This is a genomic window from Stappia sp. WLB 29, from assembly GCF_023507705.1.
Classification (GTDB): domain Bacteria; phylum Pseudomonadota; class Alphaproteobacteria; order Rhizobiales; family Stappiaceae; genus Stappia.
On the sequence record NZ_JALBGD010000005.1, the window covers coordinates 56,087 to 167,321 of the forward strand.

The 111,235-nt window shown below is 68.1% G+C and carries 106 protein-coding genes and 1 riboswitch (1 of these 107 only partly in view); of the genes, 56 read left to right on the top strand and 50 right to left on the bottom strand.

Going from position 1 to position 111,235, the window contains the following annotated elements; all coding sequences use genetic code 11:
- Positions 1-366: the final stretch of an EAL domain-containing protein gene (locus MNI96_RS11340; protein WP_249693159.1), read on the top strand. Its footprint begins 1,167 nt before the window's first position; 366 of the gene's 1,533 nt are visible here — the last part of the coding sequence; its start codon lies off the left edge, out of view; it ends in the stop codon at positions 364-366.
- 99 nt (positions 367-465) lie between these two features.
- On the opposite strand, the gene MNI96_RS11345 is transcribed toward MNI96_RS11340, so the two are convergent.
- The 7 genes from MNI96_RS11345 to MNI96_RS11375 form a co-directional block, all read right to left on the bottom strand.
- Complete coding sequence (locus MNI96_RS11345; RefSeq protein WP_249693160.1) at positions 466-1,842, bottom strand: M16 family metallopeptidase; 1,377 nt, start codon at positions 1,840-1,842, stop codon at positions 466-468.
- The gene (locus tag MNI96_RS11350) at positions 1,839-3,356 is read right to left on the bottom strand and encodes a M16 family metallopeptidase (protein WP_349629157.1); all 1,518 of its coding nucleotides are present in this window, start codon (positions 3,354-3,356) and stop codon (positions 1,839-1,841) included. The genes MNI96_RS11345 and MNI96_RS11350 overlap by 4 nt, the downstream gene beginning before the upstream one ends.
- 220 nt (positions 3,357-3,576) lie before the next feature.
- Positions 3,577-4,296, bottom strand: coding sequence for a hypothetical protein (locus MNI96_RS11355; protein ID WP_249693162.1), 720 nt, complete (start codon positions 4,294-4,296; stop codon positions 3,577-3,579).
- A gap of 189 nt (positions 4,297-4,485) precedes the next feature.
- Positions 4,486-5,001 (bottom strand): signal peptidase II, encoded by a 516-nt coding sequence (lspA, locus tag MNI96_RS11360; protein WP_249693163.1) that lies wholly within the window; start codon positions 4,999-5,001, stop codon positions 4,486-4,488.
- Between the two features lie 16 nt (positions 5,002-5,017).
- A complete protein-coding gene (locus tag MNI96_RS11365; protein WP_249693165.1) occupies positions 5,018-5,971 on the bottom strand; it encodes a DMT family transporter in 954 nt (317 codons plus the stop codon).
- The gene (locus MNI96_RS11370; RefSeq protein ID WP_249693670.1) at positions 5,968-6,969 is read right to left on the bottom strand and encodes a bifunctional riboflavin kinase/FAD synthetase; all 1,002 of its coding nucleotides are present in this window, start codon (positions 6,967-6,969) and stop codon (positions 5,968-5,970) included. The genes MNI96_RS11365 and MNI96_RS11370 overlap by 4 nt, the downstream gene beginning before the upstream one ends.
- 169 nt (positions 6,970-7,138) lie before the next feature.
- Positions 7,139-7,594: a MaoC family dehydratase gene (locus tag MNI96_RS11375; protein ID WP_249693167.1), complete on the bottom strand. Its 456-nt coding sequence runs from the start codon at positions 7,592-7,594 to the stop codon at positions 7,139-7,141.
- Positions 7,595-7,835: 241 nt separating this feature from the next.
- On the opposite strand from MNI96_RS11375, the gene MNI96_RS11380 reads away from it, so the two are divergent.
- Positions 7,836-8,219 (top strand): response regulator, encoded by a 384-nt coding sequence (locus tag MNI96_RS11380; protein ID WP_067220588.1) that lies wholly within the window; start codon positions 7,836-7,838, stop codon positions 8,217-8,219.
- Positions 8,220-8,358: 139 nt separating this feature from the next.
- Positions 8,359-9,033, top strand: coding sequence for a protein phosphatase CheZ (locus tag MNI96_RS11385; protein WP_249693169.1), 675 nt, complete (start codon positions 8,359-8,361; stop codon positions 9,031-9,033).
- A gap of 199 nt (positions 9,034-9,232) precedes the next feature.
- Here MNI96_RS11385 and MNI96_RS11390 read toward each other — a convergent pair whose 3' ends face one another.
- The 3 genes from MNI96_RS11390 to MNI96_RS11400 all read right to left on the bottom strand — a co-directional run bounded on the left by MNI96_RS11390 (position 9,233) and on the right by MNI96_RS11400 (position 12,376).
- Positions 9,233-10,270 carry a peptidoglycan-binding domain-containing protein gene (locus MNI96_RS11390; protein ID WP_249693171.1) on the bottom strand — a complete coding sequence of 346 codons (1,038 nt, stop codon included), beginning with the start codon at positions 10,268-10,270 and terminating at the stop codon, positions 9,233-9,235.
- Positions 10,254-11,345, bottom strand: coding sequence for a hypothetical protein (locus MNI96_RS11395; RefSeq protein WP_249693173.1), 1,092 nt, complete (start codon positions 11,343-11,345; stop codon positions 10,254-10,256). The genes MNI96_RS11390 and MNI96_RS11395 overlap by 17 nt, the downstream gene beginning before the upstream one ends.
- 158 nt (positions 11,346-11,503) lie before the next feature.
- Positions 11,504-12,376, bottom strand: coding sequence for a TIGR01459 family HAD-type hydrolase (locus MNI96_RS11400; protein ID WP_249693175.1), 873 nt, complete (start codon positions 12,374-12,376; stop codon positions 11,504-11,506).
- Between the two features lie 270 nt (positions 12,377-12,646).
- On the opposite strand from MNI96_RS11400, the gene mutL reads away from it, so the two are divergent.
- Together mutL and MNI96_RS11410 are read left to right on the top strand one after the other, a co-directional pair.
- Positions 12,647-14,539 carry a DNA mismatch repair endonuclease MutL gene (gene mutL, locus MNI96_RS11405; protein ID WP_249693177.1) on the top strand — a complete coding sequence of 631 codons (1,893 nt, stop codon included), beginning with the start codon at positions 12,647-12,649 and terminating at the stop codon, positions 14,537-14,539.
- A gap of 136 nt (positions 14,540-14,675) precedes the next feature.
- Positions 14,676-14,969, top strand: a complete 294-nt coding sequence (locus MNI96_RS11410) for a hypothetical protein (protein WP_067220602.1) — start codon at positions 14,676-14,678, stop codon at positions 14,967-14,969.
- Between the two features lie 4 nt (positions 14,970-14,973).
- On the opposite strand, the gene rsmD is transcribed toward MNI96_RS11410, so the two are convergent.
- Together rsmD and MNI96_RS11420 are read right to left on the bottom strand one after the other, a co-directional pair.
- On the bottom strand, positions 14,974-15,528 hold the full coding sequence (gene rsmD, locus MNI96_RS11415) for a 16S rRNA (guanine(966)-N(2))-methyltransferase RsmD (RefSeq protein ID WP_249693179.1): 555 nt from the start codon (positions 15,526-15,528) through the stop codon (positions 14,974-14,976).
- The gene (locus MNI96_RS11420) at positions 15,525-17,525 is read right to left on the bottom strand and encodes a pseudouridine synthase (protein ID WP_249693181.1); all 2,001 of its coding nucleotides are present in this window, start codon (positions 17,523-17,525) and stop codon (positions 15,525-15,527) included. The genes rsmD and MNI96_RS11420 overlap by 4 nt, the downstream gene beginning before the upstream one ends.
- 138 nt (positions 17,526-17,663) lie before the next feature.
- On the opposite strand from MNI96_RS11420, the gene MNI96_RS11425 reads away from it, so the two are divergent.
- Together MNI96_RS11425 and MNI96_RS11430 are read left to right on the top strand one after the other, a co-directional pair.
- A complete protein-coding gene (locus MNI96_RS11425) occupies positions 17,664-18,137 on the top strand; it encodes a nucleoside deaminase (protein ID WP_249693183.1) in 474 nt (157 codons plus the stop codon).
- 73 nt (positions 18,138-18,210) lie between these two features.
- Positions 18,211-18,555 carry an antibiotic biosynthesis monooxygenase family protein gene (locus MNI96_RS11430; protein ID WP_249693185.1) on the top strand — a complete coding sequence of 115 codons (345 nt, stop codon included), beginning with the start codon at positions 18,211-18,213 and terminating at the stop codon, positions 18,553-18,555.
- Positions 18,556-18,567: 12 nt separating this feature from the next.
- Here MNI96_RS11430 and MNI96_RS11435 read toward each other — a convergent pair whose 3' ends face one another.
- The 3 genes from MNI96_RS11435 to MNI96_RS11445 all read right to left on the bottom strand — a co-directional run bounded on the left by MNI96_RS11435 (position 18,568) and on the right by MNI96_RS11445 (position 20,880).
- Positions 18,568-19,422 carry an MBL fold metallo-hydrolase gene (locus MNI96_RS11435; RefSeq protein ID WP_249693187.1) on the bottom strand — a complete coding sequence of 285 codons (855 nt, stop codon included), beginning with the start codon at positions 19,420-19,422 and terminating at the stop codon, positions 18,568-18,570.
- Between the two features lie 78 nt (positions 19,423-19,500).
- The gene (locus MNI96_RS11440; RefSeq protein ID WP_249693189.1) at positions 19,501-20,352 is read right to left on the bottom strand and encodes a patatin-like phospholipase family protein; all 852 of its coding nucleotides are present in this window, start codon (positions 20,350-20,352) and stop codon (positions 19,501-19,503) included.
- Positions 20,353-20,379: 27 nt separating this feature from the next.
- Positions 20,380-20,880: an MOSC domain-containing protein gene (locus tag MNI96_RS11445; protein WP_249693192.1), complete on the bottom strand. Its 501-nt coding sequence runs from the start codon at positions 20,878-20,880 to the stop codon at positions 20,380-20,382.
- A 116-nt stretch (positions 20,881-20,996) separates the two neighbouring features.
- On the opposite strand from MNI96_RS11445, the gene MNI96_RS11450 reads away from it, so the two are divergent.
- Together MNI96_RS11450 and MNI96_RS11455 are read left to right on the top strand one after the other, a co-directional pair.
- Positions 20,997-22,802, top strand: coding sequence for a monovalent cation:proton antiporter-2 (CPA2) family protein (locus MNI96_RS11450; RefSeq protein WP_249693193.1), 1,806 nt, complete (start codon positions 20,997-20,999; stop codon positions 22,800-22,802).
- 110 nt (positions 22,803-22,912) lie between these two features.
- Positions 22,913-23,134, top strand: a complete 222-nt coding sequence (locus MNI96_RS11455; protein WP_120268655.1) for a DUF2093 domain-containing protein — start codon at positions 22,913-22,915, stop codon at positions 23,132-23,134.
- On the opposite strand, the gene lpxK is transcribed toward MNI96_RS11455, so the two are convergent.
- The 6 genes from lpxK to MNI96_RS11485 are packed head-to-tail and all read right to left on the bottom strand — an operon-like array spanning position 23,110 to position 28,671.
- Positions 23,110-24,135: a tetraacyldisaccharide 4'-kinase gene (lpxK, locus tag MNI96_RS11460; protein ID WP_283776462.1), complete on the bottom strand. Its 1,026-nt coding sequence runs from the start codon at positions 24,133-24,135 to the stop codon at positions 23,110-23,112. The genes MNI96_RS11455 and lpxK overlap by 25 nt on opposite strands.
- Positions 24,136-24,143: 8 nt before the next feature.
- Entirely contained in the window at positions 24,144-25,499 is a 1,356-nt protein-coding gene (locus tag MNI96_RS11465) for a 3-deoxy-D-manno-octulosonic acid transferase (RefSeq protein ID WP_249693201.1), read from the bottom strand.
- Complete coding sequence (locus tag MNI96_RS11470) at positions 25,496-26,185, bottom strand: lysophospholipid acyltransferase family protein (protein WP_249693203.1); 690 nt, start codon at positions 26,183-26,185, stop codon at positions 25,496-25,498. The genes MNI96_RS11465 and MNI96_RS11470 overlap by 4 nt, the downstream gene beginning before the upstream one ends.
- A 50-nt stretch (positions 26,186-26,235) precedes the next feature.
- Positions 26,236-26,478 carry a DUF4170 domain-containing protein gene (locus tag MNI96_RS11475; protein WP_249693206.1) on the bottom strand — a complete coding sequence of 81 codons (243 nt, stop codon included), beginning with the start codon at positions 26,476-26,478 and terminating at the stop codon, positions 26,236-26,238.
- A 56-nt stretch (positions 26,479-26,534) separates the two neighbouring features.
- A complete protein-coding gene (locus tag MNI96_RS11480; protein WP_249693208.1) occupies positions 26,535-27,341 on the bottom strand; it encodes a 3'(2'),5'-bisphosphate nucleotidase CysQ in 807 nt (268 codons plus the stop codon).
- On the bottom strand, positions 27,328-28,671 hold the full coding sequence (locus tag MNI96_RS11485; RefSeq protein WP_249693211.1) for a TldD/PmbA family protein: 1,344 nt from the start codon (positions 28,669-28,671) through the stop codon (positions 27,328-27,330). Before MNI96_RS11485 ends, MNI96_RS11480 begins: the two co-directional genes overlap by 14 nt.
- A gap of 248 nt (positions 28,672-28,919) precedes the next feature.
- Between MNI96_RS11485 and MNI96_RS11490 the strand changes: the two genes are divergently transcribed.
- On the top strand, positions 28,920-29,504 hold the full coding sequence (locus MNI96_RS11490) for a DUF6101 family protein (protein WP_249693213.1): 585 nt from the start codon (positions 28,920-28,922) through the stop codon (positions 29,502-29,504).
- Positions 29,505-29,522: 18 nt separating this feature from the next.
- Here the strand turns inward: MNI96_RS11490 and ubiA are convergent, their stop codons facing one another.
- On the bottom strand, positions 29,523-30,467 hold the full coding sequence (ubiA, locus tag MNI96_RS11495) for a 4-hydroxybenzoate octaprenyltransferase (protein WP_249693215.1): 945 nt from the start codon (positions 30,465-30,467) through the stop codon (positions 29,523-29,525).
- Between the two features lie 138 nt (positions 30,468-30,605).
- Here ubiA and purD point away from each other — a divergent pair, with 138 nt between their 5' ends.
- Both purD and MNI96_RS11505 read left to right on the top strand, forming a co-directional pair.
- Positions 30,606-31,892, top strand: coding sequence for a phosphoribosylamine--glycine ligase (gene purD, locus MNI96_RS11500; RefSeq protein ID WP_249693217.1), 1,287 nt, complete (start codon positions 30,606-30,608; stop codon positions 31,890-31,892).
- Positions 31,893-32,074: 182 nt separating this feature from the next.
- Positions 32,075-32,986 carry an alpha/beta hydrolase gene (locus MNI96_RS11505; RefSeq protein WP_249693219.1) on the top strand — a complete coding sequence of 304 codons (912 nt, stop codon included), beginning with the start codon at positions 32,075-32,077 and terminating at the stop codon, positions 32,984-32,986.
- A 60-nt stretch (positions 32,987-33,046) separates the two neighbouring features.
- Here MNI96_RS11505 and tldD read toward each other — a convergent pair whose 3' ends face one another.
- Both tldD and MNI96_RS11515 read right to left on the bottom strand, forming a co-directional pair.
- Positions 33,047-34,471: a metalloprotease TldD gene (tldD, locus tag MNI96_RS11510; RefSeq protein ID WP_249693222.1), complete on the bottom strand. Its 1,425-nt coding sequence runs from the start codon at positions 34,469-34,471 to the stop codon at positions 33,047-33,049.
- A 496-nt stretch (positions 34,472-34,967) separates the two neighbouring features.
- Positions 34,968-35,498 carry an invasion associated locus B family protein gene (locus MNI96_RS11515; protein WP_502960330.1) on the bottom strand — a complete coding sequence of 177 codons (531 nt, stop codon included), beginning with the start codon at positions 35,496-35,498 and terminating at the stop codon, positions 34,968-34,970.
- Positions 35,499-36,192: 694 nt separating this feature from the next.
- On the opposite strand from MNI96_RS11515, the gene coxB reads away from it, so the two are divergent.
- The 9 genes from coxB (at position 36,193) to MNI96_RS11560 (ending at position 43,688) form a co-directional block, all read left to right on the top strand.
- Positions 36,193-37,116: a cytochrome c oxidase subunit II gene (gene coxB / locus MNI96_RS11520; protein WP_502960331.1), complete on the top strand. Its 924-nt coding sequence runs from the start codon at positions 36,193-36,195 to the stop codon at positions 37,114-37,116.
- A gap of 124 nt (positions 37,117-37,240) precedes the next feature.
- Positions 37,241-38,839, top strand: a complete 1,599-nt coding sequence (ctaD, locus tag MNI96_RS11525) for a cytochrome c oxidase subunit I (RefSeq protein ID WP_158195109.1) — start codon at positions 37,241-37,243, stop codon at positions 38,837-38,839.
- A 260-nt stretch (positions 38,840-39,099) separates the two neighbouring features.
- Positions 39,100-40,047 (top strand): heme o synthase, encoded by a 948-nt coding sequence (locus tag MNI96_RS11530; RefSeq protein ID WP_249693224.1) that lies wholly within the window; start codon positions 39,100-39,102, stop codon positions 40,045-40,047.
- Positions 40,044-40,202 carry a cytochrome c oxidase system small membrane protein gene (locus MNI96_RS11535; protein WP_249693226.1) on the top strand — a complete coding sequence of 53 codons (159 nt, stop codon included), beginning with the start codon at positions 40,044-40,046 and terminating at the stop codon, positions 40,200-40,202. Before MNI96_RS11530 ends, MNI96_RS11535 begins: the two co-directional genes overlap by 4 nt.
- A gap of 26 nt (positions 40,203-40,228) precedes the next feature.
- Positions 40,229-40,888, top strand: coding sequence for a cytochrome c oxidase assembly protein (locus MNI96_RS11540; RefSeq protein WP_249693227.1), 660 nt, complete (start codon positions 40,229-40,231; stop codon positions 40,886-40,888).
- Between the two features lie 51 nt (positions 40,889-40,939).
- On the top strand, positions 40,940-41,800 hold the full coding sequence (locus tag MNI96_RS11545) for a cytochrome c oxidase subunit 3 (RefSeq protein WP_249693229.1): 861 nt from the start codon (positions 40,940-40,942) through the stop codon (positions 41,798-41,800).
- A gap of 16 nt (positions 41,801-41,816) precedes the next feature.
- Positions 41,817-42,356, top strand: coding sequence for a L,D-transpeptidase family protein (locus MNI96_RS11550; RefSeq protein WP_249693231.1), 540 nt, complete (start codon positions 41,817-41,819; stop codon positions 42,354-42,356).
- 146 nt (positions 42,357-42,502) lie between these two features.
- Positions 42,503-42,892: a DUF983 domain-containing protein gene (locus tag MNI96_RS11555; protein WP_249693239.1), complete on the top strand. Its 390-nt coding sequence runs from the start codon at positions 42,503-42,505 to the stop codon at positions 42,890-42,892.
- A complete protein-coding gene (locus MNI96_RS11560; RefSeq protein WP_249693241.1) occupies positions 42,882-43,688 on the top strand; it encodes an SURF1 family protein in 807 nt (268 codons plus the stop codon). Before MNI96_RS11555 ends, MNI96_RS11560 begins: the two co-directional genes overlap by 11 nt.
- Before the next feature lie 479 nt (positions 43,689-44,167).
- On the opposite strand, the gene MNI96_RS11565 is transcribed toward MNI96_RS11560, so the two are convergent.
- Both MNI96_RS11565 and MNI96_RS11570 read right to left on the bottom strand, forming a co-directional pair.
- Positions 44,168-44,653, bottom strand: a complete 486-nt coding sequence (locus MNI96_RS11565) for a peroxiredoxin (protein ID WP_249693243.1) — start codon at positions 44,651-44,653, stop codon at positions 44,168-44,170.
- A 121-nt stretch (positions 44,654-44,774) separates the two neighbouring features.
- A complete protein-coding gene (locus MNI96_RS11570; RefSeq protein WP_249693245.1) occupies positions 44,775-45,674 on the bottom strand; it encodes a protein-disulfide reductase DsbD domain-containing protein in 900 nt (299 codons plus the stop codon).
- A gap of 220 nt (positions 45,675-45,894) precedes the next feature.
- Between MNI96_RS11570 and MNI96_RS11575 the strand changes: the two genes are divergently transcribed.
- The 5 genes from MNI96_RS11575 to MNI96_RS11595 all read left to right on the top strand — a co-directional run bounded on the left by MNI96_RS11575 (position 45,895) and on the right by MNI96_RS11595 (position 53,251).
- Positions 45,895-46,494: a YqgE/AlgH family protein gene (locus MNI96_RS11575; RefSeq protein ID WP_249693247.1), complete on the top strand. Its 600-nt coding sequence runs from the start codon at positions 45,895-45,897 to the stop codon at positions 46,492-46,494.
- Between the two features lie 382 nt (positions 46,495-46,876).
- Positions 46,877-48,286 (top strand): threonine synthase, encoded by a 1,410-nt coding sequence (thrC, locus tag MNI96_RS11580; protein WP_249693250.1) that lies wholly within the window; start codon positions 46,877-46,879, stop codon positions 48,284-48,286.
- Positions 48,286-49,590 carry a M16 family metallopeptidase gene (locus MNI96_RS11585; RefSeq protein ID WP_249693251.1) on the top strand — a complete coding sequence of 435 codons (1,305 nt, stop codon included), beginning with the start codon at positions 48,286-48,288 and terminating at the stop codon, positions 49,588-49,590. The genes thrC and MNI96_RS11585 overlap by 1 nt, the downstream gene beginning before the upstream one ends.
- A gap of 18 nt (positions 49,591-49,608) precedes the next feature.
- On the top strand, positions 49,609-50,313 hold the full coding sequence (locus tag MNI96_RS11590) for a GNAT family N-acetyltransferase (RefSeq protein ID WP_249693254.1): 705 nt from the start codon (positions 49,609-49,611) through the stop codon (positions 50,311-50,313).
- Positions 50,314-50,350: 37 nt separating this feature from the next.
- Complete coding sequence (locus MNI96_RS11595) at positions 50,351-53,251, top strand: EAL domain-containing protein (protein ID WP_502960334.1); 2,901 nt, start codon at positions 50,351-50,353, stop codon at positions 53,249-53,251.
- 167 nt (positions 53,252-53,418) lie between these two features.
- On the opposite strand, the gene rnhA is transcribed toward MNI96_RS11595, so the two are convergent.
- From rnhA to ispH, 4 genes are read right to left on the bottom strand one after another with little or no spacing between them, the layout of a single operon-like run.
- Positions 53,419-53,877 carry a ribonuclease HI gene (rnhA, locus tag MNI96_RS11600; RefSeq protein ID WP_249693258.1) on the bottom strand — a complete coding sequence of 153 codons (459 nt, stop codon included), beginning with the start codon at positions 53,875-53,877 and terminating at the stop codon, positions 53,419-53,421.
- Positions 53,874-54,839, bottom strand: coding sequence for a homoserine kinase (thrB, locus tag MNI96_RS11605; RefSeq protein ID WP_249693259.1), 966 nt, complete (start codon positions 54,837-54,839; stop codon positions 53,874-53,876). Before thrB ends, rnhA begins: the two co-directional genes overlap by 4 nt.
- A 34-nt stretch (positions 54,840-54,873) precedes the next feature.
- Positions 54,874-55,506 (bottom strand): LysE family translocator, encoded by a 633-nt coding sequence (locus MNI96_RS11610; protein WP_249693261.1) that lies wholly within the window; start codon positions 55,504-55,506, stop codon positions 54,874-54,876.
- Positions 55,507-55,531: 25 nt separating this feature from the next.
- Positions 55,532-56,515 (bottom strand): 4-hydroxy-3-methylbut-2-enyl diphosphate reductase, encoded by a 984-nt coding sequence (ispH, locus tag MNI96_RS11615; protein ID WP_249693263.1) that lies wholly within the window; start codon positions 56,513-56,515, stop codon positions 55,532-55,534.
- A 215-nt stretch (positions 56,516-56,730) separates the two neighbouring features.
- Between ispH and MNI96_RS11620 the strand changes: the two genes are divergently transcribed.
- The 7 genes from MNI96_RS11620 to MNI96_RS11650 all read left to right on the top strand — a co-directional run bounded on the left by MNI96_RS11620 (position 56,731) and on the right by MNI96_RS11650 (position 63,745).
- The gene (locus MNI96_RS11620) at positions 56,731-57,330 is read left to right on the top strand and encodes a hypothetical protein (RefSeq protein ID WP_249693264.1); all 600 of its coding nucleotides are present in this window, start codon (positions 56,731-56,733) and stop codon (positions 57,328-57,330) included.
- 118 nt (positions 57,331-57,448) lie between these two features.
- Positions 57,449-57,541: riboswitch (glycine riboswitch) on the top strand.
- A 194-nt stretch (positions 57,542-57,735) separates the two neighbouring features.
- Positions 57,736-58,884, top strand: a complete 1,149-nt coding sequence (gcvT, locus tag MNI96_RS11625; protein ID WP_249693266.1) for a glycine cleavage system aminomethyltransferase GcvT — start codon at positions 57,736-57,738, stop codon at positions 58,882-58,884.
- A gap of 67 nt (positions 58,885-58,951) precedes the next feature.
- Positions 58,952-59,323 carry a glycine cleavage system protein GcvH gene (gene gcvH / locus MNI96_RS11630; RefSeq protein ID WP_249693269.1) on the top strand — a complete coding sequence of 124 codons (372 nt, stop codon included), beginning with the start codon at positions 58,952-58,954 and terminating at the stop codon, positions 59,321-59,323.
- A 4-nt stretch (positions 59,324-59,327) separates the two neighbouring features.
- On the top strand, positions 59,328-59,825 hold the full coding sequence (locus tag MNI96_RS11635; RefSeq protein WP_067220686.1) for an OsmC family protein: 498 nt from the start codon (positions 59,328-59,330) through the stop codon (positions 59,823-59,825).
- 1 nt (position 59,826) lies between these two features.
- Positions 59,827-61,173, top strand: coding sequence for an aminomethyl-transferring glycine dehydrogenase subunit GcvPA (gene gcvPA, locus MNI96_RS11640; RefSeq protein WP_249693270.1), 1,347 nt, complete (start codon positions 59,827-59,829; stop codon positions 61,171-61,173).
- Positions 61,170-62,762 carry an aminomethyl-transferring glycine dehydrogenase subunit GcvPB gene (gcvPB, locus tag MNI96_RS11645; RefSeq protein WP_249693272.1) on the top strand — a complete coding sequence of 531 codons (1,593 nt, stop codon included), beginning with the start codon at positions 61,170-61,172 and terminating at the stop codon, positions 62,760-62,762. The genes gcvPA and gcvPB overlap by 4 nt, the downstream gene beginning before the upstream one ends.
- Positions 62,763-63,169: 407 nt before the next feature.
- Positions 63,170-63,745, top strand: coding sequence for a hemerythrin domain-containing protein (locus MNI96_RS11650; protein ID WP_249693274.1), 576 nt, complete (start codon positions 63,170-63,172; stop codon positions 63,743-63,745).
- A 108-nt stretch (positions 63,746-63,853) separates the two neighbouring features.
- Here the strand turns inward: MNI96_RS11650 and MNI96_RS11655 are convergent, their stop codons facing one another.
- Positions 63,854-65,011, bottom strand: a complete 1,158-nt coding sequence (locus tag MNI96_RS11655; RefSeq protein ID WP_249693276.1) for a site-specific DNA-methyltransferase — start codon at positions 65,009-65,011, stop codon at positions 63,854-63,856.
- Positions 65,012-65,391: 380 nt separating this feature from the next.
- Between MNI96_RS11655 and MNI96_RS11660 the strand changes: the two genes are divergently transcribed.
- Positions 65,392-66,891 carry an AMP nucleosidase gene (locus MNI96_RS11660; protein ID WP_249693279.1) on the top strand — a complete coding sequence of 500 codons (1,500 nt, stop codon included), beginning with the start codon at positions 65,392-65,394 and terminating at the stop codon, positions 66,889-66,891.
- A 10-nt stretch (positions 66,892-66,901) separates the two neighbouring features.
- Here MNI96_RS11660 and MNI96_RS11665 read toward each other — a convergent pair whose 3' ends face one another.
- Complete coding sequence (locus MNI96_RS11665) at positions 66,902-67,450, bottom strand: 2OG-Fe(II) oxygenase (protein ID WP_249693281.1); 549 nt, start codon at positions 67,448-67,450, stop codon at positions 66,902-66,904.
- A 100-nt stretch (positions 67,451-67,550) separates the two neighbouring features.
- Entirely contained in the window at positions 67,551-68,645 is a 1,095-nt protein-coding gene (gene mutY, locus MNI96_RS11670) for an A/G-specific adenine glycosylase (protein ID WP_249693282.1), read from the bottom strand.
- A 160-nt stretch (positions 68,646-68,805) separates the two neighbouring features.
- Here mutY and MNI96_RS11675 point away from each other — a divergent pair, with 160 nt between their 5' ends.
- From MNI96_RS11675 to MNI96_RS11710, 8 genes are all read left to right on the top strand, one after another.
- On the top strand, positions 68,806-69,366 hold the full coding sequence (locus tag MNI96_RS11675) for a DUF721 domain-containing protein (RefSeq protein WP_249693283.1): 561 nt from the start codon (positions 68,806-68,808) through the stop codon (positions 69,364-69,366).
- A gap of 185 nt (positions 69,367-69,551) precedes the next feature.
- Positions 69,552-70,190 carry a DsbA family protein gene (locus MNI96_RS11680; RefSeq protein WP_249693284.1) on the top strand — a complete coding sequence of 213 codons (639 nt, stop codon included), beginning with the start codon at positions 69,552-69,554 and terminating at the stop codon, positions 70,188-70,190.
- A gap of 86 nt (positions 70,191-70,276) precedes the next feature.
- Positions 70,277-73,747, top strand: coding sequence for a chromosome segregation protein SMC (gene smc, locus MNI96_RS11685; RefSeq protein ID WP_249693285.1), 3,471 nt, complete (start codon positions 70,277-70,279; stop codon positions 73,745-73,747).
- A gap of 217 nt (positions 73,748-73,964) precedes the next feature.
- Positions 73,965-74,327 carry an AtpZ/AtpI family protein gene (locus MNI96_RS11690; RefSeq protein WP_249693286.1) on the top strand — a complete coding sequence of 121 codons (363 nt, stop codon included), beginning with the start codon at positions 73,965-73,967 and terminating at the stop codon, positions 74,325-74,327.
- A gap of 82 nt (positions 74,328-74,409) precedes the next feature.
- Positions 74,410-75,168 carry a F0F1 ATP synthase subunit A gene (locus MNI96_RS11695; RefSeq protein ID WP_249693287.1) on the top strand — a complete coding sequence of 253 codons (759 nt, stop codon included), beginning with the start codon at positions 74,410-74,412 and terminating at the stop codon, positions 75,166-75,168.
- Positions 75,169-75,246: 78 nt separating this feature from the next.
- On the top strand, positions 75,247-75,474 hold the full coding sequence (locus MNI96_RS11700) for a F0F1 ATP synthase subunit C (protein ID WP_067220716.1): 228 nt from the start codon (positions 75,247-75,249) through the stop codon (positions 75,472-75,474).
- A 113-nt stretch (positions 75,475-75,587) separates the two neighbouring features.
- Positions 75,588-76,154: a F0F1 ATP synthase subunit B gene (locus MNI96_RS11705; protein WP_249693288.1), complete on the top strand. Its 567-nt coding sequence runs from the start codon at positions 75,588-75,590 to the stop codon at positions 76,152-76,154.
- A 10-nt stretch (positions 76,155-76,164) separates the two neighbouring features.
- Complete coding sequence (locus MNI96_RS11710) at positions 76,165-76,644, top strand: F0F1 ATP synthase subunit B (RefSeq protein ID WP_199270370.1); 480 nt, start codon at positions 76,165-76,167, stop codon at positions 76,642-76,644.
- A gap of 534 nt (positions 76,645-77,178) precedes the next feature.
- On the opposite strand, the gene rnhB is transcribed toward MNI96_RS11710, so the two are convergent.
- From rnhB to moaB, 5 genes are all read right to left on the bottom strand, one after another.
- A complete protein-coding gene (gene rnhB / locus MNI96_RS11715) occupies positions 77,179-77,841 on the bottom strand; it encodes a ribonuclease HII (RefSeq protein ID WP_249693289.1) in 663 nt (220 codons plus the stop codon).
- A gap of 76 nt (positions 77,842-77,917) precedes the next feature.
- Entirely contained in the window at positions 77,918-79,057 is a 1,140-nt protein-coding gene (locus MNI96_RS11720) for a PA0069 family radical SAM protein (protein ID WP_249693292.1), read from the bottom strand.
- 168 nt (positions 79,058-79,225) lie between these two features.
- The gene (locus MNI96_RS11725; protein WP_249693294.1) at positions 79,226-79,459 is read right to left on the bottom strand and encodes an EF-hand domain-containing protein; all 234 of its coding nucleotides are present in this window, start codon (positions 79,457-79,459) and stop codon (positions 79,226-79,228) included.
- A 329-nt stretch (positions 79,460-79,788) separates the two neighbouring features.
- Positions 79,789-80,757: an MBL fold metallo-hydrolase gene (locus MNI96_RS11730; RefSeq protein ID WP_249693303.1), complete on the bottom strand. Its 969-nt coding sequence runs from the start codon at positions 80,755-80,757 to the stop codon at positions 79,789-79,791.
- Positions 80,758-80,892: 135 nt separating this feature from the next.
- Positions 80,893-81,450, bottom strand: a complete 558-nt coding sequence (moaB, locus tag MNI96_RS11735) for a molybdenum cofactor biosynthesis protein B (RefSeq protein ID WP_249693305.1) — start codon at positions 81,448-81,450, stop codon at positions 80,893-80,895.
- Positions 81,451-81,567: 117 nt separating this feature from the next.
- Between moaB and MNI96_RS11740 the strand changes: the two genes are divergently transcribed.
- From MNI96_RS11740 to MNI96_RS11750, 3 genes are all read left to right on the top strand, one after another.
- A complete protein-coding gene (locus MNI96_RS11740) occupies positions 81,568-82,248 on the top strand; it encodes a ceramidase domain-containing protein (protein ID WP_249693307.1) in 681 nt (226 codons plus the stop codon).
- 58 nt (positions 82,249-82,306) lie between these two features.
- Positions 82,307-84,610 (top strand): NADP-dependent malic enzyme, encoded by a 2,304-nt coding sequence (locus MNI96_RS11745; protein ID WP_249693308.1) that lies wholly within the window; start codon positions 82,307-82,309, stop codon positions 84,608-84,610.
- A gap of 112 nt (positions 84,611-84,722) precedes the next feature.
- A complete protein-coding gene (locus MNI96_RS11750; RefSeq protein ID WP_249693310.1) occupies positions 84,723-85,280 on the top strand; it encodes a flavodoxin domain-containing protein in 558 nt (185 codons plus the stop codon).
- Positions 85,281-85,316: 36 nt separating this feature from the next.
- On the opposite strand, the gene MNI96_RS11755 is transcribed toward MNI96_RS11750, so the two are convergent.
- A complete protein-coding gene (locus tag MNI96_RS11755) occupies positions 85,317-86,996 on the bottom strand; it encodes an electron transfer flavoprotein-ubiquinone oxidoreductase (protein WP_249693312.1) in 1,680 nt (559 codons plus the stop codon).
- Between the two features lie 190 nt (positions 86,997-87,186).
- Between MNI96_RS11755 and MNI96_RS11760 the strand changes: the two genes are divergently transcribed.
- From MNI96_RS11760 to MNI96_RS11770, 3 genes are all read left to right on the top strand, one after another.
- Positions 87,187-88,173: a uracil-DNA glycosylase gene (locus MNI96_RS11760; RefSeq protein ID WP_502960332.1), complete on the top strand. Its 987-nt coding sequence runs from the start codon at positions 87,187-87,189 to the stop codon at positions 88,171-88,173.
- A gap of 86 nt (positions 88,174-88,259) precedes the next feature.
- Positions 88,260-89,111, top strand: coding sequence for a S49 family peptidase (locus MNI96_RS11765; RefSeq protein WP_249693320.1), 852 nt, complete (start codon positions 88,260-88,262; stop codon positions 89,109-89,111).
- Positions 89,112-89,127: 16 nt separating this feature from the next.
- Positions 89,128-89,313, top strand: a complete 186-nt coding sequence (locus tag MNI96_RS11770) for a hypothetical protein (RefSeq protein ID WP_158195151.1) — start codon at positions 89,128-89,130, stop codon at positions 89,311-89,313.
- Between the two features lie 69 nt (positions 89,314-89,382).
- On the opposite strand, the gene MNI96_RS11775 is transcribed toward MNI96_RS11770, so the two are convergent.
- Complete coding sequence (locus tag MNI96_RS11775; protein ID WP_249693321.1) at positions 89,383-89,781, bottom strand: hypothetical protein; 399 nt, start codon at positions 89,779-89,781, stop codon at positions 89,383-89,385.
- Positions 89,782-90,077: 296 nt separating this feature from the next.
- Here MNI96_RS11775 and MNI96_RS11780 point away from each other — a divergent pair, with 296 nt between their 5' ends.
- The 4 genes from MNI96_RS11780 to glyS all read left to right on the top strand — a co-directional run bounded on the left by MNI96_RS11780 (position 90,078) and on the right by glyS (position 95,874).
- Positions 90,078-91,010, top strand: coding sequence for a glycine--tRNA ligase subunit alpha (locus MNI96_RS11780; protein WP_502960335.1), 933 nt, complete (start codon positions 90,078-90,080; stop codon positions 91,008-91,010).
- A 150-nt stretch (positions 91,011-91,160) separates the two neighbouring features.
- Positions 91,161-91,718, top strand: a complete 558-nt coding sequence (locus tag MNI96_RS11785; protein WP_249693325.1) for a LemA family protein — start codon at positions 91,161-91,163, stop codon at positions 91,716-91,718.
- A gap of 17 nt (positions 91,719-91,735) precedes the next feature.
- Positions 91,736-93,679 (top strand): DUF2207 domain-containing protein, encoded by a 1,944-nt coding sequence (locus tag MNI96_RS11790; RefSeq protein WP_249693327.1) that lies wholly within the window; start codon positions 91,736-91,738, stop codon positions 93,677-93,679.
- 116 nt (positions 93,680-93,795) lie between these two features.
- Positions 93,796-95,874, top strand: coding sequence for a glycine--tRNA ligase subunit beta (gene glyS, locus MNI96_RS11795; RefSeq protein ID WP_249693329.1), 2,079 nt, complete (start codon positions 93,796-93,798; stop codon positions 95,872-95,874).
- An 84-nt stretch (positions 95,875-95,958) separates the two neighbouring features.
- Here glyS and MNI96_RS11800 read toward each other — a convergent pair whose 3' ends face one another.
- The 4 genes from MNI96_RS11800 to MNI96_RS11815 form a co-directional block, all read right to left on the bottom strand.
- Entirely contained in the window at positions 95,959-97,218 is a 1,260-nt protein-coding gene (locus MNI96_RS11800) for an MFS transporter (protein ID WP_249693339.1), read from the bottom strand.
- A 243-nt stretch (positions 97,219-97,461) separates the two neighbouring features.
- A complete protein-coding gene (locus tag MNI96_RS11805) occupies positions 97,462-98,184 on the bottom strand; it encodes an anti-sigma factor (protein WP_249693340.1) in 723 nt (240 codons plus the stop codon).
- Positions 98,181-98,714, bottom strand: coding sequence for a sigma-70 family RNA polymerase sigma factor (locus MNI96_RS11810; RefSeq protein ID WP_249693342.1), 534 nt, complete (start codon positions 98,712-98,714; stop codon positions 98,181-98,183). Before MNI96_RS11810 ends, MNI96_RS11805 begins: the two co-directional genes overlap by 4 nt.
- Positions 98,715-98,974: 260 nt before the next feature.
- The gene (locus tag MNI96_RS11815) at positions 98,975-99,778 is read right to left on the bottom strand and encodes a DUF4394 domain-containing protein (RefSeq protein WP_249693344.1); all 804 of its coding nucleotides are present in this window, start codon (positions 99,776-99,778) and stop codon (positions 98,975-98,977) included.
- A 430-nt stretch (positions 99,779-100,208) separates the two neighbouring features.
- Between MNI96_RS11815 and nadA the strand changes: the two genes are divergently transcribed.
- The 3 genes from nadA to nadC all read left to right on the top strand — a co-directional run bounded on the left by nadA (position 100,209) and on the right by nadC (position 103,918).
- Positions 100,209-101,294: a quinolinate synthase NadA gene (gene nadA / locus MNI96_RS11820; protein ID WP_249693347.1), complete on the top strand. Its 1,086-nt coding sequence runs from the start codon at positions 100,209-100,211 to the stop codon at positions 101,292-101,294.
- 126 nt (positions 101,295-101,420) lie between these two features.
- Positions 101,421-103,049, top strand: coding sequence for an L-aspartate oxidase (locus tag MNI96_RS11825; protein ID WP_249693348.1), 1,629 nt, complete (start codon positions 101,421-101,423; stop codon positions 103,047-103,049).
- Positions 103,049-103,918: a carboxylating nicotinate-nucleotide diphosphorylase gene (gene nadC, locus MNI96_RS11830; RefSeq protein WP_249693349.1), complete on the top strand. Its 870-nt coding sequence runs from the start codon at positions 103,049-103,051 to the stop codon at positions 103,916-103,918. The genes MNI96_RS11825 and nadC overlap by 1 nt, the downstream gene beginning before the upstream one ends.
- Before the next feature lie 15 nt (positions 103,919-103,933).
- On the opposite strand, the gene MNI96_RS11835 is transcribed toward nadC, so the two are convergent.
- From MNI96_RS11835 to MNI96_RS11850, 4 genes are all read right to left on the bottom strand, one after another.
- Positions 103,934-105,799 carry a bifunctional diguanylate cyclase/phosphodiesterase gene (locus MNI96_RS11835; RefSeq protein ID WP_249693350.1) on the bottom strand — a complete coding sequence of 622 codons (1,866 nt, stop codon included), beginning with the start codon at positions 105,797-105,799 and terminating at the stop codon, positions 103,934-103,936.
- Between the two features lie 403 nt (positions 105,800-106,202).
- Positions 106,203-107,486, bottom strand: coding sequence for a cell wall hydrolase (locus MNI96_RS11840; RefSeq protein WP_249693355.1), 1,284 nt, complete (start codon positions 107,484-107,486; stop codon positions 106,203-106,205).
- A 221-nt stretch (positions 107,487-107,707) separates the two neighbouring features.
- Positions 107,708-108,409: an RluA family pseudouridine synthase gene (locus MNI96_RS11845; RefSeq protein WP_249693357.1), complete on the bottom strand. Its 702-nt coding sequence runs from the start codon at positions 108,407-108,409 to the stop codon at positions 107,708-107,710.
- 46 nt (positions 108,410-108,455) lie between these two features.
- Entirely contained in the window at positions 108,456-108,947 is a 492-nt protein-coding gene (locus MNI96_RS11850) for a PaaI family thioesterase (protein ID WP_249693358.1), read from the bottom strand.
- A gap of 157 nt (positions 108,948-109,104) precedes the next feature.
- Here MNI96_RS11850 and MNI96_RS11855 point away from each other — a divergent pair, with 157 nt between their 5' ends.
- On the top strand, positions 109,105-109,551 hold the full coding sequence (locus MNI96_RS11855; protein WP_249693359.1) for a MarR family winged helix-turn-helix transcriptional regulator: 447 nt from the start codon (positions 109,105-109,107) through the stop codon (positions 109,549-109,551).
- Positions 109,552-109,715: 164 nt separating this feature from the next.
- Here the strand turns inward: MNI96_RS11855 and MNI96_RS11860 are convergent, their stop codons facing one another.
- Positions 109,716-110,681, bottom strand: coding sequence for an NUDIX hydrolase (locus MNI96_RS11860; RefSeq protein ID WP_249693360.1), 966 nt, complete (start codon positions 110,679-110,681; stop codon positions 109,716-109,718).
- Positions 110,678-111,217: a tyrosine phosphatase family protein gene (locus tag MNI96_RS11865; protein ID WP_249693361.1), complete on the bottom strand. Its 540-nt coding sequence runs from the start codon at positions 111,215-111,217 to the stop codon at positions 110,678-110,680. Before MNI96_RS11865 ends, MNI96_RS11860 begins: the two co-directional genes overlap by 4 nt.
- Positions 111,218-111,235 lie beyond the last annotated feature (18 nt).

Sequence of the window (111,235 nt, forward strand, 5' to 3'; positions counted from 1 at the left end):
AGCCTCGCCGCGCTGCACGAGCTCGGCTACCGCTTCTCCATGGACCGGGTCCGCGACCTGAAGATGGACTTCAAGGTTCTGTCGGATCGCGGCTTCCGCTACCTGAAGCTGCATGCCAGCCGGCTGATCGGCAACGAGCACATGCCGGCCAGCCACATTCACCCGGCCGATCTCGGCGACCTGCTGCGCCGCTATGCGATGGAACTGATCGTCGACCATGTGGAGACCGAGGCCCAGGTGCTGGAGGTGCTCGACTACGACGCCCGCATCGGCCAGGGCTATCTGTTCTCGCCGCCGCGCCCGGTGCGTCCGGAAGTGCTGCAGGCGCGCCCGCCGCAACGCGGCTTGCGCCGCGCCGCCGAGTAGGACGGCTCTCTTTTCGCTCCGTCAAAAAAGAAAAGGCCCCGCCGGAACCGATCCGGCGGGGCCTTTTCAAGTCTTGCAAAAGAGGACGAGACTGCTGTCTCAGCTCTTCTCAGGGCCGACCGTGACCACCAGCGGGTCGAAGCCCTTGAGCATGCGGGCGGCGACGGCGCGCACCTGCTCCAGCGTCACCGCCTCGATCAAGGTGTTGCGCTCGTCGATGTAGTCGCGGCCGAGCCCTTCGACCTGCAGGCCCAGCAACTGGTCGGCGATCTTGTCCGAAGTGTCGAAGCGCAGCGCATAGGAACCGGTGAGATAGGCCTTGGCCTTGGCCAATTCCTCCGCGCTCGGTCCCTTGTCGGCCATCCGCGCCATCTGCGCGCGGATCACCTCGATGGATTCGTCGGCGCGGTCGGAGCGGGTTCCGGTCACGGCCATCCACATGCCGGCGTGCTGGTAGGGCACCAGATAGGAGCCGACGGAATAGGCAAGGCCGCGCTTCTCGCGCACTTCCTCGAACAGCCAGGACGAAAACACGCCGCCGCCCAGGATGTGGTTCATCACGAAGGCTGGGATGAAGTCCGGGTCGTCGCGTTTCAGGCCCGGCAGGCCGATACGGATGGCGGTCTGTGGCACGTCGAGCGCCACATGCTCCATCTTGCCGGTCGCCATGGTGACATCAGGCACCTGGGTCAGCGTGCCGGTCTCCGGCAGCGCGCCGAAGACGCTGTCGAGCAGCGGCGCCAGACGCTCGGCGTCGATGGCGCCGACGACGGCGATCTTCAGCCCCTTGCGGGCGAAGATGTTGCCATGCAGCTGCCTCAGGTCCTGCGGCGAAAGCGCGGCAACGCTCTCCTCCGTGCCGCGCGCCGCCCGGCCGTATGTGTGATCCGGATAGGCGAGTTCGGCCCAGCGGCGGCCGGCGATCGCGTCCGGATCCTTGGCTTCGCTGCGCAGGCCGGCAATGATCTGCCGCTTCATCCGTGCCACGGGCTCCTCGTCGAAACGCGGGGAAGAGACCGCAAGACGCAGCAGTTCGAATGCGTCGTCGACATTCGGCGTCAGCGTGCGCATCGAGCCGTAGAAATTGTCGCGCCCGGCATCGAAGCCAATGCGCACCGACAGGTCCTCCAGACGGGTCTGGAAGGCTTGCGAATCCAGCTCGCCCGCTCCTTCGTCGAGGGTGGAGGAGAGCAGGTTGGCGAGCCCCTCCTGCCCCTGGGGGTCCTGCGAGGCGCCGCCTTCGAAGGCGAACTTGATGGCGACGATCGGCACCGTGTCGTCTTCCACCAGCCAGGCGGTCAGCCCGCCGGGCGTGGTGATCTCCTGGATCTCCATCGCAGCGAGCGGGCGCGGGGTGGCGGCAACGGCGGAGACGACGAGGGCGAAGGCGACAAGCCCGCGGCCGAGGGCGGTAAGCAGGGTCAAGGGCGAGGTTCCGTGCGAAGATGCGGGAGCGGCGGCTAGACGGCGGCTCATTGCTGCACCTCCTGCGCGGCTGCCGGCTCCTGAGGGGTGCTGTCGGCGGGTGCGGCTGCAGCCTGCTGGGGCCCGCGCAGATAGGCGGTCACGGGCAGGGAGGCCAGATGCGCGGCAGCGGCCGCCTTCACGTCCTCGGCCGTGATGGCGGCGATGGTCGAGGGCCACTTGCGGATTTCCTCGATGGTGCCGCCGGTGGTCAGCGAGGCACCGAAGATCCGCGCCAGCGTCGACTGGCTGTCCTGGGCATAGAGCGCGGAGGACAGGAGACTCCTCTTCGCCCGTTCCAGCTCTTCGGCGGTGATGCCTTCGCTCGCCACGCGCTGCAGCACGTCGAGCGAGGCTTTGCCCAGATCCTCAAGACCGGTGCCGTCCGTCGGTACCGCGTAGATCATGAAAGTGCTGTCGTCGAGCGCGCCGGAATTGTACCAGCTGCCGGCCGCGGAGGCGACGCCCCGGTCGATCACCAGCTCGCGGTAAAGGCGGCTCGTGCTGCCGCCGCCGAGCACTTCCGACAGGAGCTGCAGCGCGGCAGCCTCATTGTCATCGGCGGTGTTGTAGCTCGGCACGACCCAGGCCTTGCGCATGTTCGGCTGGTTGACGCGCGGATCCGAATAGGAGACCTCGCGCGAGCCGGGTAGGACCTGCGCCTTGGCGCGCTCGCGTGCGCCCGGCTCGGCGCGCCGCGGCACCTTGCCGTAGGTCTCCTCGGCAAGCTTGCGCACTTCGTCGGCGGTCACGTCGCCGGCAACGACCAGGATGGCGTTGTTCGGTGTGTAGAAGCGGTCGTAGAAGGCGATGGCGTCCTGGCGGTCGAGCGCCGAGATCTCGTCCGGCCAGCCGATCACCGGTGTGCCGTAGGGGTGGTTGATGAACAGCATGCTGTCCAGCGTCTCGCTCAGCATGGAGCCGGGATCGCTGTCGACGCGTTGGCGGCGCTCTTCCAGCACGACGTCGCGCTCCGGCAGAACGACCTCGTCGCTAAGCACGAGATTCTGCATGCGGTCGGCTTCCATCTCCATCATCTCGCCGAGATGCTCGCGGGCCACGCGCTGGAAATAGGCGGTGTAGTCCTGCGAGGTGAAGGCGTTCTCCTGGCCGCCGATCTCGGCAATGCGCCGGGAGAACGTGTTGCCCGGATATGCCTTGGTGCCCTTGAACATCAGGTGCTCGAGGAAATGGGCGATGCCTGACATGCCCTCCGGCTCGTCGGCGGCACCAACCTTGTACCAGACCATGTGGGTGACCACCGGCGCGCGGCGGTCGGGGATCACCACCACTTCCAGCCCGTTGTCGAGGGTGAAGGCGCTCATGTCTCCGCCGATGCGGATATCGGCGAAGGCGGCGGCATCGGCGGCCTGCGTGGCCTCGGCCCTCGCGCCGACAAGCGGGGCCGAGGCAAGCATGACGGCCACGGCAAGCGTACCGGCGCACAGCGAGACGCCGCGCAGCAGGCGGCGTGCCAGCCGGGTGTCTTGCAGGATATGGCGGGTTTGTCCTGAGAGAGGCGACAAGGTTCGATCTCCGGAAAGGTTTCTCCCTGCCGATCACTTATAGGCAGGCCGGCCGCAAAGGACCCGTGAACTTTTCGTAAGGTCCGCCAAAGGCGACGGGGGCAGAGATAGCGCATGCGCGTGCGGCGACAACAAGGCCGCCTGCCGGTGCAGGCAGCAAAAAGGCCGGAGCAGCAGTGCCCCCGGCCTTGCAAAATCTCTTGTCGTCGTCGCCTGGGGATCAGCGCAGCGTACGCGCCGACTGGCCGTTCATGACGCGCTCCACGTCGGAGAGTTTCGGCTGATCGTCGACCTTGCCGACTTGCGGCAGCGGTGCACCGGCGGCCGGGGTCGAGAAGGCAACCGGCGGCTCGATCAGGTAGCGGCGCACCGGGTTGCCGTTCTCGTCGAGCACGGCGGTCTCCTTGCGGGCGACGCCGACGCGCTGGTTGAGCTCGTTCGGCTTCAGGCGCGCGTTCTCGAGTCGGTTTTCCAACTGGATTTCCTGCCGGATGTCGCGGTTCTGGCCGCCGGTGGCGAGTTCCTTGATGCCGCGCGACTGATAGATGTCGCTGCGGCCCTGCCGGTCGATGTCGCGCGTGTCGCGATAGGCCTGCTGGATGCGCTGGAGATCGGTCTCGCCCTGCTCGGGCCAGTTGGCGATCTCTTTTTTCTCTTCCGGCTGCGGCAACTCGGTCATCTTGGTCGGCATGGCCAGAGGTGCGCGCGGAGCGTACTCGATCTTCTGCTCCGATCGGGCGTCGACCGCGCCGAGGCCTTCCATCAACTTGCGGACCATCGCCACATCGGGCGCCTCGTCGTTGGTCGAGCCGTCGTTGAAGCCGTCGGCGCCGTGCTGGCAGCCGGCAAGCACGAGGGCCGCGGCGCTGGCGAGCAGCAGGGCACGGCCGCGCCGGCCGGCATGACGAAGGGTGGTTGCGGTCAAGGGTCGACGCGACACGTCAGCTATCCTTCAAGGCTCTTGCGCGGAAAACCCGCGTCCCGGTGGGCGAAAACGCCTCTCCGGCAGTTCGGACCCGGACTGTCCGGGTGGGGACTGGCCGGGTCGGGCGGTCTTGCCGGTGCGGTCGTCCTTGGGACAACCTGCGTCGGCTTGGGTCCGGGCAAGCCGACGCATCAGATGCTGCGGCTACTCAGACGGGGTTTTTGCGGCATCATTAGGGCCACCGACGAAACTGTCATACAGCAGAGCCGCCACCCCGGCAACGATCCAGACATCGGCGAGGTTGAACACGTACCAGGAGAAGTCGCCGACATGGAAGTGGAAGAAGTCGGCAACGGCGCCGTAGGCGATGCGGTCGATGCCGTTCCCGACCGCTCCGGCGATCACCAGCGCGAAGCCCGCCGCCTGCAGCCGGCGCGTTGCCTGCGCCCCCCAGATCCAGAACACGACGGTGATGACGAGCGTGACGCCCACCAGCAGCCATCGGCCTAGACCGGCCTCCTGCTGCAGCAGCCCGTAAGAAATGCCGTAGTTCCACACCATCACCAGGTCGAGGAAAGGCGTGAGGGCGACACGGCCGCGCGCGGCGATGTCGAAGCCGAAGAGCATCCACAGCTTGAACCCCTGGTCGAGCGCCATACCGATGGCGGCAATGGCGAGGATCTGGGCGCTGGAGGGGCCCCACAGGCGGCGTTTTGTCATCTGGCTCTCGTCTTGCTCAGTCTGGCGGGCCGGTACGGTTGATGCGGGCGGCCAGTTCCTCCTGGCTGCGGCGGTTCTCGCGATGGGCGATATAGATGCCGCTGCCGACGATCAGGGCAATGCCGATCCAGGTCGGTCCGTCGGGAAAATCGCCGAAGACCAGATAGCCGAACACGGTCGCACTGACGATCTCCAGGTAATTGAACGGCGCCAGGACGGAGGCGGGCGCGGCCGCAAAAGCCTGGACGATCAGCCCATGCGCGAAGAAGGACAGCGCGCCGACCAGGGCGAGCAGGCCCCAGCCGGGCAGGTCGGGCATCACCGCCTCGGCCGGCTCGTAGCCCGCGGTATTGGCGGCGACGAACAGGACGCCGAGCAGCATCACCCCGCCGAGCCCGGCGGTGAACTGGACGCAGAGCATGCCGCCCTCGCCGGACAGCTTGCGGGTGATCACGAGATACAGCGCAAAGAGCAGGGCGGCGCATAGCGGCAGCAGCGCAGTAAGACCGAAAGTCTCGAAGCCCGGACGGATGATGATCGCGGCTCCGGCAAGACCGACGAGCACGGCGATCCAGCGGCGCGGACCGACCTGTTCCTTCAGCACCAGCGCCGACAGGACGGTCAGGATCATCGGCTCGACGAAAAAGATCGCGATGGCGTCGGCCACGGGCATCGTCGCAACCGCGGTGAAGAAGCAGACCGTCGCACCGGAGAGGAAGAAACCGCGCAGCAGATGCGGCCATAGGCGCCGGGCCCGCAGCACCGAAAGGCCAGGGCCGATGGCGGCGGTCAGCAGCGCGAACACCATCTGGAAGGCGAAGCGGGCAAGCGCGATCTGCAGCGGCGGCTGGGTCTCCGTCAGATACTTGGCCGTGACGTCCATCATCGGCACCAGCAGCATGGCGACGCTCATCAGGGCGATGCCGCGCATGACCTCGGCGGCCGGCACGCTGCCTGCGCTGTCGCTCATCTGGGCGGGCCGTTCACGGCCAAATCGATGGTGCCGAGCGGGACAAGGCTGGCCAGCACGGCCCGTGCCTCGGCGCTGTCCCGGTCCATCTGCGCGATCAGCGCCTCGATGCTGTCGAAGCGCTCCTCCGCGCGCAGCCGCGCGGCAAGCATCACCTGGAGCCTATGCCCATAAAGATCGCCGGAAAAGTCGAAGAGGAAGACTTCCAGCAGCGGCGCGCCATTGTCGAAGGTCGGCCGGCGGCCGAAGCTGGCGACGCCGTCGATCCACTCGCCGCTATTGGCGCGCGCGCGCACTGCATAGATGCCGTGGGCCAGTTCGGTCTCGGCCGGCAGCGCCAGGTTGGCCGTCGGATACCCGAGATCGCGGCCGCGCTTCTCGCCGTGGCGCACTTCTGCCTCCACCGACCAGCGGTAGCCGAGCAAGGCGTTTGCCAGCACCACATCGCCGGCAGCAAGCGCTGCGCGCACGCGGCTGGAGGACACGGCCTCGCCCGCCTCGTCCGTCGCAGCCGTGACGATGGTGACGCCGAAGCCGTCGGAGCGGCCGGCAGCACGCAGGAAGTCCGGCGTGCCGCGCCGGCCCCGGCCGAAATGGAAGTCGTATCCGGTCACCGCGTGGCGGATATGCAGCTTATCCCTCAGGATCTCGTGGACGAAGGCTTCGGCCTCGAGCCCGGCAAAGGCGCGGGTGAAGGGCAGGCTGACCATGCCGTCGAGCCCGGTCGCCGCCATCACGCGTGCCTTCATCGGCTCCGGGGTCAGGCGGAAGACCGGCTTGTCCGGATTGAACACGGTGCGCGGATGCGGCTCGAAGGTCAGCGCGAAGGCCGGCACCGACTGGGCGCGGGCGATCTCCAGCGCCTCGCCCAGCACGGCCTGGTGACCGCGATGCACGCCGTCGAAATTGCCGATCGCCACGACGCCGTCGGCAAGGGCCGCCGGGAACTCCGCCAGATCGCTGACGAGGGGAAAGGCAGTGGAGACGAGATCGGTCATCGGCGTCGAGGGCTTGCCGGACACGCTGGATGGCGCGCGGTCTGAGGCTGAATGGGCGCACCGCCTGCATGCGGCACGAAACTGCCGGCGGACCCTGCCCATTCGCCCGAAAAAGGTCAAGCGCTGCGAGCGCTCCGCCAGGTCTCGGCGTGTTGGTCGGCGTGTCGGCTCAGCCGCGCGGGTCGCCGGCCTCCTGCTCGGTGCGGCTTGGCACCTTGACCACGGCCTCGCCCTCCAGGACGACCGTGTCGCCGACGGTGCAGCGGCAGTCGAGCCGGGCCCGGTTGCCCTTCTCCATCAGTTCGCTGACGGTGACCGTTACCGTCACCTCGTCGCCGATTCGCACCGGAGCGCGGAAATTCAGCGTCTGCGAGAGGTAGATCGCCCCAGGTCCGGGCAGCCGTGTCCCCAGCACTGCCGAGATCAGGCTGGCGGTGTACAGCCCATGGGCGATACGCGTGCGGAATGGCGTGCGCGCGGCGAAGTGCTCCGACAGGTGGATCGGATTGCGGTCGCCGGAAACCTCCGCGAAGCCAATGACATCGGAAGAGCTTACAGTTTTCGTCAGGGTTTCGCTGAGCCCTGGTGCGAGATCTTCGTAATAGAGCGTCTGCAACGCCAGCATCGGTCTCCTCCGTCCTTGCTCCTTCGGCAGGAGGAGACGCTAGACCCTCGCGGTGGGCGCGGCAATTAAGCTTTCGTGTCAGATGTAGCAGGGCGCATTAACGGAGTTTTCAGGGGAGCCGGGTAGTGTGGCAAGGCGTGGGGAGGCGGGGACACGGCCAAGTGTCTTCCTCCTGGAGATTTGAAGAAGCATCAGACGCCCGCTCAAGCGGGTCGGGCAGATTGACAGTATGGAGTAGACAATGGCCCTGGATGTTCAGATGCCGGTCCTCGTGGTGGACGACTACAAGACCATGATCCGCATCATCCGCAACCTGCTCAAGCAGCTCGGCTTCGAAGACATCGACGATGCTGCCGACGGCACCGAAGCGCTGGAGAAGATGAAGCAGCGCCGGTACGGACTGGTGATCTCGGACTGGAACATGGAGCCGATGACCGGCTACGAGTTGCTGAAGCAGGTGCGTGCCGATGCCGGCCTCTGCAAGACGCCGTTCATCATGGTGACCGCCGAGTCCAAGACCGAAAACGTCATCGCCGCCAAGAAGGCCGGCGTGAACAACTACATCGTCAAGCCGTTCAACGCGCAGACGCTGAAGGGCAAGATCGAGGCGGTTTTCTCCGACTGATCCGGATACTTCCGGCAAAACAGGGCTCTGCAGGGAGCTGGCGGCAGCGCCGCCGGAGAGCAGGAGAGCTGCGTCCGCGTTTCGGGCGTAGATGGATGATGCGCGGCCGCAGGAGGCCGCGCCAAAAGGAAAAGATCCTATGGGCGCTTTGGAAAAAAAGGATCTCGCGCAGCTCATCACATTCCTGGAGCAGAACAGGGACCGCCAGGGTGATGTGACGCTGAACGATGTGATCGACCTTGCCGAAGTCATGACCGGCTCGATGCGTGAGTTCCTTGGCGCCGTACAGCCGACGATCACCGCCGAACTGACGGCGATCGCCGACGAGATCGCGCGGCTGAAGGTCGAGATCGTCAACCTGCGCCCCAACGACATGAAGAACAACCAGATCCCGGAAGCGGGCCGGGAACTGGATGCCATCGTCGAGTCGACCGAGTCCGCCACCCACACGATCATGGAGGCGGCCGAGACCATCATGGCCGCCGGCGACCTGGACCACGACGCCTACCAGGCGTTGGTCAACGACAAGATGATCGAGATTTTCGAGGCCTGCGCCTTCCAGGACATCACCGGTCAGCGCATTTCCAAGGTGGTCAACACGCTGAACGCCATCGACAGCCGCGTGTCGGCCTTCGTCGAGCGGCTGCGCATCGCCGAGAGCGATGATGCGCCGCAGGAAGAGACCGACGAGGAGCGCCGTCGCCGCGACCTGATCCTGCACGGACCCCAGCATCCGGGCGAGGGGGTGTCGCAGGCCGATGTCGACAGCATGCTGTCGGACGCTCAGGACGAGATCGACCGACTGTTCGGCTAGGCCGGGCGGTCGAAAGACATATCAAGGGCAAAACGGGAGGGGAGCACCCGTTTCGCGCGTCCGCCAAGAGACGCGATCCTGCCTGGCCGGCGCCCCCGCGAGCGGCCGGAAAAAACTGAATGAAAGGCCGGATCATCCGATCCGGCCTTTTTTCATGCGCGGCTGCCAAAAAGCGTCGGAGAGACGGCTTCTGCCCGGGTCACTGCTGCGGCTGCAACTGTGCTTCGGTTTCCGCCGTCACGACCACCGCCGCCGGCGGGGTCGCGGCGGGGGGCGCAGGTACGGCCGGGTCGGCATTCATGTAGAAGCGCTGGCCGTTGATCTCGACGAACTGGTTGCCGCTCGCATCCGTCTGGATGATCGGCTGGGCCTGCGGCGAGGGCGCTGCCTGCCCGCCGGGTGCTGCTGCCGGCTCAGGCTGTTGCAGGAGAGCGGGCGCGGTCGAGGCCGGCATCGGTACCTTGCTGTTGTCGGCGTTCGAACCGGCCAGCGGCGGGAACCCGTCCGCCGGCTGGGCGCCGGCCCCGGAAACCGCGCCGTCGACCAGCGGGAAGGTTGCCGATCCGGCGGCGGCTGTCGCGGGCTGCTGTGCGGGTGCGGAGAAGCCGGCTTGCTGGCCCTGCTGCGGGAAGCCGCCCTGCGTAGGTGCCGGGAAAGCGGCCTGCTGCTGCCCACCTTGCGGGAATGGCTGGTGCATGGGCGGGAAACCTTGTTGCCCCTGATAACCGCCGACCGGCACGCCGTAGGTGGGTTGCTGCGGCTGCTGCTGGTAGGCCGGCATCGTGCCCGGCTGCATGTAGGGCGGCTGCTGGGCCGGGGCGGTGGCCATGCTGTTGCCGGGATTGACGCGCGCGAACAGCACGCTGGCCTGTTCGGGTGTCAGCTTGCCGTTCGGCACTGCGTTGATGGTCATCTGGAACTGGGTCACCGCCGAGCGGGTCTTGCGGCCCGGTGCGCCGTCCACCGGCCCGGCATCGAAGCCCAGCCTGTTGAGCGACGCCTGCACGTTCATCCAGTATTCGCGCTCGGCTGCGCTGCGCCGTGGGCGCTGCGGCGCGGCGCGGTAGACCCGGCGCTCGCGCGGACGGTTCATCTGGCTGCCGATGATGGCGCCGGCGGCAAAGCCGATGATGCCGGCGGCAACGCCTTCTCCGCCGGCATGGGCCGGCTCCGGGGTGGCGACAGGAATGAGGGCGAGGCTGGCCGCCGCCACGAGGAGACTAGTTTTTCTGAACATTGCTCTGCAGGGCTCCTTGCTTGAGATTGACGAGCCATTGGGCGGTCGACATGTCCTGCTCGGCTGCGAAAAGACTGATCATCCGGTCGAGTTCGGAACTGCTGAGAGCCATCGCTCCAATCATCGAAACACAGCTTTGCGGAAAGACTTCATAGTAGAACGTGCCGTAGCGGCGGCTGCTGGCCTTTTCGGTGCGGCCGATATTGGCACCGCGAAACTCCTGCACATTGCGCAGGAGGAAGGAGAAATGGTCGAAGGTCGGCGGCATCTGGCCCGCGACGAACATGATGTAGCGACACAGGAAATCCTGGTTGGCGCTGCGCTCGTGGCCATCCTGGCGCCGACTGGTCAGCGTCATGGAAAGCGCGTCGAGAAAGTTGAAGGGCTGACTGTCGAGCCGCGCCTCGGGGATCTTGTAGGCGTCGTCGAGATCGAGCTCGTAATAGGCCTGAAGCCTAGTGAAATGAGACAGCGGGAAGGTCTCGGAACCGAGCTGCAGCCCGTTCTGGGAGAACCAGTTGAGGTCCTCCATCGAATAGCGGCTGCCGAGATTGGCGATCAGGGCCAGCGCCGGAGAGGCGACCTCCTCGGGCCGTGCCGACAGGTCGAGGCCCCGCTGAATGTAGAAGGAGATCGCCTGCGGCGCCACGCCCTGCGCCAGCATTGTCGTCGCCAGCCCGCACCAGCGGTCGGTGATGCGTGTGTGGTAGTTCCAGCACCGTTCCCGCCCGTTCATGTCCACGGGCGCCAGCGCGGAGAGATAGTCGTGCAGACGCGCCACCTGCTCGACATTGGCGAAGCCGAGAGGACGCGTGTTCGAGGCGCGGGTGTTGTTCGCGAAGAGCGCCTTCAGGAACAGATCGCCCGTGTCTATTTCCGCTGCGGTGACCAGTCCGTTCTGCAGGAAGAACTGCGCGTTGGTCAGATCGTTGTTGACGACATAGGTCTGGAACGTCTGCAGCGGCGTCGTGCCGTCCTGCGCAGCGGCCGGGCCGGCAAGGCCGGCGACCGCGACGAGAGCCGCGCGGGTCGCCGCACGTCGCAGGAGCGGCAGCAGGTCTGCAAGAAATCGCATGAAGCCCCCCAGCCTCGCGTCTCGCCAAATCGGTGGAGAGCCGGTAAAAAACCTTCCCCTCCGTCAGCATATCCCGGTGGTTGCGGGATGCAAACAGAAGATGTGCCGGTAATGGCTGTTTTTCGCGATCTTTCGAGGGCGCGGCAGGGGGAGGGCTGCTACCAGCGCAGGTGCGGCACCGCCGCGCGGGCATCCAGTCCTTCTTCCGCCAGGCGGCGGCGGACCAGAGCCTCGTCGGGGGCTTCGACTGGGCCGAAGTCGGCGCCGTGGATGCCGCCGGTGATGAACAGAACGTCGATTTCGTTGGCGACCGCACCGCGAATGTCGGTCGGCAGTCCGTCGCCGATGGCGAGGATCTGTTCGCGAGCGACCTGTTCGCCGGCGATCTTCGCCACCCGCGCCACCGCTTCCTCGTAGATCGGTGCATGCGGCTTGCCGAGAATGGTCACGGCGCCGCCGATGTCCTCGTAAAGACGCGCGATGGCGCCGGCGCACCAGACCAGCCGGTTGCCGCGCTCCACCACGATGTCCGGATTGGCGCAGAGGAAGGGCAGGCCCCGTGCCGCCAGTCGCTCGAGCAGCGGGCGGTAGTCTTCCGGCATCTCGTTCTCGTCGTCGTGGAAGCCGGTGCAGACCACCTGTTCGGCCTCTTCCTCGCGGACGAGGCGAATGTCGAGGTCCTCGAACAGGGTGAGATCGCGCGCCGGGCCGATGTGGAAGACAGGCTGTTCGCGGGTTGCGGACAGAAGGCCGCGGGTCACGTCTCCCGAGGTCACCACGTCGTCGAAGACGTCGAGCGGTACGCCGAGCCCTTCGAGCTGCTTGAGCACGGAGCTCGTCGGACGCGGCGCATTGGTGATCAACACCGCGATCCCCCCGGCTTCGTGGCGGAACCGCGCCAGCGCCTCGCAGGCCTCGGGAAAGGCCGCGACACCGTTGTGCAACACGCCCCACACGTCGCATAGGACGGCACGGTAGGACGGCGCAAGGGCGGAAAGCCCGGAGACGAGAAGCGGTGCGGGCTGGGTCATCGGTATCTCTTTTCGGCAGGCGGAACGGACGCGGCGCGAGGCGATGTGCCGGCGGACCATAGGCGATCCCCGGCAAAAAGGACAAGACGCCAACACCGACGGGGCGGCCTTGCCGGAGAAGTTCGTCGTCGATTTTAAGGGAAAGACCGGTGCGCACAGGGCGCCCTTTTTCGTTTTGGGAGGAGCTGTACGCGTGGCTGGCCCCGCGGCGCCAAACGGGCGATGCTGGCGCCGGGCGAGGGGACGATTCGCAAAGGTGAAGGTCCGGGAATGACGATCCGGCAGTTGAGCGACCACGCGATCAACCAGATCGCGGCAGGCGAGGTGATCGAGCGGCCGGCCAGCGTGGTCAAGGAGCTGGTCGAGAACGCGCTTGATGCAGGGGCGGCGCGCATCGGTGTGTCGACGGCGGCCGGCGGCAAGACCTTGATCCGCGTCGACGACGACGGCTGCGGCATCCCCGGCGAGCAGCTGGCGCTGGCGGTCGAGCGCCATTGCACGTCCAAGCTCTCCGAGGACGATCTGTTCGACATCCGCAGCCTCGGCTTTCGCGGCGAGGCGCTGCCCTCCATCGGCGCGATCGCCCGTCTTGCCATGACCTCGCGCCATGCATCCGAGACCCACGCCTGGACCATCCGGGTCGAGGGCGGGCGCAAGGACGGGCCGGCCCCGGCCAGCCATGCGGGCGGGACCCAGGTGGAGGTGCGCGATCTCTTCTTCGCAACGCCCGCCCGTCTCAAGTTCCTGAAGTCCGACCGGGCGGAAGGGGCCGCGGTCACCGATGTGGTCCGCCGCCTGGCGCTGGCCAACCCGGCGGTGCGCTTCGAGCTGTCCGGCAGCGACCGCCAGACCACCACCTATGCAGCGGCGAGCGGCGAGCGGGCGCTGGAGGCGCGCATCGCGCAGGTCATGGGCACCGATTTCGTCGACAACGCCCGGCCGGTGGATGCGGTGCGCGAGGGCGTGCGGCTGCACGGGCTTGCCGGCCTGCCGACCTTCCACAAGGCCAACTCGCTCTCGCAGTTCTTCTTCGTCAATGGCCGCCCGGTGCGCGACAAGCTGCTGATGTCGGCACTGCGCGGCGCCTATGCCGACGTGCTGGCCCGCGACCGGCATCCGGTCTCGGTGCTGTTCATCGAACTTGACCCGCGACAGGTCGACGTCAACGTCCATCCCGCCAAGGCGGATGTGCGCTTTCGCGACGCGCAGCTGGTGCGCGGGCTGATCGTCGGCGCCTTGCGCCAGGTCTTTGCCGAGGCCGGCCACCTTGCCTCCTCGCATACGGCAAGGGCAGCGATGGCGTCCTTCTCCACCGGCTATGCGGCCGGCCCGTCCGCCGGCCTGCGTCCCGCTACAAGCGGCCACTACGGCTACCAGCGCTCCGCCACCTCGCCCGCCCCGGCCTCGTCCGACTGGCGCGCCTCGCCCTTCCGTCCGCTGGACGCTGCCGAGGCGCACGCGCAAGCAGCCCCCGCGAGCGGGTTCGGCGAGGCGGCGCAGGCGGGCTTCGAGACGCTGGACATGCCGTCCGCCGACGCGCGGGCCCATGCCCAGGCGAGCGAAGCGACGGAGGAGCGCCAGTCCCGACCGCTCGGCGCGGCGCGGGCGCAGGTCCACGCCACCTACATCATCTCCCAGACCGAGGACGGTCTCGTCATCGTCGACCAGCACGCCGCGCATGAGCGGCTGGTCTACGAGCGGCTGAAGGCCGAGCTTGCCGTGCGCGGCGTCGCCCGGCAGGGCCTCCTGATTCCCGAGATCGTGGAATTGCCGCAGGAGGATGTGGCACGGCTTGCGGAGCGGGCCGAGGAGCTGGAGACCGTCGGTCTGGTGCTGGAGCCGTTCGGACCCGGCGCGATTGCGGTGCGCGAGACGCCGGCCATGCTCGGCCAGATCGACATTCGCGGCCTCGTCACGGATCTTGCCGACGATCTCGCCGAATGGGACAGCTCCACCCGGCTGCGCGAGCGGCTCGACCATGTCGCCGCGACCATGGCCTGCCACGGGTCGGTGCGCGCCGGACGCCGCCTGCGGCCGGAGGAAATGGACGCCCTGCTGCGCGAGATGGAGGCAACGCCCAATTCCGGCCAGTGCAACCACGGTCGCCCGACCTGGATCTCGCTGAAGCTCTCCGACATCGAACGCCTGTTCGGCCGCAAGTAGCCGAGCGGGCGGGCCGCACCCGTCGCGCCCCCCCGTCGCGCGCCCTCCGTCACGAGCATGTCATGCCTTGCGTGTCATCTGGCGGCCGGTGGGAGTGCGCATGCCGCGCCCCGTCTCGTTCCGGAGCCGATGGCGCATGAAACTGTTCGTCTGGGCGGCGGCCGTGGTGATGATCCTGCTCGGTCTTGCGACCGTTTGGACGCCGCTTCCCACGGGCGTGCCGCTCATCGCCGGCGGGCTGATCCTGATTCTCGGCAGCAGCCGCCAGGCGACGCGCTGGCTGCGCGCGCGCCGTCGTCGCCTGTTGCGGCTCGACGAAGCTTTCATCTGGCTCGAGGAAAAGGCCCCGAAGGGCCTGACGGCGGCGCTGAGGCGGACCCGCCCGCGCCGCAAGGCGCCGTCGCCTCCAGCGCCGACACCAACGCCCTAGGGGGCTAGGAGCGGCGGTAGATGACGAACTGGCTGTCGCCGACGGTGCGCCGGTCCAGCTCTTCCAGCCCGTCCACCGGCGCGATCTCGGTCTTGGCGTTCTCTTCCAGCACCACCAGCGCGCCCGGTGCCAGCCAGCCGCCGGCAAGGCAGGCGGTGAGCGCCTGCTCGCCCAAGCCCTTGCGATAAGGTGGGTCGGCGAAGACGAGGTCGAAGGGCGCGATGGTGCCGACCGGTCCGATCCGCGTTGCGTCGCGGCGGAAGATCTTGGTCGCCCCGGTCAGGCCGAGCGCCTCGACATTGGAGCGGATCGCCGCGCGCGCAGCACTTGCCTCCTCGACGAACAGACAGTGGCGCGCGCCGCGGCTCAGCGCCTCCAGCCCCAGCGCGCCGCTGCCGGCGAACAGGTCGAGGACGCGCGTATCCTGCAGCACGTCGCCATGGCCGTGGGCCAGCACGTTGAACAGGGTCTCGCGCAGCCGGTCGCTGGTCGGGCGCGTCGCGTCACCGCTCGGCGCCTCGATGGGAGAACCCCGGAAGCGTCCGGCGACGATCCTCACGGACGCTTGCCCCCACCGGGACCCTTACCGCCGGGACCCCTGCCGCCGGGGCCTTTGCCCGCCGGACGGCCGCCGGCTGGGCGACCTCCGCCGGGACGCCCGCCACCGGGACGTCCACCTGCAGGACGGCCGCCTTCAGGACGGTCTCCACGCGGCCGGTCCCCGCCCGGCTTGCCGCCGAACGGCCTGTCGCCCCTCGGGCGATCCTCACGGGGACGGTCGCTCCGCGGCCTGTCGCCGAACGGCCGATCTCCGCGGGGCCTGTCTTCACGAGGTCTGTCGTCGCGCGGCCGATCCTCGCGCGGACCGGAACGGCGCGGGCGGTCGTCGCCCGAGCGCGCCGCGAAGGGCTTGCGCTCGGCCCTGTCGCCGAACGGCTTGCCACCACCCGGTTTACCGCCAAAGGACTTGCCTCCGCCCGGCTTGCCGCGACCGGCACCGCGCGGCGCGTCCTCGGACGGCGGGGCGGTGTCGACCACCAGCGAGCCGTCCTCGTCCCAGATCCGTCGGCGTGCGCCGGCCGACTGGCCGTCGCCCTTGGGCGCGCGCGGCATCGTGTCCGGGGTAAAGCGGAAGCGCGAACGCGGCGAGACATAGCGGGACGGTTCCGGCTCGTTGCGCGAGGGGCGCGCGGCCCGGCTCTCTTCCTTGCGGCGGGTGCGGGACGGCTTCTCGCGCGCCTCGCGGCCCTCGCGGGCGCTGAGGTAGCGGTCCTCGGTCCGTGCGGCTCCGGGCTTGCCAGCGGCAGGCTTGCCGCGCTGCGGGGCGGCGCCGGGAGCGGGCTTGCGAGCCGGCTTGGCCTCCTCGCCGTCAGCCTCGCCGCCCGGTGTCAGGAGCGGAGCTTCGAAATCGGCATTGGCCTCGGCTGCCAGCCGGTCGCCGAGCTGGTCGCGCAGCACCCGGCCGCGGATCTCGCGCACCTCGCCCTCGTCGAGCTCGGCCAGCTGGAACGGGCCGAAGGAGATGCGGATCAGCCGGTTCACGGCAAGGCCGAGATGCTCCAGAACCTTCTTGATCTCGCGGTTCTTGCCCTCGCGCAGCGCAATCGTCATCCAGACGTTGTCGCCCTGCTCCTTGTCGATCTGCGCCTCGATGCCACCGTAAAGCACGCCGTCGACCTCGATGCCGTCGGCCAGCTTGTCGAGCCTGTCCTGCGTGATCTCGCCATAGGCGCGTACGCGGTAGCGGCGCAGCCAGCCGGTCGCCGGCAGCTCCAGCACCCGCGACAGGCCGCCGTCATTGGTCAGCAGCAGCAGGCCCTCGGTGTTGATGTCGAGGCGCCCGACGGTCAAGACGCGCGGCAGGGTCTTGGGCAGCCGCTCGAACACGGTCGGCCGGCCTTCCGGGTCGGAGTTGGTCGTCACCAGGCCGCGCGGCTTGTGGTAGAGCCACAGGCGGGTGCGCTCGCGCTCCGGCAGCGGCTCGCCGTCCACGGTGATGCGGTCGGCGTCCGTCACGGTGACGGCGGGCGAGGTCAGGACGGTGCCGTTGACCGCGACGCGGCCTGCGACCACCCAGCTCTCCGCCGTGCGGCGCGAGCACAGGCCGGCGCGTGCGATCACCTTGGCGACGCGCTCGGCATCCTCGGTGCGCGCGGCGAGCGGAGCCGCACCCGGAGGCAACGTCTTGTCGCGCTTCGGGGCGCCCTTGCGCTCGCCGAAGCTCTTCTTGCCCGCAAAGCCCTTCTTGTCGCCGAAGCTCTTCTTCTCGCCGAAGCGCTTGCCGCCTGCATCCGGACCGCCGCGCCGTTCGCCGAACTTGCGCTCCGCGTCCCGTTCGCCGCCCCGATCTGCGCCCTTGTCGCCGAACTTGCGCTCGCCGGCGACCTTCGGGCCGAAGCTCTTGCGCGGTGCGCGCGCCTCTCCGTCGGCGGAGCGATGCGGGCCGTCATTGCCGCGTGTTGCGCGGGGCTTGCCGTTGCCGGGGCGTCCGCTGCCGGATTTCCCCGGCGCGGAGGCGCGGCGCGGAGGCCGCGAGGATCGATTGTCTTCGGTCATGGTGCCGCGTCATACCAGAGCGGCAGGGCTGCGGGAAGCGCGCTTTTTCACCGCCTCGCCATGCGTTTTCCGCAAGGGGTCGATCCTGCCCCGACTTGGCGATTCCAAACGGCTCTTCCTGGCTGTAGGGTCGCGGCCATGACAGGGAACGAAAGGTCCGCCGGAAGCACCGGCGGCTTCATGGATCTGGCGCTGGGCGAGGCGCGGGCGGCGGCGGCGCGCGGCGAGGTGCCGGTCGGCGCCGTCCTGGTGCGCGGCGGCGAGGTCCTGGCCGCCGACGGCAACCGCACGCTGGAGCTGAGTGACCCCACCGCCCATGCCGAAATCCTGGTGATGCGGCGCGCCGCCGCCGCTCTCGGCAGCCAGCGGCTGCCCGACTGCGATCTCTACGTGACACTGGAGCCCTGCCCGATGTGCGCGGCGGCGATCTCCTTCGCCCGCATCCGCCGGCTCTATTTCGGGGCCTCCGACCCCAAGGGCGGTGCGGTCGAAAACGGCGTGCGCTTTTATTCGCAGGCGACCTGCCATCACGCGCCGGAGGTCTATTCGGGCCTTGCGGAGCGCGATGCGGCGGAGCTTTTGCGCGGCTTCTTCAAGGCGCGGCGAGACTGAAGGAGATCGGCGAGCGGCAGGCACGAGGGGCCGCGTCGCCGGACAGCGTCACCGGACACGGAGGGAGAGGGACATGATTGCAGTGATCTTCGAGGTCTGGCCGAAAGAGGGGCACACGGGCGCCTATCTCGACATCGCGGCGGGGCTGAAGCCGCTGCTCGCCGAGCAGGACGGCTTCATCTCGGTCGAGCGCTTCGAGAGCCTGACCGAGCCCGGCAAGCTGCTCTCCCTCTCCTTCTGGCGCGACGAGGAGGCGCTGTCGAAGTGGCGGCACGAGGCGCGCCACCGCATGGCCCAGGCGGCCGGGCGCGGCACCCATTTCGCCAATTATCGCCTGCGGGTCGCCGCCGTCATCCGTGATTACGGCATGAGCGAGCGCGACGAGGCGCCGGAAGACAGCATCGCCCTGCACGGATAGGACGGCGGTGCCTCAGCGCTCCGGCAATACCAGCACCGTTTGCTCGGCCGGCAGCGTCGTGCGGCTGGCCACATAGAGCGGGCTTTCCGACATCTCCACCCCGAACCCCTCGCTCGCCATGCGCGCGACGAAGCTCTCGCGCGAGCCGTAGGTATAGGCGTGCATCGGAATGACGATGCGCGGCGACACGGCGCGGATCACCTCCACCAGGCTGTCGAGCCGCAGCGTCGAGGCATTGTCGACCGGCGCGAAGACGATGTCGATCGTGCCGAGCCGGGCGAGGTCCTCGGGTGTCAGCCGGTGGTGCAGGTGGCCGAGATGGGCGATGCACAGGTCCGCCACCTCGAAGACGAAGATCGAGTTGCCGAGCGGGCGGGTCTCGCCGTCCCAGCCGCGGATGTTGGTCTGCAGGTTGCGGATGCGCACGTCCTCGACGGTGAGGTCGTGGTCCATCGGTCCGCCGTTCGGGTTCCAGCCGAGCAGCACATGCTCGATCCCGGCATCCGGGTTGAGGGTGAAATGGGTGGAATGGGCGCCGTTCATGGTGACGACGCGCGGCAGCCGGGCGGGCCGGTGCACGTTGTTGTAGTCGGTGGCGATGCGCACGCCCTTCGGCGTCTCGATCTCGAAGGTGGCGTGGCCGATATAGGTGATGCCGACCTGGTCCATCGCCAGTGCCGCTTGCCGCACCAGCGGAGGAGGTGCCTGTATCCATCCATCGGCGAGCAACTGGCAAGAGGCCACTGCCGGTCCTCCGGCAAGCCCCAGAAACCCGAGGACCCCGGCGGTCCGGACAAGGGAGGCAAGCGTCTTCTCCCTCCATGAGCGTACGAGCAGGTCGAGGGCGGAGAACGACGTCAGGTCCATGGCGGGGCTCCGTGCTTGCGTGCCGCAAGGTTAGGATAGCGCCGCGCCGCTGGGCTTCAAGGCGGTGGCGCGGGGGGCTCAGGCGATCTGACGGCCGGTCTCGTAGGCCTCGATGGCCGCTGCCACCCGCTGCTTGACCATCTCGCGCATCGGCTCGGCCGCCTCCAGGATGTTGGCGGTCTTCATGAAATCGAGAACCCGGAAACCCGAGATGTCCGGCTTCACCAGCACGTCCGGCTGTCGGTTCTTCAGCTTTTCCAGAACGATGGACTGCATCAGGATCTGTGTTGCGCCGAACACCGCATCGCCCGCGCCCGGCAGGCTGCGTCCCTTGCGCGGTATCGGCGAGCCGACCACGTCGCTGGCAACGACGATGTCGATATCGGGCGGCAGGGCGTCGAAGGGCAACGGATTGACCAGGCCTCCGTCGACCATGATCCGGCCGCCCACAGTTACCGGCTTGAACAGAGCGGGAATGGCTATCGAGGCGGCGACCGCATGGTGCAGCGAGCCCCGCTCGAGCCGCACCTCCCGGCACTGGTAGAAGTCGGTGGCGATCAGCGTCAGCGGCGTTTCCAGATCGTCGAAGGTGGCCGGGATGTGCTGGCCGACGAACTGCTCCAGAACCTTGAGCGCGTCGAACTGCATGATTCCCGGACTGCCGAACAGGTCGCCGAGCTTGCGCGGCCGCAGCTTCCACAGCCGCGCCAGCACCGAGTTGCGGTCGGAGAAGGTCGCCTGCGAGATCTCGCGCAGGGCCTTGCCGTCGAGACCGGCGGCGTGGGCCGCGCCGAAAATCGCGCCGATGGACGTGCCGGCGATGGCCGTCGGCCGCACGCCGAGGTCATCGAAGGCCTCGATCACCGGCACATGGGCGATGCCGCGGGCTCCGCCGCCGCCAAGGGCCAATCCGATCCGCGCGGTTGTCATCGCCTCTCCTGCCGGCGGAGCCGGTCGTCAGGTGTCTCGTTCCGTCGTTTCGCGCGCCTCGGGAAGCACGGCATCACCGAGGGCGAAGCGGCCGGGTTCCAGCACTTCGGCATAATAGCCGCCATGCCCGCGCATGGCATTGTAACCGCCCGGGCCCAATATGGTTTCCATGCGGCTGCACGGCGCGCAGGGGCCGGAAATGCGCACCAGCGCCGACCCGAGACGCAAGGGTTGATGACGAACGGCGGCGAGATTGAGGCCATGCACCACCACGTTGCGGCGCAGCTGGGCCGGATCGATCCCGGGCAGCCCGGCCAGCGCGGCAATCACCGCCAGATGTTCTCCCTGCAGCAGCGTGACGGCGCGCTTGCCGCCGCTGACGTAGTGGTCGCCCACGAGGCCCGCCTCTCTCGCCTCGGCGCTGTCCGCCTGAACCACCGGCTGCAGTCGCGCCGGGCGCAGGCCGATCCAGCCTATGCGACCGGGACGCGCATGACGGGCCATGAGCGCCTTGAGATCGACGGCCATCGTGCGGCCTCCTGTTCGCGGCGGGGCAATTCAATTAGGATTTTCCGGCGGATTCGGACAGAGGGATCCGCCGTGTCCCATCCAATCCTCTGCCAGTTGGCATATCAAGAGACATCATGGCAACCGACGCCGCGCCTCCCTTCTTCTTCGAAGCGCTCACGGTGCTGGCCGCCACGGTCGCATCTGTGCCGATCGCCAGGAAGCTCGGTCTGGGCTCTGTGGTCGGCTATCTCGCCGCAGGTCTCGTCATCGGCCCGTACGGATTCGACTTCATTCGCTCGGCGGTGGAGATCCGCAGCGTCGCCGAACTCGGCGTGGTGCTGCTGCTCTTCGTCATCGGTCTGGAACTGGAGCCGGCGCGGCTTTGGCGGATGAAGGGCGACATCTTCGGCCTCGGCACCTCGCAGGTGCTGCTCTGCGGCGTGGCGCTCGTCGCCGCGGCGCTGCTCGGCGGGCTTTCGCTGGAGGTGGCGCTGATCGCCGGCTTCGGCCTTGCCCTGTCCTCCACCGCCTTCGCGCTGCAGATCCTGCAGGAACGCGGCCAGCTTACCACCTCCTACGGACAGCGCGCCTTCGGCATCCTGCTTCTGCAGGACATGGCGATCGTCCCGCTGCTTGCCATGATCCCTGTCCTGTCGCCCCGTGGCGAGGAGGTGCGCGGCGCGGACATCGCCATCGAACTCGGCATCACGGTCGCGGCCGTCGCCGGCGTGGTCCTCGTCGGGCGTTACCTGCTCACCCCGCTGTTCACGCTGCTGGCGCGCGCCCGGGCGCGCGAGGTGATGCTGGCCGCTGCGCTGCTGGTCGCGCTGGGCAGCGGCGGCATCATGCACGCGGTCGGCCTGTCGATGGCGCTCGGAGCCTTCCTTGCCGGCGTGATGCTCTCGGAATCCAGCTTCCGCCACACGTTGGAGGCCGATATCGAGCCGTTCCGCTCGTTGCTGATGGGCCTGTTCTTCATCTCCGTCGGCATGTCGCTGGATCTGCCGATCGTCTTTGCGCAGTGGTGGCTGGTGCTTGCCGGCGTTGCCGCCACCATGGTGCTGAAGGGCGTGCTGATCTGGGGCCTGTCGCGGCTGTTCGGCTCGTCCAACTCGGATGCGCTGAGGATCGCGGCAACGCTGCCGCAGGGCGGCGAGTTCGCATTCGTGCTGTTCACCGCCGCGGCGGTTGCCGGCATTTTCGGCCGCGACATGCTGACACTGCTGATCGCCGTCGTCGTCGTGTCCATGCTGCTGACGCCGGTTGCCTGCCTTGCCCACGACATGTTGGCCCGCAAGCTGCAGCGGCGCGGCGTCGTGACCGACATCATCGAGACCTTCGAGGAGGCCATGCCGACCGTGCTCGTGGTCGGATTCGGCCGTTTCGGCATGATGGTCTCGCAGATGCTGACGTCGGAGGGCGTCGAGGTGATCGCGCTCGACAACCGTCCCGAGCGCGTCGCCTATGCGCGCAAGCTCGGCTACCGGGTCTATGTCGGCGATGCGACCCGGCCCGACGTGCTGGAAGCGGCCGGCGCGGGCCGGGCGGTTCTGGTGGCCCTGTGCATCGAGAACGACAAGGTGATGGGCCAGGCCATCGATCTCATCCGGGCGCATTTCCCGCAGGCCAAGCTGTTCTGCCGCGCCACCGATCGGGTCCACGCGCTGGAGCTGACCCGGCTCGGCGTCGACTATCACATCCGCGAGACCTTCGAATCGAGCGTCCATTTCGGCCGGGCCGCGCTTGCCCAGCTCGGCATTCCCTCCGACCGGATCGCCGAGATCGAGGAGGACGTGCGCCTGCGCGACCGCGAGCGGATGGAGCTGCAGATGCAGGGCGGGCCGATGGCCGGCGCCGACACGCTGCACCGGGTGACGCCGCGCCGGGGTGGCGATGCCGGGCAGGCACCGTCGGAGACGCCCCCGGAGGAGCAAAGGTGAGGCGGGGCCCCGCGGGCCGCGGCGGTGCGACGGGGGGTGGTCAAGGGACGAAGGGGCCTGTATTCAGGATGCAAAGGCGGCCGCGAGAGGCTGCGAAAGGCACCAGACGCATGAACCGATACGAGAACCCGCGCGTGCCGGGCGAGGCGCGCATCCGCTACCTGGACGCGGACTTCCAGATTCTGTCGCCGGGCACCTTCGTGCGCTGCGCCGTCACCGGCCAATCGATCCCGCTCGACGAGCTGAAATACTGGAGCGTGTCGCGCCAGGAGGCCTATGTGGACGCGCAGGCCGCCCTTGCCCGCTATCAGGAGTGCGGCGAGACGCCCTGAGACAGACGCGCGCCGAGGAAGGCGGCAAGGCCCTGCGGGTCGTCCGGCCGCATCTCGACGCCCAGCACCTTCGCTTGCCGCGCCAGCCGGGCAAGCGCGTTGTCGCCTCTATCGTTGCCGAGCCGCACACGGTCCTTCGCGGTGGTGACGAGCACAAGGTCTTCCTGCGCTGCACGGTCCAGAAGTTCCTGTGCTTCGCGCTCCGTAAAGGCGCGGTGATCGCCGAAGAAGCGCGTTTGCACCACCTCGGCCCCGGCGGCGCGCAGGCTCTGCGCGAACCGCTCAGGCCGGCCGATCCCGGCAAAGGCCAGGACCCGTATCCCCGTCAGCCAGTGCGCCTCGCGTGCATCCAGACTTGCGCGAAAAATCGGCAGGCCGCGCGCCCGTGCTGCCGCCTCGACCGGGCTTGCCGCCGTGCCGTCGCCGATCGTCACCAGCGCATCGATATGGGCAAGCTGCCGCTCGACCGGCGCGCGCAAGGGCCCGGCCGGCAGGCAGAAGCCGTTGCCTATGCCGGATGCGGCATCGACCAGCGCCAGCGACACGGTCTTGGCCAGTGCCGGGTTCTGCAATCCGTCGTCCATCAGGATCACGCTGCCGAGCCGCTCGGCCAGCCTTGCACCTGCCGCCCGGTCGGCCGCGATCACCACCGGGCCGTCGGCAGCGAGCAGCAGGGGCTCGTCGCCTGCCTCGACAGGGCCGTGCCTTGCGGGGTCGAGCAGCACCGGCGGTCCGCCGGACAACCTGCCGCCATAGCCGCGGGTGAGGAAGACGGGCTTCTCTCCTCGCGCGCGCAGCCCCTCGGCCAGCGCCAGCGCGAACGGTGTCTTGCCGGTGCCCCCGACCGTGAAATTGCCGACGCAGATCACCGGCACGGCAGCCGTGTAGGCGGGCTTGCGGGCCATGCGGCTTGCGGTGATCGCCCCGTAGAGCCAGCCGATCGGGGCAAGTGCGAAGGCGGCCGGGCCGGGCGGCCGCCACCAGAAGGACGGGGCGGACAGAGCGCCGCTCACTGGCCTGCGTCCCTTGCGAGCGGCAGCAGAGGCGCAAGCGCGGCAAGGCTGGCGTCCAGCGCGCCGCTGCCGGCCCTGGCGACATCGGCCGCGATGGCCGCTTGCCGGGCCGCCAGCGTCCGGTCGACCAGCAGCTTGCGCACCGCCGCGGCCAGTTCGCCCGTGTCTTGCACGATCTCGGCGCCCTTGGCGTCGAACAGCGGCGTGTAGATGTCGAGCAGGTTGAACACATGCGGGCCGGTGACGATGGCGGTGCCGAGGCGGGCGGCCTCCAGCGGGTTCTGCCCGCCTTCCGGCACCAGCGACTTGCCGATGAAGGCGACCGGCGCGATGCGATAGTAGAGCCCCATCTCGCCGATCGTGTCGCCGAGATAGATGTCGCAGTCCGGAGCCGGCAGAAGGCCTTCAGAGCGCCTGGCGAGCCGAAGGCCGCGCGCCGCAAGGCTGACGGCAATGGCGCCGCCCCGTTCGGGGTGCCGCGGCACGATGACGGTGAGCAGGTCCGGCAACTCGCCGCGCAGCGCCTCGTGCACCTCGGCGACCATCGCCTCTTCGCCCTCATGCGTGCTGGCGGCCAGCCACACAGGACGGGCGCCGAGCACCTTTTGGATCGCATCCAGCGCCGCCGGGTCGGCGGTGAGCTCGCCGCCGTCGAATTTCAGGTTGCCGCAGACCTCGACCCAAGGCGCACCGAGAGCGCCGAGCCGTTCCGCGTCCTCCGCCGTCTGGGCAAGGCACAGCGAAATGCGCGAGAAGATCGCATGGGCGAAGGGCCGTATCCGTCGCCAGCCCTTGGCCGAGCGCGGCGACATGGTGGCGCTGGCGATGGCAAGAGGAATGCCGCGCCGGGCCAGCGTCGAGATGGTCGTCGGCCAGATCTCGGATTCTGCCGTGATGGCAAGGTCCGGTCGCCAGTGGTCGAGAAACCGGCCGATGCCCGGGGGCGCATCATAAGGCACGAACTGGTGGATGACGCCTGGATCCGCCTCGGCGGCGGCGATGCGTGCCGAGGTCACCGTGCCGGTGGTCAGCAGCACGCCGAGCCTGCGCTCCCGCAGGGCCCGAACCAGCGGACGCGAGGCGTTCATCTCGCCGACGCTGGCCGCATGCAGCCAGACCAGCGGGCCGTCCGGGCGCGGACGCGAGGCGCGTCCGAAGCGCTCGCCGCGCCGTGCCTCGTCCTCCTTGCCGCGCCGCGCCCTGCGGGCGAAGAGCAGCGGCAGCAGCGGCGCGATGGCGCGGCCGAAGCCGCGATAGAGGCGCAGGAGGGTTTCCCCGGCCAGGCGCGACAGCACCCCGGCGCGGGCGGGACCGGCCGGCGGAGGCGTCGTCGTCGGGCCGGGCGCGGTCATCCGGACTTGGCCAGAGCGTAGGCGCGTGCGGTGGTCTCGTTCATCGAGGCCTCCACCGCCTGGCGCGCCTCTTCCAGCGCGGCGTCGTCCGCGTCCGCTGCGACATGGATCGCTTCGCCGGATGCGACCACCATGCGGCCGAAAGGCAGGTTGATGGTCGCCCGGTCCCAGGTCGACAGGTCGATGTGCCGGCTGGTCGCCACCGCCATCGGCACGATCGGCCGGCCGGAATGGCGGGCGAGCTGGACGATGCCGAGCCCGGCGACGCGCGAGACTTTCGGCACGTCCGCCGTCATCGCCACGCTGGCGCCCTCCTTCAGGCAGCGCATCGCCTCGATGAAACCGCGCAGGCCCCCGCGCTTGTTCACCTGGTGCGCGTGATGGGCGCCGGAGGCACGGATCAGGCCGAGGCCGAGCTTGCTGGCGGCGATGGCGTTGATCTCGCCGTCGGCCGAGCGCGAGATCATCACCCTGACGTCGTAGCTCGGCGGCCGGGCGAAGGGCATGACGAAATGCTGCCCGTGCCACATGGCGACGATGGCCGGAAGATGCACCTCGAGGCGCTCGTAGAGGTCGGGCGGGTCGAGACGGAACGAACTGGTCTTGCGCACACCGAGCAGGTAGCCGGCCAGCGCATTGCCGACCAGCTTCTGCAGGACCGGGCTGCGGCCTGCGCGCTTCAGCATGATCCGTCCGGCAGCATGGCCGGGATCCGGGAAAGACGGCGTGCCAAGGGTTACCTGCCCTCGGTCTCGGGGTCGAGCAGCCGGTGCATGTGAACGATGAAGTAGCGCATGTGGGCGTTGTCGACCGACTGCTGCGCCTTCTGCTTCCACACCGCGTAGGCGCTGGCGTAGTTGGGGTAGATGCCGACGATGTCGAGACCCTCGAGATCGCGAAAGGTCAGGCCGTCGACATGCTCGAGCTCGCCGCCGAAGACGAGGTGGAGCAGTTGCTTGCCGGGTTCGGTGGTGGTCATGAACGTCACTCCGCAAACGGGGTTCGCAAGGGTCGGGCCGGAGCGTCCGGCCGGTATCACGGGTTCGTCAAGAGCTGCGCGAGGATCGGCCGCAGGGGTGCGGCAAGGGCTGGCGGGCCGGCGACCAGTGCCGGATGCCGCACGCTCGCCCGGTTGTAGGCAAGCGCCCGCCCGTCGAGATCCTCGAGCCGGCCGCCCGCTTCCTGCACCAAAAGGTCGGCCGCCGCAAGGTCCCAGTCGCAGGCATTTTCCCGCACCACGGCGGCATCGATCCGCCCTTCCGCGACCAGTGCCAGCCGCAGGGCGAGCGAGGGCACGTAGCCGGCATGGGAAATGCCGGTGCGCATCATCGGCCCCTGGCCGGTGATCGACTTGGGACCGGCGACGCTGGCGCCCGACAGCACCGGTTGGCCGGAAACGGCGACTTCCCGCCCGTTCAGCGTCGCCCCCTGGCCGAGTGTCGCGGTGTAGAGGTCGTTGCCGACCGGCCGGAACAGCGCAGCCGCGACCGGCCTCCCGTTCTCGACGACCGCGATCGCCACGGTCCACTCGCCGGAGCCGGCGAGAAAGCCGCGTGTCCCGTCGATCGGATCGACCACGAAGCTGCGCCGAGCGGCCAGCCGCGAGCTGTCGTCGGCGGTTTCCTCCGACAGCCAGCCGTAGTCGGGGCGCGCGGCCTGCAGCGCCTCGGCCAGATGCCGGTCGACGGCAAGATCCGCCTCCGAAACAGGCGAGTCGTTGTCCTTGGTCCAGCGGCGCGGGTCCTTGCGAAAATAGGACAGGGCGATCTCGCCGCCCGCGCGTGCGGCCCGGGCGATCAGCTCCATGTCCTCGCGATTGGCGCGCGTGTCACTCGCCGGCAATGGTGAGGCCCTTCAGCAGCAGGCTCGGCACCTGGTAGGCGGAGCGCGTGTCGAGGTCGCTGCCCGCTTCCAGCGAGGCGAACATCGGGATCAGGTTGCCGGCGATGGTGATCTCGGAAACCGGATAGGCGATGGCGCCGTCCTCGACCCAAAAGCCGGAGGCTCCGCGCGAGTAATCCCCGGTGACGCCGTTGACGCCGTGGCCGATGAGGTCGGTAACCAGCAGGCCGGTGCCGATCCCGGCCAGCATCTCCTCTTGGGAGCGCGTGCCGGGCGACAGGGTGAGGTTGGTGGTCGACGGGCTGGTGCCCGCGCCCCCGCGCGATGCCCGCCCGTTGGGGGTAAGGCCCAGTTCGCGCGCCGCCGGCGTATCGAGCAGCCAGGTTTTCAGGACGCCGTCCTCCACCAGCACCAGCGGGGCGACGGGGCGGCCTTCGCCGTCGAACGGGCGGCTGGCCGGGCCGCGCGGCCGGGTCGGGTCGTCGGTGATGGCAATCCCCGCGGCGAAGATCCGCTCGCCCATCCGCTCTTTCAGGAAGCTGGTGCCCCGGGCGATGGCCGCGCCATTGATGGCGCCGGCGAAATGCCCGAGCAGCGAGCGAGCCGCGCGCGGCTCGTAGACGATGTCGGCGGTGCGGGTGGAGAGCTTGCGCGGGTTGAGCCGGGCGACGGCCCGCTCGCCGGCGCGGCGGCCGATCTCACGCGGGTCGGCAAGGTCGGCGAGAAAGCCGCGGCTGTCGAAATCGTAGTCTCGTTCCATCGCCGTGCCTTCGCCGGCGACAGCCGTCGCCGAGACGCCATGGCGCGAGACGAGATATCCCCCGCAAAAGCCCTCGCTGGTCGCCAGCACCATGCCGGCGAGACGGAACGAGGCGCTGGCGCCGCCCGAGCGGCTGACGCCCTTCACGGCAAGGGCCGCGGCCTCCGCCTCGCGGGCGCGCTCGGCAAGCGCTTCGGCGTCCACTTGCACGTCGTCGAGCAGTTCGAGATCGGGAAACTCGCTGGCGAGCTCTGCGGCCGGCACGAGGCCCGCGAACGGGTCTTCCGGGGCGACGCGAGCCATGGCGACGGCGCGCTCGGCAAGGGTCGCGCCCTCGCGGAAGTCGTTGGAGGAAACGCTGGCGACCCGGTGGCCGCAGAACACGCGCAAGGTGACGTCGTCGGCCTCGGAGCGCTCGCTTTCCTCGAGCTTGCCCTCGCGCATCTCGACGCCGAGCGAGACGCCGGTGGCGGCCACCACGTCGGCCGCGTCGGCGCCTGCCTTGAGGGCGGCAGCGACGAGCGCGCGGGCCTCGTCCATCAGCCGTGTCTGGTCAATCGGGTGCTGCATCGCGTGATCCTTGCGGGGCGGGAGGCGGTCCGCTGGGCGGTCGGTGGCGACCGTAGTGCCGGGGCCGCGCTTCGGCAAGCCGGTCGCGGAAGCGGTTCAGGTTTTGTTTGCCCTGTTCGGTGACCAATCCCTAACCCTGGTTGCAACGGAAAATCGTTAACCGTGCTTGTTAAGCGGTTTGGGACGGCTCGCTGCTAGTGTGAACCCATCAGAGGCCAGACAAAAACATTGGCCCGATGGAGAGCGAATTGAGCCGTCAAACAGCACATCAGGACGCCACTGCCAAAGGATCGGGCCGCACCGCGCGGCTCGATCCCTCGCAGATGCCGCACCGCTTCGCGGCCCGCGGCACGGCCTGCGAGCCGACGCAACTCGACGTCTATATCGACCGCCAGCAGGTCATCGTCAAACGCCGGCTCGCCGGCCTGCCGCTGACCCTCGCTCAGCCGGTCGCCGTCTTCCTCGGCGTCTTCGCCGAGGTCGCGCCGGGCGAGGCGCCGGGCACGCTGAAGGCCCGCATCGGCCTGATGCACCGCGATCCGGCCATGTCCATCGAACTGGCGAGCGACGACCGCCTCGAGGACCTTGCCGAAGACTGGTGCGCCTGGGGCGAGGCCCTCGGCCTGCCCCTGCTGCTGGTCGAGCCGGACGGCAGCGTCAGCCGCATCGACGGTCCCGGTCATCCGGGGCGCACGCCGATGGCGCCGACCCGCCGCCGCGTCGCGGCGCTGACCGCGCGCCGGCCGCGCTTCCTGCTGCGCCGCAAGCCGGGGAGCCGGTCGCAGACCCTCGCCGTCCATCGCGGCGAGCGCGAGATGATCGCCCGCAACTGATTGAAAGGCAGGCGCTTTTTACAGAAGCGCCTGCACCATCGCGTCCAGCACCAGGCCGGCGAACAGGATCCAGCCATAGCTCGTGTTGGAGCGGAACAGCTTCAGGCACTGGTCCGGATCGTCGATGTCGAGGCGGACGATCTGCCAGACCAGGTGGGCAAGGCCGGCAGCCAGGCCCAGAAACGCCGCCGGTCCCGCATCCACCCCGAAAAGCGCCAGCGCGAACAGCACCGTCGCCCCGCCGTAAAGGGCGGCGAGCGCCGGCTTTGTCCACGTCCCGAACAGGCGCGCGGTGGAGCGCACCCCGACCAGCGCGTCGTCTTCCTTGTCCTGATGCGCGTAGATCGTGTCGTAGCCGATCGTCCACAGGATGCCGCCGCAGTAGAGCGCCACCGCCGGCCAGTCGAGCCGGCCGAACGCGGCTGCCCAGCCCATCAGCGCACCCCAGGAAAAGGCAAGCCCGAGAAACAGCTGCGGCCAGTTCGTCACCCGTTTCATGAACGGATAGACCGCAACGACCGCCAGCGAGGCGATGCCGAGCAGGATGGCGAAGCCGTTGAACTGAAGCAGCACAGCCAGTCCGACAAGCAACTGCAACAAAAGGAAGAATTTAGCCTGCCCGCGAGTGACCTGGCCGGAGGGGAGGGGCCTGGACCGGGTGCGCGCGACCTTGTCGTCGATGTCCTGGTCGACGAGATCGTTATAGGTGCAGCCGGCGCCGCGCATGGCGATGGCACCGATCATGAAGAGCAGAAGGTGCCAGGGGTCGGGCAGGGCCCGGCCGCCGGCTATCCCCGCGAGCGCGGCCGACCACCAGCACGGCCACAGCAGCAGCCACCAGCCGATGGGCCGTTCCCAGCGCGCCAGTCTTGCATAGGGTCGCAGCCATTCCGGGGCCCGCGTGTCGACCCAGTGTCCCCGCACCGCATCCGCCACGCGGCCCGCGATCGTGTCGTTTTGCATCGCCTCACCTGTCGGCTATCCGCCCGCGCCGTGATACCGCCTTTGGGCTGCGGATGAAAGGCCGGGGCTTGTGCGCGGTCCCGCCGCAGGCTAGGAGGCGGCAATTCCTGAAAAACATCGCGACGGGGTGAGCGACAGATGAATATCCTCCTGATCGGATCCGGCGGCCGCGAACACGCCCTTGCCTGGGCCATCGCCAACTCGCCGCTGACCGGCCGCCTCCACGTCGCCCCCGGCAATGCCGGCATCGCGGATGAGGCCAGCTGCGTCGCGCTCGACACCTCCGACCCCTCGGCGGTCATCGCCTATTGCCGCGACCAGGAGATCGGCCTCGTCGTCGTCGGGCCGGAAGGGCCGCTGGTCGCCGGCCTCGTCGACGAGCTGACGGATGCCGGCATCAAGGCCTTCGGACCGCGCAAGGCGCCGGCGAGCCTCGAAGGCTCGAAGGGCTTCACCAAGGACCTTTGTGCCCGGGCCGCGATCCCGACGGCCGCCTACGGCCGCTTCACCGATGCCGCTGCCGCCAAGGCCTATATCGCCAAGGTCGGCGCGCCCATCGTCGTCAAGGCGGACGGGCTCGCCGCCGGCAAGGGCGTCGTCGTGGCGATGACCGAGGCCGAGGCACTGGCCGCGGTAGATGCTTGTTTCGACGGAGAATTCGGCGCTGCCGGCGCCGAGGTCGTGGTCGAGGAGTTCCTGGAAGGCGAGGAGGCGAGCCTCTTCGTGCTGTCCGACGGCCGCAACGTGCTGCCGCTCGCCAGCGCCCAGGACCACAAGCGCGTGGGCGAGGGCGACACCGGCCCGAACACCGGCGGCATGGGCGCCTATTCCCCCGCGCCCGTGATGACGCAGGAGCTGACCGCGCGCGCCATGCGCGAGATCGTCGAGCCGACCGTGGCGACCCTGGCAGCCGAGGGAACACCCTTCGTCGGCGTGCTCTATGCCGGCCTGATGATCACCAAGGATGGCCCGAAGCTGATCGAATACAACGTCCGTTTCGGCGATCCGGAGTGCCAGGTTCTGATGATGCGGCTCAAGGACGACATCGTCACCCTGATGCTCGCCTGCATCGACGGGACGCTCGACAAGGTCGGCGCGCGCTGGCGCGACGAGGTGGCGCTGACCGTGGTCCTGGCCGCGAACGGCTATCCCGGCGTCTACGACAAGGGCACGGTTATCCACGGTCTGGAGGCGCTGGAGGGGGACCCCGCGCTCAAGGTCTTCCATGCCGGAACGCGGCGCGACGACGACGGCCGGCTGCTCGCGAATGGCGGGCGCGTGCTCAACGTCACGGCGCTCGGCCGTACCGTCGCGGAAGCCCGCGAGCGTGCCTATGCCGCCATCGAACGCATTGATTGGCCTGAAGGTTTTTGCCGCCGCGACATCGGCTGGCGGGCGGTCGCACGCGAGGGCGGCACGGCCTGAGGGCTGTTTTTCGACTTGCAGAATTTCGAGACGGATTTTGCGAAATTCCGTCTCGAAATCCGCGAGATTCGAGAATCGCCTCTCGAAATCGCCGATTGCGCCGGACGGCCGCAGGCGCTTCAATCGCGCCCGGGCAGGGTCCGCGAGGAGGGCCTGACGACCGGACGGTTCGGGAGGCTTCGATGCAGGGCGACGACGATCTCTTTCCAGGCTTCAGGGCGGGGATATCTCGCGGCGAGGGCGTGGACATCTTCTGCCGCATCAGTGGCGGCAAGGGTCCCCCGCTCCTGCTGCTGCACGGTTATCCCCAGACCCACGCGATGTGGCACACTGTTGCCGGCGAACTTTCCCGCCACTTCACCGTCGTCGTCGCGGACCTGCGCGGCTACGGCCGCTCGAGCGCGCCGGAGGGCGATGCGGATCATCACCTTTACTCCAAGCGCGCGATGGCGGCCGACATGGTCGCGGTCATGGCCGGGCTCGGTCACGACAGCTTCATGGTCGCCGGCCACGACCGCGGCGGGCGGGTCGGCTACCGGATGGCGCTCGACCACCCCGACAAGGTGCGGCGGCTCGCCGTGCTCGACATCCTGCCGACCTACGACTACTGGCAGAACATGGATTGGCGCTACGCCATGGCCATCTATCACTGGCTGTTCCTGGCCCAGCCGAAGCCGCTGCCCGAACGGCTGATCGCCGGCGCGCCCGACTACTATCTGGACCACACGCTGGCGAGCTGGACGGCGCGCAAGGACCTCAGCGCCTTCGATGCGAGGGCGCTCGCCGACTACCGGGCGTCGTTCGCCCAGCCGGCGCGCCAGCACGCGGCCTGCGAAGACTACCGGGCCGGGGCGACGGTCGACATGGATCACGACACTGCCGACCGCGAGGCGGGCCGCAGGATCGCCTGCCCGCTGCTGACCCTCTACGGCAATGGGGGCCTGGCGCAAAAGACCGCGACGCCGGTCGAGACCTGGTCGCGCTGGGCGCACGACGTGCGCGGTGAGGGCGTCGATGCCGGCCATTTCCTTCCTGAGGAGGCCCCGGCGGCAACGCTCGCCGCGCTGCTGCCGTTCTTCCTGGAAGAGGCGTGATCGCCGTCGTTTGAGGCGGCAGCAGTTCCTGGGAGAGGCGAGGGGCGACGGCTTCCCGCCTCAGACCGCGGTGCCGCCGATGGTCATCTTGTTGATGCGCAGGGTCGGCTGGCCGACGCCGACCGGCACGCCCTGGCCCTGCTTGCCGCAGGTACCGATGCCGGGATCGAGCGCCAGGTCGTTGCCGACGGCCTCGACCCGCGTCAGCGCGTCCGGCCCGTTGCCGATCAGCATGGCGCCCTTGATCGGCGCGCCGATGCGTCCGTTTTCGATGCGGTAGGCCTCGGTACAGGAGAAGACGAACTTGCCGCTGGTGATGTCGACCTGGCCGCCGCCGAAGGAGACCGCAAAGATGCCGTCCTTGACGCCTTCCAGGATCTCGCCCGGATCGCGGTCGCCGGCCAGCATCACCGTGTTGGTCATGCGCGGCATCGGAATATGGGCGAAGGACTGGCGCCGGCCGTTGCCGGTCGGGGCGACGCCCATCAGCCGGGCGTTCTGGCGGTCCTGCATGTAGCCGGTGAGAATGCCGTCCTCGATCAGCACGGTGCGCCCGGTCGGCGTGCCCTCGTCGTCGACGGTGAGCGAGCCGCGCCGCCCGCCGATGGTGCCGTCGTCGACGATGGTGACGCCCTTCGAGGCGACGCGCTGGCCCATCAGGCCGGCAAAGGCGGAGGTCTTCTTGCGGTTGAAGTCGCCCTCCAGCCCATGGCCGACCGCCTCGTGCAGCAGGATGCCGGGCCAGCCGGGGCCCAGCACCACGTCGAAGCTGCCGGCGGGGGCGGGCACCGCCTCCAGATTGACCAGCGCCTGGCGCAGCGCCTCGTCGACCGCGTGCTTCCAGCTCTCCTCGGTCAGGAAGGCCTCGACCATGTCGCGCCCGCCGAAGCCGTGCGAGCCGCTTTCCTGCCGGCTGCCGTCGCCGGCGACCACCGAGACGCCGAAGCGCACCAAGGGGCGCACGTCGCGCACCCGGTGCCCGTCGGCGCGCAGGATCTCCACCACCTGCCAGGAACTGGCGAGCGACACGCTGACCTGCCGCACCTTCGGATCGCGGGCCCGCGCGTAGGCGTCGATCCGCTGCAGCAGCGCGACCTTGTCGGCGAAGACCGGCGAGGCGATGGGGTTGCCGTCGCCGTAAAGCCGCGCGTTGGTGCGCGGCGGGGCCTCCGCATAGGTGCCCGAATGGCCGGAGGCGACGGCCGCGACCGCATCGGCGGCCCGCTCCAGCGCGGCGAGCGAGACCTCGCCGGAATGGGCGTAGCCGGCGGCCTCGCCGGCAACCGCGCGCAGGCCGAAGCCGCGGCTGGTGTCGTAATTGGCGCTCCTGAGCCGGCCGTTGTCGAAGACGAGGCTCTCCGACTGCCGGTATTCGAGAAAGAGCTCGCCGTCGTCGGCGCCCTTGAGAGCGCGGGCGAGCACGCTGCGCGCCTGCTCCTCGCTCAGGCCGGCACCGGCAATCAGGTCGGTCGTGGCATCGCTCATCGGTCGGGTCCTGCGAAAGAGGTCATCTGGAACGGAAACTAGGGGGTCGGACCGCGCTTGCACAGCCCCGCCGGAGACAGCGGGACGAAAACAGCCGGGAGTTGAGCGCGGAGGGGAGGTTGCGAGTCTCTCTAGAGAGGCGGCCGAGATGGAGGCGCCAGCTACCCCTCAAGGCTGTCACGCCTGCGCAGGCAGGCGTCCAGTATCCGCCGAGGCGTATGGTGCCGCGACGGCGGCAGCCTCCGGTCATGCGGCGGCACAATACGGCTGGAACCGGACCGCCCGTGGTTACTGGCCCCCGGTCTCCGGCTTCGCCGGAACCGGGGTGACAGGCAGAGAGTGCGGCTCGGGCAATATGCCTTCACTGCCGCCATGCGAAAGATCGTCGTGATCTTCAGTGCGTGAAGGAAAGACAAACCCAGCGATCTGTGTTGACGACCCGGCCGCCGAAATCCGCGTCTCCGGCTTCAACCCGCCGGAAAAACCGAGAAGCCGCTTACGGCAGGGCGGCGAAGCCTTCGGAGAAGCCGTTCAGCGAGATCGGAATGCCGATGCCTTCTTCCGGCGTCTGGAAGATGACGAAGGTGGCGGCATCGCCCTTCTGCATCTTCTCGATCAGGTCGTCCTGCATGACCACCTCGACGATGCAGCCGTTCGGCAGGCAGCGCACGAAGCCGGCGCGCCCGACATCGGCGTCGTCGACGCGCAGGCCGAGACCCATCGGCAGCAGCACGCCGAGCGGCGCCAGCACGCGCAGCAGGCGCGACTGCTTGTCGGCGGTCTTCAGCACGATGACCGACAGGCCGACATTCTCGCGGTCGTCGGCGGTGACGTTCTGGATCAGCGCGCATTGCTCTTCCTGCGCGCCGGCCGGCGTGTCGCAGCGCATCTGCCAGTCGCCGTGCACGGAGCGGACCGCGCCCTGGGCATGGGCCAGCGGAACGGCCGCGACATTGGCCAGAACGGTGGCCACAAGGGCGAGAACGGCCGCGAGGCGGAACGTGGTCGGCTTGGTCAAAACAGGCACGGGCGAGACTCCGTAGGTTCGCAGCGGTACAATTCCCTTGGCCGGTTTCCCGGTCTTCGTGTGGTGCGCCGCGCGCCGTTTCCGGTGCACGGCACGCCGTGTCGCCTGCCCGTCCTGCACCCCGCCCTGCGGGTCGCGGCCAGCGGCGCGGTGCGGCAGGAAGGAGCGGCAAAGGGTCCCCGGGACGGGCGGGATCGTCGTCTGATTCGCGCGAAACCGCGCGCATTCCGCTTTGTCGGTCCTCGAAAGGTCGATTTCAAGGCGAAACCGCCCGAAACGTACCCTTTCCCCGAACGCAAGGCGCGGCGAGGGGTGTCCGTGCCGGCCATGGCGAAAGGAAGGCGAGGATTCGGCCGGAATTTGGGCATTCCCGAAACTACTGGATTGCGCAATGCGGCCGCTTATGGTTTTTCAGGCCGACTTTGACATCGGTCAAACTGCGGTCAAGTAATCCTTGCGGCGTTTTGACACCCCTTTCTGTCATCTCGACATGCGATAAGCTAAGGGGTATCGGGCGTGGCGCGGGGTGACCCGGCGACGGGCTTGGCGTTGCGCCTGGGCGGCGCGGCGCCTGCAAGAGACGATTGGCGCAGCGCCAGCGAAAGCCAGCGATGGCGGCGCAGCGCCTGCAAGAGACAGTAGTGGGATTTCGCCTGGCACAGCTGGCCGGCGGGGTCAGGAAGGGAGCACGGACGTGACAGGACTGGTCAAGCGTCTGACGAAGTTTGCAGCGGCGGCGCTCGCCCCGCTCGCCTTTGCCGGTGCGGCGGCCGCCGCCCAGCCGACGCCGTGGCAGCTGGGTTTCCAGCCGGCCGCGACGGAAGTGATGGAAGACATCACCTGGTTCACCGATTTCACGCTGGTGATCATCACGATCATCACGCTGTTCGTTCTGGCCCTCTTGGTGTGGTGCATCATGCGCTTCAACGCCAAGGCCAACCCGACGCCGTCGCGGACCTCCCACAACACCCTCATCGAGGTGGTGTGGACGCTGGTCCCGATCCTCGTCCTGGTGATGATCGCGATCCCCTCGTTCCGTCTGCTCTACAAGCAGGTTGAGATCCCGGCATACGACATGACCATCAAGGTGACCGGCTACCAGTGGTACTGGGGCTACGAGTACACCGACGAGGCCCTGTCCGAGATTTCCTTCGAGTCGATCATGCTGCGCGAGGACGCCGAGCGCGCCGAGCGCGCCGCCGAGTTCGGCCGTCCGATCGAGGAATATCCCCGCCTGCTGGCCGTCGACAACGAGGTCATCGTGCCGGTCGGCAAGACCGTGCGCCTGCAGGTCACCGCTGCCGACGTGATGCACTCCTTCGCCATGCCGGCCTTCGGCGTGAAGATGGACGCGATCCCCGGCCGCCTGAACGAGACCTGGTTCAACGCCAAGCAGACCGGCATCTTCTACGGCCAGTGCTCCGAGCTCTGCGGCAAGGACCACGCCTTCATGCCGATCGCCATCCGGGTGGTCGAGGAAGAGCAGTTCCAGGCCTGGGCCGAAGCCGCCAAGGACGACGTCGAAGAGGCCACCCGTCAGCTGATGGCCTCCATCGCCAAGCCGGCCGGCACCGCCGCCGCTCCGGCCGCCGGCTCGCTGGACGTCGCCGCACGCTGATCGACTTCACGGCGTGCGAGGCCTCGCCCCGCACGCCGGCAGGTCCGGGCCGGGAAAGGTTCGCACGAGCTTGTCCCCGGCCTGACGGGCCGATGTAAAATTCTCTAACGAGGGAGCTTGGAAGATGGCCACTGCAGCGCATGCGCACGGCGATCAGGACCGTCCTACGGGATGGACGCGCTGGGTCTATTCGACCAACCACAAGGACATCGGTGTCCTCTATCTGATCTTCGCGATCATCGCGGGCATCATCGGAGGCGCGCTCAGCGTCGGCATTCGCCTGGAGCTGCAAGAGCCGGGCATGCAGTATTTCACCGATCCGCACACGTTCAACGTGTTCACCACGTCGCACGGCCTGATCATGATCTTCTTCATGGTCATGCCGGCGCTGATCGGCGGCTTCGCCAACTTCTTCGTGCCGATCATGATCGGCGCGCCGGACATGGCGTTCCCGCGGATGAACAACATCTCGTTCTGGCTGCTGCCGCCGGCATTCCTGCTGCTGCTGCTGTCGCTGTTCGTGGAAGGCCCTCCGGGCGCCAACGGCGTCGGCGGCGGCTGGACGATCTATCCGCCGCTGTCGACCTCCGGCCAGCCCGGACCGGCGATGGATCTGGCGATCCTGGCCCTGCACGTGGCCGGCGCCTCCTCGATCCTCGGCGCGATCAACTTCATCACCACCATCTTCAACATGCGCGCCCCGGGCATGACGCTGCACAAGATGCCGCTCTTCGCCTGGTCGGTGCTTGTGACCGCCTTCCTGCTGGTGCTGTCGCTGCCGGTGCTGGCCGGCGCCATCACCATGCTGCTGACGGACCGCAACTTCGGCACGACCTTCTTCGATCCGGCCGGCGGCGGTGACCCGATCCTGTTCCAGCACCTGTTCTGGTTCTTCGGTCACCCGGAGGTGTACATTCTGATCCTGCCGGCCTTCGGCATCGTCAGCCACATCATCTCCACCTTCGCCCGCAAGCCGATCTTCGGTTATCTCGGCATGGCCTACGCCATGGTCGCCATCGGCGTCGTCGGCTTCATCGTGTGGGCGCACCACATGTACACCGTCGGCCTCGACGTCGACACGCAGGCCTACTTCGTCGCGGCGACCATGGTCATCGCGGTGCCGACCGGCGTGAAGATCTTCTCGTGGATCGCCACCATGTGGCAGGGCTCGATCTCCTTCCGCACCCCGATGCTGTGGGCGGTCGGGTTCATCTTCCTGTTCACCGTCGGCGGCGTGACAGGCGTGCAGCTGGCCAATGCCGGCCTCGACCGGGCGATGCACGACACCTACTACGTGGTGGCGCACTTCCACTACGTGCTGTCGCTGGGTGCCGTGTTCGGCATCTTCGGTGCCTGGTACTACTGGTTCCCGAAGATGTTCGGCTACATGTACAACGAGACCATCGGCAAGGCCCATTTCTGGATCACCTTCGTCGGCGTGAACCTCGTGTTCTTCCCGCAGCACTTCCTGGGCATGGCCGGCATGCCGCGCCGCTATGTCGACTATCCGGACGCGATGGCCGGCTGGAACGCGGTGTCGTCCTACGGCTCCTACATCTCGGCCTTCGCGGTGCTGGTGTTCCTGTTCGGCATCTTCGAGGCTTTCGCCAAGAAGCGCCTGGCCGGCGACAACCCGTGGGGCGAGGGCGCGACGACGCTGGAGTGGACCCTGTCCTCGCCGCCGCCGTACCACCAGTTCGAGACCCTGCCGCGGATCAAGTGATCCAGGCGTGACACGGACAGGCCGCGCCGGCACTCCCGGCGCGGTCCCCCGGCAGGCGCCCTTCGGGGCGCCGCGCCATTGAGGTTCCCGCCCGCCTGCCGCATCGGCACGGGCAAGAACGAGACCGCCCGACGAGGGCGGGACGCACGAGAGAGACCTGCCCCGAGGGCGGGACGCACGAGAGAGACCTGCCCCGAGGGCGGGACGCACGAGAGAGACCTGCCCCGAGGGCGGGACGCACGAGAGAGACCGGAAGACACATGTCGCTCGCAGACTACCAGGACCGCAGGCTGGACGCCGCCGCCCATGGCGGGCAGGGCGATGTCGGCGACTACCTGGCGCTGCTCAAGCCGCGGGTGATGTCGCTCGTCATCTTCACGGCGCTGGTCGGCCTCCTGATCGCTCCCGGCGGCATCCATCCGGTGCTCGGCGCGGTGGCGATCCTGTGTATCGCGGTCGGTGCCGGCGCCTCGGGCGCGCTGAACATGTGGTACGACGCCGACATCGACGCGATCATGTCGCGCACCGCGCGCCGCCCGATCCCGGCCGGCAAGGTCACCCCCGAGGAGGCGCTGGCCTTCGGCCTGACGCTCTCGGCCTTCTCGGTCCTGGTGCTCGGCCTTGCGGTCAACTGGCTGTCCGCCGGCCTGCTGGCCTTCACCATCTTCTTCTATGCCGTCGTCTACACGATGTGGCTGAAGCGCTCGACGCCGCAGAACATCGTCATCGGCGGCGCCGCCGGTGCCTTCCCCCCGATGATCGGCTGGGCCGCGGTGACCGGCACCGTGACGGTGGAAAGCATCGTCCTGTTCCTGATCATCTTCATGTGGACCCCGCCGCATTTCTGGGCGCTGTCGCTATTCAAGCGCGGCGACTACGAGGCCGCCCGCGTGCCGATGCTGCCCGTCGTCGCCGGCGAGGACGCGACCCGCACGCAGATCCTCGTCTATTCGGTGCTGCTGGCCCCCATCGGCGTCGCCCCGGCGCTGCTCGGCTTCGCCTCCATGGCCTATGGCGCGGCCGCGGCCGTGCTCGGCGCGGTCTTCGTCTGGTACGCGCTTCGCGTCTACGCGCGGCGCGAGGGCGATGCGGCGCGCAAGGCGGCGGTGCGGCTCTTCGCCTTCTCGCTCGTCTACCTGTTCCTGGTCTTCGCGCTGCTGCTGGCCGACAGCATCGCCGCGCGCCTGATCGCCGGAGGCTGGCTGTGAGCAACGACGACGGCATCCGCCAGACGGAAGAGCAGAAGAAGCGTCAGCGCAAGCGCTCGCTCGCCATTGGCCTGGCTATTGCCGGGCTGGTGCTGCTGTTCTACGTGATCACGCTGGTCAAGATGGGACCGGGCGTGCTGAACCGCCCCCTGTAACGGACCCTGCGAGAGGAAGGCATCGCATGACGCGACAGACCGATACCCCCGACCAGGCATCCGCGACGCCGCGCGATGCGACCGCCCCCGACCGCGAGGCGGTGCTGGCCCGCAAGAACCGCCGCATCGCCGTCGCCGTGCTCGGCGGCGTGATGACGATGGTCGGTGCGGCCTACGCCGCCGTGCCGCTCTACGAGCTGTTCTGCCAGGTCACCGGCTATGGCGGCACCACCCAGCGCGCCGACGCGCCGACCGGCACGATCATCGACCGCACGGTCACCGTGCGGTTCGACGGCAACGTCAACTCCAACCTGCCGTGGACCTTCGGTCCGAAGGAGCGGGCGATCACCCTGCGCATGGGCGAGAGCCGCCAGACCGCCTATACGGCGCACAACAACGGCGGCGATTCCAACGTCGGCACCTCGGTGTTCAACGTCACGCCGTTCGAGGCCGGCGCCTATTTCAACAAGCTCGAGTGCTTCTGCTTCACCGAGCAGCCGCTTGCAGCAGGCGAATCCGTCGAGATGCCGGTGGTCTTCTTCATCGACCCGGCGATGGACGAGGACCCGAACCTGAAGCATATCAAGGAGATCACCCTCTCCTACACGTTCTTCCCTGCAAAGGGACCTGAAACGCCGGTGGCCGCGGCTCCTGCCGTTACGCCGGATCCAAGCAACCGCATGTGAGTGCGCAGTCCCGCCTGCCGGCGGCATGACTTCAATCGGGGGAGTGTACCCATGGCGCATGCCAAGAACCACGACTACCACATCGTAGATCCGAGCCCGTGGCCGTTCCTCGGCGGCGTCGGCGCCTTCATCATGGCGCTCGGCGCGGTCGGCCTGTTCCGCTACACCCAGGGCAACGAGTTCCTGCTGTTCGGCTTCGACCTCGCAGGCTGGGGCATCTTCGCCGTCGGCACGCTGCTCGTGCTCTACGTGATGTTCGGCTGGTGGCGCGACACCGTTCGCGAATCCATCGCCGGCGATCACACCCCGGTGGTGCAGCTGCACCTGCGCTACGGCATGCTGCTGTTCATCGCCTCCGAGGTGATGTTCTTCGTGGCCTGGTTCTGGGCCTTCTTCGACGCTTCGCTGTTCACCAACGAGGCGGCCCAGTACGCCCGTGTCGAGGCGACCGGCGGCGTGTGGCCGCCGGTGGGCATCGAGACCTTCGATCCCTGGCACCTGCCGCTGCTCAACACCTTGATCCTGCTGACCTCGGGAACCACGGTCACCTGGGCGCACCATGCCCTCCTCCACAACGACCGCGAGGGCCTGAAGTGGGGCCTGACGCTGACGGTGCTGCTCGGCGTGCTGTTCTCCATCGTCCAGGCCTACGAGTACAGCCATGCGGCCTTCGGCTTCTCCGGCTCGATCTATGGCGCGACCTTCTACATGGCGACCGGCTTCCACGGCTTCCATGTCATCGTCGGCACCATCTTCCTGGTGGTCTGCCTGATCCGCGCCAGCATGGGCCAGTTCACCCCGCAGAAGCATTTCGGCTTCGAGGCGGCGGCCTGGTACTGGCACTTCGTCGACGTGGTGTGGCTGTTCCTGTTCGTCTCGATCTATGTCTGGGCGGCCGGTCCGGGCCACTGACGCCAAGGCACGTCCCATGCGTTTCCGTCTGCTGAAGACGGCACTCATCCTGTCCGCGGCGGCGCCTGTCGCCGCGGACTTTGCTTTTGGGCTGGCCCCCGACGCGCCAGCGGCGCAGGGCCGGACGGCGTCGGTCGGCACGGTTCTGGTCGAGAAGGCGGAACGCCGGCTGCAGCTGCTGGATGCGGACGGCGCGGTGCTGAAGAGCTACACGATCTCGCTCGGCGGCGACCCGCTCGGCCATAAGCAGCGCGAGGGCGACGGCCGCACTCCGGAAGGACGCTACACGATCGACTGGCGCAACCCGCAAAGCGCCTATCACCTGTCGCTGCACATCTCCTATCCGGACGAGGCCGACATGCGCCGCGCCGCGGAGCGCGGCGAGGATCCGGGCGGGATGATCATGATCCACGGCATGCGCAACGGGCTGGGCTGGCTCGGCTCCCTGCATCAATATGCCGACTGGACCGACGGCTGCATTGCCGTCACCAATGCGGAAATGGAAGAGATCTGGCGGCTCGTCCCCGACGGCACGCCGATCGAGATCCGTCCCTGACCGGGCCCTCGGTCCGGTAGCCTAGAGCATGTCCATTTTTCGCCGAGTGACGGACATGCTCTATCTTGTTGTTTTTACGCAATTCCGGACGGAAAACCGGTTCCCACTTTTCCTGGAATTGCTCTAGCGCCGGGAGCGCGATGCACATGAGTGAACCGACTGTCGACCGCGCGCATTATCCGCCGCAGGACGCGCTGCGCACCGGCCTTGCCGGACGCTGCCCGCGCTGCGGCCAGGGCCGCCTGTTCAAGGGCTACCTGGCAACGCGCCCGTCCTGCTCCAATTGCGGCCTCAGCTTCGACTTCGCCGACAGCGGCGACGGGCCGGCGGTGTTCATCATCATGTTCGTCGGCTTCGTCGTGGTCGGCCTGGCGCTGGCCGTCGAGGTGTCGCTGCGCCCGCCGATCTGGCTGCACATGATGCTGTGGCTGCCGCTCACCCTCATTCTCGGCCTGGGGTTGCTGCGCCCGCTCAAGGGTCTGATGATCGCCCAGCAATACAAGCATAGCGCGCAGGAGGGGCGGGTTGACGAGTAACGCACCCCCCGCGCCGGCGCCTGCCGCCAAGCGCCGCCTGCTGCTGCCGGGCCTTGTCGCCTTCGTCGTGTTCTGCGCGCTGATGGCGCTCGGCACCTGGCAGGTCATGCGCCTGCAATGGAAGCTCGCGCTCATCGAGCGGGTCGAGGAGCGCATCGACCTTGCCCCCGTGGAGGCGCCCGGTCCGGACGCGTGGGCCGGGATCGACGAGGACGCCTGGGACTACCGGCCCGTGCGCCTGAGGGGGCGGTTCCTCGAAGGCGAGGTCTATTATTATCTGGCGCTCACCGAGCCGCGCGGGACCTTCGGCGGACCGGGCTATCTGGTCTATGCACCGTTCCGCACCGATGCCGGGGTGGTGGTGATGGTCAATCGCGGCTTCGTGCCGGAGGCGCGGCGCCTGCCCGAGACCCGGCCGGGCAGCGAGCCGCCGGGAAGCGAGGCGGGAGCCGAGACGGCGGGCGAGGTGGAGATCGCCGGCCTGTGGCGGCGCGACGAGCGCGGCAACATGTTCACGCTGGACGCCGATCCGAAGACACAGGTCTGGTTCGTGCGCGAGGCGCCGAAAATGGCCGCCTCGCTCGGGATCGACGATGCGCCGGTCGCGCCGTTCAGCGTCGACCTCAGGGCCGAGGCGACGCCGCCCGGCGGGTTGCCGCAGGCGGGCGAGACGATCGTCTCCTTCCGCAACAACCACCTGCAATACGCGGTCACCTGGTACGGGCTCGGCCTGGTGCTGATCGGCGTGTTCATCGCCTTCGCCCGCAGCGAGACGCGCCGCCCGCCCGAAGAGTAGGCGCGCGCGAAGTCGGCGGACACCCTCGGCAGGCGCGAGGCGGGCGGCACTCGTTCCACCCTCCGCTGTCACGCCTGCGCAGGCAGGCGTCCAGTATCCGCCGGGGCGGATGGTGGCGCGAAGCTAGCCGCCACCGGCGTTCCGGCGGCAGCGCTGGGGCCGCACTCGAACCGTTCGGGGTTACTGGTTCCCGGTCTTCGGCTGCGCCGAAACCGGGACGACAACCTGCATGTGCGGCTTCGGGCGAGATACTGTCACTGCCGTCCTGCGAAAGATCGTCGTCATCCTCAACGCAAGGCTCCGAGACCAAAGCCAACAACAGAGTTGATGACCTCGGTGGGGATGTGAGGCCGTGCCTCTCTCTCAGGACGCCATCCCGGGCAAGGCGAAGCCGCGACCCGGGAACCATTGGCAACCCCGGCAGATGTGAAGCAGGCAAGCCCGGCCGGAGCGCGAGGGCCCCGGCCGAAAGGTTTTGATCAGAGCGCGGCGAGGATGCCGGCGGCGCCCGAGACCTCGGCCTTGCCCGGCGTTTCCTCGATATTGAGGGCCGTGACCTTGCCGTCCTTGACGATCATCGCATAGCGCTTGGAGCGGATGCCGAGGCCCGCGCCCGAAGCGTCGAGCTCCAGGCCGATCGCCTTGGCGAAGTCGGCGCTGCCGTCGGCGAGGAAGGTGATCTTGTCCGAGGCGCCGGTGGCCTTGGCCCAGGCGTTCATCACGAACACGTCGTTGACCGACACCACCGCGATCTCGTCGACGCCCTTGGACAGGATCGTGTCCGCATGCTCGACGAAGCCCGGCAGGTGGTTGTTGTGGCAGGTCGGCGTGAAGGCGCCGGGAACCGCGAAGAGCACCACGGTGCGGCCAGCAAAGAGATCGGAACTGCTGCGCTCGGCCGGGCCGTCGGCGGTCATGATCTTGAACTTCGTCTCGGGCAGGGTGTCGCCAACCTTGATCGTCATGTTCGGAAGTCTCCTCAAGAGGGTGATCGGAAAGCTGTCGCGATGCGGCGGCGCGCCGCACCGGGTCCGCCTCAGACATAGGATGTTCCGGTGCGCCCGTCGAGCCGCTCGCCGAGGGTTTTCAGTTGCCGGCAGGCGGCAGCGCGGTGCGGTGCTCCACGGCCGCCGCGCCTTCCACCAGCGTCAGCGCGAGCGGGCGGGTGCCGTCGGCGCTGCTGGCAAGCCCGCGCGCCGGCAGCGCGAAGCGCGCGGTGGTGCCGTCCCGCTCCATGAGGGTCGGCACGCCGTTGTAGGAGCCCTCCGCCCCTTCGACGAACAGGTCGACGGGAGCGGTGGGCGAGGCGAGCTCGGCGGTGATGAAGAGGGTCTCCTCGGGCTCCTTGCCGTCGGCCGGGGCGAGGTCCGTCCGCTCGATGGCGGCGATGCGCGGCGGCGCCTCGCCCTGCGGCTGCGGCAGGGCGGCCCTTGCGGCGGAAATCGCCTGGCGGGCGGCAAAGTCGGGCCCGCCTTCGGCCAGCGGCAGCTCCAGCTGCGCCTCGCCCGGCATGCAGATCTCCCGGCAGATGCCGAAGCTCACATGCGCGCGCAGCACGGGCGCGGCCTCGCCCGGCGCGGGCGCCAGGTCGATCGGCAGCACGATGCGGTCGCGATAGACGATGGAGGTGGAATAGGGGTCGGAATAGCGCTCGGGCACGGGAAAGCGCAGGCGCGCCGAGGTAAGCCCGGAAGAGGCGCCGAAATCGGCGGCGGTCGGAATGCCGGCCTCGCCCGGGAAGCGCCAATAGGTGTGCCAGCCGTCCTCCAGGCGGATCTCCAGCGCCGCATCCCCGGCGAACGACGCCTCGCCGGGGGCGGTGAAGTCGGGGCCGGTGGAGACGAGCCGCACGCTGGCCGCGCCGACGGTCGTCCACGGGCTCTCGCCGGCATGGGCGGGGCCGGCCGTCAGCGCCAGCGCGGCAAGAAGCGCGAGCGCGCGGGGCCTTGCGAAAAAGCGGCTTGCGGAAAAGGGACTGTGCTGCATGGCAATCCGGGCGAACGGCTCCATCTGTCGGTCAAGCGGCTGGCAGTGTTGGCGCAAATCGGCTTGCGGGTCCACAGGCGAAGCGCCACATCTGCGTGATCGGGAGCGAGGCGCGGTTAACATGCCGCAGGGCCCGGCGTAAGATGGGACCCGGTCGGCGGGCCGCTTCGCGGCGGCGGAGAGGCGAAACGGACTGGACGCAGAACAGGAACGACAGGCCATGAAAAGCGACGATCTCGGTCGGACGTCCCTTGCAGGGCAGCTGCTGATCGCCATGCCGCAGATGGCGGACGAGCGGTTCGCACATTCCGTGATCTATCTGTGCGCCCATTCCGCGGAAGGGGCGATGGGCATCATCGTCAACCAGCGGGCGCCGAGCCTGAGCTTTCCCGAGCTGCTGCGCCAGCTCGACATCATCCCCGACGACGAGAGCATCCGCCTGCCGGCGCCGGCGGACCGCATGCAGGTGCATCGCGGCGGGCCGGTGGAGAGCGGGCGCGGCTTCGTGCTGCATTCGCACGACTTCGTCATCGCCAACTCGACCATGCCGGTGCAGGACGGCATCTGCCTGACGGCGACGCTCGACATCCTGCGCGCAATCGCCGAAGGACGCGGCCCGAGCCAGGCGATGCTGGCACTGGGATATGCCGGCTGGGGCGCCGGCCAGCTGGAGGCCGAGATCCAGGAAAACGGCTGGATCACCGGCCCGGCCGACGAGGCGATCGTCTTCGACGCCGCGCTCGACAGCAAGTGGGACCGGGCGCTCGCCAAGATCGGCATCGCGCCTGGGATGCTGTCCAGCGAAGCCGGCCACGCCTGAGCGAAGCAAACACCGCTCCGGGTCTCGCACGCCACGCCATCCGGCGCGCCGGCAGCGGGTTCGCGGGCACCGGGTCCTGCTACCCGGCAGGCGCAGACCTGCCGGCAAACCATCCGGCTTGCCCGGACCGGAGCCGAGAGATAGGGTGCGCCTGAGAAACGGGTCGAGCACGACCGGCAGTGCCCATGGGCGCCCGGCCGGACGCGGCGGGGCTGCCGGGGCAGGCAGGCCGCCGGACTTTGCAAGGCACACCGGACCGCAGACCGGATGCGACCGAAGCCGGGACGCCAGAGACGGGGACCTGCCCCGCCGGGGCGGATCGGCGCGGCGGAAGCATCCGACCCCGGTTCGCACGAGAGACTTTCTGGAGGATATCGCCGCCGTGAAATATGTCAGTACCAGGGGCGAGGCGCCGGTTCTCGGGTTCTCCGACGTTCTTCTGACCGGACTTGCCGCGGATGGCGGTCTCTACGTTCCCCAGATCTGGCCGAAACTGTCGCGCGAGACCATCGCCGGCTTTGCCGGACGTCCCTACGCGGAAGTCGCCCAGGCCGTGATCGAGCCCTTCGTCGGCGACGACATCTCCCGCGAGGATCTTGCCGCGATGATCCGCGAGGCCTATGCGGGCTTTCGCCATCCGGCGGTGACACCCCTGGTGCAGGTCGCGCCGAACCGCTTCGTGCTGGAGCTGTTCCACGGCCCGACGCTCGCCTTCAAGGACGTGGCGATGCAGCTGCTCGGCCGGCTGATGGACCATGTGCTGACCGCCCGCGGCCAGCGCGCCACCATCGTCGGCGCCACCTCGGGCGACACGGGCGGCGCGGCGATCGAGGCCTTCCGCGGCCGCGAGCGCACCGATATCTTCGTGCTGTTCCCGGACGGGCGCGTGTCCGACGTGCAGCGGCGGCAGATGACGACGCCCACGGAAGCGAATGTGCACTCGCTGGCGCTCGCCGGCACGTTCGACGACTGCCAGACGATCCTCAAGGGCATGTTCACCCATGCCGCGTTCCGCGACCGGGTGCAGCTGGCCGGCGTCAACTCGATCAACTGGGCGCGCATCGTCGCGCAGGTGGTCTATTACTTCGTGGCCGGCGCCGCCCTCGGCGCGCCGCACCGCCCGATTTCCTTCACCGTGCCGACCGGCAATTTCGGCGATATCCTCGCCGGCTACGTCGCCGCGAAGATGGGCCTGCCGGTCGAGCGGCTGGTGATCGCCACCAACGCCAACGACATCCTCGCGCGCACGCTGGAAAGCGGCGCCTACGAGACCCGCGGCGTGGTGCCGACGATCTCGCCCTCGATGGACATCCAGATCTCGTCCAACTTCGAGCGGCTGCTGTTCGAGGTGCACGGACGCGACGGCGCCGAAATCCGCTCGCTGATGGCGCGGCTTTCGCAGTCCGGGCGCTTCGAGCTGGCGGCCGGGCCGCTCAAGGCGATCCGCGAGGGCTTCGACGCCGGGCGCTGCAACGAGGCGGAGACGGCGGCGACCATCGAGCGGACCCTGCGCGAGACCGGCTACCTGCTCGACCCGCACACGGCCATCGGCCTGCATGTCGCCGAGCAGCAGCCGGCAGGCGACGCGCCGATGGTGGTGCTGGCGACGGCGCATCCGGCGAAGTTCCCCGATGCGGTAGAGGCGGCCTGCGGCGTGCGCCCGGCCCTGCCGCCGGAGCTGGAGCCGATGATGAGCGCTCCGGAACGCTTCACCAAGGTGGCGGCCGAACGCGGCGAGGTCGAACGTCACATCCTCGATACAGCCCGCGCCGCCACGATGGAGGTGTCCTGATGCAGGTGCGGGTGACGAGGCTGGCCAACGGCCTCAGGGTCGTGACCGACACCATGCCGCATCTGCGCACCGCCGCGCTCGGCGTGTGGGTGGGAGCGGGCTCCCGCTCCGAGACGCCGGACCAGAACGGCATCACCCACCTGCTCGAGCACATGGCCTTCAAGGGCACGGCGACCCGCACGGCGCGCGAGATCGCCGAGGAGATCGAGGCGGTCGGCGGCGAGCTGAACGCCTCCACCAGCGTCGAGCACACCAACTATTATGCCCGCGTCCTGGCCGAGGACGTGCCGCTGGCGGTCGAGCTGATCGCCGACATCCTGCAGAATTCCAGCTTCGATGCGGAGGAGCTGGCGCGCGAGAAGCACGTGATCCTGCAGGAGATCGGCGCCGCGCACGACACGCCCGACGACAAGGTGTTCGACCAGTTCCAGGAAACGGCCTGGGCGCAACAGGCGATCGGCCGGCCGATCCTGGGCACCCGCGAGACGGTGATGTCCTTCACGCCGGAGGACCTGCGCGCCTATCTCGCCGAGCATTACCGGGCCGAGAACATGGTGCTGGCGGCCGCCGGCGCGGTCGATCACGACGCGGTGGTCAAGCTCGCCGAGGAGCATCTGGGCGGCCTGTCGGGCAAGCCGAGCATCGAGCCGGTCGCCGCCCGCTACACCGGCGGCAGCACGCTGCTGGAGCGCGAGCTGATGGAGGTCCAGCTGGTGCTGGGCTTCGAGGGCGTGCCCTACCGTGCGCCCGACTATTACTCGGTGCAGGTGCTGGCCTCGGTGATGGGCGGGGGCATGTCCTCGCGCCTGTTCCAGGAGATCCGCGAGACGCGCGGCCTGTGCTACGCGATCTACTCGTTCCACTGGGCGTTCCAGGACACGGGCCTGTTCGGCGTCCATGCGGCGACCGGCGAGGAGGACATCGCCGAGCTCTTTCCCGTGCTGGTCGACGAGCTCGGCCGCGCCTCGCAGGAGATCGTGCAGGCCGACCTCGATCGGTCCAAGGCGCAGATCCGTGCCGGGCTGATGATGTCGCTGGAAAGCCCGGCCGCCCGCGCCGGCCAGATCGCCCGCCAGCTGATGATCCATGGCGAGGTGCTGTCGCCGGAGGAGATCCAGAGCCGCGTCGACGCGGTGACGCTGGAAACCGTGCGTGCCGCCGCGGCCAAGGTCTTCGCCGGGGCGCCGACGCTCTCCGTCGTCGGCCCGAAGGCGGCAAGCCTGCCGCTGCCGCTGCCGCTGGATGCGGATGCGGTGGCCGAGCGGCTGGGCACTGCGGCGCCGGCGCGCGCCGTCGGCGCCTGAGACCGCACGGAGGCGGCAATGTCCTTGTTCCGGGCCTTCTCCGGCTCCGAGCCGGTCCGGACCCTGATCGCGGGGGAGGGGGAGAACGCCCTGCTGCTGCGCCAGCCGCAGCCGCAGGACCACGGCGAGTGGGCGGCGCTGCGGGAGGAAAGCCGCGCCTTCCTGCAGCCATGGGAGCCGCTCTGGGCGGCGGACGAGCTGTCCCGCGCCTCCTATCGCCGGCGGCTGCGCCGCTATGCGCGCGAGATGCGCGAGGACCGGGCCTACCCGTTCTTCCTGTTCCGCCTCGCCGACGGGGTTCTGGTGGGCGGGGCAACGCTGTCCAACATCCGCCGCGGCGTCGCGCAGGCCGCCTCGCTCGGCTACTGGATGGGCGCGCCGCATGCCGGGCGCGGCCATATGGGCCGGGCGGTGCAGGCGCTGCTGGGCTTCGCCTTTTCGGAACTGTCGCTGCACCGGGTCGAGGCGGCCTGTCTGCCGTACAATGTCGCCTCGCAACGGCTCCTTGAAAAAGCCGGCTTTTGCCGCGAGGGCTACGCCCGCCGCTACCTGCGCATCGCCGGGGAGTGGCAGGACCATGTGCTGTTCGCCCGCCTGGCCAGCGATACTGCCGCGCCCGAGGGCCTTGCCACCATTTCCGCCGCGAGCGTCGCCGTCTGGCAGGCGCAGGTTCCGGCGGACCCCGGCGCCGGTGCCGGCGCCGGAGAGAAAGAAATCTTGTGAGATGGGTTTGATGCCGATAAGTCTCCGGCACCTCGTGATGCGCGACGTGAAACGGACGAACCGCTTGCCCCTTATCAGGCTCCTTGTGCTCGCGCTGGCGGCGTGGCTGATCGCTCAGGCTCCGGCTGCGGCCGTCGAGGCCGTAGAAGTCCGTTCCTCCACCGATGCGCTCGACCTGACCAGTGCCGTCGACCTCTATCCCAACGAGGGCGCCAGCCTGCAGGTCTCCACCGCACCCGGCGCCGACGGCATCGTCCGCCGCATCGAGGTGAACTCGCGCGACGACACCAACACCAGCTGGGCTGTCTTCGCCCTGTCCAATCCCGGCGACGAGCAGATCGACCGGCTGATTGTCGCCCCGTTCTTCCAGCTCGTCGGCTCGCGGCTGATCTGGCCGGACCTTGGCGCCTCGCGCATCGCCTCGATCACACCGAGCCAGGGCATCGCCCCCGAACGGCAGTCGAGCCAGGAGGCGGACGTCTTCCTGATCACGCTCGATCCCGGCGCGGTGGTCACCTACGTGGTGGAGATGCGCACGCCCGGCCTGCCGCAGCTGCGCCTGTGGGAGCCGGACGTCTACAAGGACACGGTCAACGCCTACACGCTGTATCGCGGCATCATTCTCGGCATTTCCGGCCTTCTGGCCCTGTTCCTGACCATCCTCTTCGTGGTCAAGGGCACGATCATGTTTCCGGCGACGGCGGTGCTGGCCTGGTCGGTGCTGGCCTATCTGACCATCGACTTCGGGTTCTGGAACAAGGTCCTGCAGATCACGCCGGGCGAGGAACAGCTCTACCGCGCCTGCGCCGAGGTGGCGCTGGCGGCGAGCCTGATCATCTTCCTCTACGCCTATCTCAACCTCAACCGCTGGCACATCCGCTACAGCCACCTGGCGCTCGGCACCTTGATCCTGGTGCTCGGCCTGCTCGGCATCGCGGTCTGGGACCCGTCCGTCGCCGCCGGCATCGCCCGCATCTCGCTCGGCATCATCGGCGTGCTGGGCTTCGCCGTGATCGCGGCGCTGGCGCTGCAGGGCTACGACCGGGCCATCATGCTGGTGCCGACCTGGGTGCTGCTGCTCTCCTGGCTGGTGGGCGCGGCGATGACCGTGACCGGATCGCTGGCCAACGACATCGTCCAGCCGGCGCTCGCCGGCGGGCTGGTGCTGATCGTGCTTCTGATCGGCTTCACGGTGATGCAGCACGCCTTCGCGGGCGGTGCCATCGCGCAAGGCCTGATCTCCGACGTGGAGCGGCGGGCGCTGGCGCTGACCGGCTCCGGCGACATCATCTGGGACTGGGATGTCGACCGCGACCGCATCTCCACCGGCAACGAGGTGGAGGACCTGCTCGGCCTCAAGCAGGGCCTGCTGGAAGGACCGGCGCGCGACTGGCTCGACGTATTGCACCCGCAGGACCGCGACACGTTCCGCTCGACGCTCGACGCGGTGATCGACCAGCGCCGCGGACGCATCTCGCAGGCCTTCCGCCTGCGCGCCGACGACGGCCATTTCCGCTGGTTCCGCCTGCGCGCGCGGCCCATCGTCGGCTCCGACGGCGAGGTGATCCGCTGCGTCGGCACGCTGCTCGACATCACCGAGCAGAAGGTGACAGAGGAGCGGCTGCTGCACGATGCGGTGCACGACAACCTGACCGGCCTGCCGAACCGCGAGCTGTTCATGGACCGGTTGCAGGCGGCCATCGCCCGCTCGCGCGCAGAAAAGCTCGGCCGGCCTTCCGTGCTGATTATCGATCTCGACCGCTTCAAGCAGGTCAACGATTCCATCGGCCTGTCGGCGGGCGACAGCATCCTGCTGACCATCGCCAGGCGCGTCTCGCGCCAGCTGAAGCCGCAGGATTCGCTCTCGCGCCTGTCCGGCGACACCTATGCGCTGCTGCTTCTCTCCGAACAGTCGGCCGACCGCATCGCCGCCTTTGCCGACGCGGTGCGCCGCGCGGTGCGCTCGCCCATCACCTTCGGCGAGCGGGAAGTGTTTCTGACCTCCTCCGTCGGCATCGCCATCTACGAGACCGAAGGGTCCTCGGCAGCCGAGCTGATGCGCGAGGCGGACATGGCGATGAACCATGCCAAGCGGCTCGGCGGCGACCGGGTGGAGGTGTTCCGCCCGACGCTGCAGACCGGCACGCGCAGCCGCGCCGAGCTGGAGGGCGACCTGCGCAAGGCGCTGAAGACCGACGGCATCACCGTGTTCTACCAGCCCATCGTGCGCCTGGTGGACCGCTCCATCGCCGGCTTCGAGGTTCTGGCCCGCTGGAACCACCCGACGCGCGGAGCGATCTCGCCGGCCGAGTTCATCCCCATCGCCGAGCAGTCGGGCATCATCAACGAGTTGGGCCTGTTCGTGCTCGACAAGGGTGCGCGCCAGCTCGCCGATTGGCAGCAGAGCTTCCGCCTGCCGGTGCCGCTGTTCGCCAGCGTCAATATTTCTTCGCTGCAGCTGCTGCGCCACGACCTGATCAACGACGTGAAGTCGGTGCTGTCGCGCTCCTCCATCGCCCCGGGAACGCTCAAGCTGGAGCTGACGGAATCGGTGGTGATGGCCAATCCGGAATATTCGGCGCGGATGCTGGAGCGGCTGCGCGCGCTCGGCGCCGGCCTGTCGCTGGACGATTTCGGCACCGGCTATTCCAGCCTCAGCTACCTGCAGCGCTTCCGCTTCGACACGATCAAGGTCGACCAGTCCTTCGTGCGTCCGAACGGCCGCAGCGCCCGCCCCGTCATCCTGCGCTCGATCATCGCGCTCGGCCACGACCTCGGCATGCAGGTGGTGGCGGAAGGGGCGGAGAGCGAATCGGATTCGCTGGAGCTGCACCAGCTCGGCTGCGAATACGCGCAAGGCTTCCTGTTCGGCCAGCCGATGGAAGCCGCGCAGGCGACGAAGCTCCTGCAGGCGGAAATGGACGCCCTGCGGTCGTAAAATACGCGGGAAACTCTACTCCGGCGGCCGTTTGGAGCCGTTTTCTGCGCTTCCGGTGCTCACGTACCTGAATGTACGCTCCGCTCCGGTTCTCGAAAACAACACCAAACGGCCGCCGGAGCGAGTTTCCGGCCCGGTTGCGTCAGGCTGCGGGGGAAAAGCCGCGCCTACCTTTTCTTGAACGGTGCCATGCCCTTGCGGGCGAGCTCGTCGGCGCGCTCGTTGTCGTCGTGCCCGGCATGGCCCCTGACCCAGTGCCAGGTGACGTCATGGCGGCCGCGCGCCGCATCCAGCGCCTGCCACAGCTCGGCATTCTTCACCGGCTTCTTGTCGGCCGTCCGCCAGGCGTTGCGCTTCCAGTTGAACATCCACTTGGTGATGCCGTCGCGCACATAGGTGCTGTCGGTGTGCAGCTCGACCTTGCACGGCCGCTTGAGCGCGTTCAGCGCCTCGATCGCCGCCGTCAGCTCCATGCGGTTGTTGGTGGTCTGGGCCTCGCCGCCGCACAATTCGCGCTCGTGCGCGCCGAAGCGCAGGATCGCGCCCCAGCCGCCCGGTCCCGGATTGCCCGAGCACGCCCCGTCCGTGTGGATGACGACGTGCGCCTGCTCTGCCGTCTCGCTCACGGGGCCAGCCCGTAGTCGGAGGCGGTGGCGACGCCCTGGTGGAAGCGCAGCTTGCGCAGGTATTCGCGCGGGTCCTTCGGGGTCACCAGCGCGCCCGGCGGCACCCGCAGCCAGTCGTGCAGGCGGGTCAGCAGGAAGCGCAGGGCCGAGCCGCGCGCCAGCAGCGGCAGGGCGGCGAATTCCGCATCGGTGAAGCCGCGCACCTGGCGATAGCCGTTGAGCAGCGCCCGCGCCTTGGTGACGTTGAACGAGAGGTCCGGCTCGAAGCACCAGGCGTTGAGGCAGATGGCGACGTCATAGGCGAAGGCATCGTTGCAGGCGAAATAGAAGTCGATCAGCCCGGACAGGCGCTCGCCGATGAAGAAGACGTTGTCGGGAAAAAGATCTGCATGGATGACGCCGGAGGGAAGGCCGCTCGGCCAGCGGCTCTCCAGATGGTCGAGCTCGGCGGTCAGCTCGGCTGCGAGGCCCGGGACGACCGTGTCGGCCTGGTCGAGCGAGGCACCCAGCAGCGGCCGCCAGCTGTCCACCGACAGGGTGTTGGGGCGCCGGCCGGTGAAGTCGGCGCCGGCGAGATGGAAGCGGGCGAGCGCCTCGCCGAGCGCGGCGCAATGCTCGCGCTTGGGCCGGCGCACCCACATTCCGTCGAGGAACGAGATGATGGCGGCCGGGCGGCCGGCGAGCTCGCCCAGCATCGCGCCGGAGCGCGCGGCGACCGGCTGCGGGCAGGAAATGCCGCGCGCCGCCAGATGGCGCATCAGCTCCAGGAAGAACGGCAGGTCGGCCGGGTTCACCCGCTTCTCGTAGAGCGTCAGGATGAAATAGCCGCTCGTCGTGTGCAGCAGGAAGTTCGAGTTCTCGACGCCTTCGGCGATGCCCTTGAGGGCCAGCGTGTCGCCGATATCGTAAAGGGCGACGAAGGCCGCAAGGTCCTCGTCCGAGACGTCAGTGTAGACAGCCATGGGGTCGGGTTCGTTTTCCGGGCGTGAGAAGGGGTCAGGGCGAGAGCGGATTGCGCGCGTCCACAAGGATGCGCCCGCCGATGGCGACGAAGCAGGCGCCGGCCACGCGCTCGATCCAGTGCTGCAGGCCGGCAAAGCGGCGCAGCACCGGCGCGGACGACATGAACAGGCTGACCAGCGTGTACCACAGCGCGGCCGAGGCGACGACGAGCGCCACCATGGCGACGAGTACCCAGGTCGGCGTCGCCGCGCCGACCGAGGTGGCGAAGACGCTGGCGAACAGCACGATGGCCTTCGGATTGGTCATGGTGACGAGGAAGCCGAAGACCAGCGGATTGCGGCGCGGGGCGCGGGCGGCGGCGTCGAGCTCCAGTTCCTGCGGGCGGGCGAGGAGCAGCCGGAGGCCGAGCCAGGCGAGATAGAGCCCGCCGGCAACGCGCAGCACGACGGCAAGCCACTGGTACTGCACCAGCAGGGCGGACAGGCCGACGAGCGAGAGCGTCGCGTAGACGCCAAGGCCGAGCGAGACGCCGGCGGTGGTCAGCAGCCCGGCGCGGGCGCCATGCGCCATCGAGGACCGCACGACGGCGATGAAGTCCGGCCCCGGCAGCATCAGGGCCGGCAGGAAGATCGCGAAGACCGCGACGAAGACGCCAAGCCACTCCATCCGTTGTCCCCCGCTTGCGTATGGACTACTCGGCCGCCTCGCGCAGGGCGCGCGGCAGGTTGAAGGAAATCGTCTCCTCGGCCGTGCGCACGCTGTCGACGGTGACCTCGTAGCGCTCGGCAAAGGCGGCGATGATCTCCTCCACCAGCACCTCGGGCGCGGAGGCGCCGGCGGTGATGCCGAGGCGCGTGAGCGGCGGAAGCGTGTCCCAGGGGATGTCCGCGGCGCGCTGGACGAGGAGCGCGACCGGGCAGCCGGCGCGCTCGGCGACCTCGCGCAGGCGCTGCGAGTTCGACGAGTTCGGCGCGCCGACGACGATCAGCGCCTCGACGTCCGGGGCCACCGCCTTGACCGCTTCCTGACGGTTGGTGGTGGCGTAGCAGATGTCGTCCTTGTGCGGGGCGACGATGTCGGGGAAGCGGGCGGTCAGCACCTCGACGATCTGGGCGGTGTCGTCCACCGACAGCGTGGTCTGGGTGATCCAGGCGAGCGGCCGGTCGCCGGCCGGCTCGAAGCGCCTTGCGTCCTCCGCCGTCTCGACGAGGCGCACGGCGCCCTCGGGGAGCTGGCCCATCGTGCCGATGACTTCCGGGTGGCCGGCATGGCCGATCAGCACGATCTCGCGGCCGCGGCGGAAGTGGATCTCCGCTTCCTTGTGGACCTTGGAGACCAGCGGGCAGGTGGCGTCGAGATAGAACATGTTGCGCGCGCGCGCGTCCTCGGGCACCGACTTCGGCACGCCGTGCGCGGAGAACACCACCGGCCGGTCGTGATCGCCGTCCGGGATCTCGTCCAGCTCTTCGACGAAGACGGCGCCCTTGGACTTCAGGCTCTCGACGACGAACTTGTTGTGCACGATCTCGTGACGCACGTAGACCGGCGCGCCGAAGCGCTCGAGCGCCAGCTCGACGATCTGGACGGCACGGTCGACACCGGCGCAAAAGCCCCGCGGGGCGCAAAGCAGCACCTTGAGCGGCGGACGGTTTCCGGCGGAAGGGTCTGAAGCCAAGAGGGCCTCCTTGCAGTCGGCGTCGGCGGGGAGCCGCGACGCACGGGCTTTGCTGGCAATAGAGGTACGGGGGCAGGGCGTGTCAAGGGTAGCCGGCCAAGTCGTGAGGCGGGAAAGCGCCGCGCGCCCGCAGCGGCTCGCCAAGTGCCGGTCCGCCTGATATAGACGTTGCCCTGAACGAGTATGCGTCCTTGAGCAGAATTGGGAAGATTGGCATGCAGCACGCCGACTGGATCCGTCGCACGGGCCCGCTCGCCTCGCTCGCGCTCGGCCTTGCCGTCGCGGCCTGCGGTACGGATATCGCCGGGGTCAGCAACGATGTGGCCAAGACGGTGATCTCCGGCAACGCCGCCGACAAGTCGGTGGTCGAGGACATCAATCCCGAAAACTTCCGACAGGACGTTCCCTGTCCGCCGCTGGGGGTGGAGCCGGATCGCTACCTGGTGATGTCCTACGAACGGGGCAAGCAGGACGACCCGCAGGCGCTGCGCTACCAGGCGAGTATCGAGAAGTGGGCGCGCAAGTGCCAGCGCGGCGCCGACGGCGGCGTGGTGATGACCGTCGGCGTCTCCGGGCGCGTGACGCCGGGTCCGGCCTGGCCGGGCGGCGAGATCCTGCTCCCGCTGCGCGTATCGGTCACCGATACGGACGCAGACAAGGCCAAGCCGCAGGTTCGCCAGCTTTCCGTGCCCGTGACGCTGGGCGCGGGCGCGCCGGCCGAGCAGTGGGCGCTGGTGGAGGATGTCGCTCTTCCCCAGGGCGGTTCGTCCAAGGTGCAGATTGCGCTGGACGAGACGGGAAAACGGCGGCAATAGGAAGGGCATGTTGACAGTGCGACAGGCGCTGTCGACAATGCGACACGAATAACAGGCGGCGTGGACGTTGTGCGCCGCCGGCAGGGACCTGAAGACGGACGTCTTCGCGATCCTGCTTCAAGGACTTGCGGGAGAGATCGGCATCCCGGATGCCGGCGCCGAAGGAGCAACCGCCCCGGAAACTCTCAGGCAAAAGGACCGCAGGTCGAGCAACGCTCTGGAAAGCAGTCCGGACCGCCCTTCGGGTCGGGGCCGGGCTCACCGAAGGAGTAACCGCCTCACATACGGGCGCCGGTCACGGACCGGAGGCCGGGCGGGAAATCTCTCAGGTCGTCAGGACAGAGGGGGTGCGTGGATACGAAACCGTGTTCGCGTCACCAGACCCTCTAGCGCCAGGACGACCACATGGCCGATCACGCCGACGGACCTCTGCTTTCGACGCCCCTGACGGACCTGCACCGCGAGCTCGGTGCGCGTCTCGTGCCGTTCGCCGGCTACGAGATGCCGGTCCAGTATCCCGCCGGCATCATCGCCGAGCACAGCCATACCCGCGAGAAGGCCGGTCTCTTCGACGTGTCGCATATGGGCCAGGCCTGGCTGATCGGCCCGGACCACGAGACGACGGCCCGCGCGCTCGAGGCGATGGTTCCTTCCGACGTCGCCGTGCTGAAGCCCGGCCGCCAGCGCTACACCGTGCTGTTGAACGCCGAGGGCGGCATCGTCGACGACCTGATGGTCTCGCGGCCGCAGGGCGCGGAGAACGACGGCCGGCTGTTCCTGGTCGTCAACGCCTCGCGCAAGGCGGTCGACTACGAACTGATCAAGGCGAACCTCCCCGACAACGTGAAGCTGGAGCCCGTCGAGGACCGCGCGCTGATCGCGCTGCAGGGCCCGATGGCGGCCGAGGTGATGGCCGCCCATGCGCCGGCCGCCGCGGACATGGCCTTCATGGGCGTCGCCGAGATGGAATTCGACGGCATCGCCGTCTACGTGTCGCGCTCCGGCTATACCGGCGAGGACGGCTACGAGATCTCAGTGCCGGCGGGCGCTGCCGAGCCGCTGGCCCGCGCCCTGCTCGCCGACGAGCGCGTCGCCCCCATCGGCCTCGGCGCCCGCGATTCGCTGCGCCTCGAAGCCGGGCTCTGCCTCTATGGCCACGACCTCGACGAGACCACCTCGCCGGTCGAGGGCGCGATCACCTTCGTGCTGCAGAAGCGCAGGAAGGACGAAGCCGATTTCCCGGGCGCCGCCCGCATCCTTTCCGAACTGGCGGAGGGACCCTCGCGCGTGCGCGTCGGCCTGACGCTCGCCGGCCGTGCCCCGGCCCGCGAGGGCGCGGAAATCCGGGCGGCCGACGGCAGCGTCATCGGCGTTCTCACCTCGGGCGGCTTCGCGCCGACGCTGGGTGCCCCCATCGCCATGGGCTATGTCGACCCGGCCCATGCGGGTGTCGGCACGCCGGTGAAGCTGGTGGTGCGCGGCCGCGAACTCGAGGCGAGCATCGCCGACATGCCGTTCGTTCCCCAGCGCTACCACCGCAAGCCGTCGGCCTGACGGCCTCTTAATCCCATCGTTCCAGACAACCTGAAGCGGCCTGAAGGCCTTCCGGAGGACAAGTGAAATGAGCACCCGCTACACCGAAGACCACGAGTGGATCACCGTCGAGGGCGACGTCGCCACAGTCGGCATCACCGACTATGCCCAGCAGCAGCTCGGCGACGTCGTGTTCGTCGAACTGCCCGAGGTCGGCCGCAAGGTCTCCAAGGGCGACGAGGCGGCGGTCGTGGAGAGCGTCAAGGCGGCGTCCGAGGTCTATGCCCCGCTCGACGGCGAGATCGTCGAGGCCAACGGCGTGCTGGCCGACGAGCCGGGCAAGGTGAACGAGGACCCGGAAGGCGCGGCCTGGTTCGTCAAGATCCGTCTCGCCGACATCTCGCAGATCGACAGCCTGATGGACGAGGCTGCCTACAAGGCCTTTGTCGAGGGAATCTGACCCGATGGCACGGCATCTCTACCGGGCCGATGTGAGCTGGCGGCGGCAGGGCGACTTCGCCGCCAACGCCTATAGCCGCGGCCATGACTGGTCCTTCGACGGCGGCATCACCGTGCCGGCCTCGGCCTCACCGAGCGTCGTGCCGCTGCCCAACTCCGTCGAGGCGGCCATCGACCCGGAAGAGGCCTTCGTGGCGGCGATCTCCAGCTGCCACATGCTGTGGTTCCTCGACCTTGCCCGCCGCGACGGGCTGGTGGTCGAGAGCTACCGCGACGCGGCCGAGGGTACCATGGAGCGGGTCGCGCCCGGCAAGATGGCCGTGACCCGCGTTACGCTGCGCCCGCAGATCGTGCTGGCCGGCGACACGCTGCCCGAGCCGGGCCGGATCGACGCCCTGCATCACCAGGCCCACGAGGCCTGCTTCATCGCCAATTCCGTGAAAAGCGAGATCGTGGTCGAGGCCTCCCCCGCCACGCTTGCCGACAACTCCCAAGGAGCGTGACATGCGCTATCTGCCGCTGTCCGATACCGATCGTGCCGACATGCTGGCGCGCGTCGGCATTTCGGACATCGACGAGATCTTCGTCGACATCCCGAAAAGCGCCCGCATCGACGGGCTGCTGGACCTGCCGCGCCGCCAGAGCGAGTTCGCCGTCGAGCGCGACCTGACGCGCATGGCCGGAAAGAACGTCGCCGCCTCCTCGGTGCCGTTCTTCGTCGGTGCCGGCGCCTACAAGCACCATGTGCCGGCCAGCGTCGACCACCTGATCCAGCGCTCCGAGTTCCTCACCTCCTACACGCCGTACCAGCCGGAGGTGACGCAGGGCACGCTGCAATATCTCTTCGAGTTCCAGACCCAGGTGGCCGCGCTCACCGGCATGGAGGTCGCCAACGCCTCCATGTATGACGGCTCGACCGGCACGGCCGAGGCCGTGCTGATGGCGCACCGGGTGACCCGCCGCAACAAGGCGGTGCTGTCCGGCGGGTTGCACCCGCACTACCGGCAGGTGGTCGAGGGCCTGAGCGCGATGGCCGGCGACCGGGTCGAGGCCCTGCCGGCCGACCCCGCAGGCACCGAGGACATTCTCGCCGCCATCGACGACGAGACCTCCTGCGTGGTGGTGCAGTCGCCGTCCTTCTACGGCCAGCTGATCGACCTGAAGCCGATCGCCGAGAAGGCGCATGCCCATGGCGCGCTCTTGATCGCCGTCTTCACCGAGGTGGTGTCGCTGGGCCTGATCGAGGCGCCGGGCGAGCAGGGCGCCGACATCGTCGTCGGCGAGGGCCAGTCCATCGGCAACGGCCTCAACTTCGGCGGTCCTTACGTCGGCCTCTTCGCGACGCGCCAGAAGTTCATCCGCCAGATGCCGGGGCGCCTGTGCGGCGAGACGGTCGATGCCAACGGCAAGCGCGGCTTCGTGCTGACGCTCTCGACCCGCGAGCAGCACATCCGCCGCGACAAGGCGACCTCGAACATCTGCACCAATTCAGGGCTTTGCTGCCTCGCCTTCACCATCCACATGACGCTGCTCGGCGGCAACGGACTGGCGAAACTTGCCCGCATCAACCACGCCAACGCGGTGAAGCTGAAGGGCGCGCTGGAAGGCGTTGCCGGCGTCAAGGTCCTCAACGACGCCTTCTTCAACGAGTTCACCGTCAAGCTGCCGAAGCCGGCGGCCGAGGTGGTCGAGGCGCTCGCCGAAAAGGGCGTGCTCGGCGGCGTGCCGGTGTCGCGGCTGGAGCCGGGCAAGAGTGACCTCTCCGACCTGCTGCTCGTGGCATCGAGCGAAGTCAATTCCGACGAGGACCGCGCGGCCTTCGTCGCGGCACTGAAGGAGGTGCTGGCATGAGCATGAACACTCAGGGACGTCCGTCCGCCCCTAGCGAGACGGCGATCACCAGCGAGCGTGCGACCTTCACCGGCAACAAGGCGCTGGCCATGGAAGAGCCGTTGCTCTTCGAGATCGGCCGCATGGACGTGTGCGGCGTCGACCTCGACGAGGCGGAGGACTTTGCGCCGGCGCTGGGCGGCCACGCCCGCAAGGCGGTGCCGGACCTGCCGGCGCTGACCGAGCCGGAGACCATGCGCCACTATGTGCGCCTGTCGTCCAAGAACTACGCCATCGACGCGGGCCTCTACCCGCTCGGCTCCTGCACGATGAAGCACAACCCGCGCCTCAACGAGAAGATGGCGCGCCTGCCGGGCTTCGGCGACGTGCATCCGCTGCAGCCGCTGTCGACGGTGCCGGGCGCGGTCGAACTGATCGCTGAGCTGGCGCACTGGCTGGTCACCATGACCGGCATGAGCGCGGTGGCGATGAGCCCGAAGGCCGGCGCCCATGGCGAATTGTGCGGCATGATGGCGATCAAGGCGGCGCATCAGGCGGCCGGGCGCGACCCGAAGATCGTCCTGGTGCCGGAATCGGCCCATGGCACCAACCCGGCGACGGCCGCGCTGCTCGGCTACAAGGTGGTCTCCATCGAGGCGCGCGAGGACGGCACGGTGGATCCGGCGGCGGTCAAGGCGCGCATCAAGGAGCATGAGGGCGACATCGCCGGCATCATGCTGACCAACCCCAACACCTGCGGCCTGTTCGAGCGCGACATCATCGCCATCGCCGAGGCGATCCACGCCGCGGACGGCTATTTCTACTGCGACGGCGCGAACTTCAACGCCATCGTCGGCAAGGCCCGTCCGGGCGACCTCGGCGTCGACGCCATGCACATCAACCTGCACAAGACCTTCTCCACCCCGCATGGCGGCGGCGGTCCGGGTGCAGGTCCCGTGGTGCTGTCGGAGCGCCTGGCGCCGTTCGCCCCGCTGCCCTTCCTGCGCAAGGTCGAGGGCGGGACGCAGTGGGTGGAAACGGACGCGGAGCTCAAGGACGGCGAGCAGCCCTTCGGCCGCATGACCGCCTTCCACGGCCAGATGGGCATGTATGTGCGCGCGCTCGCCTATATGAAGAGCCACGGCGCCGACGGCTTGAAGCAGGCGTCCGAGGACGCGGTGCTCAACGCCAACTATGTGCGCGTCGGGTTGCAGGACCTGATGAGCCTGCCGTTCGGCCAGCGCTGGTGCATGCACGAGGTGCTGTTCGACGACAGCTTCCTCAAGGAGACCGGCGTCACCACGCTCGACTTCGCCAAGGCGATGATCGACGAGGGCTACCACCCGATGACCATGTATTTCCCGCTGGTCGTCCACGGCGCGATGCTGATCGAGCCGACGGAATCGGAAAGCCGCTCCTCGCTCGACCTGTTCATCGCCACCATGCGCGACCTGGTGATGAGCGCGCAGAAGGGCGAGACGGACCGCTTCAAGGGGGCGCCGTTCCACGCTCCGCGCGGCCGTCTGGACGAGACGCGGGCGGCGCGCAACCCGGTGCTCAAGTGGGAGCGTCCGGCAGCCCAGGCGGTGCAGCCGCAGGCCGCGGAGTAATCCGCAGGGTACGCCTGCTCAACGATATGAACGCCCGGCCCCGTGCCGGGCGTTTTCGTTTGGGGAGTGGGGCGTGGCATCCTCTCGGCTGTCACGCCTGCGCAGGCAGGCGTCCAGTATCCGCTGGTCTGCGTGGTGACGCACCGGCCTCAGCCGGGCTTGGGGGGGGCTCCGAGGACTGTGCCGCCCGTCCCGTGGTTACTGGTTCCCGGTCTCCGGCTGCGCCGGAACCGGGACGACACCCTGCGTGTGCGGCGTGGGCGAGTGGATCGCAGGTTGGGGCGGCACTGCGGATCGCAGGGAGGACATCGCCGCCCGATCCGGCGTTGCCGCATTGACCTTGCGCCCCATCTTGCAGCATGAGGCGGGGCGGAAACATCCGACGAAACGTCAGGAGCAATGGTGTGATGGACGATCTCGACAGGCGGCAGGGGCTGTCCGAGGAGCTGCTGTACCTTTTGCGCCGCCATCCGCGCGAGGGCTGGGGCGAGAATGCGGATCTCGGCGATCTCGCCCGCTTCTGGCTGACCCGCCATGATGGGTTCCGCCAGCTGGGCGGGGCGCTGACCGATGCGCTGACGCGGTTTCGCGAGGGAGAGGTGGAGGCGATGCAGTTCGGCGGCTATTTCGCGCCGCGCCTGCAGCACTTCCTGACCGAGCTGCACCATCACCACATGATCGAGGACCAGCACTATTTCCCGGTCTTCGCGGCGGCCGAGACGCGGCTGGCGCGCGGCTTCGACATCCTGGAAAACGATCACGAGCTGATCCACGAGCGCATCGGCCGGGTGATCGCCAGCGCCAACGGCTTGCTGGGCCTGCTGGAGGGCGGCGACAGGGACCGCATCCGCCGGGCGGCGGATACCTATGCCGCCGACAGCGACCTGCTGGTGAACGGCTTGCTGCGGCATCTCGACGACGAGGAAGACCTGATCGTGCCCTTGATGATCGAGCGCGGCGAGAGGGACCTCGGCGTCTCCTGAAGGCAGGTGCCGCACGCGGAACCGCCCCCGCCGGAGTGTCCGGTCGGAGGCGGCCCATCGCGCGGGGAAGCGCTTCTCGGGAACGGGTGGACGCCGGAGGAGATTGCCTCAGGCGGCCTTGTTGGCGCGCAGCGTCTCGCGCAGCGCGTCGATGGGCTTGAGCTTGCCGGCATCCTCGTAGTGCCAGTAGGTCCAGCCGTTGCACGCTTCCAGACCCTGCACCAGCGCGCCGACCTTGTGGATCGAGCCGCTATGGTCACCGCTGGCAAGCGAGCCGTCGGCACGCACGGTGGCGCGCTTACGGCCCTTGGCGCAGGTGAGCTCCGTGCCCGGCGCCAGCAGGCCGGCCTCCAGCAGGTTGCCGAAGGGAATGCGCGGGGCGGCGCGCTTGCCCTGGCTGATCGCCAGCGCCGCGCCGTCGGCCGGCGTCACCGCATCGATGCGGGCCCTGGCGGCGTCGATATAGTCCTGCTCGCGCTCGACGCCGACGAAATGACGGCCGAGCCGCTTGGCGACCGCACCGGTGGTGCCGGTGCCGAAGAAGGGATCGAGCACCACGTCGCCCGGATTGCTGGAAGCAAGCAACACCCGGTAGAGCAGGCTTTCCGGCTTCTGGGTCGGATGCACCTTCTGCCCCGAACCATCCTTCAGCCGCTCGCTGCCCGTGCAGATCGGCAGGTTCCAGTCGGACCGCATCTGCAGGTCGTCGTTGAACGTCTTCAGGGCTTCGTAGTTGAACGTGTATTTCGCGTCCTTCGACTTCGACGCCCAGATCATCGTCTCGTGGGCATTGGTGAAGCGCTTGCCGCGGAAGTTCGGCATCGGGTTCGACTTCAGCCACACGACGTCGTTGAGGATCCAGAAGCCGAGATCCTGCAGGATCGCGCCGACGCGGAAGATGTTGTGATAGGAGCCGATGACCCACAGGCCGCCGTCCGGCTTCAGCACGCGGCGCACGGCCATCAGCCAGGCACGGGTGAAGGCGTCGTAAGCCTCGAAACTGTCGAACTGGTCCCAGTGGTCGTCGCAGGCGTCGACCCGCGACTGGTCCGGGCGGTGAAGATCGCCGCCCAGCTGGAGATTGTAGGGGGGGTCGGCGAAGACGAGATCCACCGACGCCCGCGGCAGACGCTCGAGAGCGGCCACGCAATCGCCCTTGATGATCGTATCCAGCCAATCGGCGCCGGGGGCAGCGCTGGAGGCGGTCGAACGGGCTCGGAAGGAGTGGGGTGCCTCGGTGGGCACCCCGATACGCTGTACACTCATTGCGACGCAGAACCTCACGCAATTACGAGCATCATGGTTACCGGGCTTGGTAAATCGGGAGTTAAGGCGCCGGAGAAAAAACGCCTTTTGAATCAATCATCTGTTTACCTTTCGCGGCCTTCTCGCGCGCACTGCTTCGCTTCGTTAACGAGGGACGCGAGGGGGAGTGCCCGGCAAGGTTTGCCTAATGCCCTGCATGGCCTGCCGATTTTCCGGATAGGCGGATTCGGGGCTTGCGAAATGCAAGGGATGGGATGCGGGAAGGTTAACGGCAGGGCCGCAGCCGGCGCCGCGAAATCGGGCCGAGAAAAAACTTTTCGCCCCACGCAGGAAATTTCATAATGGCTTGCCAGAATAACAAGAGAAAGAAAGGCACGCCCATGGGCAACGAGTTCCCGAACACCGACATCCCGCAGGAGCTGGCGACCCTCGAGCCGCCGCATGTTCCCTATGAGTCCTTCACCGACGCGCAGGCCGCCGTCGACCGGCTGCGGGAGCTGTTCGAGAGCAACACCGCCTTCCTGCGCGATGCCTTCGCCGATTTCCTCGCCGGCCGCATTCCGCAGGGGCGGGTGCGGGCCTGCTATCCGGAAGTGCGGGTCGTCACCGCCACCCATTCGCGCATCGACAGCCGGCTGGCCTACGGCTTCGTCTCCGGCCCCGGCGTCCATTCCGCGACGGTGACGCGCCCGGACCTGTTCGGCGGCTATCTGAAGGAGCAGATCGAGCTGCTGCTGCGCAATCACGAGGTGCCGGTGGAGGTGGGGACGAGCGCCCTGCCGATCCCGCTGCATTTCGCCTTCTACGACGGCACCCATGTGGAAGGGGCGGCGGAGGTGCTGCAGCGCCCGCTGGCCGATGTCTTCGACCTGCCGGACCTGTCGATCCTGGACGATGCCATCGTCAACGGCACGTTCGAGGTGCCGCCGGGAGCCCCGCGGCCGCTGGCGCCCTTCACCGCACCGCGCGTCGACTATTCGCTGCACCGGCTGCAGCACTACACCGCGACGGCGGCCGAGCACTTCCAGAACTTCGTCATCCTGACCAACTACCAGTTCTACATCGACGAGTTCTGCCGGCTGGCGCAGGAGCTGATGAACGATCCGGCAAGCGGCTACACCCGCTTCGTCGAGCCGGGCAACCTGGTGACGGAGGCGGGCAGCGAGCGCCAGGAAGTGGCGATGCGGCTGCCGCAGATGCCGGCTTATCACCTGGTGCGCCCCGACGCGTCCGGCATCACCATGATCAATATCGGCGTCGGCCCGTCCAACGCCAAGACGATCACCGACCATGTGGCGGTGCTGCGCCCGCATGCCTGGTTGATGCTCGGCCACTGCGCCGGCCTGCGCAACAGCCAGAAGCTCGGCGACTACGTGCTGGCGCACGGCTATGTGCGCGAGGACCATGTGCTGGACGCGGACCTGCCGACCTGGGTGCCGATCCCGCCGCTGGCCGAGGTGCAGGTGGCGCTGGAGCGGGCGGTGGAGGAGATCACCGGCCTTGCCGGCTACGAGCTGAAGCGGGTGATGCGCACGGGCACCGTCGCCTCCATCGACAACCGCAATTGGGAACTGCGCGACCACCGCGAGCCGGTGCAGCGCTTCTCCCAGTCGAGAGCCATTGCGCTGGACATGGAATCGGCGACGATCGCGGCCAACGGTTTCCGCTTCCGCGTGCCCTACGGCACGCTGCTCTGCGTCTCCGACAAGCCGCTGCACGGCGAACTGAAGCTGCCGGGCATGGCGACGGATTTCTACAAGCGGCAGGTGGCGCAGCATCTGCGCATCGGCATCCGCAGCATGGAGATCCTGCGGGCGATGCCGCGTGAGCGGCTGCATTCCAGAAAGCTGCGCTCCTTCGCCGAGACGGCGTTCCAGTAGGGCTTTCCGTTCAGCGGAAATGCGGCCCGTGGCACCAGCAGGTGAGCGAGTTGCGGCGGCCGAAGGTGACCGGCGCCACCCGGTGCAGCATGAAGGAGGCGAACAGCGTGGCATCGCCGATGCCGCGCTCGGCCGCCCACACGGCGCCGCCCAGATTGATCTGCAACTCGCCGCCCTGGTAGGCGGCCGGCTCGCTCAGCTGCACCACGATGGTCAGCTTGCGCCGCCGCGCGATGGGGCCGTCGCCGATGTCGGAATGCCAGTCGTAATGGCCGGCATTGCTCTCGTCATAGGTCGCGACCTGCAGCCGCTCGCCGAAGTCGGTGATGTCGAAGTCGAAATGCTCGCGGTTGGCCGCCGCCACGCCCGAGACGATCCGCTCCATCACCCAGGCGGCAGTGCCGGTGTCGTCGAGCCAGGCGATCTCCGCCCGGCGGATATTGTGGTGGTGAAGGCCGCCGACGAGACCGCCCGCCGCCGTCTGTGCCTCGTCCGCAAGGCGGATCACCTCGCGAGCTTCTTCTTTGGAAAACAATGCCGGAATGGAATGCGTGAACATCGGCCGAAGTCTCCGCAACGGCTAGGGTCAGGACCCAAAAGGTGCGCGTCTATGCGGCAGTTCTTCGGAAAACGCAATCGAATTGCGGGAGGCCCCTGCGTCAGGCGGAAAGCCCCGCCTCGACCGCCTTGCGCATCACCGTCGGCAGGGCCTCGCTGCCGAGATCCGCGGGCGCCGACCACCAGCACCCGTCGGGCGCGGCAAGGTCCATCGGCGCGCGCGCATGCCAGACCGCAAGCTCCAGATGGAAATGCGTGAATGTGTGCCGCACGTCGCTGGCGACGCGCGTCCAGCGCAGCCGCGCGGCGGCAAGTTCCGGCGGCAGCAGGGAGACGTCGCCGCCGTCGACATCTTCTTCCCAGGCGCTGACCGGCGGCTCGCTCATGCCGCCGAGCAGGCCCTTGGGCGGGCGGCGGCGCAGCAGCACCGCCCCGTCTTCGCGTTTGATCACGAAGGCGAGGCCGTAGCGGGTGGGCTTGGCCGCCTTGCGCTGCTTGACCGGCAGGATCTCGGCGATGCCGAGGCGTCTCGCCTCGCACGGGGCGGACCAGGGGCAAAGGGCGCAGGCGGGTTTGCGCGGGCTGCACAGGCTGGCGCCGAGATCCATCATCGCCTGCGCGAAGTCGCCCGGTCGCTCCTGCGGCACCATCAGCGCGACGGCGGAGCGGATGTCGGGCTTCGAGGCGGGCAGGGGCGTCTCGATGGCATGCAGGCGCGAGGTGACGCGCTCGACATTGCCGTCGACGACGGCCGCCGGCCGGTCGTAGGCGATGGCGGCGATGGCCGCCGCCGTATAGGGGCCGATGCCGGGCAGGGCGCGCAGGCCCTCCTCCGTATCGGGAAACACCCCGCCATGATGGCGCATGACCGCCTCGGCGCAGGCCTTGAGATTGCGCGCCCGCGAATAGTAGCCGAGTCCGGCCCAGGCCTTCATGACGTCGGCCTCGTCCGCCGCGGCAAGATCCGCCACCGTCGGCCAGCGTTCGGTGAAGCCGGCGAAATAGGGCTTCACCGCCTGCACCGTCGTCTGCTGCAGCATGATCTCGGAGAGCCACACCCGGTAGGGATCGGGCGCCTCGCCCTGCCGGCGGTCGCGCGGCGAGATGCGCCAGGGCAGCACGCGGGCATGGCGGTCGTACCAGGCGAGCAGGGCGGCGGCGAGATCGGTCGCGGAGGCGGCGGGGGCTGCGGTCATGGAGCATGAGGATCGGGCGGCGCGGCGCGATTTCAAGTGCGGAATGAACGAGCGGCCGCAAGGCCTGTGGATTGCGCGCTTGCGGGGACAGCGGTGACGAGACGGGAGAGGGCGGCGCCTCGTCGCAAAAGCGACGCAATTCGCGCGTGAAACAGGAGATATGAGTGATTCGCGGCACTACAAGTCGAACAACAGAACGAATACGGGAGCGGTCCCCGGCTATGTGCGCCGGGTGACGCGCGCGCGCCCGCTTGCCGACCTGATCGGCAAGACGCTGGAGCCGGCCTGCCGCAAGCGCGGCTTTGCGGCCGCCGACCTTCTCTCCGACTGGCCGGAGATCGTCGGCGAGCGCTATGCCGGCCGGGTGCAGCCGATCCGGCTGGACTGGCCGCGCGGCAGCCGCGGCGGCGAGTTCGACGAGACCCCGCGCCCGGCGACGCTGGTGGTGCAGACGGACGGGGCGACCGCGCTGCTGCTGACCCACGAGATGCCGCAGCTGGTCGAGCGCATCAACGGCTTCTTCGGCTGGGCCGCGGTGGAGCGCATCCGCATCCTGCAGCGCCCGGTCACCGACCGTCGCCGCCAGCCGCCGCCGAAGCTGCGCCCGTTGACCGGCGCGGAGGAGGCGGAGCTTGCCGAGCGGCTGGCCCCCGTCGAGGGCACGCCGCTGGGCGCCGCGCTCGAACGGCTGGGCCGCGCGGTGCTCGCCCGCACCCGCTGAGGCGCCTGCGGAAACGGCTCCCCGCCTGCTCGCGACGGCTGCTCGCGATCTTGTGAAGCCGGCGGAACTCTGCGGTTTTCCGCGCTCCCATTGCCGCCACAATATGCGTGTCGTTTGAATTTCGCACAAAAGGCGATAAACAGCGTTTACGCCGATAGACCCTTTCATTCAGTGGGAAGAGACCCGTGAGCCTGAACCGTCGACAGTTGATCCTGCGTTCCTCCGCCGGCCTGCTCCTGGCCGGAACCGTGCTGCCGGCCCTGCCGGCCTTTGCCCAGTCGGTCGACGTCGAGGAACTGATGAAGCCGGGCGCGCTTCCCGACAAGGTGCTGGGCAGCGAGGACGCGCCGCTCACCATCGTGGAATACGCCTCGATGACCTGCGGCCACTGCGCCAACTTCCACAAGAACACTTATCCGCATCTCAAGAAGGAGTATGTGGAGACCGGCAAGGCGCGCTTCGTCTTCCGCGAGTTCCCGCTCGACCCCGTCGCCTCGGCCGCCTTCATGCTGGCGCGCTCGGTGCCGGAGGACAAATATTTCGAGGTGGTCGACTTCATGTTCGCCGAGCAGAGGGCCTGGGCCTTCACCCAGGACCCGTACAACTCCCTGCTGAGTTTCGCCAAGCAGATCGGCTTCACTCAGGAAAGCTTCGAAAAGGTCCTGACCGATCAGGCTCTGCTTGACGGGATCAATGCGACGCGCGACCGTGCGTCGAATGAGTTCGGCGTCAACTCGACGCCGACGTTCTTCTTCAACGGCAACAAGGTCAGCGGTGCGATCTCGCCTGAGGAACTCGACAAGGAAGCTGCCAAGTATCTCTAGGACCGGCTCCGCCGGTGCCCGGGCGCCGGCGGCTGCCTGCTTGCGGGGCGTGAGCGCCCCGCCGGCTGCCTGCTGACGCTGCGCCCATGAAGTTCAACAAGCTCCGCGTCCTCGGTTTCAAATCCTTCGTCGAGCCGATGGAATTCATCATCGGCGACGGCCTGACGGGTGTCGTCGGGCCGAACGGCTGCGGCAAGTCCAATCTCGTCGAGGCCCTGCGCTGGGTGATGGGCGAGAACTCCTACAAGAACATGCGCGCGTCCGGCATGGACGACGTGATCTTCTCCGGCAGCCTCAACCGCCCGGCCCGCAACACCGCCGAAGTCACGCTCTTTCTCGACAATGCCGACCGTACCGCGCCGGCCGGCTTCAACGACAGCGAAGCGGTGGAGGTGACGCGACGGATCGAGCGCGAGGCGGGCTCCAACTACAAGATCAATTCCCGCGACGTGCGCGCCCGCGATGTGCAGCTTCTCTTCGCCGATGCCTCGACCGGCGCGCGCTCGCCCGCGCTGGTGCGCCAGGGCCAGATCGGCGAGCTCATCGCCGCCAAGCCGACCTCCCGCCGCCAGATCCTGGAAGAGGCCGCCGGCATTTCCGGCCTGCACTCGCGCCGCCACGAGGCGGAGCTGCGCCTGCGCGCGGCCGAGCAGAACCTGGAGCGGCTGGAGGACGTGCTGGTCCAGATCGACGGCCAGCTCGACAGCCTGCGCCGCCAGGCCCGGCAGGCGAGCCGCTTCCGCAACCTGTCGGCCGAGATTCGCTCCGCCGAGGCCGGGCTCTACTATCTGCGCTGGATCGACTGCCGCGACAGGCTGAAGGCGGCGGAAGCCGAATTCGCGGAGGCCGAGGAGGGCGTGCGGCTGGTATCGCTGGCCCAGGCGGAGGCGGCGAAGAACCAGGCGATCTCCGCCCACAAGGTGCCGGAGATGCGCGAGGCGGCGGCCCGCGCGGGCGCCGCCGTGCAGCGGCTGGTCATCGCCCGCAACGAGCTGGACGGCGAGGGGCGCCGCATCCGCGAGCGCCTTTCGGACCTGACCGGCCGCCTGCAGCAGCTGCATCAGGACATCGCCCGCGAGCAGGCGCTGGTGTCGGAGAACGACGAGCACCTGTCGCGGCTCGCGGACGAAGAGGAAGAGCTGCGCGGCGAGGACCTGTCGCAGGAAGAGCGCGCCGAGGAGGCGCGCCTTGCAGTGGAGGCGGCGAGAGAGGTCGTGGCCGCGGCAGAGGAGCGGCTGTCGGCGCTGACGCAGGAACAGGCGGGCGTCGTCGCCCGCCGGCGCCAGCTGGAGGAGGCGCATCGCACGGCGGTGCAGCGGGCCGAGCGGCTGGTCGCCCAGCATGGCGAGGCGGCGGCGCAGGTCGCCGCGCTGGAAGCCGATATAGAGGGCGCGCCGGCGCTGGAAATGGGACGCGAGGCGCTGCTCGACGCGGAAGGCCGGCTGGATCTCGCCGAGGAGCGCGTGCTGGAGGCCGAGGAGCGCACCCGCAGCCATCGCGCCGCCGTCGACGCGGCGCGCCGGCCCTTGAGCGATGCGGAGGCGGCGCTGTCGCGCCTGGAGACGGAAGCGCGCACGCTGCAGGAGGTGCTGTCCGCCGGACAGGCCGGCGAGTGGCCGGCCGTGGTCGAGGCGATGACGGTGGAGCCGGGCTTCGAGACGGCGCTGGGCGCCGCGCTCGGCGAGGATCTCGACGCGCCCGTCGGGGGCGACGCGCCGATGCGCTGGAGCGCGGAAGCCGCGGACGGCGGTACGTTGGCCGGCGATCCGAAGCTTCCCGCCGGCTGCCGGCCTCTCTCCGAGGTGGTGCGGGCCCCGGCGGCGCTGGCGCGGCGTCTTGCCCAGATCGGCCTTGTCGAGGAGGGGACGGCAGCGGGCCTGCTGCGGCAGCTGAAGCCGGGTCAGCGGCTCGTCAGCCGCGAGGGTGCGGTGTGGCGCTGGGACGGGTTCAGCGTCTCCGCCGATGCCCCGACCGCGGCCGCGCAGCGGCTTGCCCGCAAGAACCGGCTGGCGGCGCTGGAGCTGGAAATCGACACGGCGGCCGAACAGCTCGAGGCTTTGCGCGAGGGTTTCGCCGCGGCCGAGGCGGCGCTGCGCATGGCAGCCGATGCCGAGGAGGCGGCACGCCAGGATGTGCGTGCGGCGCGCTCTGCCGCCGATGCGGCGCGGCAGGAGGTGCTGCGGCTGGAGCGCACCCATGCGGAGGCCGAGGCGCGCCTTGCGGGCCTGCGCGCCACCGTGGAGCGGCTGGCAGGCGACCTTGCCGAAGGGCGCGAGGCGGCGGAAATGGCGGCCGCCGCGCTGGAGGAGATTTCCGGCAGCGAGGGATTGCAGGGCGCGATCGATGCCGCGCGGGCGGAAGCCGCGGAAGCGCGCGCCGCGCTGTCGCGCGAGCAGGCTGCGGCCGACGGGTTGGCGCGCGAGAGCGAACTGCGCCGCCGGCGGCTGGAAGCCATCGCCCGCGAGCGGGCCAGCTGGATCCAGCGGGCGGCCGGCGCGCGCCAGCAGATCGAGGTGCTGGGCGAGCGGATCGCCGCCGCCGAGGAAGAGCGCATGGAGCTGATGGAGGCGCCGGAGGACATCGAGCTCAAGCGCCGGTCGCTGCTGAGCGAGATTTCGGCTGCCGAGGAGGCGCGCCGTGTCGCCGACGATGCGCTGGCTAGGGCCGAGGAAAAGCAGCGCGAGGCGGACCGGCAGGCGCACCAGGCGCTCGCGATGCTGGGCGAGGCGCGCGAGCGGCGCATCCGCGCCGAGGAACGGCTCACGGCCGCCACGGGACGCAAGAGCGAGATCGAGGCGCGAATCGACGAGGCGCTGGAAGTCGCCGTCTCCGCCCTGCCGGCGTTGGCGGGGCTGAAGGAGGGGGCGCCGCTCCCCGAGCCGGACGGCATCGAGCGCCGGGTGGAGCGGCTGAAGGCCGAGCGCGAGCGCCTGGGCGGCGTCAACCTGCGCGCCGAGGACGAACTGTCCGAGATCGAGACCCAGCGCGGCTCGCTGGTCGGCGAGCGCGACGACCTGATCGAGGCGATCAAGCGGCTGCGCGGGGCGATCTCCAACATCAACCGCGAGGCGCGCGAGCGCCTGCTCTCCGCCTTCGAGACGGTGAACGGCCATTTCCAGCGCCTGTTCACCCATCTGTTCGGCGGCGGCACCGCCGAATTGCAGCTGGTCGATGCCGAGGACCCGCTGGACGCGGGCCTGGAGATCGTCGCCCGCCCGCCGGGCAAGAAGCCCCAGACCATGACGCTGCTGTCGGGCGGCGAGCAGGCACTGACGGCGATGGCGCTGATCTTCGCCGTCTTCCTGACCAACCCGGCGCCGATCTGCGTGCTGGACGAGGTGGACGCGCCGCTCGACGATGCCAATGTCGAGCGCTATTGCGACCTTCTCGACGAGATGACCCGCAGCACGGCGACCCGCTTCGTGGTGATCACCCACAACCCGATCACCATGGCCCGGATGAACCGCCTGTTCGGCGTGACGATGGCCGAACGCGGCGTTTCGCAGCTGGTTTCGGTGGATCTGCAGACCGCCGAGCGATTCCTCGAAGCGGTCTGAGGCCGCGTCATCGCAGTGCGATGCAACACGGTCCTGTGAAGATGCGCCGGCGGACAGTTCGACGCAGCCCGGTTTCTGACCTGAAAGTTTATTTATAACAATGGTTTGGCTGTTTTCTGCGTGTTCTTGACAGGGGCAGGGGCGGCGACTATGGTGCGCCCGGCTTCCAGGGGTCGGCGGCGTACGCCGGAGCGTATCGGGAGAGGGGACCGCAGCAATGTCTCCGAACGAGAACGAACCGGGCGTGCAGGGTGCACGGCCAACGGAAGCGGAACTGTCCGAGCGAAGAAACCGGCTTGCACGGGCGCTCGAGGAGAAGACGGCGCAGGCCGAAGGCCAGAAAAGCGTGTCGTCCTCGGGTACGGGGCAGGGCTTCGCCCAGGCCATGAAACTGTCGACGGAGTTCGTCGCAGGTGTTCTGGTCGGGGCGGCCATAGGCTGGATGATCGACAAGGGTTTCGGCACGAGTCCGTGGGGCTTGATCGTCTTCCTCTTGTTGGGTTTCGTTGCGGGCGTGCTGAACGTCTTGCGCTCTGCCGGCTTGATCGCGGAGCAGCACGACAGAACGCGCGACGGATAGTTCGAACCTGAATTCAGGCCGGCGAGCGAAAGGGCTTCGCGCGCCGGCGTGCCATGCGACCGCTAGACGAGGGGCTGACCCGGTGGCGAACGATCCGATCTCGCAGTTCAAGATCACCAAGCTCGTTCCGATTGAGGTCGGTGGCCTCGATCTTTCCTTCACCAATTCCTCGCTGTTCATGGTGGCAACCACGGCCGTCGTGGCGACGTTCCTGATCCTGTCGACGAGCGGACGCGGCCTGGTGCCCGGCCGCTGGCAGTCTGTGGCGGAAATGTCCTACGAGTTCGTAGCGAACACGTTGAGAAGTGCGGCCGGCAACGAGGGAATGCGATTCTTCCCGCTGGTCTTCTCGCTGTTCATGTTCGTGCTGATCGCCAACCTGATCGGCATGTTCCCCTACTTCTTCACCGTTACCAGCCACCTGATCGTCACCTTCGCGCTGTCGATGCTGGTGATCGGCACGGTGATGATCTACGGCTTCGCCAAGCACGGGGCGAAGTTCCTCAAGCTGTTCACGCCGGACGGTGTGCCGCCGGTGCTGTTCATCCTGGTGACGCCGATCGAGATCATCTCGTTCCTGTCGCGTCCGGTCAGCCTGTCCGTCCGTCTGTTCGCCAACATGCTGGCGGGCCACATCACGCTGAAGGTCTTCGCGGGCTTCGTCACCTCGCTGATCGCCGCCGAGGGCCTGGGCATCATGGGCCCGGTCTTCTCGGTCCTGCCGCTCGCGATGACCGTCGCGCTGACCGGCCTGGAATTCCTGGTGGCGTTCCTGCAGGCTTATGTTTTCACGGTTCTGACTTGCATGTACCTCAACGATGCGCTGCATCCGAGCCACTAAGAGTCAGTTTGGTTCGGCCCCGCAATAAGGCGGGGCCGTCGTTACGTCGCTGCAATCTCACCTCAAGGAGCTAGTGTCATGGAAGCTGAAGCAGCAAAGTACATTGGTGCGGGTCTCGCCTGCCTTGGCATGGCCGGTACCGCTCTCGGCCTCGGCAACATCTTCGGCAGCTACCTGTCGGGCGCCCTGCGCAATCCGTCCGCCGCCGATGGCCAGTTCGGCCGCCTCATTTTCGGCTTCGCCGTGACCGAGGCGCTCGGCATTTTCTCGCTTCTCGTCGCCCTTCTCCTGCTCTTCGCCGTCTGATACGATGTCGGATTGCGTCAGCGACGCACACTTTCTGGCCGGGCGCATGACGCGCCCGGCCGGCGCTTCGCGCCAGGCGCGATGCGAGCATGGCTGCGGCATTGGAGATGATAATGGCCACGACCGGCGCCGAGACCCAACACGGCAGCACCAATGCTGTCATCGAGATCCCGGCCGACGAGCATTCGGTCGGCACGTTCCCTCCCTTCGATGGAACGACCTACGCATCGCAGCTGCTCTGGCTCGCGATCACCTTCGGCCTGCTCTACTGGATCATGAGCAAGGTGGCTCTGCCGCGTCTCAGCGGCATCCTGGAGGATCGCCGTGACCGCATCGCCGGCGACATCGCCGAGGCGAACCGCCTGAACGAAGAGAGCAACGCCGCGATCGCCGCCTACGAGCAGGCGCTGGCGGAAGCTCGCAACAACGCTCACAAGATCGCCCAGGACACCCGCGAGAAGCTCAAGGCCGACGTCGACCGTCGCCGGGCCGAGACCGAAAAGGGTCTCGCGGAGAAGCTGTCGCAGGCCGAGGCCCGCATCGCCGAGGTCAAGACCGCCGCGCTGGGCAATGTCGGCGAGATTGCCACGGAGACCACCAGCTCGCTGGTCGAGGCTCTGATCGGCAAGGCGCCGACTGCGACCGAACTCAACAAGGCCGTCGATACGGCGATGAAGTGAGGACAGCCTGATGGACGCTTCTGCATGGGCTCTCGTCGGCCTCGTCATCTTTCTCGCGATTGTCGTCTACATGAAGGTGCCCGGCATGGTCGGGACCTCGCTCGACAAGCGCGCCGACACGATCCGCAAGGAGCTTGAGGACGCCCGCCGCTTGCGCGAGGAAGCCCAGGCCCTGCTGGCCGATTACCAGCGTCGCCGCCAGGAAGCCGAGGGCGAGGCCGAAGGCATCGTCGCCGAGGCCAAGCGCGAGGCCGACCGCCTGACGCTCGAGGCCAACGCGGCCCTGGAAGATCTCATCGCGCGCCGCACGGCTGCTGCCGAGCGCAAGATCGCCCAGGCCGAGGCCCAGGCGATTTCGGAAGTGCGTGCGCGCGCCGCCGATATCGCGGTCGCCGCCGCCGGGGCGATCCTCTCCAAGAAGGTCGCCGGCAATGTCGGCGACGAGCTGCTCGCCAAGAGCATCGAGGAAGTGAAGACCCGCCTCAACTGACGGCGGCTTCTTTTCCCTCATCCAGCTTCGAGACGGCCCCGCTTGCGGGGCCGTTTTCGTTTGTATGGTGTGAGGACTGGCCGGATTGGGGCACGGCCCCTTCGGAAAGAGCGTCTTTGCCGAGGGCTCTCCCGGCGTCGTCCTGCACCTCGCTGCGCTTGGCCGGGGTGACGGCGGAGGGGATGCGAGCTCGGGCCACGTTCTCAAGCCGTCATCTCGGCCGCAGGCGAAGCCTGAGAGCCGACCCATTGGCACCATCGGCAAGTATGAGGCGGGAGGTGGTCACCACATGCTCGGCTGTCATACCTGCGAAGGCAGGTATCCAGTATCCGCCGGAGCGGGTGGTGGCGCCAAGCCAGCCGTCTACGGCTGTCCGGCCGCCGCTCAAGGGCCTGAGCCGTTATCTTTCGGGGTTACTGGTTCCCGGTCTTCGGCTTCGCCAAAACCGGGATGACATCCTGCGCTTGGGGTTCATGTCGGAGGATCGTTTCCGCCGGCCTTGCGCTCTGCCCTCTTCCGGCATCTCCGTCCCGCCTAGTCCTCGCGCAGGCCGAGGGCCGCGGCGACCGGGCGGAAGCTGCGGCGGTGCAGCGGGCAGGCGCCTTTTTCCGTCAGCGCGGCGGCATGGCGGGCGGTGCCGTAGCCCTTGTGCCCTGCAAAGCCGTAATCGGGGAAGACCCCGTCCATCCGCGCCATCAGCCGGTCGCGGGTGACCTTGGCGACGATGGAGGCCGCGGCAACGCACAGCAGGCGCCCGTCGCCCTTCACGGCCGCCTGTCCCGGGCAGGGCAGGCCGGGGGGCACGTCGCGTCCGTCGATCAGGCAGGCGAGCGGTGCAACGGGGAGGGCGCGGGCGGCGCGGGCCATGGCAAGGAGCGTCGCCGCGCGGATGTTGCGGGCATCGATCTCGCGCGGCGAGGCGAGGGCGACCGCCACGAAGGAGGTCTCGAGGATCTCCTCGTAGAGCTGTTCGCGGCGCGCCTCGGTGAGCTTTTTGGAATCGGCGAGCCCGTCGGGCACCGCCTGGTGATCGAGAATGACGGCCGCGACGGCGACCGGTCCGGACCACGGGCCGCGGCCCGCCTCGTCGATGCCGGCAAGCCGCCCCTCGAACTGCCGCGACAACGCGTGCTCGGCCGAGGGGTCGAGATCGGCCGGCAGGGCAAGTTCGAGCGCAGTGGACAGCGAAAGATACATGCCTCCAAGGTTCCGCCAAGGGCGCCCCGGCGCAACCGCAATCTTTCGAAATCCACCGGGCTTGCGCGGTTTTGCCTCAGAACAGCTGGAGTTGCACGCCGCCGGCGGTCGGGGGGATGAACAACTCGGTGGTCAGCGACTTGCGGCTGCGGTTGAGCCCGAGCCGTTTGCAGGCGAGCGCGAACCGGTTGGCGAGCTGCTTGGCATAGGGCCCGTCGCCGCGCATCCGCTTGCCCCACTGGGCGTCGTAGTCCTTGCCCCCGCGCATGGAGCGGATGAGGTTCATGACATGGCGGAAACTGTCCGGCCGGTGGCGTAGCAGCCAGTCCCGGAACAGCGGGCTGACCTCGATGGGCAACCGCAGCAGGATATAGCCCGCGCCGGTGGCGCCGTTCTCGCTCGCCGCGTCCAGGATCCGCTCCATCTCCGAATCGGTGAGCGCCGGGATCACCGGCGCGATCATCACGGATGTCGGGATGCCGGCCTGCGACAGGCCGTGGATCGCCTCCAGCCGCTTGGCGGGCGTTGCCGCGCGGGGCTCCATCGTCCGGGCGAGCTTGCGGTCGAGCGTCGTCACGGACAGGGCGACGCGCACCAGACCGCGCTCGGCCATCGGCGCCAGGATGTCGAGATCGCGCAGCACCAGCGCCGACTTGGTGACGATGCCGACCGGATGGTTGCACCGGTCGAGCACGGCGAGGATCTCGCGCATCACCTTCCGCTCCCGCTCGATCGGCTGGTAGGGGTCGGTATTGGTGCCGATGGCGATGGTGCGCGGGCTGTAGCTCGGGCTCGAGAGCTCGCGCTCCAGCAGCTCGGCCGCATTCGGCTTCACCGTCAGATGCGTCTCGAAATCGAGGCCGGGCGACAGGCCGATATAGGCGTGGCTGGGCCGGGCGAAGCAGTAGATGCAGCCGTGCTCGCAACCCCGATAGGGATTGATCGAGCGGTCGAAGGAAATGTCGGGCGATTCGTTGCGTGTGATGATCGTGCGCGCCCGCTCTTCCTGCACATGGGTCTTGAGCGGGGGAAGATCTTCCAGCGTGCCCCAACCGTCGTCGAAACTGTCGCGGCTCTCCTTCTCGTAGCGGCCGGCCATGTTGAGGCCGGCGGCCCGGCCGCGGCCGCGATGGGCGTTCACGCTGGCCGGCAGCGTCTCCTCGGACGTATCCGCAGGATCGTGCTCGGTGGTGCAAGAGTGTGCCGGAATGGCCATGGGATTGCCCGGATGTTCCCTGCTTGACGGAGGCTGGAACATAACAGGAACAAAGGCCGCTGGGAAGCCGGCTTGCGGCGATGCAGGCGAGAAGCGGAGGGCCCAAATGCAGACCGCCCCGTTTCCCGCAAGGGAGACGAGGCGGTCGGGCAGGTAGCAGTGGCTGGATCAGCCGCCGCTGCTTTCGAGCAGGGCCGTGTACTCGGCCTCGGAGAGCGTGCCGTTGCCGTCGGTGTCGGCGGCGGTGAACGCCTCCTCGGTCACGTTCGGCATCACGGCGGTGACCTCGGTGAAGGTCAGGTCGCCGCTCTGGTCGGCGTCGGCCGTCGCGAAGGACGTGTCCTGGGCGTAGGCGGTGCCGGCGAAAGTGAGGGCCGCAAGGGCAATGAGCGTTCTCTTCATGGTGTTGGCCTCCATGTTGAGCCTGTATTCGGCATGGCAGCTCTTGGTCTGTCCGTACCGGTGGAGGCGTCATGCCGTCCACGAGAGAAAAGGTGGCGCCCCATCTGGGCTCGTCCGCGTTGTGCGAAAGGTCTTTTCAGGGAGAAACAAAGGCGTAACAAAGATGTGTCCGGATTGTGAACCGCGGTGTCTTCTGGGAAACTGCGGGGTTCCAGCGCGTTGCTGAATATTGCTAGGTAGAAAAGACAGGGTCCCGCCGAAAGCAAACAGCCCCGGAGAAGCTCCGGGGCTGCGGTCGCCTGGACGGCGAAATGCCGAAACCGGCTCGCTCAGAGCGCGAACTGATACGCGGCCGGGCTCCAGCGATAGCTCTCGCCGCTCGCCTGGATGTAGCCGAGCGCCGGGAAGGGCATGTGATAGCCGGTCACCGGCACCTTGTCGGTCGCCACCATGTCGAAGATGCGCTTGCGGGTCGCTGCGGCCTTTTCCTTGTCCATGTCGAAGCGGACATGCCAGTCGGGCCGCTGGATCGAGGCAACGAAATGGTTGGCGACGTCGCCCCAGATCAGCAGCCGCTTGCCGCCGCTCTCCACATGGAAGGACATGTGGCCGGGCGTGTGGCCCGAGGTGTCGATGCCGGTAATGCCGGAGACGACCTCGCCGCCGTCGCCGATGAAGGTCATCTTCTCGGCCAGCGGCGTGACGTTGGAGCGCACCAGCGTTGCGACGCGCTCGGTCGGGCCGGACATGCGCTCCTCGGCGGACCAGAAGTCGTACTCGGCCTGGCCGGCGACATAGCGGGCGTTCGGATAGGTCGGCGCGCCGCCGCTCATCAAGCCGCCGATATGGTCCGGATGCATGTGGGTCAGCACGACGATGTCGATCTGCTCGGGCGTGTAGCCGGCCGCGGCAAGCTGGCTCGCCAGCGTGCCGGCATCGCCGCCAAGGCCGGTGTCGAACAGGATCAGCTGCGAACCGGTGTTGACGAGAACCGGCGTGAAGCCGTTGACCATCTTGTCGGACGGCAGGTTGTTGGCCTCCAGCAGCTCGGCGACGGGGCCGGCCTCCTGGTTCTCGCCGAAGATCGGATGCGGGCCGTCCATCGCGCGCGCGGCATCGAGAATGGTGGTGACCTCGAAATCGCCGAGCTTGATGCGGTTGAAGCTGGGGCTGGCGGCGCCGAGCATCGGGGCTTCCGCCCGCACGCGGGAGGCGCCGGAAACGACGGCCGGGGCGGCGATGGCGGTGACCGCCGCGCCGGTCAGCAGCGTCCTGCGGTTGAGGCTGAGTTCGATCATGTGCGTCTACCCTCCCTTTGGGATCAACAAAGCTGAGATCAAAAAGGCTCCGCTGCGGCACTTAGGCCCCGCCGGCACCACGGGAAGCGGTGATCACGCATCCGTGAAGATACGGGCGGCGATACGCCTTCCCTCTCAGGCCTCCCGCAGCTTGCCGCGCTTAAGGTGCTCGTCGAGCCGGGGCATGATCTCCACGAAGTTGCAGGGCATGTGCCGGTAGTCGAGCTGCCACTTGAGAATGCCGTCCCAGGCATCCTTGCAGGCGCCGGGAGAGCCGGGAAGGACGAAGACATAGGTCGCGTCGATCACGCCGCCGGTCGCCCGCGACTGGATCGTCGAGGTGCCGATCTTGTCGTAGGAGATGCGGTGGAAGACCTCGGAAAAGCCGTCCATCTTCTTCTCGAACAGCGGCTCGATGGCCTCCGGCGTGACGTCGCGCCCGGTGAAGCCGGTGCCGCCGGTGGTGATCACCACGTCGACATCCGGTGAGGCGGTCCAGGCCTGCACCGCGGCGCGGATCTTCTCCACGTCGTCGGTGACGATGGCGCGGCCGGCAAGGCGGTGGCCGGCCTCCTCGATCCGGGCGACCAGCGTGCCGCCCGAGCGGTCCTCCTCCAGCGAGCGGGTGTCCGAGACGGTGAGCACGGCGATGTTGAGCGGAACGAAGGGGCGGCTGTCATCAATGCGATGCATCGGCGTAATGATCCTCTTGCGGCCTGACGGCGGGTAGCATTTGCCCGAGAGGATAGGGCGGGTCACACTCGGGCGCCAGCCATGGGCGAGGGTGGCCGAAGGGGCAAGGAGCGGACGATGGACTGGAGCGCACCGATCGATGCCTATTGCGAGCGGCTGGGGCCGCAGTTCTGGGCCGAGCCGGTCAATGCCGTCACCAACGGGGCCTTCCTTCTCGCGGCCTTCGCCGCCTGGATGCTGTGGCGCCGGCAGGCGCGGGGCGATGCCGGCGCCTTGTTCCTGATCGTCGTGGTGGCCTGCGTCGGCATCGGCTCGTTCCTGTTCCACACCTTCGCCACCCGCTGGTCGGCGCTGGCGGACGTGGTGCCGATCGCGGTGTTCATCTACTCGTATTTCCTGCTGGCGATGCGGCGCATCCTGCAGCTCGGCTGGGGCTGGTCCATCGGCGCGACGCTCGCCTTCCTTGCCGCAAGCTATGGCGTGGCGCCGATGCTTTCCGGGATCCTGGGATCCTCCGCCGGCTATGTACCGGCGGCGCTTGCCATTTTCGGCGTTGCCGCCGTTGCCGCGCGGCGCTGTCCGCCCGCCAGCGCGCCGCTGGCGCTGACCGGTGCGGTTTTCGTGATTTCGCTTGCTTTCAGAACGAGTGATATCCCATTTTGCCCGTCTTTCCCTTTGGGAACGCATTTCGTATGGCATTGCCTGAACGCGCTGGTCCTGTACCTGCTGATTCGCGTCCTTGTCCTGGTATCGCCGGTCGCCCGGTCCGGAAACCTGACAGGCGCGACCGGCACCTGACCTCAAGGTTTCAGGATGTGCCAGCGGCCCACTGCCCGCCAGCCTCGAGTGAATCGCGATGACCGACAAAAAGTCCGAGAACCAGCCCGTGAACGATCTCGACGAGGCTGCGCTCTACTACCACCGGCATCCGCGCCCGGGTAAGCTCGAGATCCAGGCGACCAAGCCGCTCGGAAACCAGCGCGACCTGGCACTCGCCTATTCGCCCGGCGTGGCGGCGCCCTGCCTGGAGATCGCCCGCGATCCGTCGCTCGCCGCCGAATACACCGCGCGCGCAAACCTCGTCGGCGTCGTCTCCAACGGCACGGCCGTGCTCGGGCTCGGCAATATCGGCCCGCTCGCGTCCAAGCCGGTGATGGAAGGCAAGGCCGTTCTCTTCAAGAAGTTTGCCGGCATCGATGTCTTCGACATCGAGGTGAACGAACTCGACGTCGACAAGTTCGTCGACGCGGTCGCCGTGCTCGAGCCGACCTTCGGCGGCATCAACCTGGAGGACATCAAGGCTCCCGAATGCTTCATGATCGAGCGCGCCCTGCGCGAGCGGATGAACATTCCCGTCTTCCATGACGACCAGCACGGCACGGCGATCATCGTCGCCGCCGCGGTGAAGAACGCGCTGGAACTGGCCGGCAAGGACATCGCGGCGGTGAAGATCGTCGCCTCCGGCGCGGGCGCGGCGGCGCTTGCCTGCCTCAACCTGCTGGTGTCCCTGGGCGCCTCGCGGGACAACATCTTCGTCAGCGACATCGAGGGCGTCGTCTACAAGGGCCGCGAGACCCTGATGGACGAATGGAAGTCGATCTTCGCGCAGGAGACGGATGCGCGCACGCTGGCCGAGGTCATTCCCGGCGCGGACGTGTTCCTCGGCCTTTCGGCCGCCGGCGTGCTGAAGCCGGAGATGGTCGCGGCGATGGCGGAAAAGCCGCTGATCCTGGCGCTCGCCAACCCCAAGCCCGAGATCATGCCGGAAGCGGCACTCGCCGTGCGCAACGACGTGATGATGTGCACCGGCCGGTCGGACTATCCGAACCAGGTGAACAACGTCCTGTGCTTCCCCTACATCTTCCGCGGTGCGCTGGACGTGGGCGCGACCACGATCAACGAGGAGATGAAGCTCGCCGCCGTGGCCGCCATCGCCGAACTGGCGCGCGAGGAGCCGTCGGAAGTGGCGGCGCGCGCCTATGGCGGGGTGACCGAGACCTTCGGGCCGAAATACCTGATCCCTTCTCCCTTCGACCAGCGCCTGATCCTGCGCATCGCCCCGGCGGTTGCCCGCGCGGCGATGGAGACCGGCGTCGCGGTGCGGCCCATCGACGACTTCGACGCCTATCACGACCGGCTGAACCGCTTCGTCTTCCGCTCCGGCATGATCATGAAGCCGATCATCGCCGCCGCCCGCTCCAGCGAGACGCGGATCATCTATTCCAACGGCGAGGACGAGCGCGTGCTGCGCGCGGCGCAGGTGCTGCTTGAGGACCGGCTGGCACGCCCGATCCTGATCGGCCGTCCCTCGGTGATCGAGAGCCGCTGCGAGCGCTTCGGCCTCAAGATCCGCCCGGGCCGCGATTTCGAATTCATCAACCCGGAAGACGACCCGCGCTACCGCGACTATGTCGACACCCTGTTCTCGCTGGTCGGCCGGCGCGGCGTGACGCCGGAAGCGGCCCGCACCATGGTGCGCTCCAACACCACGGTGATCGGCGCGCTGGCCCTGCACCGCGGCGAGGCGGACGCGCTGATCTGCGGCCTTGAGGGGCGCTACTCCAAGCACCTGGCCGACGTGCGCGGCATCATCGGCAACGCGCCGGGCGTGCAGGACTTCTCGGCGCTGTCGCTTCTGATCAATTCGAACGGCGCGACCTTCTTCACCGATACCTATGTCACCATCGATCCCTCCGCTCGCGAGATCGCCGAGACGACGATGTTGGCGGCCGAGGAAATCCGCCGCTTCGGCATCACGCCGCGCGCCGCGCTCCTGTCCGCCTCGAATTTCGGCTCGCGCGACATGGCCTCGGCCGACAAGATGCGCGCCGCCCTGGAACTGCTGAAGGACATGGCGCCGGACCTCGAGGTCGACGGCGAGATGCATGGCGACAGCGCACTGTCGCTCGCCATGCGCGGCCGGGTGATGCCGGATTCGCGCCTGACGGGAGAGGCGAACCTGCTGGTCTTCCCCTCGCTGGATGCCGCCAACATCGCGCTCAACCTGGTGAAGGTGATGACCGACAGCCTGCATGTCGGCCCGATCCTGCTGGGCACCGCAAAGCCGGTGCATATCCTGACGCCTTCGGTCACCTCGCGCGGCGTCGTCAACATGTCTGCCTTCGCCGCGGTGGAGGCGCAGACGCGAAATCGCGCCTGAGGGTGCGATTTTCTTTGCCGGCTACGTCTTGATCGTGTTGAGTTCCGTCATGAAAGCTTCGTCCGCCTGATGCAACCTGCAAGGCCGGACGCGGCACGGCAGGATGGACGGAATGGCACACTTCCTCGTGGTCTATGCCACGACAGAGGGACAGACACGCAAGATCTCGGAGAAGGTGGCCGGCCGGCTCAAGGCCGCTGGCCATAGCGTGACGCTGGTCGATGCCAGGGCCGCCGCCACGCTGGAGTTGGGGTCCTTCGATGCGGCGGTGCTTGCCGCCTCGCTGCATGTCGGCCGCCACCAGCCCGAAATGCTCGACTTCATCCGCCGGCAGCGGACGCGGCTGGAGCGGGTGCAGACCGCCTTCATCTCCGTCAGCCTGTCGGCCTCTTCCACTGATGCGCAGGATATCGCCAATGCCCGCGAGGCGGCGGAAGCGATGTTCGACGAACTCGACTGGGAGCCGTCGCATCTCCACCTGGCGGCCGGCGCCGTTCACGACGGGCGACTGGGCTTCTTCAAGCGCTGGGTGATCCACCGCATCCTGAGGCAGAAGGGCGTGGAGATGGACCCGTCCGGCGACATGGAATTCACCGACTGGCCGGCGCTGGAGCGGTTCGTCGACGGGTTCGTCGAGGAGGTGCTTGCGGCGGGCGAGGAGTTCGCCTGACGGCGTCCCCCTGCCTGCGCCAGGTCTCGAGCGGGCTTACATGTTCGGGTAGTTCGGGCCGCCTGCGCCTTCCGGCACCGTCCAGGTGATGTTCTGGTTCGGGTCCTTGATGTCGCAGGTCTTGCAGTGCACGCAGTTCTGCGCGTTGATCTGGAAGCGCGGGGCGTCCTCGCCTTCCTCGATCCACTCGTAGACGCCGGCCGGGCAATAGCGGTTCGATGGGCCGGCATAGACATCGTGCTCGGATGCCTTCTGCAGCGCCATGTCCTTCACCTTCAGGTGGATCGGCTGGTCTTCCTCGTGGTTGGTGTTCGACAGGAACACCGAGGAGAGCTTGTCGAAGGACACCTTCCCGTCCGGCTTGGGATAGGCGATGGGGCTGTGCTTGGCGGCCGGCTCCAGGCTCTCCGAATCCCGCTTGCCGTGCGAGACGGTGCCGAAGAAGGAGAAGCCGAAGAGCTCGTTCGTCCACATGTCGAGGCCGCCGAGCACGGTGCCGAGCAGCGTGCCGTAGCGCGACAGCAGCGGCTTGACGTTGCGGACCTTCTTCAGGTCCTTGCCGATCTCGCTTTCGCGCCAGGCCGTGTCGTAGCCCGCAAGCTCGGCATTCGCCTCGCCGCGGCCGAGCGCGGCCATGACTTCCTCCGCCGCCAGCATGCCGGACAGCATGGCGTTGTGCGAGCCCTTGATGCGCGGCACGTTGACGAAGCCGGCGGAGCAGCCGATCAGCAGGCCGCCGGGGAAGGAGAGCTTGGGCACCGACTGGAAGCCGCCCTCCGTGATGGCGCGGGCGCCATAGGAGATGCGCTTGCCGCCCTCGAAGGTCTCGCGGATCGCCGGATGGGTCTTGAACCGCTGGAACTCCTCGAACGGGGCGAGGTAGGGGTTCTTGTAGTTGAGGTGGACGACGAAGCCGACCGCGACCTGGTTGTCCTCCAGGTGATAGAGGAACGAGCCGCCGCCGGTCCGGTTGTCGAGCGGCCAGCCGAAGCTGTGCTGCACGAGGCCCGGGCGGTGCTTCGACGGGTCGACCTGCCACAGCTCCTTGATGCCAATGCCGAACTTCGGCACGTCGGACTTCGCATCGAGATCGAAGCGGGCGATGAGCTCCTTGGCGAGCGATCCGCGCACGCCCTCGGCGATGAGCACATACTTGCCGCGCAGCTCCATGCCGCGGGTGAAATTGGCGTTGGGCTTGCCGTCGCGGCCGATGCCCATGTCGCCGGTGGCGACACCGACCACGGCGCCGGCGTCGTCGTAGAGCACTTCGGCGGCGGCAAAGCCGGGATAGATCTCGACGCCGAGCGCCTCGGCCTTTTCGGCCAGCCAGCGGCAGACATTGCCGAGCGAGACGATGTAGTTGCCGTGATTGTTCATCAGGGACGGCATCATGATGTTCGGCAGCCGCATGGAGCCTGCAGGCCCCAGCACCAGGAAGTGGTCGGCGGTCACCGGCGTCTTGAACGGTGTGTCCGCCTCCTCGCGCCAGCCCGGCAGCAGCTTGTCGACGCCGATGGGATCCACCACCGCGCCCGACAGGATGTGGGCGCCGACCTCGGAGCCTTTTTCCAGCACGACGACGGAGAGATCCTCGCCCTTCTCCTCGGCGATCTGCTTGAGCCTGATGGCCGCCGACAGCCCCGCCGGTCCCGCCCCGACGATGACGACGTCGAACTCCATGCTTTCGCGTTCGCCAAGCGTCTCCGTGTCGCTCATGCCTCTCTCCCTCTCGTGCCGCGTGCCTCGGTCTAAGGGTTTCTGTTTAGTGCAGCGCGAAAGAGGCCGCAATGTCGATAAACCGATGGCAGTTATATGACGTTTACGTAAGAGTAATATTCGAAACCCTTTGCCGGACGTCAAGGTCGGGGCAATTGCGCTTGCCCCGGCGATGCGGCACAACAGCTCCATGGAACCCGCAGACCCGACCGACCAGATGCCAGACGAGCGTCCGTCCGCGACGCAGCTCGAGGGCGAGCGCAAGGTGTCTTCGGCGATCGAGGCGCTGCTCGATTTCTACATCTCTGCCGGCGCCGACGGCTGGCTGGAGCTGGACCCGGCTGATGCCTTCGCCCTGTCCGAGGCGCCGCGCCCGGCCGCACAGGCGCAAGCCACGCGCATGGCGCCGGCCGGATTGCAATCTGCGGCACCTGCCGCGCCGGCACGGCAGATGCCGCCCCACTCTCAGCAACCGAGATCTGCCCCGCCGATGCAGGCGTCGCCTTCTCCTGCACAAGCTGCGATGGCGGGCGGTGCGGCGGTCGTGCCGGGCGACGAGGTGGTGGTTGCCGCCCGCGAGGCCGCCCGCACGGCAGCGACCCTGGACGAGCTGCGCGAGGTACTGACCCGCTTCGACGGCTGCAACCTGAAGCTTACCGCCAAGTCGCTCGTCTTCGCCGACGGACCGGCGGATGCGAAGGTCATGTTCGTCGGCGAGGCGCCGGGCCGGGAGGAGGACGCGCGCGGGTTGCCCTTCGTCGGCCGCTCGGGGCAGCTTCTCGACCGGATGCTGGAGGCCATCGGCCTGGCGCGCGGCGAGGTCTACATCACCAATGTCGTGCCGTGGCGCCCGCCGGGCAATCGCACCCCGAGCCCGCAGGAAACCGAGATCTGCAAGCCCTTCGTGCTGCGCCAGATCGAGCTGGTGCGGCCGAAGGTGCTGGTGTTCCTGGGCGGGGCTTCGGCCAAGGCGCTGACCGGCGTGCAGGACGGCATCCTGCGGCTGCGCGGGCGCTGGCTGGAGCTGCCGCTGGGGCCGGCCGCGCAAGGGGCGACCATCCGCGCGATGGCGACGCTCCACCCGGCCTACCTGCTGCGCAGCCCGGTGCAGAAGCGCTATGCCTGGCGCGACTTCCTGGCCATCAAGGCGGCGCTGGACGAGGCTTCGGGCGGCTGAGACGGCTCTTTTATCGCCGCATCGCAGACCTATATGCCGAAGACACAGGTATTTCAGTCAGACCACTTCGAGCCCGAGGACACCCCTTGTTCGACAGCCTTCGCAAGCGCCTTCCCGGAAAATGGGGCGATGTCCCGGCCACCGTCCCGGTGGTGCGTCTTCAAGGAACGATCGGGATGGCCTCGCCTCTGCGGCCCGGCCTGTCGCTGGCCACCGTCGCGCCGCTGCTCGACAAGGCCTTCTCCTTCGACGGGCCGGCGGTGGCGCTGATCGTCAACTCGCCCGGCGGCTCGCCGGTCCAGTCGCGGCTGATCCACGACCGCATCCGCCAACTCGCGGGCGAGAAGAAGAAGGACGTTCTCGTCTTCGTGGAGGATGTGGCGGCATCGGGCGGCTACATGCTGGCGCTTGCCGGCGACGAAATCGTCGCCGACGAGAACTCCATCGTCGGCTCCATCGGCGTGGTTTCCGCCGGCTTCGGCTTCTCTGAGGCGATTTCGAAGCTCGGCATCGAGCGCCGGGTGCATACGGCCGGGGAGAGCAAGGCGATCCTCGATCCGTTCCGCCCGGAGCGAGAGGAGGACGTGCTGCACCTCAAAGCGTTGCAGCAGGAGGTGCACGAAAGCTTCATCGCCCTGGTGCGCCGTCGCCGCGGCGACGTCCTGTCCGATGCGCCCGACCTGTTCTCGGGTCTGTTTTGGACCGGGACCACGTCGCGCGATCTTGGCCTGATCGACCGGATCGGCGATATTCGCTCGACGTTGCGCGAGCGCTTCGGCGACAAGGTGAGAATGCGCCTGGTCGGCGGGCCGCGTTCGCTGTTCGCACGCCGCCAGGGCGTGGGGGTGGAGATCGGTGCCGGCCTGACGCAAGGCTGGGCGGACGAGGCGATCGGAGCGCTGGAGCAGCGTGCGCTCTGGGCCCGCTACGGACTGTGAGGATCGGGAGGACGGCATGGTCAACGTGATCGCGGCGGCAGGCCTCGCCATTGGCGGCTATCTGCTGATACGGGCAGTGAGGCGGGAGATGTCGCGCGTCGAGCGGCGAGTTTCCGAGGCGGCACGGCGGGCGACCGGCGAGCTGCCGGTGAAGAAGCTGGAGCAGGACCCGGAGACGGGACGCTACCGCCCCAAGGACTGACTTTCGGATTTCGCTCGCCATTGCCGCCGGGCGCCGCGAGAGGCTCGCGGCGCCGAGGCAATGTTCGGCTTAACGGTGAGTGGAGATCGTTCCCATCACCGCACGCGGACACATAGACTGCACGACGACCGTGCCGTTCGGATAGACGTAGCGCACTGTGTCGCAAGTCTCGCTCTTCGCCGGGCGATGCCGGCGCGGACGTCTGTTCGGATTGTTCGGCACATGTGTCAGGGTCGCGGCTGCGCGGGAGTCCATGCACTCGCGGGTGGCGCAAAGGATAACGCCATCGGCGGCCCCCTTGTGGCTCCACACGCGGCCACCCGACGAATCGGTGCCGCTCGACTGGCCGCGGTCAGCACCCTGGCCGCCATTGGCGTTGTTGGCATGGGCGCTGTGGCCCGCTGCGGTCAAGGCAAGAGCCATGGTGGTGACGCCTGCCAATGCAAAAGTGCGAAATTTGAACATCATTCGATCCTCCGAGTTTCGGGCCGGGGACCATCCCCGGCGTCCGGTCCTCGATGGCGCGGGATTTGTCTCGCTCCTCTTTTCGTCATCGCAATTTCACAATGACGTAAGGTGAGTTCCGGTGCTGTGATCCTCGGCACAGTTTTCCGCGATCCGGCGACGGACGGATCGGGCCTTGCGAAGAGGCCATGCCTTGACGTCACCGGGTGTTGATGGCACCTCTCGCCCGGGCCCTGCCGGGTCACCCATTCTTGCATTCAAGGACGACGCAGATGACGAGCGAGACGGTGCCTGCGCACATGCGGCCCGAAAACTCCTTCCAGGGGTTGATCCTGACGCTTCAGAGGTTCTGGGCCGATCAGGGTTGCGTTGTCCTGCAGCCCTACGACATGGAAGTGGGCGCCGGCACGTTCCATCCGGCGACGACCCTGCGCTCGCTCGGCCCGCGCCCCTGGAAGGCGGCCTATGTGCAGCCCTCGCGCCGGCCGACCGACGGACGCTACGGCGAGAACCCGAACCGGCTGCAGCACTACTACCAGTTCCAGGTGATCATGAAGCCGTCGCCGGAGAACCTGCAGGATCTCTACCTGCGCTCTCTCTATGCCATCGGCCTCGATCCCGCCCTGCACGACGTGCGCTTCGTCGAGGACGACTGGGAAAGCCCGACCCTGGGCGCCTGGGGACTCGGCTGGGAGTGCTGGTGCGACGGCATGGAAGTGTCGCAGTTCACTTACTTTCAGCAGGTCGCGGGCTTCGAATGCGCGCCGGTCTCGGGCGAGCTGACTTACGGCCTGGAGCGCCTGGCCATGTACATCCAGGGCGTCGATAACGTCTACGACCTCAACTACAACGGCCGCGAGGGCGCCGAGAAGGTGACCTATGGCGACGTGTTCCTGCAGGCCGAGCAGGAATATTCCCGCCACAACTTCGAGCATGCCGACACCGAGATGCTGTTCCGCCACTTCCGCGACGCGGAGGAGGAATGCCGCCGCCTGCTCGACGCCGGCGCCAAGGCGCGCGAGGCTGCGGGCGCGAAGGTTCACCAGGTGGTGCTGCCGGCCTACGACCAGTGCATCAAGGCGAGCCACGCGTTCAACCTGCTGGATGCGCGCGGCGTCATTTCGGTGACCGAGCGACAGAGCTACATCCTGCGCGTACGCGAACTGGCGAAGGCCTGCGGCGCCGCATTCCTGGAGACGGAAGCCGGCGGGGTCGGCTACGCCGCCGAGTGATGCGGTCCGGGTGAGGTTGGCAAGGCTTTCCGGTCGGCATTCGCCTGCCCGGTGACCTGCATCACATCTCCCTGCTCCGTCACGGTTTCCACTGCAGCCTGCTTGCAGTAGCGTTACGCGCATAATCGTGACTGGAAAGGGTTTCGCCTTATGGCCACCTGGATCGTGCTCGGACTGATCGTCCTGATCGGCCTCTACCTCGTCTATATCTACAATGATCTGGTGCGGAAGCGGCAGATGGTGCGGGAAGGCTGGAGCGGCATCGATGTCCAGCTCAAGCGTCGGTCGGATCTCATTCCCAACCTCGTCGAGGCTGTGAAGGGCTACGCCACGCACGAGCGCGCAGCGCTGGAGGCGGTCACCGAGATGCGGGCGCGGGCGGCGGGTGTCGACCGGAACGATGTTGCCGGCCGGGCACAGGCGGAAGGCATGCTGTCCCAGGCTCTCGGCAAGCTCTTTGCGGTCGCCGAGGCCTATCCGGACCTCAAGGCCAGCGCCAATTTCCGCGAACTTCAGTCGTCGCTGGAAAGCGTCGAGGACGCGTTGCAGATGGCGCGGCGCTACTACAATGGTGCGGTGCGTGCACTCAACGTCGTGGTCGAGAGCTTTCCGTCCAACCTGGTGGCCGGCCGCTTCGGCTTCACCCAGGAGGAGTATTTCGAGATCGAGGACCCGGCCGACCGGGCTGTGCCCAAGGTCAGCTTCTGAAGAGGAGCGGTCCTGCCATGCGCGTCCCTGCCGTCCTGATCGCGTTTTGCGCCTTTCTCGCCGCGGGCCTGCTGGTGTTCGCACCGGCGGCGGCACATGCCGACGAGCGCATCCTCGCCTTCAATTCGACCATCGAGGTGGCGAGCAACGGCGAGCTGACCGTCACCGAAACGATTCGCGTGCGCGCCGAGGGCAACCAGATCCGCCGCGGCATCTTTCGCGACATCCCGCTGGTCTTCGAGACGGAAAGCGGCCGCAAGGCACGCGCCGGCTTCGATCTCGTCTCGGTGGAGCGGGACGGCGAGGAAGACGGCTATTCGGTCAATCGCGGCGGCAGCGGCGTGCGCATCTATATCGGCCGCGAGGACACGTTCCTGCAGCCGGGCACCTACACCTACACCATCGTCTACCGGACCGACCGGCAGGTACGGTTCTTCGAGACCCATGACGAGGTCTACTGGAACGCCACCGGCAACGAGTGGGACTTTCCGATAGACCGGGCGACGGCGCGCATCGTTCTGCCGGACGGGGCGAGCGTCGCCGCCCACGCGGCCTATACCGGCCCTTATGGCGCGTCCGGCCAGGACTACACGTCGAGGCTCGAGGGCGGCGGGCGCAGCGTCCTGTTCGCCACGACCCGGCCGCTGGGGCCGCGCGAGGGGCTGACCGTCGTCGCCGAAATGCCGAAGGGCGTCGTCACGGAGCCGACGGCCGACCAGGAACTCGGTTATTTCCTGCAGGACCATCTGGGCGAGATCCTCGGCGGCATCGGCCTTGCGCTCGTCCTGGCCTACTACCTTTGGGCCTGGTGGTCGGTCGGGCGCGACCCGCCCAAGGGCGTGATCTTTCCGCGCTTCGAGGGGCCGGACGGCATCTCGCCGGCCCTGTCCAACTATATCGCGCGCAAGGGCTTCGGCGATGGCGGCTGGCGCGCGCTCTCCGCCGCCTGCCTCAGCCTTGCGGTCAAGGGCAAGCTGGTGCTGGACGACCTCGCCGGCGACCTGACGATGATCCGCCCGGACGGAACGCGCGGCAACTATGCCGGGCTGCCCAAGGGCGAGAAGGCGATCGCCAACTGGCTCGACAATCGCGACGGCAGCTTCACCGTGTCCAAGGCCAACGGCACCTCGGTCCAGAAGCTCGGCAACACCTTCCGCGGCGCCATCGAAGGCGAGAACCGCAACCGTTACTACAAGGCCAACCGGTTCTATCTGGTGCCCGGTGTCGCGCTGTCCATTCTGACGATTTTCGCGCTGCTCGCCTTCGGCAATCTCAGCGAGGAGCAGATCGCGATCATGATCCCGATCTTCATGGTCACCTTCGTCGTGGTGATGTTCGCGGTGCAGATCGGCAAGGCGATCCGCCGCCCCGGCAGGATGGCGCTGCGCATCGTGTTCGTTCTCGTCGTCTTCTCGTTCGTCACGCTGGGACACGTCACGGCATCGGCGGTGCTGCTGCAGCTGCAGGGGGAGATTCCTCCGCTCGCGCTCATCGCCATCGGGTTGCTGGCGGTGAACTTTCTGTTCTTCTTCCTGATCGGCGCCCCGACTGCGCTCGGCCGCAGCACGATGGACGAGATCGAGGGCCTGAAGATGTATCTTCAGGTCGCCGAGAAGGACCGGATGAACATGCAGGGCGCCCCGCAGATGAGCCCCTCGCATTTCGAGACCCTGCTGCCCTACGCGGTCGCGCTCGATGTGGAAAAGCCCTGGTCGAAGGCCTTCGAGGCCTGGTTGCTGACGGCAGCCGGCGCTGCGGTGGCCGCCTCCTATGCGCCGGGCTGGTATTCGGGTCGCAGCTTCGACGCGCACAACATCTCCGGCACGCTCGGCAAGAGCGTCGAGGCCATGTCCGGTACGTTCTCCTCCTCGTTGCCTGCGCCTAAGTCGTCGAGCTCCGGCGGGGGCGGGGGCGGCTTTTCCGGCGGTGGCGGCGGTGGCGGCGGCGGCGGCGGCTGGTAGGCCGGTACAGCCCCGACAGCACGCGCGGGGGTGACTTTTTCCCCCGCTCTTGCTAACGGACGCGCAACAGTCACGGTCGCCGGCTGCCCGGCTGCCCAACCATTCGAGACCTCCCGATGCCCGATCTTCTTCTGGAGCTTTTCAGCGAGGAAATTCCCGCCCGCATGCAGCGCCGTGCTGCAGAGGACCTGAAGTCGCTGGTGACCAATGCGCTGGTCGAGGCGGGCGTCACCTATGAGGGCGCGAAGGCGTTTTCCACCCCGCGGCGGCTGGCGCTGCATATCGCCGGGCTGACGGCCGGTTCGAAGCCGACCCGCGAGGAGCGCAAGGGCCCGCGCGTCGGATCGCCGGAAAAGGCGCTGGAAGGCTTCCTGCGCGGTGCGGGGCTTGCCTCCATCGACGAGGCGCAGGTCGTCTCCGACCCGAAGAAGGGCGACTTCTACGTCGCGGTGATCGAGAAGCCCGGCCGCTCGACGCCGGACATCGTCGCCGAGGTGATGCCGGGCATCGTCCGCGGCTTCCCCTGGCCGAAGTCGATGCGCTGGGGCGGCGGACAGCTGCGCTGGGTGCGCCCGCTCCACTCCATCGTCGCGACCTTCGGGCCCGAGACCGAGGAGCCGGAAGTGGTGCCCTTCGAGATCGACGGCATCGTCTCGTCCAACACGACGCGCGGCCACCGCTTCCTGGCGCCGGATGCCTTCGAGGTGCGGCGGCTGGAGGACTATGCCGACAAGCTGGAGAAGGCGAAGGTCGTGCTCGACGCCGACCGGCGCAAGGACATCATCGTCAATGATGCGCGTAACCGCGCCATGGCGCTGGGCCTGGAACTGGTCGAGGACGAGGGCCTGCTCGAGGAAGTCGCCGGCCTGGTGGAATGGCCGGTCGTACTGGTCGGCAGCTTCGACGAGGCGTTCCTGGAACTGCCCGACGAGGTCATCCGCCTGACCATCCGCGCCAACCAGAAGTGCTTCGTGATGCGCGATCCGGCAACGGGCCGCCTGTCCAACCGCTTCGTCGCCGTGTCCAACATCGTCGCCTCCGACGGCGGCGCGACGATCATCGCCGGCAACGAAAAGGTGATCCGCGCCCGCCTGTCCGATGCCCGCTTCTTCTGGGAAACCGACCTCAAGGCGCCGCTGGAAAGCCGGCTGCCGAAGCTCGACAGCGTCGTCTTCCACGAAAAGCTCGGCACGCAGGGCGCGCGGGTGAACCGGCTCGAGGCGCTGGCGCGCGAGATCGCCCCGCTGGTCGGGGCCGATGTGGAAAAGGCCGCGCGGGCCGCGCGCCTTGCCAAGGCCGACCTGCCGACGCAGATGGTCTACGAATTCCCCGAGCTGCAGGGCCAGATGGGTCGCACCTATGCGGAGCTGCAGGGCGAGGACGCCTCCGTCGCCCGCGCCATCGAGGAGCACTACAAGCCGCAAGGCCCGTCCGATGAAGTGCCGACCGATCCGGTCTCCGTCGCGGTGGCGCTCGCCGACAAGCTCGACCTCTTGACCGGCTTCTGGGCCATCGACGAGAAGCCGACCGGCTCCAAGGACCCCTTCGCCCTGCGCCGCGCCGCACTCGGCGTGATCCGCATCGTGCTGGAGAACGGGCTGCGGCTGCGCCTCTCCGCGTCGCTTGCCAGCGCCAATGCCGCGATGAGGGAGACCGGCGGCGAGCTGCGCCAGGACCTCCTCTCCTTCTTCGCCGATCGTCTGAAAGTGCATCTGCGCGAGCAGGGTGCCCGTCACGACCTGATCGACGCGGTCTTCGCGCTGGAGGGGCAGGACGACCTGTTGATGGTGGTGCGCCGGGTCGAGGCCCTGGGCGCGTTCCTGGCGACCGAGGACGGGGCGAACCTTCTGGCCGGCACCAAGCGTGCGGCCAACATCCTGCGCGCCGAGGAAAAGAAGGACGGCGCGGCGATTTCCGGCGCGCCGCACGCCGATCACCTGGCCGAGCCGGCGGAGATCGCCCTGGCGGCAGCCATCGATACGGCGCGCTCGCAGATCCGCGACGCGCTGTCTCGCGAGGACTTCGCCGGCGCGATGACGGCGCTGGCGGGCCTGCGCGCGCCGGTGGATAAGTTCTTCGACGACATCCTGGTCAATGCGGAAGATGCGGACCTGCGCCTCAACCGCCTGCGGCTGCTCGCCGAGATCCGCGAGGCGACCCGCGAGGTGGCCGACTTCTCGAAGATCGCCGGCTAGGACGCCGGCTGCAGGACAAAGAAAAAGGGCGCGGAACCGGCAGGTCCCGCGCCCTTTTCGTGTGTCGTGGCGGTCCCGCCTGGTTTACTGCGCCGGTGCGCCGGCCAGCCGGGCGACCGGCTCTTCCTTGATCGGCCAGTGCACGACCGCGGCAAAGAGGCCGAGCGCGATGCCGATATACCAGATCACGTCGTAGGAGCCGGTCTGGTCGTAGAGCCGGCCGCCGAGCCAGACGCCGAGGAACGAGCCGATCTGGTGCGAGAAGAACACGAAGCCGAACAGCGTCGCCATGTAGCGCGGGCCGAACATCACCGCGACGAGGCCGGAGGTCGGCGGCACCGTGGAGAGCCACAGGAAGCCCATCGTGCCGGCGAAGATCAGCACGCTCAGCGGCGTTGCCGGCGCCATCAGGAAGAGGGTGATTGCAATGGCGCGGCCGAGATAGATCAGCGACAGGAAATAGGGCTTCGACCAGCGCCCGCCGATATAGCCCGCGGCAAGCGCCCCGAACACGTTGCACAGGCCGATCAGCGCGATGGCGATGGCGCCCCATTTCGGATCGAGGCCGAGATCGGCGATATAGGGCGGCAGGTGCACGGTGATGAAGGCGACATGGAAGCCGCAGACGAAGAAGCCGAAGGTCAGCAGGATGAAGCCGCGGGTGCGGAACGCCTCGGAAATCGCTTCGGTGAGCTTCTGGTCGGCAATGGCCGAGCCCGGCACGTAGGCGGCGGGCTTGCCCTTCAGTGCGACCGCCAGGAATGGGATCAGCAGCATCAGGCCGGCCAGCACATAGAGGCTGTCGTGCCAGCCGAGCCCGTCGATGAGGCCCTGGCTGAGCGGGGCGAACAGGAACTGGCCGAAGGAGCCGGCCGCCGTGCCGATGCCGAAGGCGAGGGAGCGGCGCTCCGGCGTGACGGCGCGCCCGAAGGCGGCGAGCACCAGCGAGAAGGACGAGAAGGCGACGCCGAGGCCGATCATCACGCCGCCGGCGACATGCAGCAGCAAGGGGCTTTCCGCCTGGGCCATCAGCAGGAGGCCGAGCGTGTAGACGATGCCGCCGAAGGCGAGCGTGCGCGCCGTGCCGAAACGGTCGGAGACCATGCCGGCGATCGGCTGCGCCGCGCCCCAGACGAGGTTCTGGATGGCCAGCGCAAGGGCGAAGATCTCGCGCGACCAGTCGCGCGCCTCGGTCATCGGGGCGAGGAACAGGCCGAGCGCGGAGCGCGGGCCGAAGCTGAGCAGGGCGATCAGGCAGCCGCAGACGATGATCAGCGGCAGGTTGGGGGAGGCCTTGGGAAGGGGAGAGCCGGAGGTCGGCGCGCGGGTCGCGGAAGTGGTCACGTCGTAGGGTCCTGTCACTGCGGCAGGTCGGGGGAAGGCGCCGCTCGGCGAAAGAGCGTTGCTGCCGCCTGCCGGCATGCTGAGGAGGTCTGCCTGACGCGCGCCCTAGCGGGCGGCACGAAACTGGCGAGGCCGGTTGGCCCGAGTATGCGCGATCGCGCATCGGTGAAAAAGCGAAACAAATTCATGTTTCGCTTTCACATCCCTGATGAATGTGCGGACGGCTCATGCCGGTCCCGGTGCTCAGATCGGCTGCTGGGCGAGGCCCTTGCCGTGGATCGGGCCGGTCGGCAGGTTGGTCGGCGAGCCGCCCTCCGGCTCGAAGGTGATCTCGTAGAGCTGGTCGCGGCGGGGCGGCGGCAGCCCCTCGACGGTGAGTCGCGTGCCCGTTCCATCGGGCAGCAGGCCGAGCGAGACCGGCGGGCCTTCCTCGGTCGGCTTGGTCCAGACCTGCATGACCTGGCCTTGCGGGACAGCGGCACCGTCCAGCAGGGTGATCCAGGTGGTGTTGTCGGCCGCGCCTTCCACGAGGGCGACCGGCTTGCCGCCGGCATCCAGCAGCACGGCGACCACCGTCGGCTGCGGCATGGTGAGCAGCGACCAGCCGAGCGCGAGGGCCAGTACCAGCGAAGCGGCAAGGCTTCCCAGCGCGGCGAGGCGCCAGCGGCTGTCGGCGGGTTTGTCGCTGCGTTCCTTCGCAGCAAGCGGAACGACATTGCCGGCCGGCTCGGAGGCCTCGGCCGGCACCTCATCGAGGCGGGCGGCGACACGAGTCCACAGTTCCTCCGGCAGAGGAACCTCTTCGGCGGTCGCATCCAACTCGCCGAAGCGGGCGCGGGCGCGCTCCAGCCTTGCGGCGACCACAGGATCGGCAGCGGCAAGCGCCTCGATCTCGGCCTGTTCCGCCTCGCTGGCAAGGCCGAGCACGACCTCGTCGATGCGTTCGTCGAGCGGGCGCTGCGTCATGACAGGCACTCCCGCAGCTGCGTGAGGCCGCGCCTCAACCACGCCTTCACCGAGCCGAGCGGCGCCTTCATGCGCCCGGAAATCTCGCCGTGGCTGTAGCCGAGCACGTAGGAGGCGAGGATCGCCATGCGCTTGCTGGGCTCCAGTGCCGAGAGGCAGCGGCGGAGGTCGCTGTTGGCATCCAGCCGGTGATAGGCGTCTTCCAGCACGCTCTCGTCCGCCGCCTCGTCGAAAGTTTCCATGTCGCCATGCTGTGCGTCGCGCTCGCCCTGGCGCAGCAGGGTGAGGCAGCGGTTGCGCAGGATCGTGTAGATCCAGCCCGTGGCGCTGCCGCGTTCGGGATCGAACTGGCCGGCGTTGCGCCAGAGCGCGACGAAGCTTTCCTGCACCGCATCCTCGGCAAGGTCGCGGCGGCGCAGCATGCGCAGCGCGACGCCGAGCATCCGCTTGCCTTCGTGGTCCATCAGGGTCTTCAACGCGACGCGGTCGCCGGCGGCGCAGGCTGCGACAAGGGCGCTGTGGTCGATCAAGGTCCCGCTCTTCTTCCGCCGGTCAGTGTCGGCCGGCCCGGGAGGAGGGGCTGCGGCTCGCCATGCAGTCGCAGCCGATGGTGGAGGTTTTACAATCGATTGGCAAAGGAAATTCCGAACATCCTGCTGTCTTGCTGCCGCGGCGGCAGCTTGTGGCACGGTAAAGGATGCCATGGCTGTGCACCGGCATGGGCAGCGCGGGAGGGCCCGAGGGACGGGGCCGGCACCCGGCGGTGCCGACCCCCAACGGCCGTCTTGGCTTACTTCGCGGTCATGAAGGTGATGTCGCGCACGGTGACGCCCTCGGCGCCCTTCAGCGGCCAACTCCAGGTGATCTTGCCGTCCTCGAGCGACACGGTGTGCAGTCCGCCGCCGGACACGAGCCAGGCGGTGTTGGCGCCGGCCTCGTCGGTGGCGATGTCGAAGGCATAGGTGTCGGACCCTTCGATGCCGAGCTTGCCGACGGCCGCCAACGTGCCGTCATTCGGGGAGGTCTGGCGGATCAGCGCGACGATGGTGCTGTCGATGTCGTACATCGCCGTCTTCTCGGGCTTGCCGAAGGAGTTGGTATAGGCCGCCGCGACGATGGCCGGTGCCTCGCCGGCATGCATGTCGCCCTTGTCGAAGGCGAGGCTGCCGTCGACGGTCACGGCACCGCTCTCGATGTCGACGCGGTGGTTGGTCGTGCCGGACATGAAGCGCAGCTTGTCGGCCGCCGGGTTGAAGTCGACGATCACGGCGCCGCCCTCGGCGACGGGCAGTTCCTTGTCCATGGTGGAAATCACCGAGGTGGCGCCGGTCTCCGGATCGATCTCGACGATCTGGAACGTCTCGGTCACGCCGATCAGCTGGCCGTTGGCCGGCCGCAGGTCGATGCCGAGCAGGCGGTCGACGCCCTCGGCATCCATGGTGGCGGTGACGGTGGCGGTGGAGGCGTCGATCTTGTGAAGGGTCTTGTCGCCCGAAAGGGCGATGGCGGTGAGGCCGTCGTTGTCCGCAGCATGAGCCGCCGTGGCGAGGGCGATGAGAGCGGTGGTCGCGAGAGCGAAGGTCGTCCTGGTCACTTGAACTGTCCTCGTATCCATGGGCTGCGGCCGATCCGCAACCTGCACTCCCGTGACTCTCCCAAGGGGCCGTTTGGATGCAGGGGACGCGAAAAAAAATGCGGTCGGCAGGGAGGCAGCGCCGGATGCGAGGCGGATTGACGCAGGGCTTAGAGGCTAGTGCTATGATTTGACAGGAGATTTTATATTTGTCCTACGAAAAGCCGGGTCAGGACCAACAAACGCATTGGCAAAGGTGAGCGCAGGTGCCTATATATGCCCCATAGGAGCATAAGCGTCGGCTAGGGCCGCGTTTTTTAAACGACAGTTTATGCTCAAAATGAGCAAAACGACCAAATCGGCCGAAAGGCCTCGTCACTGCGGTCGTCTTGTTCGGTAGAGGTCGGGTCCTGCGCGAGCTTGAGGCCCGGATGAAGTCAGGGAGGTCGTCATGGCCACCATCGCACTCGATATCGGCAGCAATGCCGGATGCTCGACCGCCGCACCCGCACGGGCCAGCGGCTATTCGATGCTGCCGCGTCCTCATCTCGCCTACACTCGGGAAGTCGCCGAGGCGACCGCGCCGATCTACGAGAAGGTCCGCCACCTGATCCCGGAGATCGAGTGGCCGGTGCTGGCGCCCGTGATCCACGAGATCAACCGCCTCAAGAAGGAGCGGAACGCCGTCATCCTCGCCCACAACTACATGACGCCGGAGATCTTCCACGGTGTCTCCGATATCGTCGGCGACAGCCTGGCGCTGGCGAAGGAAGCGGCGAAGACCGACGCGGATGTGATCGTCCAGTGCGGCGTCCACTTCATGGCCGAGACGGCGAAGATCCTCAATCCGGACAAGACGGTCTTGATCCCCGACATGAAGGCCGGCTGCTCGCTGGCCGAGTCGATCACCGCGGCCGATGTGCGCGCCTTGCGCGAAAAGCATCCGGGCGTGCCGATCGTCACCTATGTGAACACCTCGGCCGACGTGAAGGCCGAGTGCGACATCTGCTGCACCTCGGCCAATGCCGTGCAGGTGGTGGAGAGCCTCGGCGCGCCGCGCGTGCTGCTGATCCCCGACCAGTACCTGGCGGCCAACGTCGCCCGGCAGACGGATGTCGAGATCCTGACCTGGGCCGGCGCCTGCGAGGTGCATGAGCGCTTCACCGCAGCCGAACTGCGCGAGTATCGCGAGATCGAGCCGAGCGTGAAGATCATCGCCCACCCGGAATGCCCGCCGGAAGTGGTCGACGAGGCCGACTTCACCGGCTCCACCGCCGGCATGATCGACTGGGTCAAGACCAATCGACCGGAGAAGGTGATGCTGGTCACCGAGTGCTCGATGGCCGACAACATTGCCTCGGAGACGCCGGGTGTGGACTATGTCCGTCCGTGCAACCTGTGCCCGCACATGAAGCGCATCACGCTGTCCAAGATCCTGGACTGCCTGCTGGAAATGCGGGATGAGGTGACGGTCGATCCGCATGTCGCCGCACGGGCGCGCAGTGCGGTCGAGCGGATGATCAACCTCAAGAGCTGATCGTCCATCCAACGGCAACACAGCCAATGCCGGGCGCGCTTTGCGTCCGGCATCGCCGCGTGGCGGCCCGCCCCGACCGTCGTTCCTCCGGCTGCCGCCCGGCCGCCGGCCTTCCGGACGAAACTCATGACGTCGCCACGTCCCGTGACTTCCCATATCGATGATGTCGTCATTCTCGGCGGCGGCCTGACCGGCCTGTTCTGCGCGCTGAAGCTGGCGCCGCGGCCGGTGACGATTCTCTCCGCCTCTCCCATCGGCGAGGGAGCGTCGTCCGCCTGGGCGCAGGGCGGCATCGCCGCGGCCGTCTCCGACGAGGACAGCGCGGCCGCCCATGCCGCCGACACGATCGCCGTCGGCGGCGGGCTGTGCGAGGAAAAGATCGTCCGCCTGATGACCGAGGAGGCGGGCGAGCGCGTCCGCGACCTGCTCGGCTACGGTGTTCCCTTCGACATGGACCTGGAGGGGCGGCTGCAGCTGTCGCGCGAGGCGGCGCATTCGATGAACCGCATCGTGCGCGTGCGCGGCGACATGGCCGGCCGCGCGATCATGGACGCGCTGGTTGCGGCGGTGCGCAACACGCCGTCGATCCGTGTGGTCGAGGGGTATCTGGGCGAGGAACTGCTGCATGAGGGGCGGATCGTCACCGGCGTGCTCGCCCGTCGGCGCGGCGACCGCGAGCGCCTGGCCTTCCCGGCCCATGCGGTGGTGCTCGCCTCCGGCGGCATCGGCCATCTCTATGCGGTGACGACGAACCCGCCGGAAGCCAACGGCCAGGGCCTTGCCATGGCGCTCGCTGCCGGCGCCGTGGTCGCCGATACCGAGTTCGTCCAGTTTCACCCGACCGCCCTCAATGTCGGCCGCGATCCGGCTCCGCTCGCCTCCGAGGCGCTGCGCGGCGAGGGTGCGACGCTGATCAATGCCGACGGTCGCCGCTTCATGGAGGCGATCGACCCGCTGAAGGAACTGGCGCCGCGCGACGTTGTCGCCCGGGCGGTCTTTGCCGAGAACCTTGCCGGGCGCGGGGCGTTCCTCGATTGCCGCGAGGCGCTGGGGGAGAGCTTCCCCGAGAAGTTCCCGACCGTCTACGCCGCCTGCATGGAGGCCGGCATCGACCCGGTGCGCCAGCCGATCCCGGTGGCGCCGGCCGAGCACTACCACATGGGCGGTGTGCTGACCGACGCCAACGGCCGCACCTCGCTGGACAATCTGTGGGCTGCCGGCGAGGTCGCCTCGACGGGGGCCCATGGCGCCAACCGCCTGGCGTCCAACTCCCTGCTGGAGACGGTGGTCTTTGCCGCGCGCGTCGCCGAGGACATCCAGAACCAGATGCCCAATCCGCGCACGGCCCACTGGCCGGGCATGGACGATCGCATCCAGGAGCCGAGCCGACGCAACGAGGTGGAGCGCGAGGCGATCAGCTTGCTGCGGCGGACCATGGCCGATGGCGTCGGCGTTGTGCGCACGGCCGAAGGCCTGACGGCGGCGCTCGCCGTGATCGACGCGCTGGAGGAACGCTGCAAGCGTCGCTCGATCCGTAACATGATGACGGCCGGCAAGGCGGTGGCCGCGGCCGCACTGCTGCGTCGCGAAAGCCGGGGCGGCCATTCCCGCGCCGACTATCCGAAGGAAGATCCTGCCTTCGCCCGCCGTACCTATCTCACGGCGAAGGACATTGCCGCGGTGGTGCGCGAGGCGGCGGACAGCGAGATCGGCCGCCGGGCCGTCGAAGCCCTGCCGGCCGTCGGAGACGCATGATGACGAGCGCTGGAACCAACCTGCCGGTGCTCCCGGCGCTGATGGTCGAGGACGCGGTCCGTGCCGCGCTGCTGGAAGACTGGGGCCGGGCGGGCGACATCACGGCCCAGGCGACGCTGTCGCCGGAGATCGGCGCGCGCGCCGTGATCGCAGCCCGCCGCCCCGGACGCCTGTCGGGGCTCGATCTGGCAGCGACCGCATTCCGTCTGAGCGACCCGGCCATCGGCATCGAGACTCTGGCGCGCGACGGCGACCGGCTGGAACCCGGCGATGTCGTCATGCGGGTATCGGGACCGGCCCGCGGCATGCTGTCGGCCGAGCGGGTGGCGCTCAATTATCTCGGCCACCTGTCGGGCATCGCCACGGCGACGGCCGCCTTCGCCGACCGTATCGCCCACACGAAGGCGCGCATCGTCTGCACCCGCAAGACGACGCCGGGCCTCAGGGCCTTCGAGAAATACGCCGTGCGCTGCGGCGGCGGCGCCAACCACCGCTTCGGCCTGGATGACGCGATCCTGATCAAGGACAATCACATCGCGGTCGCCGGCGGCGTGTGGCAGGCCATCGAGGCCTCGCGGCGCTTCGCCGGCCATCTCGTGCGCATCGAGGTGGAGGTCGACACGCTCGACCAGCTGCGCGATGCGCTGGAGGCGCGGCCGGACGTGATCATGCTCGACAACATGCAGCCGGACCGCCTGCGCGAGGCGGTCGCTATCGCCGGCGGCCGGGTGGTGCTGGAGGCGTCGGGCGGCGTCAGCCTGGAGACCGTGGCCGCCATTGCGGAAACCGGTGTCGACCTGATTTCCGTCGGTTGGATCACCCATTCCGCGCCGGTGCTGGACCTCGGCCTCGACATCGAGATCGGCTGAAGCAGCGCTCCGGGATTATAGCGCTTCCCGAAGCCGCTCGGCGGTCTTGTGCAACTCGTCGACCGCGCTGCGGTCCTCGCCGTCGGCCCCGAATGTCGCGACCGCCACGCCGCCGGGCTCCGCCTTGGCGCGCTGCTTGAGGCGGGCGATGTGGTTGCTCAAAAGGTCCAGGTTCTCGATCGACAGCCCGGTCGGGATATGCAGGATCGCGATGGAGCAGGACAGCAGCGGATAGGTCTGCATCCGGCCCTTGCGATCCTCGGCCAGGATATAGCCCTGGCGCCGGTGCTCCGGGCTGTAGAGGCTCTCGACATTGCGGGCGAACTCATCGCGAAGCTCGGCCATCAGCCGGCCGGCCCGGTCCGGCGTCCATTCTTCCAGACCCACGAAATAGTCGTCGCCGCCGATATGGCCGACAAAGGCGCGCAGCGTGTCGAGCCGGCGCTTCATCAGCTCCGCGAAGAGGATCAGCGCCCGGTCGCCGATGCGGAAGCCGTAGGCATCGTTGAACGGCTTGAAATTGTCGAAGTCGATATAGCAGAAGGCCCGGTCGCGGGAAGGCTCGGCGCAGGCCCGTGTCACGTGGTCGGCGATGGCCGAATTGCCCGGCAGCTTGGTCAGCGGGTTCTGGTCCTGGGCGATCTGCAGGCGGACCTCGTTGGAGATCTTGAGCAGCGACCCGGCCAGAAGGCATCCCGCATAACGGCCGTCACGCGTCACCAGTAAACCGTCGGAGAAATCCTCCGTTCCGAGCTCGACGAGCCGGTCCAGCGGCGCATTGATGTCGGCCACCACGCAAGGGCGCACGAAGCGCTGCAGGTGATTGTCGAGTGTCGGGTTGAGCAGCAGATCCCGCCCGAAGGAGAGATAGAGGAAGCTCTTCAGGTCTGCCTCGCGGATCAGGCCGCGCGGCTCGCCGGCCGCGTTGAGGACGGGCAGGATGGACTGGTGCGGATTGGCCTGGAAGATCTCGAGCGCATGGGCAACGCTCTTCGTCTCGCTGATGGCGGCGAGCTTGACCATCTCCCGCTCCAGGAAATCCCGCTCGGCGACCTTGCGCATGTCCGAGCGCAGCGGGCGGTCGGTCGGGACCGGGTAGCTCGGCCGCGCCTCGCCGAGATCGGTGAAGGGGCGCGCGACCACATAGCCCTGGACGAGATCGCAGCCCACGTCCCGGCAGGCGCGCAGCTCGGACGGGGTCTCCACGCCTTCTGCGACCACCCGGATGCCGAGCACATGCGCCAGTTCGACGACGCTCGACACGAAGAGGCGCTTGCGCGCATCGTTCTGCAGGGCGGTGATGAAGAAGCGGTCGATCTTCAGGATGCCGGGTTCGTACTGGTAGAGCACGCGAAGCTGCGAATAGCCCTGCCCGAAATCGTCGAGCGCGATGCCGAAGCCGCGGTCGCGTGCCCTGCCGACCAGGTTGCGCAGGTCGTCCTGGGCAAGGCGTTCGTGAATCTCCGGAATTTCGAGGCAGATGTTCCAGGGCGACAGCCCGTGTGCCGTTACCGCAGTGACCGTGGTGTCCAGCATGTCGTCGGTGGCTGTCAGGTTCCTGGCATCGATGTTGAGAAAGAGCTTGGTCTTCTCGGCGGCTTTCATGCGCGAGAACTTGGCGATGGCCTTTCGCCGCAGCAGGGTCTCAAGTTCCGCAAGGCAGCCGATGCCGTGTGCGTGGTCGAAGACGTCGCGCGGTGCGCGGAAGCCGAGCTTCTCCACCTCTCTGAGCAGCGCCTCATAGCCGTAGACCTCGCCGGAATGGATGTCGACGATCGGCTGGAACGCATAGTCGAGCGCAGCTTCCGCCTGCGTCATGAACAGCGGCAGGTTCTGTGCGCTCCGCCAGGCGGCTGCGATCCGATCGGAAGTTTCGCTCATTCCCGATGCCTCTGCTCGCTCTTCCGGATGGGATTCGGCTGCATCGTCCTCGATCGCGTCGACGGGCGGGGAGGGGAACGCACATGCAAGCAGACGTCCCCTGGGCGCGGCCGGCGCCGGAGGGTGTGCCGATTCGGCCAGATATTTGCGGAGCTTGCCCGAAAAGGATGACGGTATGACTGCAGCCAGTCGCGGAGCCAGCCGCGCAGGTGCATGCACGAGAAACATGAAGTCGTCTTCTCCCGGAAATGCAGCAGTTGAAACGAATTGTCGTCAATCGGCCGCAACTGGCCTCGCGGGAGGGCTTAAGGGACAAATGTTAAAGGCAAGGCCGCCAGCGGAACCAGTGGCGGCCTTGCGGATATGGATATCGGGGACAACGGAATCTGACGGGCGGCTTGCCTCAGCTCCAGCCGCCGCCCTTGGTGCGGTAGAAGATGTGCTGGCCGATCCGGTCCAGCCGCTTCATGTAGCGCGCCCAGCGCGGGCTCACATAGGTCGCGTGGTAGTGGGTGGAGGCGCCGACCTTGTCCAGGTAGCGCTCGCCCGAAACGGTCTCGCGCGCCACTTTCTGCGCCAGTTCCCATTGCGGTTTTTCGCCGATATTGTCGCGGATGCCATCGCAGGCAAAGGAGAACTGGCAGCGGTTGCGCAGGTGCCGGTTCTGGTAGACCACCTTGCAGATCGTCTCCGGATAGGCGGGATTCCGCACCCGGTTCAGCACCACCTGGGCGACGGCGACCTGACCTTCGAGCGGCTCGCCGCGCGCCTCGAAATAGATGGCCTCGGCCAGGCAGCGCTGCTCCTTGGAGGTGATGACGCTGGCCGGCAGGGCGCGGTTCGCCCACCAGAACGGATCGCTCTTGGCATTGGTCTCGAGCGAGGCCTCGTCCTCGGCCGCCTGGGGCAGGCCGGAGCCGCCGAGCAGCGCCTCGAACGGTGCCCGGACATTGTCCATGCCCTGGGGTGCATAGGCGCTGGCATAGGAGACGCTGGTGGCGGCAACGTTTCGGGCCATCGCGAGCCGGACGAGGTCGAGCGCCTCGCCCTTGGTCCCGGTCTTCCCGCCGGCATCCGCCAGTGCGGTGCCGGACAGGCCCACCGGGTGGTTGGGACGCACGAAGGCGACGCGCGGCATGTCCGAAGGGGTCTTGCTCCCGAGCATGCTGCTCATGGTGTAGACCGTGCCGGAAGCCACGCCGGTCATCAGGCGGTCCGGCGCGAGCGACACGTAGCGGTCGCCCTTGGCCGCGCGATTGACAGGCGTCTGCGCCGGCGGGGTCTTGGGCGCGCTTTCCTTGGCGAAGTTCTCCAGGCCGCGAATGACGGCGGCATCGGTTCCCGGAGCGGCATTGGTGATCGCGTAGTCCGGCGCATCCTGCTGCCGCCCCTGCGAGGCATCGGCGAGCACCAGGCTCGGCGTGATGCTGCTCGAATGCGGCGCGGCTTCGATGGCCGACATCCAGCGCGGCGCGCTGCCGCGGCTCGCCTCGATGAGGGCCGTGATGTCCTGCTGCCCGATGCCGCCCGACCAGACGAGATAGATCGCCGGCGCCAGGGCCGCCAGCCGCCACTTCGTGCGCTTTGTAGCCGGCTTGCGCCGATATCGGCCGGGCGTGCCGGTGCTGCGTGTGCGAAGCCACCGCGGGGCTTGGCGGGGGTCGAAGGTCTGCACCGTGCCAGTCATACGCGGCAACTCCGGTCCATGCGGCTAGCGTGTCTGGGGCGCCGGGCCATGCGGGCTTGCGGCGAGGTCGATTGAATTGATCGTCGCTGTTTAACCTTGAGAGAGAGTTAATGCGGTCGAAACGCCGCGGAAATCTTTCGAAAGGCGAAGGGGAGGGGCACTGTTCTTGGTTAACGACAGTGTAGCCGGGTCGGCGGAAATTGTTTGCCGGAAAGGACTTTCTAGAACGGGCAGGGAGCTGAGAAAGTCATGCGTTCGCCGCCGCAAGGATGGTGCAGCGTCAGGCTCTCCGCATGCAGTTGCAGCCGGGATGCCGCCTGCTGCGACTCAAGGGTGCCGTAGAGCGGATCGCCGAGGATCGGGTGGCCGATGGCGCACATATGCACGCGCAGCTGATGGGAGCGCCCGGTGACCGGCTCGAGCTGCACCCGTGTCGCATGCCGCTCGCGCTCGAGGACGCGCCAGTTGGTGCGAGCGCTCCGTCCCTCTTCGTGATCGACCATCTGCCGGGGGCGGTTCGGCCAGTCGCAGCGCAGCGGCAGGTCCACCGTGCCGCCGTCCTCGGCAGGTTGGCCGGCAACACGGGCCAGATAGGTCTTGGCGACGTGGCGACGCTCGAACTGCAGGCCGAGGTGGCGATGCGCCGCCGGGTTCATCGCAAGGACGAGCACGCCGGACGTGTCCATGTCGAGGCGATGGACGATACGCGATTGCGGATGCAGCGAAAGCGCCCGCGCCGCCACGCAGTCCGCAAGCGCCGGATCCTTGCCCGGGACGGTCAGGAGCCCGCTCGGCTTGTCGACGACGAGAATGTCGTCGTCGCAATGCAGCACCACGAGGAACGGCTCGCGCTCGGGGGCGTAGATGCGCTCGGGCAGGGGCCGGAGCTTGGGCCGGATCTGGGGCTGGTGCTGGCTCGACATCCGCGGATCAATAGCGCCGCGCGCCGACAGTGCAAGCCGCTTGCTGTCAGCGGGCCTCGCCGGCGGGGAAGATCATGCAGGTCTCGACGCCATGGGCGATCAGTTTGCCTGTCTTGTCGACAAGCCGAGCTTCGGATGTCGCCATGCGCCGGCCCCGATGCAGGACGCGCCCCTCGCACGTGAGCACGCCGCTGGTGTCGAAGGCCGGGCGCACGTTGTTCACCTTGAACTCGACGGTCGTGTAGCCTTCGCCGATACCAAGGGTCGCGTGAACTGCGCAGCCGAGAGCCGAGTCGAGGATGGCTGCGATCCAACCGCCATGGACGGTGCCGAGCGGATTGTAGTGATCGAAGGAGGGCTCGCCCTCGAAGCGGGCGAACCCGTCAACTTTGGCTTCGGTCAGGATGAAATTCAGGGTTCGGCAGATCGGCGGGGCCGGAAAGCGGCCGGCGATCATCGCCTCCAACTGGCCGATGCCCGCCAACTTTACGGCTTCGGCAGGGTCGGCAAGGCCGAAGGTTCGCGTTCCGATGTTCATCTGCCAGCCTCTTTTTGCTAAACGTGCATATGCACATAATCACGAGCCGGGAACAGGTGCAAGAGCTGCAAGACCGACATATAAGGCTTGAGACGTGTGCAGGAGAGGGAGAATTGCGTGCCTATGCACGCATATGGGCGATGTGGTACCGTGGCGCATGGCGTCCAACCTTCTCTGCTCCTGTCATCGCATCCACCGGGCCGGCCGTGTCGTCACACGGCTCTATGAGCGGGCTATCGCCGACAGCGGCAGCGGCCTGACACCGCAGCAATTTGCGGTACTCGCGGCGCTTGCGGAAGCCGAGGCGATGACCGCGTCCGAGCTGACCGAGGTCGTGGGGGCGGACCGCAGCACCCTGACCCGTGCATTGGAGCGGCTGGATGCGTCGGGCCTGGTGGCTGGCGCGCCCGGAACCGACCGCCGCGAACGACGGTTCTCGGTCACAGCGGCCGGAAGGGCGGAGTTCGAGGTGGCGGTTGCCGGCTGGCGCCGGGCGGAAGGGGCGATGCGCCGGGCCATGGGACCGGACAAGGTGGCCCAACTCTGGGACCTGCTCGAAGAGGCCGAGGCGGCGACCAGCACCTATGTCCGGAAAGCGGTATAGGCCTAGTGTGGTGAATTTGAAATACGCCTCATTTTGCGGCAATCGTCTGAGCGTATTTCTAATTCGAAAACCACACTAGAAACATAAACTTGCTAGTCACCCTTTTGAATCTGAAGTTCGTACAGAGCTTGCTGCCAAATGTGACGAACCTCAGATTCGGGTGACTAGCGCCCGCCGACCCGAAGCCCGAGGGCCGGGCGTTCCTTCAGCACCTCGTGGCGGAAGCGGAAGAGCGCCGCCGGGCGTCCGCCGGTCTGGGTGGAGGTCTCGCCGGTCGGCTCGACGAGGTCACCCTTTTCCACCAGACGGCGAAAGTTCTGCTTGTGGATGTGACGGCCGGAGATCGCCTCGACACAGCGCTGAAGGTCGGTCAGCGTGAAGGCATGCGGCATCAGCTCGAAGATCAGCGGCCGGTATTTCAGCTTTGTGCGCAGCCTCGAGATGGCGGTCGCCAGGATCCTGCGATGGTCGTGCAGCATCGGCGTGCCGAGCGGTGGCAGGTCGTCTCGCTCCTGGGCCGCCGGCCGCCCGTCGCGCTGGGCCTCCGCCAGCAGTCCTGCCTCGTAGAGCATTTCGTAGCGGTCGAGGACGCGCTCCTCGTTCCACATGCCGTCGGTGATGGCGAACGCCTGATGGACGCGGTCCTCGCGCGTGTTGCCGCGCGGTGGGCTGTGCTCGGGCACGGGCGCATCGACCCAGCGCTGGAGCGCGGGAAGGATTTCGCGCTCCACCATCGGCGGCATGCCGTCGCGCCAGTCTTCCCAGGGAAAGAACGAGTACCAGGAGCGCCACTGCGCGTTCTGCTGGGTCAGCGTCTCGTCCGACTTCGGCGTCTGGCGGGCGAGCGCAAGGTATCCGACCGACACCACATGCGGTCCGGCATCGGAATGGATGTGATGGCGCCCGCGGTCGCCGAACGTGTAGAGCTGCTCGACATAGCCGAGCTTCAGGGCGGTCTGTTCTTCCACCCATTCGCGCAGGCCGATCTCGAACGTCCGGTGGCGGGTCGGATCGAACGGGCCGAAGGGCAGCGAGGGAACGCTGGTGTCGGGAGGGGCCGCGATGGTGAGAACCTGCGGCTGCGGTGCGGCGACGGAAACGATGACGGCGTTGAGACCGATCTCGATCATGCGCGCTCCGGACCTGCTCGCGGGTCGCGCGGTGCGACCGACAGGGTGAAGGGCGTTCCCTCGAAGGCATCCGCGCCGCGGCCGATGGAGCGGACCGCATCGACCATCCGCCCGTTGCGCTCCAGCAGCGTATCGGCAAGCGCCACCAGCCGGGCATTGGGCGTTGCCGACGGCGAAGCCCGGCGCAATGCGCCGGCGAGGGTCATCTCGTTCGCCTTGGGAGCCAGCGCACAGGTCGCGATGAAGGCCGCGGCTGTGGAGCGGCTGATTCCTGCGAAGCAATGGATCACCAGCGGCGTTGCGCGGTCCCAGTCGCCGACGAAGTCGAGCAACTCGCGCACATGCGCTTCGGCGGGAGGCGTCAGCCCTTCGGCCGGCGCGGTGATGTCGTTGAAGGCGAGGAAAAGGTGGTCGCCGGCAGCGATGCTCGTCGGTCGGTCGACCCGCGTGCCGGCGTTGATCAAGGTGATCATCCTGCGCGCGCCGGTCCGCTCCACTGTCTCGTGCAAACGGGCGAGCGAACAGACGGTGATCATGGCGTCCCCTGTGTTGTC

Excerpts from the sequence above, each read along its gene's own strand:
- MNI96_RS11345 (WP_249693160.1), bottom strand. The coding sequence starts at position 1,842 with ATGAGCCGCCGTCTAGCCGCCGCTCCCGCATCTTCGCACGGAACCTCG.
- lspA (WP_249693163.1), bottom strand. The coding sequence starts at position 5,001 with ATGACAAAACGCCGCCTGTGGGGCCCCTCCAGCGCCCAGATCCTCGCC.
- MNI96_RS11365 (WP_249693165.1), bottom strand. The coding sequence starts at position 5,971 with ATGAGCGACAGCGCAGGCAGCGTGCCGGCCGCCGAGGTCATGCGCGGC.
- MNI96_RS11370 (WP_249693670.1), bottom strand. The coding sequence starts at position 6,969 with ATGACCGATCTCGTCTCCACTGCCTTTCCCCTCGTCAGCGATCTGGCG.
- MNI96_RS11375 (WP_249693167.1), bottom strand. The coding sequence starts at position 7,594 with ATGCTGGCGTTGCAGACGCTCTATTACGAAGATCTCGCACCAGGGCTC.
- MNI96_RS11380 (WP_067220588.1), top strand. The coding sequence starts at position 7,836 with ATGGCCCTGGATGTTCAGATGCCGGTCCTCGTGGTGGACGACTACAAG.
- MNI96_RS11385 (WP_249693169.1), top strand. The coding sequence starts at position 8,359 with ATGGGCGCTTTGGAAAAAAAGGATCTCGCGCAGCTCATCACATTCCTG.
- MNI96_RS11390 (WP_249693171.1), bottom strand. The coding sequence starts at position 10,270 with ATGTTCAGAAAAACTAGTCTCCTCGTGGCGGCGGCCAGCCTCGCCCTC.
- MNI96_RS11395 (WP_249693173.1), bottom strand. The coding sequence starts at position 11,345 with ATGCGATTTCTTGCAGACCTGCTGCCGCTCCTGCGACGTGCGGCGACC.
- MNI96_RS11400 (WP_249693175.1), bottom strand. The coding sequence starts at position 12,376 with ATGACCCAGCCCGCACCGCTTCTCGTCTCCGGGCTTTCCGCCCTTGCG.
- mutL (WP_249693177.1), top strand. The coding sequence starts at position 12,647 with ATGACGATCCGGCAGTTGAGCGACCACGCGATCAACCAGATCGCGGCA.
- MNI96_RS11410 (WP_067220602.1), top strand. The coding sequence starts at position 14,676 with ATGAAACTGTTCGTCTGGGCGGCGGCCGTGGTGATGATCCTGCTCGGT.
- MNI96_RS11420 (WP_249693181.1), bottom strand. The coding sequence starts at position 17,525 with ATGACCGAAGACAATCGATCCTCGCGGCCTCCGCGCCGCGCCTCCGCG.
- MNI96_RS11425 (WP_249693183.1), top strand. The coding sequence starts at position 17,664 with ATGACAGGGAACGAAAGGTCCGCCGGAAGCACCGGCGGCTTCATGGAT.
- MNI96_RS11430 (WP_249693185.1), top strand. The coding sequence starts at position 18,211 with ATGATTGCAGTGATCTTCGAGGTCTGGCCGAAAGAGGGGCACACGGGC.
- MNI96_RS11435 (WP_249693187.1), bottom strand. The coding sequence starts at position 19,422 with ATGGACCTGACGTCGTTCTCCGCCCTCGACCTGCTCGTACGCTCATGG.
- MNI96_RS11440 (WP_249693189.1), bottom strand. The coding sequence starts at position 20,352 with ATGACAACCGCGCGGATCGGATTGGCCCTTGGCGGCGGCGGAGCCCGC.
- MNI96_RS11445 (WP_249693192.1), bottom strand. The coding sequence starts at position 20,880 with ATGGCCGTCGATCTCAAGGCGCTCATGGCCCGTCATGCGCGTCCCGGT.
- MNI96_RS11450 (WP_249693193.1), top strand. The coding sequence starts at position 20,997 with ATGGCAACCGACGCCGCGCCTCCCTTCTTCTTCGAAGCGCTCACGGTG.
- MNI96_RS11455 (WP_120268655.1), top strand. The coding sequence starts at position 22,913 with ATGAACCGATACGAGAACCCGCGCGTGCCGGGCGAGGCGCGCATCCGC.
- MNI96_RS11465 (WP_249693201.1), bottom strand. The coding sequence starts at position 25,499 with ATGACCGCGCCCGGCCCGACGACGACGCCTCCGCCGGCCGGTCCCGCC.
- MNI96_RS11470 (WP_249693203.1), bottom strand. The coding sequence starts at position 26,185 with ATGCTGAAGCGCGCAGGCCGCAGCCCGGTCCTGCAGAAGCTGGTCGGC.
- MNI96_RS11475 (WP_249693206.1), bottom strand. The coding sequence starts at position 26,478 with ATGACCACCACCGAACCCGGCAAGCAACTGCTCCACCTCGTCTTCGGC.
- MNI96_RS11485 (WP_249693211.1), bottom strand. The coding sequence starts at position 28,671 with ATGCAGCACCCGATTGACCAGACACGGCTGATGGACGAGGCCCGCGCG.
- ubiA (WP_249693215.1), bottom strand. The coding sequence starts at position 30,467 with ATGCAAAACGACACGATCGCGGGCCGCGTGGCGGATGCGGTGCGGGGA.
- purD (WP_249693217.1), top strand. The coding sequence starts at position 30,606 with ATGAATATCCTCCTGATCGGATCCGGCGGCCGCGAACACGCCCTTGCC.
- MNI96_RS11505 (WP_249693219.1), top strand. The coding sequence starts at position 32,075 with ATGCAGGGCGACGACGATCTCTTTCCAGGCTTCAGGGCGGGGATATCT.
- tldD (WP_249693222.1), bottom strand. The coding sequence starts at position 34,471 with ATGAGCGATGCCACGACCGACCTGATTGCCGGTGCCGGCCTGAGCGAG.
- ctaD (WP_158195109.1), top strand. The coding sequence starts at position 37,241 with ATGGCCACTGCAGCGCATGCGCACGGCGATCAGGACCGTCCTACGGGA.
- MNI96_RS11530 (WP_249693224.1), top strand. The coding sequence starts at position 39,100 with ATGTCGCTCGCAGACTACCAGGACCGCAGGCTGGACGCCGCCGCCCAT.
- MNI96_RS11540 (WP_249693227.1), top strand. The coding sequence starts at position 40,229 with ATGACGCGACAGACCGATACCCCCGACCAGGCATCCGCGACGCCGCGC.
- MNI96_RS11545 (WP_249693229.1), top strand. The coding sequence starts at position 40,940 with ATGGCGCATGCCAAGAACCACGACTACCACATCGTAGATCCGAGCCCG.
- MNI96_RS11550 (WP_249693231.1), top strand. The coding sequence starts at position 41,817 with ATGCGTTTCCGTCTGCTGAAGACGGCACTCATCCTGTCCGCGGCGGCG.
- MNI96_RS11555 (WP_249693239.1), top strand. The coding sequence starts at position 42,503 with ATGAGTGAACCGACTGTCGACCGCGCGCATTATCCGCCGCAGGACGCG.
- MNI96_RS11565 (WP_249693243.1), bottom strand. The coding sequence starts at position 44,653 with ATGACGATCAAGGTTGGCGACACCCTGCCCGAGACGAAGTTCAAGATC.
- MNI96_RS11570 (WP_249693245.1), bottom strand. The coding sequence starts at position 45,674 with ATGCAGCACAGTCCCTTTTCCGCAAGCCGCTTTTTCGCAAGGCCCCGC.
- MNI96_RS11575 (WP_249693247.1), top strand. The coding sequence starts at position 45,895 with ATGAAAAGCGACGATCTCGGTCGGACGTCCCTTGCAGGGCAGCTGCTG.
- MNI96_RS11585 (WP_249693251.1), top strand. The coding sequence starts at position 48,286 with ATGCAGGTGCGGGTGACGAGGCTGGCCAACGGCCTCAGGGTCGTGACC.
- MNI96_RS11590 (WP_249693254.1), top strand. The coding sequence starts at position 49,609 with ATGTCCTTGTTCCGGGCCTTCTCCGGCTCCGAGCCGGTCCGGACCCTG.
- MNI96_RS11595 (WP_502960334.1), top strand. The coding sequence starts at position 50,351 with ATGCGCGACGTGAAACGGACGAACCGCTTGCCCCTTATCAGGCTCCTT.
- thrB (WP_249693259.1), bottom strand. The coding sequence starts at position 54,839 with ATGGCTGTCTACACTGACGTCTCGGACGAGGACCTTGCGGCCTTCGTC.
- MNI96_RS11610 (WP_249693261.1), bottom strand. The coding sequence starts at position 55,506 with ATGGAGTGGCTTGGCGTCTTCGTCGCGGTCTTCGCGATCTTCCTGCCG.
- MNI96_RS11620 (WP_249693264.1), top strand. The coding sequence starts at position 56,731 with ATGCAGCACGCCGACTGGATCCGTCGCACGGGCCCGCTCGCCTCGCTC.
- gcvT (WP_249693266.1), top strand. The coding sequence starts at position 57,736 with ATGGCCGATCACGCCGACGGACCTCTGCTTTCGACGCCCCTGACGGAC.
- gcvH (WP_249693269.1), top strand. The coding sequence starts at position 58,952 with ATGAGCACCCGCTACACCGAAGACCACGAGTGGATCACCGTCGAGGGC.
- MNI96_RS11635 (WP_067220686.1), top strand. The coding sequence starts at position 59,328 with ATGGCACGGCATCTCTACCGGGCCGATGTGAGCTGGCGGCGGCAGGGC.
- gcvPA (WP_249693270.1), top strand. The coding sequence starts at position 59,827 with ATGCGCTATCTGCCGCTGTCCGATACCGATCGTGCCGACATGCTGGCG.
- gcvPB (WP_249693272.1), top strand. The coding sequence starts at position 61,170 with ATGAGCATGAACACTCAGGGACGTCCGTCCGCCCCTAGCGAGACGGCG.
- MNI96_RS11650 (WP_249693274.1), top strand. The coding sequence starts at position 63,170 with ATGGACGATCTCGACAGGCGGCAGGGGCTGTCCGAGGAGCTGCTGTAC.
- MNI96_RS11655 (WP_249693276.1), bottom strand. The coding sequence starts at position 65,011 with ATGAGTGTACAGCGTATCGGGGTGCCCACCGAGGCACCCCACTCCTTC.
- MNI96_RS11660 (WP_249693279.1), top strand. The coding sequence starts at position 65,392 with ATGGGCAACGAGTTCCCGAACACCGACATCCCGCAGGAGCTGGCGACC.
- MNI96_RS11665 (WP_249693281.1), bottom strand. The coding sequence starts at position 67,450 with ATGTTCACGCATTCCATTCCGGCATTGTTTTCCAAAGAAGAAGCTCGC.
- mutY (WP_249693282.1), bottom strand. The coding sequence starts at position 68,645 with ATGACCGCAGCCCCCGCCGCCTCCGCGACCGATCTCGCCGCCGCCCTG.
- MNI96_RS11675 (WP_249693283.1), top strand. The coding sequence starts at position 68,806 with ATGAGTGATTCGCGGCACTACAAGTCGAACAACAGAACGAATACGGGA.
- smc (WP_249693285.1), top strand. The coding sequence starts at position 70,277 with ATGAAGTTCAACAAGCTCCGCGTCCTCGGTTTCAAATCCTTCGTCGAG.
- MNI96_RS11690 (WP_249693286.1), top strand. The coding sequence starts at position 73,965 with ATGTCTCCGAACGAGAACGAACCGGGCGTGCAGGGTGCACGGCCAACG.
- MNI96_RS11700 (WP_067220716.1), top strand. The coding sequence starts at position 75,247 with ATGGAAGCTGAAGCAGCAAAGTACATTGGTGCGGGTCTCGCCTGCCTT.
- MNI96_RS11705 (WP_249693288.1), top strand. The coding sequence starts at position 75,588 with ATGGCCACGACCGGCGCCGAGACCCAACACGGCAGCACCAATGCTGTC.
- MNI96_RS11710 (WP_199270370.1), top strand. The coding sequence starts at position 76,165 with ATGGACGCTTCTGCATGGGCTCTCGTCGGCCTCGTCATCTTTCTCGCG.
- rnhB (WP_249693289.1), bottom strand. The coding sequence starts at position 77,841 with ATGTATCTTTCGCTGTCCACTGCGCTCGAACTTGCCCTGCCGGCCGAT.
- MNI96_RS11720 (WP_249693292.1), bottom strand. The coding sequence starts at position 79,057 with ATGGCCATTCCGGCACACTCTTGCACCACCGAGCACGATCCTGCGGAT.
- MNI96_RS11725 (WP_249693294.1), bottom strand. The coding sequence starts at position 79,459 with ATGAAGAGAACGCTCATTGCCCTTGCGGCCCTCACTTTCGCCGGCACC.
- MNI96_RS11730 (WP_249693303.1), bottom strand. The coding sequence starts at position 80,757 with ATGATCGAACTCAGCCTCAACCGCAGGACGCTGCTGACCGGCGCGGCG.
- moaB (WP_249693305.1), bottom strand. The coding sequence starts at position 81,450 with ATGCATCGCATTGATGACAGCCGCCCCTTCGTTCCGCTCAACATCGCC.
- MNI96_RS11740 (WP_249693307.1), top strand. The coding sequence starts at position 81,568 with ATGGACTGGAGCGCACCGATCGATGCCTATTGCGAGCGGCTGGGGCCG.
- MNI96_RS11745 (WP_249693308.1), top strand. The coding sequence starts at position 82,307 with ATGACCGACAAAAAGTCCGAGAACCAGCCCGTGAACGATCTCGACGAG.
- MNI96_RS11750 (WP_249693310.1), top strand. The coding sequence starts at position 84,723 with ATGGCACACTTCCTCGTGGTCTATGCCACGACAGAGGGACAGACACGC.
- MNI96_RS11755 (WP_249693312.1), bottom strand. The coding sequence starts at position 86,996 with ATGAGCGACACGGAGACGCTTGGCGAACGCGAAAGCATGGAGTTCGAC.
- MNI96_RS11760 (WP_502960332.1), top strand. The coding sequence starts at position 87,187 with ATGGAACCCGCAGACCCGACCGACCAGATGCCAGACGAGCGTCCGTCC.
- MNI96_RS11770 (WP_158195151.1), top strand. The coding sequence starts at position 89,128 with ATGGTCAACGTGATCGCGGCGGCAGGCCTCGCCATTGGCGGCTATCTG.
- MNI96_RS11775 (WP_249693321.1), bottom strand. The coding sequence starts at position 89,781 with ATGATGTTCAAATTTCGCACTTTTGCATTGGCAGGCGTCACCACCATG.
- MNI96_RS11780 (WP_502960335.1), top strand. The coding sequence starts at position 90,078 with ATGCGGCCCGAAAACTCCTTCCAGGGGTTGATCCTGACGCTTCAGAGG.
- MNI96_RS11785 (WP_249693325.1), top strand. The coding sequence starts at position 91,161 with ATGGCCACCTGGATCGTGCTCGGACTGATCGTCCTGATCGGCCTCTAC.
- MNI96_RS11790 (WP_249693327.1), top strand. The coding sequence starts at position 91,736 with ATGCGCGTCCCTGCCGTCCTGATCGCGTTTTGCGCCTTTCTCGCCGCG.
- glyS (WP_249693329.1), top strand. The coding sequence starts at position 93,796 with ATGCCCGATCTTCTTCTGGAGCTTTTCAGCGAGGAAATTCCCGCCCGC.
- MNI96_RS11805 (WP_249693340.1), bottom strand. The coding sequence starts at position 98,184 with ATGACGCAGCGCCCGCTCGACGAACGCATCGACGAGGTCGTGCTCGGC.
- nadA (WP_249693347.1), top strand. The coding sequence starts at position 100,209 with ATGGCCACCATCGCACTCGATATCGGCAGCAATGCCGGATGCTCGACC.
- MNI96_RS11825 (WP_249693348.1), top strand. The coding sequence starts at position 101,421 with ATGACGTCGCCACGTCCCGTGACTTCCCATATCGATGATGTCGTCATT.
- nadC (WP_249693349.1), top strand. The coding sequence starts at position 103,049 with ATGACGAGCGCTGGAACCAACCTGCCGGTGCTCCCGGCGCTGATGGTC.
- MNI96_RS11835 (WP_249693350.1), bottom strand. The coding sequence starts at position 105,799 with ATGAGCGAAACTTCCGATCGGATCGCAGCCGCCTGGCGGAGCGCACAG.
- MNI96_RS11840 (WP_249693355.1), bottom strand. The coding sequence starts at position 107,486 with ATGACTGGCACGGTGCAGACCTTCGACCCCCGCCAAGCCCCGCGGTGG.
- MNI96_RS11845 (WP_249693357.1), bottom strand. The coding sequence starts at position 108,409 with ATGTCGAGCCAGCACCAGCCCCAGATCCGGCCCAAGCTCCGGCCCCTG.
- MNI96_RS11850 (WP_249693358.1), bottom strand. The coding sequence starts at position 108,947 with ATGAACATCGGAACGCGAACCTTCGGCCTTGCCGACCCTGCCGAAGCC.
- MNI96_RS11855 (WP_249693359.1), top strand. The coding sequence starts at position 109,105 with ATGGCGTCCAACCTTCTCTGCTCCTGTCATCGCATCCACCGGGCCGGC.
- MNI96_RS11860 (WP_249693360.1), bottom strand. The coding sequence starts at position 110,681 with ATGATCGAGATCGGTCTCAACGCCGTCATCGTTTCCGTCGCCGCACCG.
- MNI96_RS11865 (WP_249693361.1), bottom strand. The coding sequence starts at position 111,217 with ATGATCACCGTCTGTTCGCTCGCCCGTTTGCACGAGACAGTGGAGCGG.